The sequence below is a fragment of the Kitasatospora sp. NPDC089509 genome, from assembly GCF_044749365.1.
Taxonomy (GTDB): Bacteria; Actinomycetota; Actinomycetes; order Streptomycetales; family Streptomycetaceae; genus Kitasatospora.
The window spans coordinates 1-113,984 of sequence record NZ_JBIVHS010000025.1 but is presented as its reverse complement, the minus strand read 5'-3'; the positions used below and the strand labels follow the sequence as shown (position 1 = coordinate 113,984).

Below are 113,984 nucleotides of genomic sequence, written 5' to 3'. Positions count from 1 at the left end.
AGGTGCAGGACCAGATGCGGGCCAGCGGCGGGACCAACCTCGGGATGGCCTTCGTCAGCGGCGCGTTGAACTTCGATCCGCTCTGCTTCGACGTGGACTCCGAACTCGCCGGGCAGGTGCTCTGGTTCGACGCGCTGATCGGCAACGTCGACCGCTCCTGGCGCAACCCCAACCTGCTGGTGGCGACCGGCGGGCTGCGGCTGATCGACCACGGCGCGAGCCTGATCTTCCATCACAACTGGGCCGGTGCGGCCGGCTGGGTGCGCCGCCCGTACGACGCCTCCGACCACGCGCTGCTGCGCGCCCGGCCGGACCTGGCGGCGGCGGACAAGGCGCTCGCGCCGCTCGCGGAGGCGGCGATCGAGGCGGCCGTGGCGCAGATCCCCGAGGTGTGGCTGGTGGACGAGTTCGGCTTCGACTCGCCCGAGGACGTGCGCGCCGCGTACCGGGCCCAGCTGACCGAGCGACTGGCCGGTCCGCGCGACTGGCTGCCGGAGGTGTCCGGATGACCGGGCCGCTGTCGGCCGCGCTGCCGGCCGTCGTCGAGCTGCACGACTACGAGTACGCCGTGATCCGGGCGGTGCCGCGGGTCGAGCGGGGCGAGTGCGTCAACGTCGGGGTGCTGCTGTACTGCCGGCAGGCCGCCCACCTGGCGGCGCGGACCCACCTGGACCAGGCCCGGTTGCTGGCGCTGGACCCGGTGGCGGACGTGCAGGGGGTGCGCCGGGCGCTGCAGGGCATCGAGGCGGTCTGCCTGGGCGGCCCGCCGGCCGGTCCGGCGGCTTCGGACAGTCCCGGGCAGCGGTTCCGCTGGCTGACCGCGCCGCGCAGCGCGATCGTCCAGCCGGGGCCGGTGCACACCGGACTGACCGCGGACCCGGAGGCGGAGCTGCGGCGGCTGTTCGACCAGCTCGTGCTCTGACCATCGGCGCCCTGCTCGTCCCCCGATCGGGGGAGTGTGAGGCGGCTCGCGGACGGTTGCCGTGCTCAAAGCTTGAGTTGCTGAAGCACTCGGCCGTACGCTGACCCCATGGGTTCGACCTCGACGACGACCGTACCGACCAACGCCGATCTGATGGAGGCGTTGGCCGCCGTCGGCGCCGCGTACTTCCAGGACTTCGCGGCGGCCGCGGCCCGGCACGGGCTGTCCTCCTCCCAGGCCAAGGCGCTGGGCTCGGTCCAGGAGCCGGTGCCGATGCGGGCGCTGGCCGGACGGCTGGGCTGTGACGCGTCGAACGTGACCGGGATCGTGGACCGGCTGGAGACGCTGGGCCTGGCCAACCGGGAGGCGGCCGCCGGCGACCGCCGGGTGAAGATCGTGGTGATCACGGACGAGGGCCGGGAGATCCTCAACCGGATCCGCGGCGAGATGGCCCGCACCCACCAGGCCTTCGAGGCGATGACCGACGAGCAGCGGATCGCGCTGCACTCGATCTGCGGGCAGGTCCTGCCGGTGCTGGCCGGACGGGCGGGCGGCGCGCAGTAGCGGGGCCGTGTCCGGGTTCGGGCGGGGGCCGCGCGCCGGCCGAAGCGGCGGCCGTGCCCCGGCCCGGGCGGGGGCCGCGCGCCGGCCGAAGCGGCGGCCGTGCCCCGGCCCGGGCGGGGGCCGCGCGCCGGCCGAAGCGGCGGCCGTGCCCCGGCCCGAGCGGGGGCCGCGCGCAGGCCCACCCCATCCGCTGACGGTCGGCGTGACCTCGACTGTTACTCTTGCGAAGCGTGAGCGCGAAGCCCCAGATCCCCAATGTCCTGGCCTCCCGGTACGCCTCGGCGACCCTGGCCCAGCTGTGGTCCCCCGAGCACAAGGTGGTCCTTGAGCGCCATCTGTGGCTCGCCGTCCTGAAGGCCCAGCAGGACCTCGGTGTCGAGGTTCCGGCGACCGCCGTGGCCGACTACGAGCGGGTGATCGACCAGGTCGACCTCGGCTCGATCGCCGCCCGTGAGCGGATCACCCGCCACGACGTGAAGGCCCGGATCGAGGAGTTCAGCGACCTCGCCGGCCACGAGCAGATCCACAAGGGCATGACCTCCCGGGACCTGACCGAGAACGTCGAGCAACTGCAGATCCGCCAGTCGCTGGAGCACGTCCGGGACCGTACGGTCGCCGTCCTGGTGCGTCTGGCCGGCCTGTCCGCCCAGCACGCCGAGCTGGTCATGGCCGGCCGCTCGCACAACGTGGCCGCGCAGGCCACCACCCTGGGCAAGCGCTTCGCGTCGATCACCGACGAGCTGCTGGTCGCCTTCCGCCGGCTGGAGGAGCTGATCGCCCGCTACCCGCTGCGCGGGATCAAGGGCCCGGTCGGCACCGCCCAGGACATGCTGGACCTGCTCGGCGGCGACACCGAGAAGCTGGCCGAGCTGGAGCGCCGGGTCGCCGGCCACCTCGGCTTCGAGTCCGTGCTGACCAGCGTCGGCCAGGTCTACCCGCGCTCGCTGGACTTCGAGGTGCTCACCGCCCTCGTCCAGCTGGCCGCCGCGCCGTCCAGCCTGGCCAAGACCATCCGCCTGATGGCCGGCCACGAGCTGGTGACGGAGGGCTTCAAGGAGGGCCAGGTCGGCTCCTCCGCGATGCCGCACAAGATGAACACCCGCTCCTGCGAGCGCGTCAACGGCCTGGCCGTCATCCTGCGCGGTTACGCCTCGATGACCGGCGAGCTGGCCGGTGACCAGTGGAACGAGGGCGACGTCTCCTGCTCGGTGGTGCGCCGGGTCGCGCTGCCGGACGCCTTCTTCGCCTTCGACGGCCTGCTGGAGACCTTCCTGACCGTCCTGGACGAGTTCGGCGCCTTCCCGGCCGTGATCGAGGCCGAGCTGGACCGCTACCTGCCGTTCCTGGCCACCACCAAGGTGCTGATGGGCGCGGTGCGCGCGGGCGTCGGCCGGGAGACCGGGCACGAGGTCATCAAGGAGCACGCCGTCGCCTCCGCGCTGGCGATGCGCGCCGGCGCCCGGGAGAACGAGCTGCTGGACCGCCTCGCCGCCGACGAGCGGATCCCGCTGGACCGGGCCGCGCTGGACGCGCTGCTGGCCGACCGGCTGTCCTTCACCGGGGCGGCCGGGGCGCAGGTCGCCGAGGTGGTCCGCCAGGTGGAGGCCGTTGCCGCGGCCTACCCGGAGGCCGCCAAGTACGCGCCCGCCGACATCCTCTGACGTAGCGTCAGCGTCGGTCAGTCGTCCGACGAGGGCCCCGTCGCCGTTCCGGTGGCGGGGCCCTCGGGCGTCCGGGGGCGGCCCGGGTCGAGCGGCGGGGTGGTGGTGGCGCACGGCCAGTCGCAGTTCGGCTCGGCCACCGGGTGCTCCTCCTCGGGGGCGAGCACGTTGCCGCGGATGGTGGTGAAGGCGATCAGCCCGCCGCAGACCAGCAGTCCGGCGCAGATCAGCATCGCGGTGTGGAAGGCGGAGTCCACCGAGGCCGGCACCCGGTAGGCGTCGCCGCTCAGCCCGGCCAGTGCCGGGAGGGCGGCCACCGCGAGCAGGCCGGCCGCGCGGGCGGCGGCGTTGTTCACCCCGCTGGCGATGCCCGCGTGCCGCACCTCGACGGCGGCCAGCACGGTGGCGGTCAGCGGGGCGACCAGCAGCGTCATCCCGGAACCCATCACCGCGACGGCCGGCAGCACGTCCGCCCAGTAGGAGGAGCCGGGGCCGGTGCGCAGCATCAGCAGCACCCCGGCGGCGCACAGCAGCGGGCCGACGGTGAGCGGGATGCGCGGGCCGATCCGCTTGCCGAGGCGCCCGGCGCGCGCGGACAGGGTCAGCATCAGCACCGTGATCGGCACCAGCGCGAAGCCGGAGACCAGCGGGGAGAAGCCGGCGACGATCTGCAGCTGCACCACCAGCAGGAAGAACACCCCGCTGAACGCCGCGTAGACGCACAGGGTGACCAGGTTCACGGTGGTGAACAGCCGGGAGGAGAACAGCCCGAGCGGCAGCATCGGGTCGGGCGCCCGCCGCTCCACGGCCACGAAGGCCGCGCCCAGCAGCAGACCGGCCACGCCGGTGACCCAGACGGCGGGGGACAGCCCCTCCCCGGCGGCGGTGAGCGCGTAGGTGATCGCGCCGAGGGCGAGGGCGGCGAGCAGGGCGCCGGGCACGTCGAAGCGGCCGGCGGCGGACTCGTCCCGGCTCTCCGGGACGTAACGGGAGGTCACCGCGATCACGGCGGCGGCCAGCGGCAGGTTCAGCAGGAAGATCCAGCGCCAGCCGGGGCCGTCCACCAGCCAGCCGCCGAGGAAGGGGCCGACGGCCGCCGACACCCCGCCGAGGCCGGACCACAGGCCGACCGCGGCCGAGCGGTCGTCCGGGTGGAAGACGGCCTGGAGCATCGCGAGCGAGCCCGGGGTGAGCAGCGCCCCGCCGATGCCCTGGACGGCGCGGGCGGCGATCAGCACGTGGATGGTCGGGGCGGCGGCGCAGGCCGCCGAAGCGGCGGCGAACCAGACCACGCCGATCAGGAAGACCCGGCGCCGCCCGTAGCGGTCGCCGAGCGCGCCGCCGAGCAGGATCAGGCCCGCCAGGGTGAGCAGATAGGCGTTCAGGGTCCATTGCAGGGAGGCGAGGGTGGCGCCGAGGTCGGCGCCGATCCGGGGCAGGGCGACGTTCACCACGGTGCCGTCGAGCATCGCCATGCTGGAGCCGAGCACCGTTGCGAGGAGGACCCAGCGACCCTGTGCGCTGCCCAGGCGCAGGGTGCCGGCGTGAGAGGTGGCCACGGGTCGAATCCTGTGCCCACGGGGGTGTACGTGACAAGGGTCACCGGGTGGTGTGTCGGTCGGTGACGGTGGGTGCTCCTCTGGTCGCCCGGTGTTGCACTGGTCGGCGCAGGGTCGTGGATCAGTGGCGCCGGGTGAACGGATCGTGCACGGACCGTACGGCGGATCATGCGGAGGGTGACCGCGGGGGCGGGATCGGCCGCTGTTTCGAGAGATCGACATTGCTTCACCCGAACGGATGAGTTTTAGTTCAGCGACCGCCCGGCCAGCCCGGACGGATCCGCCGGGTGGAACGCCGAGTCCTGCCGCTGCCCGGTGGCTCGCAACGAACTCTGTACGGCAGGAGCGGGGGACCCACAGGTAAGTCGCCGGACCGGAGTTCGCGCTTTCACAGCGCGGACCACCAGGACCGGCTCGGGGTGAAGCCGCGCATGCGGCCGGGCAACTCCAGCCCGAACCCGACAGCTCACCTCGCAGGCGTCGGAGAGGAAAATTCCATGCCTGCACAGGCTCGTCGTATCGCCCTGCCCCGTGCCGCCCGCATCGGCATCGCCGCCGCCGTCACCGGCGTCTCGTTCGTCCTGCCGCTCGTGACCGCGATGAACGCCCAGGCGACCAGCACCCCGGCCGCCGTCGTCGTGGCCGCCCCGGCCGCTGTCGCCCCGGCCGCTGCTCCGGCCGCGGTCGTCCCGGCCGCCGTCACCTCCGGCTACGTCGCCCCGCTCGCCGCCCCGGTGCTGGGCGAGGCCTACGGGGTGGCGGGCGCCATGTGGGCCTCCGGCCACCACACCGGCCAGGACTTCGTCTGCTCCACCGGCACCCCGCTGCGCGCCGTCGCCAACGGGGTCGTGGTGAAGGCCGCCTACGACGGCGCCTACGGCAACGAGGTCGAGCTCAAGCTCGCCGACGGCAAGTACGCGCAGTACGCGCACCTCTCCTCGATCGGTGTGAAGGTCGGTCAGTCCGTCGCCGCCGGTCAGCAGCTCGGCTACTCCGGTGCGACCGGCAACGTGACCGGCCCGCACCTGCACTTCGAGGTCCGGACCGGTCCGGACTACGGCTCGGACATCAACCCGGTCAGCTACCTGCGCGCGCACGGCGTCGCGCTCTGAACCACCGGCTCCCGCCGGGATTCCTGAACCACCGCTGGTGCGGGGCGAATCGACCACCCGGGATGGTCATGTCGGGTGACCGCTCGACCGGGTGATCGCCGCACCGGTGGATCTGGGCGCGGGTCACGCCCACGGCCGGCCCCGGCCGTACGAGAACTCTCGTGCGGCCGGGGCCGGCCACCGTCGTGTCCGGAGTCCTCGTCGGCTCCGGCGTCCCCGGCGCTTCCGGACCGCGTTCGACGGCTCGAACGCGGCGTCAACTCCGCCGGTTCTTCGGATGATCTGCGGTTCCGTGGGCCGTGCCCCGCCGCGCGATCCTGTCCGCAGTCAGCGCCCGGCCGGTCCGACGGGCGGGCGCGCCCGGGTGGACGAGGAGGCCGGATGACCGTCCGGAGCGGGGACGCGGTCGGGCCGCGGGTCGGGTCGGACGGGGTCGACCGGCTGAAGGCGGACTCGGTCGGTCTGCCGGGCGTGGTGTTCATGGCGGTCGCCACCGCCGCCCCGATCACCGCGATGACCGGGAACCTGCCGATCATCATCGGGCAGGGCAACGGGGCCGGGGCGCCCGCCGCGTACGTCCTGGCGACCGTGGTGCTCACGGTCTTCTCGGTCGGGTACGTGGCGATGGCCCGGCACATCACGGCCGCCGGGGCGTTCTACGGGTACGTCTCGCACGGGCTGGGCCGGGTGGCCGGGATGGCGTCGGGGCTGCTCGCGCTGCTGGCGTACATCGTCTTCGAGGCCTCGGTCATCGGCTTCTTCGCCTACTCGCTGCGCGGGCTGGTCCGTTCGCAGGCGGGCGTGGACCTCGACTGGGGCTGGTACGCGCTGGTCGGGCTGACGGTGATCGGGGTGACGGCCTGGTTCGACCTGCATCTGACGGCGAAGGTGCTCGGGGTGGCGCTGCTGCTGGAGATCGCGGTGCTGGGCGCGGTCTCGCTGGCCGTGCTGGCCGCCGGCGGCGGGCCGGACGGAATCGTGCTCGGGGCCGTGAGTCCGCTGAACGGGCTGAAGGGAGTGGGCAGTTCGGGCACGGCGGCGGCCGGGGTGGGCCTGGTCTTCGCGTTCTGCTCCTGGGTGGGCTTCGAGTCGACCGCGATGTACGGGGAGGAGTCGCGCGACCCGAAGCGGGTGGTGCCGCGGGCGACCATGGTGTCGGTGGTCGGGATCGGCCTGTTCTACGTGTTCGTCTCCTGGATGATCCTGTCCGGCAACGGAGTCGGGCACGCCGTCGCGGTGGCGGGCGGTGCGGTGCCGGGCAAGGACGGGAACAGCCTGTTCTTCGATCCGCTGGGCGAGCACCTCGGGGCCTGGGCGGTCACGGTGTTCCAATGGCTGGTCGTCACCGGCTCGTTCGCCTGCGCGATGGCCTTCCACCAGTGCGCCGCACGGTACTTGTACGCGATCGGGCGGGAGGGGCTGCTGCACCCGGCGCTCGGCCGGACCCATCCGCGGCACGGCTCGCCGTACGTCGCCTCGGTCGTGCAGTCGGCGGTCGCGGCCGGGCTGGTGCTGGCGTTCCTGCTGGCCGGGATGGATCCGTACGTCCATCTGTACACGCTGCTGGCGCTGTTGGGGACGATGGCGATCCTGGTGGTGCAGACGCTGTGCTCCTTCGCGGTGGTCGGGTACTTCCACGTGCAGCGGCGGCACCCGGAGACCGCGCACTGGTTCCGCACCCTGCTCGCTCCGCTGGTCGGCGGGGTGGCGATGGGCGCGGTGGTGGCGCTGCTGGTGGCCGACCGGGGGGCGGTGGCCGGGGCGGCGGCGGGCACCCTGGTGTTCCGGCTGATCCCGTACCTGGTGATCGGGGTGTTCCTGGTCGGGATCGGAACGGCCTTGGTGCTGCGACGGGTTCGGCCGGAGCTGTACGCGCGGATGGGGCGGATCGTGCTGGAGGACGCGGTGGAGCGCTGAGCGGGGCGGTGCCGGGTGGGCGGCGGGCTCAGTGCCGGTGGGCGGGCAGGCCGTGCTCGGCGGCGCTCAGCAGGGCGTGCATCCGGTGGCCGAAGTCCTCGGTGTCGCAGGCGGGTTCGGGGAAGACCAGGCGGACGTCGCGGTGGCCGTGCGGGTGGTCCAGGCGCAGGACCAGGCCGTGCCGGTCCAGGGCCAGCGGGCGCACCTCCGGGTTGCCGGCGAGCAGGGCCGGGTCGAGCAGCCGGGTGAGCAGGTCGAGGGCGTCGGCGTGGTCGTCGGCCAGGTGGGTGAGCAGGGCGGCCTCGTGCCGGGCCAGCGGGTCGGGGACGGCGTGGGCGAGGTCCTCGGCGGTGAGCGCGCTGGTGCCGTACGGGGTGGACAGGACGGCGTGGGCGACGTCCACCCGCAGGTGCACGCCGAGGCCGTCGTCGGCGAGGTGGGCCAGGTGCAGCCGGCCGGCCAGGGTGAGCCGGGCGCGGACGCGGTGGCGCACGGCGACGGGGGAGACGTCGGTGACGTCGAGGACGACGGCCAGGCCGTCGGTGGCACCGGCGGCGGCCGTGGTGAGCGGGGCGTCCAGCGGGAGGCACAGGCGCAGCCGGGAGCCGTGGACGGAGACGGGGGCGTCCAGGTCGTGGCGCTCGCCGAGGGCGCGGACGGTGAGCGAGGAGGTCGCGCTGAGCAGGCTGTGGACCCGGTCGGCGGTGGTGGGCTCGGGCACCTCGGTGTCGCCGGTGGGGTGGCTCATGGGCGGACCTCCTGTTGGTTAGGTGAGGCTAACCTAATGTCCGCGCGAGGGTGTGGCAAGTACGGGGAGCGGGGTGCGGCGTGTACGGGGTGCGGCGGGTGCGGCGAGGGCCCGGACGCGCGGTGGCGTCCGGGCCCTCGTGGCACCCGGCGGTGGGTCAGGCGACCACGGCCTGGGCGTCGATCTCCACCAGCATCGGCTCCTGCGGCAGCTCGACGAAGATCGTGGTGCGGCACGGCTTCACCCCGCCGGGCTTGATGTTCTCGTCGATGAACTCGGCGTAGACCTCGTTCATCAGCGGGAAGTCCGCGCGCTTGGTGAGGTAGACCCGGAACATCACCACGTCCTCGATGGTGGCGCCGCTGGCCTCAACGATGGCCTTGACGTTCTCCAGGGTGCGGCGGGTCTGGGCCTTCACGTCGCCGTGGTGGAGGTACTCGCCGGTCGCCGGGTCCTGCGGGCCCTGGCCGGAGACCTGGAGGATCGGGCCCTTGCGGACGCCCTGGGAGAACATCCAGGCCGGGGCCGGGGCGCCGTCGGTGCGGATCTCGATCTTGTCGGACTTGTCGGAGGACATCGGGTTCCTTCGGTGCGTGGTTGACGGTGGGTCAGTTGTGCTCGGGGCGGCCGCAGTCGGCCGAGACGGCGCGGGTGGTGGCGAGCAGCTGCGGGAGGAGGTCCAGCACCTGCTCGTACGGGAGGAGGACGTCGGGCACGGAGATCGAGGCGGCGGCGATCACCCGGCCGCTGGCGTCCCGGATCGGGGCGGCGACGCAGTTGATGAAGGCCTCGTGCTCGGCGTGGTCCTGCGCCCAGCCCTGGGCGGCGACCTTCTCCAGCTCGGCGAGCAGCGCCTCGGGGGTGGTGAGGGTGCGTTCGGTGTGCGGGGTGAAGTCGATCCCGGCCACCACCCGGCGCCGCTCGGGCAGCGGGAGGTCGGCCAGCAGCACCTTGGAGACCGCGGCGCTGTGCAGGGCGGCCCGCAGACCGATCCGGGAGTACATCCTGACCGGGTGGCGGGAGTCGTACTTGTCGATGTAGACCACCTCACCGCCCTCGTAGGCCGCCAGGTGCACGGTCTGGCCGGTGGCGGAGTTCAGCTCGGCGAGGTGCGGGGCGGCGATCCGGCGGATGCCGCGCTGCTCCAGGGCCAGGCCGGAGAGGGCGAACAGGCCCGCGCCGAGGTGGTAGCGGTAGGCCGCGTCGCGGTAGACGAACCGTTCCTCCTCCAGGCTCTGGAGCAGCCGGAGCACGGTGGTCTTGTGCACGCCGAGGACCTCGGCCAGCTGGTCGAGGGAGCGCTCGCCCTCGCCGAGCTGGGCGAGGATGCGCAGGGCGCGGGTGACGGTCTGGCTCATCGGCCTCTGGCTCCGGTCGGGTGGCTGGGGTGGCGGCTCATTCTGCCCGGGCCGGGGTGGTCGGAGCGGGCAGGGCCGGGGAGGTGATGCCCCGGGCGGTGACCCGGGTGGCCGCCCAGTCGGCGGGGGAGGCGTCCAGCAGGGCGGTGACCACCGGGGCGGGCGGCAGCTCGGCCTGGTCGCCGGGGGCGGTCAGCGCGCAGGCCGCGCCCAGGTGCCCGAGCCGCAGCCGGCGGCGCTGGTCCAGGCCGTGCAGGGTGCCGGCCAGGTACCCGGCGGCGAAGGCGTCGCCCGCGCCGGTGGCCTCGACCACGTCGACGGTCAGCGCCGGTTCGGCGACCGCCGTGCCGTCCCGCCCCAGGGCGGTGACCACCCGGGCGGCGTCCTTGACCACCACCGTCGCGGGGGAGGGGAAGCGGCGGCGCAGTTCGGCCGGGTCACCGGTGCCGAAAGCGGCCTCGGCCTCGTCGGCGCCGAGCAGCAGCAGGTCGGCGGCGTCCAGCAGGGGCGGCAGCACGGCCGGGTCGCGGTCCCGCCAGAGCGCGGGGCGCCAGTTGAGGTCGAAGCTGACCAGCCGCCCCGGGCGGCGGTCGGCGAGCAGGGCGCGGAGCAGTTCCAGGCAGCCGTCGGAGAGCGCCGCGGTGATGCCGGACAGGTGCAGCAGCCGGGCGCCCGCCAGCAGTCGGGCGGCGGCCGGGTCGGCGAGCAGGGCGGGGGAGAGCGCGGCGGCCGCGGAGCCGCGCCGGTGGTAGTGCAGCCGGCTGCGCCCGGGGCCGAGGTCGTGCCGGTGGCCGGTGGCGCCGCCGACCTCCTTGAGGTAGAGGCCGGTCGGGCGGTGCGGGTCGACGGTGACGCCGGAGACGTCCACGCCGCGGGCGGCGACCTCGGCGAGCAGGCGGCGGCCGAAGCCGTCGTCGCCGACCCGGCTGAGCCAGGCGGTCGGCACGCCGAGCGCCGCCAGTGCCCCGGCCACGTTGGACTCGGCGCCGCCGACGGACAGCCGGAAGTTCTCCACGGCCTCCAGCGGCCCCGGGCGGTCGGGCAGCAGGACGGCCATCGACTCGCCCACGCACACGGCCGTCGGGGGAGGACCGGGGCGGGTCGGCCCCGGGTTGTCCGGTCGCGGCATCTGCTGGGCTCCTCGTCTGCGGTGGCCGGCTGTCGACCCTTGACGGTGGTTCGACTCCGTTGGCGGTTCGACCCCGTTGCCGGTTCGACTCCGTTGACCGTGATCCGGCGCCGATGCTAGAACCGTGGTGCCAGCATGTGCAACCCTCGTTGCATATGTTGCAACACGGCGGATGGAGGAAGACGGTGGAGCAGACCTTCGCAAGCGGCGACGGTTCGGCGGGCGACGGCTCGGCGCGTGGTGGTTCTACGGGGAGCGATTCGACGGGCGGTGCCGCCTTCGCGAGCGCCGCGGCCGGACCGGGGATCGCCGAGGGCGCGGTGGCGGCGCTGGCCGACGAGACCCTCGACTGGCGCTTCAAGGCCGCCCCGCCGGAGAGTTGGGGGCGCACCGTCCGCGAATGGCTGGCCACCGGGCCGACCCTCTCCGGGCTCGGCACCCCGTTGCTCACCCTCGACGGCGCCGCGCTCGACCACAACGTCCGCACCATGGCCGACTGGTGCGCCAAGGCGGGCGTCGCACTCGCCCCGCACGGCAAGACCACCATGGCGCCCGAGCTCTGGCGGGCCCAACTCGCGGCCGGCAGCCACGGCATCACCCTCGCCAACCTGCCGCAGGTGCGGGTCGCCCGCGCCTTCGGCGTCCAGCGGATCCTGCTCGCCAACACCCTGCTCGACCCGGCCGGACTGGCCTGGCTGGCCGCCGAACTGGCCGCCGACCCGGGTTTCGCCTTCCTCTGCTGGACCGACTCCACCGAGGGCGTACGGCTGATGGACGAGGCGCTGCGCGCCGCCGGGGCCGAACGGCCGGTCGAGGTGCTGGTCGAACTCGGCGGCCCCGGCGGCCGGACCGGTGCGCGCGGCGTGGACGCGGCCGTCGAGATCGCCGCCGCCGTGCTGCGCGCGCCCACCCTGCGGCTGGCCGGCGTCGGCGGCTACGAGGGCGCCCTCGCCCATGACGCCACCGCCCAGGGGCTGGCCACCGTCCGGAGCTACCTCCGGGCGCTCGGCGAACTGCACGGGCGGCTGGCCGGCTCCTACCCCGACGGCGTGCCGCCCGTGGTGTCGGCCGGTGGCAGCGCCTACTTCGACCTGGTGGTCGAGGAGTTGGCCGCGCTGCCGGAGGCACTGGTGGTGCTGCGTTCGGGGGCGTACATCGCCCACGACGACGGGTTCTACCGGGGCATCTCGCCGCTCGTCCGCGGCGCCGGCGGGGCGCCCTTTCGCGGCGCGCTGCACGGTTGGGCCCGGGTGGTCTCCCGGCCGGAGCCGCACCTGGCGCTGCTGGACGCGGGCAAGCGCGACCTGCCCTTCGACGAGGGCCTGCCCGAGCCCCAACTGGTACGCGGCGGAGCCGAGTTGATCGGGACGCCGGCCCGGGTCACCGCGCTCAACGACCAGCACGCCTTCCTGCGCGAGGCGGGCGACCTGGCGCCGCTCGGCGCGGTGCTGCGGCTCGGCGTCTCCCACCCGTGCACCGCCTTCGACAAGTGGACGGCGATCCCGGTGCTGGACTCCGCGGACGCGGCCGAGCCGAAGGTCACCGGCCTGGTCAGGACGTTCTTCTGATGACCGGGAGACCGGCGCCGTCGACCACCGTCTTCAAGGGGGCGACGGTGGTCGACGGCACCGGCGCCGAGCGCTACCGGGCGGACGTGCGGATCGCCGACGGGCTGATCGCCGAGATCACCGAGCCCGGTGGCGGAGCGGGCGGCGCGACGGAGGTGGACGCCGACGGGCTGGTGCTCGCCCCCGGCTTCATCGACATGCACGCCCACTCCGACCTCGCCCTGCTGCTCGAACCCGAGCACCCGGCCAAGGTCACCCAGGGCGTCACCTGCGAGGTCCTCGGCCAGGACGGCCTGTCCTACGCCCCGGTCGACGACACCACCCTGCCCGCGCTGCGCCGCCAACTGGCCGGCTGGAACGGCGATCCGGCGGACTTCGACTGGGACTGGCGGGACGTGGCCGGCTACCTGGACCGGATCGACCGCACCCGGGTCGCCGTCAACGCCTGCTACCTGGTCCCGCACGGCTCGCTGCGGATGCTCGCCATGGGCTGGCGGAACCGCCCGCCCACCCCGGCCGAACTCGACCGGATGCGCCAGGTGTTGGCGCAGAGCCTGCTGCACGGGGCGGTCGGCATGTCCAGCGGCCTCAGCTACACCCCCGGGATGTACGCGGACACCGCCGAGCTGGTCGAGCTGTGCACCGTGGTCGCGGCCTACGGCGGCTTCCACGCCCCACACCAACGCTCGTACGGCAAGGGTGCGTTGGAGGGCTACGCGGAGATGGTGGAGATAGCCCGACGGTCCGGCTGCGCGCTGCACCTGACCCACGCCACGATGAACTTCGGCGTCAACCGGGGTCGGGCCGGCGAGCTGCTGGCGCTGGTCGACCGGGCGCTCGCGGACGGAGTCGACCTCACCCTGGACAGCTACCCCTACCTGCCCGGCTCCACCACCCTGGCCGCCCTGCTGCCGAGTTGGGCCACCGAGGGCGGACCGGACGCGACGCTCGCCCGGCTCGCCGACCCGGCGGACCGCGAACGGATCCGCACCGCCATGGAGGAGCAGGGCAGCGACGGCTGCCACGGCGTGGTCGCCGACTGGGCCACCGTCCAGATCTCCGGCGTCCGTTCGGCGGAGCTCGCGGGGGCGGTCGGCCGGACCGTCGCCGAACTCGCCGCCGAGCGGGGGAGCGGCGGGACGGAGGTCTTCCTCGACCTGCTGCGCCGGGACGAGTTGGCCACCACCATCCTCCAGCACGTCGGGCACGAGGAGAACGTCCGGGCGGTGATGCGCCACCGCGCCCACACCGTCGGCAGCGACGGACTGCTGGTCGGGGCCCGGCCGCACCCGCGGGCCTGGGGCACCTTCCCGCGCTACCTGGGCCACTACAGCCGGGAGTTGGGGGTGCTCACACTGGAGGAGACGATCGCCCGGATGACCGGTCGGCCCGCCGCCCGGCTGGGGCTGGACCGGCGCGGCCGGATCGCCCCCGGCCACCACGCCGACCTGGTGCTCCTCGACCCCGAACGGGTCCGGGACGCCGCCACCTTCGAGCAACCCCGGCTGCCCGCCGAGGGGATCGAGTACGTGTACGTCAACGGCACCGCCGTCGTCCGGCAGGGTCGCACCACCGGCGCCCGGCCGGGGCGCGCCCTGCGCCGCACCGACCGAGGGACTCTGGCCCGATGACCGAGACAGTTGAGACAGCCGAGACGGCCGAGACGGCCGGTACGGCCGACCTCTCCGACCTGTGGGACGACCCGGTGATCGCGGTGGTCCGCGCGCCCCGGATCCCGGATGCCGCCGCACTGTGCGCCGCACTCGCCGAGGGCGGCATCAGGTTCACCGAATTCACCTACACCACACCGAATGTGACGGACCATCTGGAGATCGCGGCCGCGGCCGGGTGGCGGGTCGGGGTCGGCACGGTGCTCACCGCCGAGCAGGCCGAGCGCGGGATCGACGCCGGGGCGTCCTTCCTGGTCACCCCCGGCTGTCGGCCCGAGGTCGCGGAGGTCGGACGGGCCCGCGGGGTGCCGGTGGTGCTGGGGGCGCTCACCCCGACCGAGGTGGCCCGGGCGGTCGACCTGGGCGCCGCGGCCGTCAAGATCTTCCCGGCCCGGTCCTTCGGCCCCGGCTACTTCAAGGACCTGCGTGGCCCGTACCCGGACGTGCCGCTGGTGGCCTCGGGCGGGGTGAACGCGGGCAACGCGGCCGAGTTCCTGGCCCAGGGGGCGCTCGCGGTGTGCGCGGGGACGGACGTGGTGCCGCCGGCGGCGGTGGAGGCGGGGGACTGGGCGGAGATCACCCGGCGGGCGCGGGTGTTCACCCGGGCCTGTGCGGCGGGGGCGGCGTAACGGGCGGGGCAGGGTCGGGCGGGGCGGGGTGCGCGGGTCGGGCGGCGGTTCCGTGAAGGTGTGAGGCGGGCTGTCGGGACGGCCGGGATTGGACGAGAATCGGTGGCACCCGGCTCGGCCCGGCCCCTCGGCACTCGGCCCGGCCCGGCCGCTCGGCCCGTACGGCTCCCGGAACCGGCAGGAGGACCCGCCCCCATGACCTCGACCCGCCCCGGCCCCGACTGGCTGGCCGACGCCGTCCTGTACCAGATCTACCCGCAGAGCTTCGCGGACTCCGACGGCGACGGCATCGGCGACTTCGCCGGCATCACCGAGCACCTCGACCACCTCTCCTGGCTGGGCGTGGACACCGTCTGGCTGAACCCCTGTTTCGCCTCTCCCTTCCGCGACGCCGGGTACGACGTCACCGACTACCTCACCCCGGCGCCGCGCTACGGCCGCACCGAGGACCTGGTCGCCCTGGTCGAGGCCGCCCGCCGCAAGGGCATCCGGATCCTGCTGGACCTGGTCGCCGGGCACACCTCCGACCGACACCCCTGGTTCCTGGCCGCCGCCGAGGATCCGTCCGACCACCGCTACATCTGGTCCGACCGGCCGGTGGAGGGCTTCGTCGCCTCGCCCGGGAGCCGTCCGGGCTGGCACCGGCCGAACTTCTTCGACTGCCAGCCCGCCCTCAATTTCGGCTACGCGCGCAGCAGTTCGGCGGAGCCCTGGCGCCAGCCGGTGGACGCCGAGGGTCCGCGCGCCAACCGGGCGGCGCTGCGCGGGATCATGGCGCACTGGCTGGGCCTCGGCGTGGCCGGGTTCCGGGTGGACATGGCGTACTCGCTGGTCAAGGACGACCCGGGCCGGGTCGAGACCGCCAAGCTCTGGACCGGACTGCGCGACTGGCTGGACCGGACCCACCCGCAGGCCGCGCTGTTGGCCGAGTGGGGCGAGCCGGCCGCCGCGGTCGCCGCCGGCTTCCACGCGGACTTCTTCCTGCACTTCGGCGGGGAGGACCACGGGCTCCCTCTGCGATCCCTGTGGAACAACGGCGGCGGGACGGTGGAGGAGTTCTGGCACCAGGGGCCGTGCTACTTCGAGGCGGAGGGGCGCGGCACCCCGCAGACCTTCCTGGACGCCTGGCGCTCCGCCGCCGAACTCACCGAGGGCGCCGGGCACATCGTGCTGCCCACCGCCAACCACGACTTCTCCCGGCTCGCCACCGGCCCGCGCACGGGTGCGCAACTCGCCCCGGCCTTCGCCTTCCTGCTCACCTGGCCGACCCTGCCCGCGGTGTACTACGGCGACGAGATCGGGATGCGCTACCTGCCCGGGCTGCCGGACGTCGAGGGCAGCGTGCTCGGACCGCGCTTCAACCGGGCGGGCTCGCGGACCCCGATGCAGTGGGCGCCGGGCCCCTCGGCCGGGTTCTCCACCGCGCCGCCCGAGCGCTGCTACCTGCCGCCGGACCCGGACCCGCACCGGCCCGACGTGCTCTCCCAGCGCGCCGATCCGACCTCGCTGCTGCACACCGTCCGGCGGTTGATCGTGCTGCGCCGCGCCCATCCGGGGCTGGGCGCGTCCGGCGGGGTGGAGGTGCGGCAGGCCGGGTACCCGCTGGTGTACACGCGCTCCGGCCGGTACCTGGTGGCGGTGAACCCGCGCCGGGAGCCGGGGGCGGTCCGGCTGGCGGAGGGGCTCGGCGGGGGCGCGGTGCGGCCGCTGGAGGTGCAGGGCGTGCGGGTGGTGGACGGCGAGCTGCGGGCGGACGGCTTCTCGTACGGGGTGTTCGAGCTGGGCTGAACCCACGGGTCGTACCCCGGGGCGTGACGGGGGTGGGGCTCGGGGCCCGGCTTCCGATCACTGTCGGACAGTTGTAAGCTACATCCATAGACGGTTGCATTTGCCACCTGTATTGGTTGTATTTGCCACCTTCAAGAAGAGCTTTCGGAGGACGGTACGAACGCCATGAGCACACCCCAGACCCCCGCCGCAGCGCCCACCCCGGGGCACTCGCTCAAGCACCTCGCCGTCCACCTGATCACCCCGCTGCTGATGTGCCTCGGCATGGCGCTCGCCTACCAGGGCGCCTTCCACCAGCCGGAGCCCCACCACCTCAAGGTCGCCGTCGTCGGCACCGGCGCCCAGGCGCAGGGCCTGGCGCAGGCCGTCCAGGAGAAGGCCGGCGCCGCGCTGGACGTCCGGAGCGTCCCCGACCGGGCCACCGCCGAGCGGCAACTGCGCGACCGCGACCTGGTCGGCGCCTTCGTCCCGGACGCCAAGAGCCCCGAACTGATCGTCGCCAAGGGCAACTCGGACACCTCGGTGGTGGCCGCGACGGCGGTGTTCACCAACGTCACCGACCGGCAGGGCGTGCCGCTGCACGTCACCGACCTCACCACCCCCGCCAAGGGCGACCCGACCGGCCAGGGCCTGTTCTTCCTGCTGGTCGCGCTGAGCATCGGCTCCTACGCCAGCGTCGCGGCGATCGGCGCCGCCGGGGCCGGCCTGTCCATGCGGATCCGGGCGCTGACCGGGGTGGCGGTCTCGCTGGTGGTCAGCGTGATCGGGATCGTCACCGCCGGGCCGGTCTTCCACGTCGTCGACCACTCCTACGCCGCGATCTGGGCGCTCGGCTGGCTCTACTCCGCGGGCATCGTGCTGATCGGCATCGGTCTGCACAGCTTCCTGAAGAAGTGGACCACGCTGGCGCTGATGGTGCTGTTCGTGATGCTGAACTTCACCTCCTCCGGCGGCATCTACCGGCCGGAGCTGCAGAACGGCTTCTTCGGCGGCCTGCACGGCTTCTGGACCGGCGCCGGCTACCTGGAGGGCGCGCGCAGCATCCTCTACTTCGACGGCGGTGCCGGCCTCGGCGGCCACCTGCTCACCCTGCTGGTCTGGCTGCTGCTGGGCGGGGCGGCCCTGGTCGCCGCGGCGATGTACGAGGGTCGCGGACGCCGCCGGGTCGAGATGCCGATCGAGACGCCGGTCGAGTCGTCGGTCGAGGCCGAGGAGGAGATGGAGGAGGCGGTCGCGGTCTGAGGACCGTGCGCCGCAAGGGACTTCACCCGGTACGAGGGCATCGGCACCGGGTGGGGATCGGCGGCCCGCGCCCGGCCTCGGACAAGCCGGGCGCGGGCCCGTTCACGCGTCGGCCGCCCCCGCCCCGCACCCCGCGCCCCGTTCCGGCCGGGGTGCGGGGTTCAACGGCCCTCCCCTGTGGGGTCGTTGACCCCCGCACCGGCCAGCGAGATCGAGTCTGGCCCGCGCGGGCCGGCCGGACCTCCCGCTGCGGAGGGGAGTTGCCTCCATCCCGTGGAGGAGCCCGGCTCCCCCGGGAGAGCTGCCCGTAGGCTCGATGGCGTGCGTACCGATCCCCTGCCCCGCCCCGGTCGGCCCCGGCGGTGGCCCGCCGTCGGCGCCGCCCTGCTGCTGCTCGCACCCGTCGCGCTCGCGCACCCCGGGGAGCACGCTGCGGCCCTGGTGCCCGCCCTGACGGCCGTGCTCGCCACGGCGGTGGCGCTGCTGCCCCGGCCGCCCGGTCGGGTCACGCTCGCCGCCGCGGCGGGCGCGTCGGCCGGGGCCTCGCTGCTCGTCGACCTCTGCTACTCGGGGCCCTACCGACTGCCCGCGTTCTGGCTGCCGTTCGAGTGGCTGGCGTTGCTCGGCGTGCTGTTCCGGGCCGTCCGGGGGCTGCCCGACCGCTGGGCCGGGCCGATCGGCGGACTGGTCGGGTCGGCGGCCCTGGTGCTGCCGCTGCGGTTCGCCCTCCGGATGCCGCACGGCGGGCCGGCCGGACCGGTGGTCGCCGTGCTGGTCTCCCTGCTGCCGGTGCTCGGGGTCGCCGGGGCGGGCCTCTACCTGCGGGTGCTGGACGCCCGGCGGGAACGGGCGGTGGCCCGGGCCAGGCGCGAACAGCGGCTGGACGTGGCGCGCGGGCTGCACGACTCGGTCGCCCATGAGATCACCGGCATCGTGCTGGAGGCCCAGGCCGGCCAACTCCCGGGCCAGGAACCGGCGGAGACCGCGGCCCTGCTGCGCCGGCTGGAGGAGGCCGGGCTGCGCGCGCTGGACTCGATGGACGAGATGGTCGGCGCCCTGCGCGCGGACCGGGCGTCGGCCGCCGCCACCCGGCGTCTCGGCCTGGCCGACCTGCCGGAGTTGGTGGCCCGGTTCGGAACGGCGGGCGGCCCTTGCGCCACCGTCGAACTCGCGCCGGAGGCCGTCGGGTTGCTCGCCGCCGAGGCCGAGGCCACCGCGTACGCCGTCGTCCTGGAGGCCCTCACCAACGTCCGTCGGCACGCCCCGCGGGCCACCGAGGTGACGGTCGGGGTGGTCGCGGGCCCGGCGGGGTGCACGGTGAGCGTCGTCGACGACGGCGGTCCGGCCGCCCGCGGGCCCCGGTTCCGCCGCCGCCCCGGCGCGGGCGGTACGGGCCTGGCGGGCCTGTCGGCCAGGGTCGCCGCCCACGGGGGCGCCCTGACCTCGGGCCCGCTCGACCCGTCCGGCTGGCGGGTGTGCTGCACCCTGCCGGGGCGGTAGCGACAGGTCCGGTGGAACGCGTTCCGGACGCCTCGCCTCAGTGACCCCGGCCGCCGCCGCGCAGGCCGCGTGGGCGGGTGAGGGTGAAGCGGTCGACCGGCACCAGGTCGCCGTACGGGCCGCTGACGGAGTAGTACGTGACGTCGATGGTGGTGTCGCCGCCGCGCTCGCCCGGGTCGACGTCGAAGGAGGCGAAGCCGTACGGGTTGTCGGCGTCGCGGAAGGCGGACCAGGGGGCGTCCTCGATCACGTAGACCGGCGGCCGCTTGCCGGTGGAGCTGTCGACCGGGCCGACGCCGGTGATCACCCGGGCCTTGGGCGGGGTGAAGAAGAGGTGGTTGGAGGGGGCGGAGGTGCCGCCGCCGCCGATGACCATGTGGACGGTGCCCTTGGTGGTGTCGACGGTCTCGGTGTCGGTGGCGACCGGGATGGGCGTGCGGGTGTCGGTGGGCTGCTGGCCGCGGATCGGGTGGGAGCGCTCGTAGTGGTGCTCGTGGCCGCAGACCACCAGGTCGACGCCGTACTTGTCGAACAGCGGCACCCAGGCCTCGCGGACGCCGAGGTCGGCGCCGTTGAACTTGTCGGCCGTGGAGATGACGACCTGATGCATGCAGATGACGATCCAGTCGATCCCCGGGTCCGCGTTGGCGGCGATCAACTCCCGCTCCAGCCAGCGCTGCTGGGCGCCGCCGGAGTAGCCGTGCACATAGCTGTTGCCGGCGTCCTGGTAGGCGACGTCGTCGTTGTTGAGGCTGATGACGCGCACCGATCCGGCCGTGAACGCGTACCAGAGGCCGCGCAGTTCGCCGTCCGCGCCGGTGTCCGAGCCGGAGTCCGGGAGGTCGAAGTAGGCCTGGTAGGCGCCGTAGCCGATCGGGCCGTTGCCCTTCTCGTTCTCGTGGTTGCCGGCTGCGGGCATCCAGGGGCGGTGGCGGGCCGAGCGGGTGTTGTTCTCGAACCAGTCGGACCAGGTGCGGACCCGGTCGGTGGCGAGGTTGGCGTAGCAGAGGTCGCCGTTGACCAGGTGGAACAGCGGGGCGACCCGCTCGACCCCGGCGGTGGTGTCGCCCGCGGCGGGGCTGCCGAGGTTGTCGTTGACGTAGCCGTTGGCGGTCTGCTTGCCGAGGGTGGGGGTGCCCTGGTCGCCGAAGCTGGTGAAGGTGAAGGCGGCCCGGCCGCGCGGGGCGGTGCGGACGGTGCCGAGCTCGGGGGTGGCGCCGTCGTGCACGGCGGCGTAGACGTAGTCGGTGTCGGGCCGCAGGTTGCCGATCCGGGCGTGGTGCACCTGGACCTCGGTGCCGGAGTTGGCGTCCCGGTAGGTGCGGGTCTCCGCCTGCGCCGTCCGGCCGAAGCCGCCGTGCGAAGTCCCGTACATCACCCGGGGGTTGGAGACGGACGCGGTGGTGTGCCAGGAGACCGTGACCTCGCGCGAGGCGTCCGAGCCGAACTGCAGGTGCAGTCCGCCGACCCGTGGGGCGCCGGAGCGGTCCGGCCGTTCCCAGAGCAGCGGGGAGGCGGCGGCGGGGGTGGCCGCGACGCCGGAGAGGGAGACCGCGCCGCCGAGGCTCAGGCCGGTGGCGCCGGCGAGCAGCCCGCGCCGGCTGACGGAAGGGCTGACGGCGGGGCTGACGGGGGTGCGTCCACTGGAAGCGTTCATGGGCGCCAGCCTCACCGGGCGGAGGTGAACCGCGCCGGATCGGCGGCGTGAACTTTCCCGGGCCGGGTCGGGCAGCCCGGCAGCCGGGAAGTCGGGAAGTCGGGCAGTCGAGCCGGTGGTCGGGCGGAGCTTCCCGGCGGGCGGACGGTGCGGGAGACTGCCCGGTGTGACGAGTGCGAACGGTGGGTGTCCGCGGGTGATCCGGGTGTTGATCGCGGACGACCAGGAGGCGGTGCGGCGCGGCGTGCGGCGGATCCTCGCGGCGCAGCCGGACATCGAGGTGGTGGGGGAGGCCGCCGACGGTCTCGCCGCGCTGGAGCTGGCGGCCGAACTGCGGCCGGACGTGGCCCTGGTGGACATCCGGATGCCCCGGCTGGACGGGTTGGAGGTGACCAGGCGGCTGTCCGGTGCGGTGCGGGTGGTGGTGCTGACCACTTTCGACCTGGACGAGTACGTCTACCCGGCGCTCCGGCACGGCGCCTCCGGCTTCCTGCTGAAGCGTTCCGGCCCGTCCCTGCTGGCCGAGGCGGTGCGGGCGGCGGCGGACGGCGAGAGTCTGATCAGCCCGTCGGTCACGGTGCGGCTGCTGAAGCACGTGACGGCGCCGCGCCGGTCCGCGCGGCCGACCGCCGGCGTGCCGGTGGTGGCGCTGACCGAGCGGGAGGTGGAGATCGCCGGTCAGGTCGCGGCGGGCCGGACCAATGCCGACATCGCGGCCGAACTGTTCATCTCCCCGGGCACGGTGAAGACGCACGTGGCCAGCATCCAGCGGAAGTTGGGGGTGGCGAACCGGGTCGGGATCGCGGTGCACGCGTGGGAGATGGGGTACCCGGTGCCGTAGCGGCGCCCGGTGGGACGGGACGGGGGCCGGGCGGCGGTGGGACGAGTGCGTCCACGGAGCCGAGGGGACGCTCCGTGGACGCGGGGAACCTACGAGGCGGGGGCGGCCTCCGGACGTGGCGTCCTCCGGCCGGTAGTTCGATCGTCGACCGAGGTAGTACCAGCGGCAGACCCTGATCCGTCTCGATCTGTCACCACTGCCTCCTGCGGTCGAACTTCCTTCAGCTGCCTCGCAGGTCCATCTCCCATCATGCGCCTCCTACGGCGGGTGCACCAGGGGTCAACGGCCCGAAATCGGGCGAATTTCGCAACTCGGGCGCTGTGCCGCCTCGGGTTACGGCGCCGGCCACCCGTCCACGAAGGCCAACGTCCGGTGGTACGGCCCGTCCGGCCCGGTGCTGCGGTAGTCCTCGGTGCTGCTGCCGGTCCGCACCGTGCGGTCGCCGTCGTGGCGCCGTGCGGTGGGTCGCAGGGTGTGGTCCACGGTGGAGCGCTCGGTGACGTGGCCGCCGGTCGCCGTGGTGGCCGCGCGGTGGTAGCCGAGGTTCATCGCGGTGTTCTGGTCGGTGTTCCCGGCCGCGTCCCGGCTCACCTTGTACGTGACGTCCAGCGGTTCGCCCTCGTGCACGGTGGTGGTGCGGTGCGGTCCGCCGCCCCAGGTGCTGGTGGCGCGGGTGAGGTCGGCGTCGTTGTGCAGGGTCACGTCGTTGCCGCTGTCGCGCAGTTGCTGGGCGGAGCTGAACGCGAGGTCGTCGCGGACCTCGGTGGTGATCCGGCCGTGCGAGGTCTGCACCCAGCCGCGGGCGAGGTCGTGCCGGGCGGCGGTGACGGTCCAGTCGCCGCTGCCGCTGCCGCCGCCGTGGTCGGCGAGTCGGGTGGTGACGGCGGCCTCGGGGGCGACCCGGTAGTCGGTGAGCTGCCCGGAGGTGCGGGCGGTGCCGTGGTCGACCTCGGCGAACAGGTTGAGCTGGCCGGTCCAGACGTCGTTGCTCTGCGCCTCGGTCGCGTTGACGGTGACGCCGAGCCGGTGCGGGCGCCCGTCGAGCAGCAGGCCGACGTACGGGGTGAGGTCGAGCCGGTAGGCGGGCAGGTCGAAGGCGAAGACGCCCGGCACCGGCCGCCACAGCAGCGGGTCCCAGCCGCCGGTGTAGATCACCGGGTAGGGCCAGACCGCTCCGGCCACCCGGCCGTCCACGGTGAGCCGCAGCTCGCGGAACGGGCCCTTGCCGCAGGCGCCGATCGACGGGTTGGCGGCCACGAAGGCGTCCGGCGCGGCGGCGTAGGCGAACTCCTCGCAGGCGCCGCCGCCCCGGGCGTACAGCTCGGCGGTCAGTCGCTCCAGGTTCCGGGGGAAGGTGACGTCCCCGGTGCTGGCCGGGGCGGCCTGGGTGAGCGAGAACGCGCCGGTGGTGAGGACCTGGTCGGCGCCGTGGGCGGCGGGCCAGCGGTCGTCGGCGGTGTAGAAGGTCAGGCTCGCCGAGAGCTTGTAGACGCCGGTGTAGGTGGCGTCGGTGACGTTGGCGAGATCGAGCGAGAAGGGCTGCGGTCCGGCGGCGAACAGCGGGGCGTAGCGGGTGAGATCGCGCTCGACGTTCCACTGGATGCCGTCCTGGGACGGTTCCGGGGTGGAGGACAGCAGCACCTGGACGCCGCCGATGCGGGCGCTGAAGATGCGGTCGAACTGCCGTCCGGCGACCTGTCCGTGGAGGTCCAGGACCACCGCGGACCAGGGGCCGGCGCAGTCGGCGGGCGGGGTGACGCTCGTGGTGTACGGGGTGTCGGGCGGGTTGCCGTAGCCGTTGCGGAACTCGCGGTCGTGCATCACCTCGACCGTGCAGGAGCGGGTGTCGGGGCGGGTGAGCGGCTTGGTGGCGGTGATCGGGTCGTGGTAGCCGCTGCCGAAGTCGGCGTGGGCGGGTGCGGCGGCGGTGAGGGTGCCGGCCAGGGTGAGGACGGCGGTGCCGAGCAGTCCGGCGGCGCGGCGCAGCAGTGGGCGGCGCGGGCGCGGGGAGGGCAGGGAGCGCAGGGCCAAGGTGGGTCCCCGGGGTCGGGCGGCCCGTCGGCGCGCGACGGGCCGGGTGGGTGATCCGGGCATCCTTCCGGCGCTGGCATGTGAGCGTCAAGAGTCGGCGCGGGGGTCGCGGTCGGTCCTCGCCACTTCCGGTCGGCCCCCGTCGTTTCCCGCTGTTTCCCGCCGTGGGGCACCGTTTCCCGCCGTCCTGCAGTGGTTCCCGCCGCGCCTCACCACTCCTCCAACTCCGCGGCCTCCTGCCGGATCAGGTTGCGCAGCGTGGCGAGCGGGGGCCGTCGGTCGTCCGTGCGCCACTGCATCTCCAGCGGCAGGGTGGCCCGCCCCTCCAGCCGTACGGTGGCCACGTCCTCGGTGAGGTGGCCGGTCATCGAGCCGGGTACCAGGGAGAAGGCGCGGTTGCGGGCGAGCAGGTAGAGCCGGGAGCCGACGATCCGGGGTGGGCTGACCAGCACCGGCGGGTCGATGCCGTGCTCGGCGCACAGGCCGAGCACGTGGTCGTAGTACCGGGGGTGCTGCTCGCGCGGCCACAACAGCAGCGGCAGGTCGCGGAGTTCGGCGAGCCGCAGGCCGGTCCGTCCGGCCAGCGGGTGGTCCCGGCCGAGGGCGACCCGGACCGGCTCGTCGGCGATCCGCTCCAGCCGGTAGCCGGGGACGTCCGCCAGGAAGCGGCCGAGGCCGATGTCGGCGAGTTCACCGGCCAGCGTGGTGGACACCTGGCCGGTGTCGACGGCGAGTTCGGCGGTGTGGAGCGTGGGCAGCTCCTGTTCGGCCCGGCTGACCACGGCCGGCAGCAACCGGTTCACCACGCTCGGCGAGGCGACGATCCGGGCCGTCCCCAGCCGGGACTCCTCGTGCAGCCGGACCCGGGACAGCAGCGTCCCGGCCTGTTCGAGCAGCCGGGCGCTCTCGGCGACCATCACCTCGCCGGCCTCGGTCAGCGCGACCGAGCGGCGGCTGCGGTCGAACAGCTCGACGCCGACGGTCCGCTCCAGCCGGGCGACCTCCTGGCTGACCGTCGGCTGCGAGATGTGCAACCGCTCGGCGGCCCGGCCGAAGTGCAGCGTCTCGGCGACGGTGAGGAAGACCTCCAGCTGCCGCAAGGTGAAGCCCATACGGATCATCCTAGTGCGAACCAATAGGCCCTCGCCTATCGGAAACCCCAGGACTCATTCTGGTTTCCGATCCGAACCGTCCATACGCTGAACGGCACGTTGCCCCATCGCAGTGGCATCTCACAGGGAGCCCCACACCATGACCGGACTGCCCGCCAGCACCCCCGCCAGCACCCCCGCCATCCAGGTCGCCGAGGAGGTCGCGCGGGCCGTCGCCGACGGCCGTCCCGTGGTCGCCCTGGAGTCGACGATCTTCACCCACGGACTGCCGCGGCCGCGCAACCTCGCCGTCGCGCTGGAGGCCGAGCAGCAACTGCGCGCGGCCGGCGTCGTCCCCGCCACCATCGGCGTGCACGCGGGCGTCCCCACGGTCGGGCTGAGCACCGAGCAGATCACCGAACTCGCCGCCACCGACGGCCTGGACAAAGTCAGCCTGCGCGACCTGCCGGTGGTCGCCGCGCTCGGCCGGCACGGCGGCACCACCGTCGCCGCCACCGCCTTCCTGGCCCACCGCGCGGGCGTGCGGGTGTTCTCCACCGGCGGCCTCGGCGGCGTCCACTTCGGCGCATCCGAGAGCTTCGACGAGTCCGCCGACCTGACCACCCTGGCCGCCACCCCGGTCACCGTGATCAGCGCCGGGGTGAAGTCGATCCTCGACATCCGGGCCACCCTGGAGCGCTTCGAGACCCTCAACATCCCGGTCATCGGCTACCGCACCACCAAGTACCCCGGCTTCTACGTCACCGACTCCGGCCACGAGGTCAACTTCGCCGTCCAGTCCCCGGAGGAGGCCGCGCGGATCATCGACGCCCGCGACCGGCTCGACCTGCCGCAGGCCGTCCTGATCGCCAACCCGGTCGACCCGGCCCGGCAGTTGCCGCCGGAGGAGCTGGACGGCATCCTGGCCCGCGCCTGGGCCGAGGCCGAGCGCCGGGGCATCACCGGCAACGCCTCCACCCCGTTCCTGCTCGACCACATCCAGCGCGACACCGGGGGACGCAGTCTGGAGGTCAACGTCGAGGTCTACCGCGGCAACGTCCGGCTCGGCGGGGAGATCGCCGGCGCGCTGGCCCGGATCCCCGCGGCGGGCCGGGCCGGTGGGGCGAGCGGCCCGGACGGGACCGGCGGGGCCGGTGGGTCCGTCGCCGCGCCCACCGGGGCCTGAGCCGTGCTCGGGGTGCTCGGCGACCTCGTCGAGGACATCGTGGTCTGGACCGACGGCCCGCTGCGCCACGGCACCGACTCCGGCGCCCGGGTCTTCCGGCGGCGCGGCGGCAGCGCCGCCAACGTCGCCTGCTTCGCCGCCGGGCAGTACCCGGCCCGGTTCCTGGGCTGCGTCGGCGCGGACCCGGTCGGGGACGGCATGGTGGCCGAACTCGGCGGCCACGGCGTGGACGTGCGGGTGCAGCGGCACGGCCGGACCGGCAGCGTCGTGGTGCTGATCGACCCGGACGGCGAGCGGACCATGCTGCCCGACCGCGGCGCCGCCACACTGCTGGAACGCGTCCCGGAGGACTGGCTGACCGGCCTGACCCACCTGCACGTGCCCGGGTACTCCTTCGACGGCGAGCCGGTCGGCCGGACGGCGGTCGACGCGCTCGACCGGGTCCGGTGGGCGGGCGGCACCACCTCGGTGGACGCCTCCTCCACCGGCATGCTGGAGGAGTACGGGCGGGAGCGCTTCCTCGCCCTGCTGGCCGGGTTGGCGCCGACCTTCGTGTTCGCCAACCGTTCCGAGTCGGCCTTCCTCGGACTGCTGGTGGACGGCCTGCCCGGGCCGGAGCGCGCCCGGCTGGCGGCCACCACGGTGGTCACCAAGGCGGGGGCCGAGGCGACCACCGTCGACGTCCCGGGTGACGGGCTGTTCACCGTGCCGGTGCCGCCGGTCGCGGAGGTGCGCGATCTCACCGGAGCCGGGGACGCCTTCGCGGCGGGGTTCCTGGCCGGGTTCCTGGACACCGGGGACCTGCACCTGGCGGCCGGCCTCGGGCACCGCAGTGCGGCCCGGGTGCTGGGCTCGCCGGGGGCCAGTTGCGCGTAGGTCGTGGCTGTGGCTGTGGCTCTGGCTGTGACTGTCGCCGCGGCCGTTCCGGGTCGACTACGGGTGTAGTCGACCCGGAACTACTTCTGTAGTGCGTCCTTGCGGAGGAAGTGCTTCAGCTTCTGCCACGTCCAGGCGTTGACGACGTCCTCGACGGTGAGCCAGCCGCGCTGTGCCGTGCCGATCCCGAAGCGCGGGTAGGCCAGCTGGCCGGTGGCGTGGGCGTCGCTGTCGATCGCGAACCGCACGCCGTGCCGCTTGGCCCGCAGGACGTCCTCGTCGCGCAGATCGAGCCGCTGCGGCGAGCTGTTGATCTCGATCGCGGTGCCGGTGCGGGCGGCCGCCGCGAACACCGCGTCCAGGTCGACGTCGATCGGCCCGCGCCGGCCGATCCGGCGGGTGGTGAGGTGGCCGATGACGTGGACGTACGGGTTCTCGCAGGCGCGGATCAGCCGGCGGGTCTGGGCGGCGCGGTCGAGGGTGAAGTGCGAGTGCACCGAGGCCACGCAGACGTCGAACCCGGCCAGGAACCCGGCCGGCCAGTCCACGCCGCCGTCCGGGCCGATGTTCAGCTCGGTGCCGTGCAGCAGGCGCAACTTCCGGTGGCGGTCGGCGAGTCGGCGCAGCTCCGCGCGCTGGGCGAGCATCTTCTCGTCGGTCATCCGCTGCATCACCAGGTCCGGCGCGTGGTCGGTGACGGCGTAGTAGGAGTAGCCGCGGGCGGCCGCGGTGTCGATCATCTCGGTGAGGGTGGCCAGGCCGTCGGTGAGGTCGGTGTGGGTGTGCAGGTCGCCGCGCAGGTCCGATTCCTGGATCAGGTCCGGGAGTTCACCGTTCAGCGCGGCCTCGATCTCGCCCCGGTCCTCGCGCAGCGTCGGCGGGATCCAGGGCAGCCCGAGGGCCGCGTACACCTCCTCCTCGGTCGCGGAGACCACCTTGGCGCCCTCCCGGCCGCCCTTGGTGTTCCGGTCGGCGTCCTCCTCGCCGCCGACTTCGAACAACCCGTACTCGGAGAGCTTCAGACCGGCCCGCACCGCCCGCGTGCGCAGCGCGATGTTGTGCGCCTTGGACCCGGTGAAGTAGACCAGCGCGGCGCCCCAGTCCTCCTCGGGGACGACCCGCAGGTCCACCTGGATCCCCTGGGTGGTGCGCACCGAGGTCTTGGTCGGCCCGCTGCCGATCACCTCGGCCACGTACGGGAGTTCGGTGAGCGCGGCCATCAGCGGTGCGGAGTCGGCGGCGGTCGCCAGCACGTCGATGTCGCCCACCGTCTCGCGCATCCGGCGCAGCGAACCCGCGTACGCGCAGCGGGTGCAGCCGGGGACGGCGGAGAGCGTCTCGACCAGCTGCTCGGCCAGCTCGGTCGCGGCGTCCAGGAGGGTCCGGCCGCCGGACTGCCGCATCAGCTCGATGCCGTGCAGGATCTTCTCGCCGCTGCGCTCGCCGAAACCGGCCAGGCCGGAGAGCCGGTCGGCGCGGACCGCGGCGGCGAGTTCGTCGACCGAGGTGATGCCGAGGTCACGGTGGAGGGTGCGGGCGCGCTTGGGGCCGACGCTGGGGACGGCCATCATCTCCCGTACGCCGGAGGGGATCTCGGCCCGCAGGGCCTCCAGCGCGGGGATCGTCCCGGAGGCGAGGTACTCGGCGATCTTCTCGGCGGTGGACCTGCCGACGCCCGGGATCTGCTGCAGGCCCTTCACGTCCAGACCGGCCAGGTCCTCGGGGTGGCCGCCGACGGCCCGGGCGGCCTTCTCGTAGGCGCGGGCCCGGAAGGCGTCCCCGCCGGTGATGTTGATCAGGTCGGCGTACTCCTGGAGCAGCTCCCTGACCTGGTCGTTGAGCCGGGGCATGGGGCAAGTCTAGGTTCGCCGGGCGCTGTTCGCCGGGCGGCGGGTTCCGGGACCTCAGTCGTAGGCGACCGCGAGCAGCAGCACCACGGTCAGGCCGCCGCCGGGGGTGGGTTCGACCGCGAGACCGCCGCCGGCCGCCAACACCAGGTTGCGCAGGGCCGGGCCCACCGCGCCGGTGGGCCGCGGGTCCGCCGGCGGCCGCTCCCCGGCCCCGGGCGGCCGGTAGGCGCCGCGGTCGGAGATCCGGATCTCCACCCGCTCCCGGCCGCGTCCGCCCGCCGGCCGTCCACCGGCCGTCCGGGCACCGGCCACTCGTCCGCTCGCGGACCGGGGTGCCGCCGGGCCGATGCGCCGGACGTCCGCCCGGACCAGCACCCGGCCGTCCGACGGGCTGCGCCGGATCGCGTGGTCGAGCAACCCGGCGATCGCGGCCTCCATCCGGCGGGCGTCCCCGGCCACCACCGGCAGCCCCGGGGCCAGCCGGACCGTGACGGCCGCCGCCCGGCCGCCGCCGCGCACCACCCGGCGCACCACCTCGGCGACCTGCACGTGCCGCGCCTGCGGCTCGCACCCGGCCGGTCGGCCGGTCCGGTGCAGCTGGTCGAGCTCCGTCCGGGACAGCGTCCTGGGCCCCGCCATCGCGATCGGCGGGAACGGGCCGAGGCCCTCCGGCGCGCCCTGCCCGCCCTGGCCGCCCTTGCGGTCGGCGCCGCCCGCGCCGCCGAGCGCACCCAGCGCCCGGGCGCCCGACGCGACGTAGCCCCAGAGCTTCCCGCGTGCCATCGCCCTGCCCCTCGTGCCTGACCGGTGGCCGTCATCGAGTCCGCGGCCGACCGGGGCGGGCCGCTTCCCGGGCCCTGCTGCCAGCCTGCGCCTCCTCCGCCCGGGTGACAACCGGCTCCGGGGCGCGAACCGGCCCACGCCCCCCGCCGAGCGGCGGGTACCCCGCACCGCCGACCGGCGGGGCGGGACGTCCGCCCGTCTCCCGGGCGCCCGGGGCGAGGGCCGGGTCAGCGGGCGAGGGCGGCTCGTGGGGGCGGCTGTCCCGTCCAGTGCAGGAGCAGCAGGCTGGCCAGGGCGGCGAGGGCGCACCAGGTGGAGACGAACGCGAGCTGCCAGAGCAGGGCGCAGACCACGGCGCCCGCTCCGGTGAGCAGGCCGAGCCGGTGGAGCAGGCGGTCGCCGCTGATCAGGAGGGAGCCCACGGTGGCGAGGAGGTAGCCGGTGAGCAGCAGGGCCGGGTACGGGATGCCGATGGCGTAGCCGAGGGTGTGGCCGTGCCGGGAGGCCGTCACCGGGCGGGTCGCGACGGCGACCGCGAGCGGGACCGCCACCGCCGCGCCCAGCAGGGTCAGTACGGTGAGCGCGCGACGCCGGCCGGGGCCCGCCGGGTGCCCGGGCTCGCCGGCCGCGCACCGGACCCCGGCGGGGACCAGGACGGGCAGCAGCGGCAGGGCGATCACCGCCCAGGCGGTGCGGGCCGCCCGGGCGGGGGCCGACGGCAGCTCGCCGTCGGTGCCGAGCCAGACCAGCGCCTCGATCAGCTGGTGCACGCCCAGCACCAGCGGGAGCGCGGCCAGCAGCAGGCGCCGTGGCCGTCCGGACCGTGCGACCCGTGCCAGACAGGCCAGCCCGACGGCCGCGACCGTCCCGCCGGCCACGGCGTCCGCCTGGGCGCTCCAGCACATCGGTCCCGCTACTCGCCCTTCTGCTCGCCGTTCCCGGTCGGGTCGCGGGCGGCGTCGCCGTCGGCGGCGGCTCGCTCCTCCGGTGGGGCCCCGATGCCCTCCAAGGTGTCCCGGACGGTGCCGGGCAGCGCCGGATGCCGGCCGATCACGATCACCCCGACCACGATCGCCACCAGCCCGGCCGCCTGCCAGGCCAGCGCGCCCGGGGTGACCCGCAGCCGGTCGCCCAGGAAGCCGACGGCGCAGGCGATCCCGGACAGCGGCTGGGCCGCGGTCAGCGCCGGTAGGGACATCCGCAGCGGGGCGGCCTCGAAGGCGCTCTGCACCAGCAGCAGCCCGACCACGCCCGCCACCACCACCGCGTACGGCTGCCAGCTGCGCAGCACGGCGGCGAGCCCGCTGTGGTCCAGGCGCTGGGTGGTGGTGCGGGTGAGCGCGTCCTGGAGGCCGTACAGCAGCCCGGCGGCCAGCGCGAGCAGGGTGGCCTCCTCGAACAGCGGCAGCCGGCGGGCGAGCGCCACCAGCAGCAGGGTCAGTCCGACCACCGTGCCGACCACCAGCCAGTGCCGCAGTTCCCCGGCCGGCGGGCCGCCGCCGGTGGGCTGCCCGGCCACGATGAACGCCGTCACCCCGAGCCCGAGCAGCAGCACCCCGGCCCAGCCGGAGCGGCCCAGGGTCTGACGGGTCAGCACCCGGGAGAGCGCCATGGCGAAGATCAGGTTGGTCGCCAGCAACGGTTCGACCAGGGACACCTCGCCCTGGTTCAGCGCGAGCGCGGACAGCAGCAGCCCGGCCACCATGAACCCGGTGCCGAGCAGCCACTCGGGCATCCGCATCAGGTCCAGCAGCAGGCGCCAGCGCAGCAGGTCGGCACGGGGGGCCCGTTGCGCCGCGTGCTGCTGGAGGACGAAGCCGAGTCCCAGACAGCAGGCCGCGCCCAGAGCGAGGAGGAAGACCGCCACGGAGGGACCACCAGGTTGTCGCTGCCCCGCGCCGCGCCGGCGGTTCCGGGGGAGGGTCGACGGTCGCGGCACGCTTCCGTCAGCGTACCGCCGGGGCGGTGGCCGGGCCGATCGGACGCGGGCCTCCCGCACCGGCCGCCGCCCGGGCCGCCGCGTGGGCCGCCCGTCGGCCGTCGGCCGCCGTCCGCGACGGCCGCGCTTGCCGCCGCGGGTGGGGCGGGCGCACGCTGGTGGGAGCGGCCGCCACGGGCCCTCCGTCCGGCGCGGCCCGGACCGGCGTGACGGGGGCCGGCGCCAGGAGGTGTGGCATGCACAATCAGTGGGATGTGGAGCTGAGCTTCGACGAGGACGGCGTGCATACGGTGTGCGACGCCAGGTTGACGGGCGCGAGGGCGCCGGGCCTGAGCGCCCACGGTGAGTCCGAGAAGAGCGCCGAGGACCGTCCGCTCGCCAGGATCGGCGAGGAGGTCGCGGCCTCCCGGGCCCTGGAGGAGCTGTCCCGCAAGCTGCGGGCCCAGGCCACCGGGGAGATCGAGGACGAGGGGCACCGCCCGGGTTATCTGATCTACTGACGAGCCGCCGACGGCGCCGGAACCGCTCGCGCGGCAGGGGCAGCCGTCCTCGAACGGCCGCCCCGGGAACGGTTCGGGCCGGTCAGCTCCAGGGGTCGGCCGGCTGGTCGTCGATGGCGGTCCAGAACCGGGTGCCCTGCGGGAGCGAGCCGGTGGCCCAGAGCGACCAGCCCTCGCCGTCGTGGAACTCGGCCATCCGCCAGTCGCCGCCGAAGGTGTCCGCGCACAGCCCGTCGCCGACGTCCCGGCTGGTGAGGTCGGAGCCCGCGGTCGGGTCGGTCGCCGCCACCTCGCCGCCGGCCCAGCTGTGGAAGCCGCTGGTCGGGATCCCGTCCGGGGCCGGGCGGTCGTCCACCCGGATGCAGAGCACCGGCAGTTCGGTCCCGGGGGCGGTGTCGCCGAGGTAGGGGTTGCTGAGGCGGTCCGTCCCGACGTGCACCGAGGTGCCGCGCTGCTCCAGGACCGACCAGGTCAGCCCCAGGTGCCCGGCCGGGGAGGCGTCGACGGTCAGGGTCGGCCCGGCGGTGACGGCGGAGGCACCGCTCGGGGCGACGGTCAGGGCGGCGAGCGCGAGCACCGCCGCGGGGGCGAGGCGTCGGAGGAACACGGCCATGGCTGCTCCAGGGGAGAGGCGTGGGAGTGGTGCGGCTGCGGGGCGACAGTGTGCCAGCGCCAAGTGTCCGCTGGAGCAATGGACTTGACGGGTGCGTCGGTTTCCGGCCGCCGGGCGCCGTGATGGTCCGTGGGCTACCGGATCGCGGTCTCGGGGTTCCCTGCCGGTAGCCCATCGGGGGCGGGCCGTGGTGCGGTGGGTGGGGGTCAGGGGGTGGGCCGGGTGAGGAAGGTGAGGACGTGACGGTTGACCTCGGGGGCGGCGGCCACCGGGAAGTCGTGGTGGGTGGCGCCCGGGACGGTGGTCACGGTGGCGTGGGGGACGGCCCGGCGGGTGGTCTCGGCGGCGCGGTGGGGGTCGAGGGCGCGGGAGCGGTCGGCGTAGAGGGCGAGGAGGGGGGTGGTGAGGGCGCCGAGGCGGGCGGGGGTGGGGCGGGGGCCGGTGATGACGCGGGAGGCGGGGAAGTCGGCGTAGCCGAGGGCGTAGACCTCGCGCCAGTCGGGGTCGGTGCGGGGGCTGCCGGCGGTCTCCCAGTCGAGGAAGGCGTGGGCGCGGGCCGGGGTGCGGCCGGGGAGGAAGAGGGGGAAGGCGTGCAGCAGGTAGCCGGGGCGGAAGCCGGCGAAGCACTGGGTGGGGTCGAGCAGGGCGAGGCGGCCGACCCGGGCGGGGGCGTGCAGGGTGTAGGTGAGGGCGATCCAGCCGCCGTACGAGTGGCCGCAGAAGTCGGCTTCGGTGACGCCGAGTCGGTCGAGCACGGCGTCCAGCCAGCCGTGCAGGCCGGGGACGTCGCCGAGCGGGGTGCCGTCGTGGACGCTGCGGCCGGGGTCGCCGATGAGGTCGACGGCGAGGACGCGGTGCCCGGCCTCGGCCCAGGCGCCGGCGTTGGCGAACCACATGGTGGAGGTGGCGCCGCCGCCGTGGAGCAGCACGAGGGGGCGTCCGTCGGCGGGGCCGCAGGCGTTGACCCGGGTGGTGCCGTGGGCGGTGCGGACGGTGAGAGGTTCGACCGGGACGGGCCACCGGGCGAGCAGCCGGTCGTAGGCGGTGAGGAAGGGGGTGAGGTGCGGCGCCGGGGAGCGGTCGGTGCGGGCGGACATGCTGGGCCTCCGCGAGGTGTGGTGTGATCGCGTGCGGATATGGCACAAACTCACTCGTTGAGCGAGTCTCTCGCTGAACGAGAGAATAATGGCACGCGCGTGCCCGAGGAAGGAGGGCAGGGTGCCCGAGGTTGAGGAGCCGATGCGGCTGGTCCATCTGCTGCGCGGTCTGACGGTCGAACTCGACCTGTTCGGGGCGGAGTTCGCCGCCCGCAGCGGCCTGCACCCGACCGATCTGCGGGCGCTGATCCACCTGCTGGACGCCGCCCGGGCCGGGGCGGTGGTCACCCCGGGGCGGCTCGGCGAGGCGCTGCGGCTGAACTCGGCCGGGACCACCGGCCTGGTGGACCGGCTGGAACGGCTCGGGCTGATCCGCCGGGAGCGCGATCCGGGGGACCGGCGGAAGGTGCGGCTGGTGGTGGAGCAGCGGGCGATGGAGCTGGGGGAGGGCTTCTTCGGCGGGCTGATCGGGGACCTGGTCGCGGCGATGGGCCGGTTCGACCCGGCGGAGCTGGCGACGGCCCGGCGCTTCCTGGAGTCGATGACCTCGGTGGTGGCCGCCGCCCGCGCGGAGTAGGGCGCGGGGTCGGGTGCGGGAGCGGGAGCAAGGGCCCGGCGGCGGACGGGGGTTACGCGGGTCCGAGGCTCCAGGCGATCAGGGAGAGCGTCGCCATCGAGACCAGCGTCGACCAGAGCACGGTGTCCCGGGCGAGCTCGGTGCCCTGTCCGTACTCGCGGGCGTAGGTGTAGATGTTCTGGGCCGTCGGCAGGGCGGAGAACAGCACCACGGTGAGCAGTTGGTGCATGGGCAGGTGGAGCACCGGGCCGGCCACGAGCAGCGCGACCAGCGGTTGGACCAGGGTCTTGATGGCGACCGTCAGCCCGAGCTCCGCGCGGCGCGAACGGCCGTCCGCGGGCGGCCGGTTGTGCAGCGACATGCCGAGGGCGACCAGGGCGGTCGGCACTCCGGCGCCGCCCAGCAGATCGGCGGAGTGGTGGAGTTCGGCGGGCAGGCGGAACCCGGTCGCCGAGGCGACCGCGCCGAGGGCGGTGGCGATCAGGATCGGGTTGCGCAGCGGCAGGGTGAGCAGGGCCCGGCGGCCGGCCGCACCGCTGTCCAGGACGGCCAGCACGGCCGGGGTGACCAGCAGGATCTGGAAGAGGATCACCGGTCCGACGAAGGAGGCGTCGCCGACCACCTGCATGGTCACCGGGATACCGAGGTTGGCGGAGTTGACGTAGCCGGAGGCCATCGCGCCGATCGCCAGTTCACCGCGCTCGCGCCGGAACAGCAGCCGCCCGACGAGCAGTCCGAGGCCGGTCGCCACCGTGGTGCCGCACACGAAGGCGAGCATCGACGCGTTGGCGAAGTGCCCCAGCGGGGTGCGGGCGATCATCAGGAAGAGCGCGGCCGGCATCGCGACGTGGAAGACGAACCGGGTCAGCACCAACTCCGCCTGCGCTCCGAGCAGTCCGGCGCGGGCGACGACGTAGCCGACCGCGGTGAGCACCCAGATCGGGGCGAAGGCGGACAGCAGCGGGTGGAGGGCGTGCATGGTTCCTCGGATCGCTCGACGGGCCTGCCGGGTGCGGCGGGTGTCACCCGCCCGAGGGGCCAGGACCACCGAAACCGCCGAGAACCCCCCTGAGGCAGTAAACCAGTGGCCGCCGGGGAGTTGATCGTCGGGCCGGGCGGAAGCGGGCCCGGGCGGAAGGCGGACGGGCTGCCCGATAGGCCCCGTTGAGGGGTCCGGCCTACGATGAGCCGATGGAGGACCAGTACCTGAGCCTGTCCGAGGTGGAGGCGGTCGCGCGCCGTGCCCACCGTGGGCAGACGGACAAGAACGGCCACCCGTACGACGAGCACGTCGCGGCGGTCGCCCGGGGGACGGCGGCGCGCGGCGGCAGCGAGGCGCAGATCGCGGCGGGCTGGCTGCACGACACGGTCGAGGACGACCGGCTGAGCCGGGAGTGGCTGGCACGGGCCGCACTGCCGGAGGAGACCAAGGCGATCGTGGACGCGCTCACCCGGCGTCCCGGCGAGCCGCTGGAGCCGTACGCCGCGCGCATCCTGGCCACGCCCGGGGCGCTGCTGGTCAAGCGCGCCGATCTGGCGCACAACTCGGACCCGGCCCGGATCGCTCTGCTGGATCCGGTGACCGCCGAGCGGTTGGCCGCCAAGTACGCGCGGATGCGGGAGCTGTTGGGGCTGGGCGCGGAGCTCTGAGGGCTCCGAGGGCTCCGGGGGGCGCTCCGGGGGGGGCGGGGGCGGGGTTCGGCGCGGGGGAGCACGAGAGGGCCCGGGCCACGCGGTTCGCGCGGGCCCGGGCCCTCTCGGGTCACCCAGGTGGTCCCTGTCCGGCCCCCGGGGTGAGGGGGATGAGGTCAGGAGACAGGCGGTACGCCGGTACGCCGATGGTCGATCGGCTTAGTACCAGTGGTTGGCCTGCCAGAAGGTCCACGCGGCGTTCGGGCTGCCGTAGCGGGAGTTCATGTAGTCCAGGGCCCACTTGATCTGGGTGGCGGGGTTGGTCTTCCAGTCCGCGCCGGCGGAGGCCATCTTGGAGGCCGGCAGGGCCTGGCCCAGGCCGTAGGAGCCGGAGCTCGGGTTGGTCGCGGTCACGTTCCAGCCGGACTCGTGGGAGATGATCTGGCTGAACGAGGCCAGCTGGTTCGCCGGGACGATCTGCGCGGCGATGGCCTGCGGGGAGGCGGTCGCGGCGTTCGCCGTGGCGGGGAGCACACCCGCGCCCAGGGCGGTGAGGGCGGCGGTGCCGGCCAGAACGGCGGCAGAGGTGCGCATACGGAGCTTGAAAGTGGGCATGTAGGACAAGACCTCAATCAGGTTGGGCCGAGTCGCGCCCCACCCAGGACCACGGGCCGGACAGGGGCCGTTGTGGTTGTGGGGTGCGACTCGGCGAAAAGCCGTCCACCGGCGGGACAGGTGCCGGTGCGGCTGACGACGAGAGCCATTGTTGCCAGACCGGATCGGCCCCCGCCAAGACCCCCTCGTTACGACGTGCGGTCGTAGGCGTCGCGGGGGCCGTGGATTCGAAGGGGCGCTCCGCCGGGCCGCTCGGACGGGCTCTGAACTGGGCGGATGCCGGTCGGCGGGCGACCGGTCCGGGGGTGCGCGGGCCGGCCTGCGGTCACCACTACCGTCCGTCGTAGGCGTGATTCGCCTGTGAGCGCACTCACCGTTTAGCGGCGGCGGTCGTCACCGGACGGTCCGGTCACAGCACTTTGGGTACAGACGATCTGTGCCCGGCGCCACAGGAATCGGTCGCGTTCCGGAGCGAGGTCGACACCAGGGGTCACCGAACGGTCTTCGGTGGACGCAGAACGGTCGTGGAACGGTCGCGGGGTGGTCGTCGGACGGTCGTCGGGTGATCGTCGCGCGGTCGTACAAGGCGACCGAACGGTCATCGAAGGTCGCCGAGGCGCCGGTGCCGGAGCGCCCGGGCGGTGAGCCGGTCCAGCTCGGTGGTGGCCGACAGCTCGCCGAGGGCCGTGACGACGGCCGCACCGAGGCGGGCGCAGAAGGCCTCCGGCTCCTCGGCGGCGTCCGGCAGCTCGGGGACCACCTCGTCGACCAGACCGACCGCCGCCAGCCGGTGGGCGCCGATGCCCTGGGACCGGGCCAGCTCGGCGGCGTGCGCTCCGTCCCGGTGCACGATCGCCGAGGCGCCCTCCGGCGGCAGCGGCGCCAGCCAGGCGTGCCCGGCCGCGAGCACCCGGTCGGCCGGGAGCAGGGCGAGCGCGCCGCCGCCGGAGCCCTGGCCGAGCAGGACGGCCAGGACGGGGGTGCGCAGCGCGAGCAGGGTGGTCAGGCAGTGCGCGATCTCGACCGCGATCCCGTCCAGCTCGGCCCGGGCGGACAGCTCGGCCCCGGCGGTGTCCACCACGGTGACCAGCGGCAGGCCCAGCTGCTCGGCCAGCCGCGCGGTGCGCTGGACGGCGCGCAGGTCGGCGGCGGTGAAGGGGCGCTCGTGTCCGGCGCTCTGCCGCTGCTGGCCGACGACCAGGACGGGGTGGCCGCCGAGCACGGCGAGCGCGCGGACCAGGGCGCCGTCGCGGCCGCCGGGCGCGTCGAGCAGCACCAGCTCCTCGGCGGTGCGGCGCAGCAGCTCGCGGGTGCCGGGGCGGTCGGGGCGACGGGTGCGGCGGACGGAGTCCCAGGCGTCGGGGTGCCCGGGATCGGGGTGCTCTGGACTGGGGTGCCCGGTGTCGGATGCGGCCGGAAGAGAGGGCTCCCTATAAGAGGTGTAGACCGGTCGCGGAGGAGGGGTCGTGCCGAGGACGGTGAGCGTGCGGCGGAGCAGCTCGCGCAGCTCCTGCGGCGGCACCACGGCGTCGACCAGCCCGTGCCCGGCCAGCGTCTCGGCCCGCTGGACGTCCGGCGGCAGCTCCACGCCGCGCAGTTCCTCGTACACCCGTGGGCCGAGGAAGCCGAGTCGGGCGCCCGGCTCGGCGAGGACCAGTTGACCGAGGGTGCCCCAGGAGGCGAAGACCCCGCCCATGGTCGGGTTGCGCAGGTAGCTGAGATAGGGGAGGCCGGCCGCGCGGTGGGCCTGGACGGCGGCGGTGATGCGGAGCATGCAGAGGAAGGCCGCGGAGCCCTCCTGCATCCTGGTGCCGCCGGAGACCGGCAGGGCGAGCAGCGGGAGCCGTTCCGCGGTGGCGCGCTCGACGGCCCGGGTGATCCGCTCGGCGGTGGCGACGCCGATCGAGCCGCCGAGGAAGCCGAACTCGGAGGCGATCAGGGCCACCGGCCGCCCGTCGATCAGGCCGCGGCCGGTGAGCACGGCCTCGTCCAGGCCGGTGCGCTCGCGGGCCCGGTCGAGCGAGGCGCGGTAGTCGGGGTCGGGGTCCGGGCCGGCGGTCTGCTCGGTCGGCGGCTCGTCCCAGCCGCGGAAGCCGCCGGGGTCGACCAGCAGTCCGATCAGCTGGTGCGCCGTCAGCGCGGTGCCCGCTCCCGTGCCCATGTCCACCCCGTCAGAGATCGTCGTCCGCCGGTGGAGGTCGTTCCGGCCGCCCGACACGCTCCGTCACTCTATGCGGCGCGGGCGAGCCGTTGTGGGAGTGCTGTGAAGGTGTGAGGAGCCCGACAGCGGGGCCGTCGGTTGTTCGATGGCGGTCGACCCAAGGGTGGTACGGGCGGTTCGTGGACGGCCTCGGCGGTCGGCCTCCGGGGGTGGTTGTACGGGTCAAGTCGCAGGCGGGAAAGGTGAGTTACCCACCGGTAAAAAGTTGTCGGCGACCCTTTCGGACTTGTCGGTGGCTCGCCACACTGGTGGACATGACTCGCACTCTACGCGCGTGGAAGACTCGCGCTGCCGCCATCACCGCCGTCGCCCTGATGACTCTCGCCCCGGTCGCCGTCGCCACCGACGCGCACGCCGACGTGAGCGGCACGGTGTGCCTCTCCGCGCTGCCGTCGCAGGCCACCGACACCCTGAACCTGATCGCCTCGGACGGGCCGTTCCCGTACTCGCAGGACGGCGTGGTCTTCCAGAACAGAGAGGGCGTCCTGCCCAGCCAGTCGTACGGGTACTACCACGAGTACACCGTCATCACCCCGGGTGCGCCGACCCGTGGTACCCGCCGGATCATCACCGGCGAGGCCGCCCAGGAGGACTACTACACCGGCGACCACTACGCCACGTTCTCGCTGATCGACCAGACCTGCTGACGTCCTCGGACGTGACCGTGGCCCCGGCGGACGCCCGCCGGGGCCACGGTCGTGCCGACAACCGGCCGGGTGGACCTCAGAGCTCGGACGGCCCCCAGTCGCTCACCGTCAGCTCGTCCCCGACCCGGAGGGTGCCCGGCCGCAGGACGGAGAACTTGCTGCCGAACGCGACCCCGCCGGCCGTCGCCCGGCGGTAGCGCGCCAGGGTGCGCAGCGGCTCCGGACCGGCCTTGCCGCCGGTGGTCTGGTCCACCAGCGTCACCGCGCAGCGGATCGCCAGCTTGGTGTAGCCGAGTTCGGCGCCCGTCCCGGAGCCCGTCCGCGCATCCGGGCCGGTCCGGCCGACGGTGAACCGGCGGAGCAGGTCCTCGGTGTGCGGCTCCGGCCAGCCGTCCACCACCACGTTCGGGCGGAACCGGTCCACCGGCACCGGGGCCGCGCCCTCGTCGATGCGCGCGTTGAAGTCGTCCAGGGTCGCGCGGGACAGCAGGTGCACCGCGCTGCTGTCGGCGAAGCCGGAGGTCCCCGGGGTCAGCCCGTCGGTCACCCGGTCGTGCTCCGGCGGCACCCGGACCAGTCGGCTGGGCGAGCCCAGCACCTGGGAGAGCCACTCGGCGGCCTCCGCGCCCTGGTCGACGGCCAGGTACGGCGCCCCGAACAGCTGCACCTCGCGGCGCGGGCCCACGGTGTCCACGGCGAACGCCACCGGCTCCACCCCGGGGGCGACGAGGCGCAGCCGCCCGCCGTCCTCCTCCACCGCCGGGCGGACGGTGGCCAGCAGCGGGTCCCGCCGCTGGGAGCGGAACACGCCCCGCTCGTCCACCACCATGAACGCCCGGTCGTGGGCCAGCCCGGCCCTGGTCAACTCCGCCTGCTCCGCCCGCACTCCGGCACACCCCTTCACCGGGTAGTACCGCAACTCCGTCACCGTGGCCATGTCGCCCCGCCCCCGTACTGTGCGGCCGCTGCGGGCCGCTGCTGATTCGTGCCCCCGTAGGGTAGTTGCCGGCTCCGACCGGCTCCGACCGGCTCGGCGCCGGCGGTGCACCCGGCGGCTGCTCCGGTCGTCGAGTCGGTGAACTCCGGGCGGCCGTACGGTTGCTAGGGTCTGCGCATGGCACCGAGCAGTGCGAACCCTCCGGTACGGCTCCGGCGCGACGCCCAGCGCAACCGCGACCTGCTGCTCGCCGCCGCCCGCGACAGCTTCGCCCGGTACGGCCTCGACGTCCCGCTGGACCGGATCGCCAAGGAGGCCGGCGTCGGCAACGCCACCCTCTACCGGCACTTCCCCACCCGCGACGCGCTGATCGCCGAGGTCTTCGCGGACGCCGGGGTCGGACTGGCCGCCGCCGGGCAGGAGGCGCTCGCCGCCGAGGACGCCTGGACCGGCCTGGAACGCTACTTCGAGCGGATCCTCGAACTCGTCGCCGCTGACCGGGGCATCAACGACCTGGTCACCCGGGCCGTCCCGGGTGTCCCCGGTGTCTCTGGTGTCCCCGGCGCGATCGGGATCGGCCGGGGCCACGCCGCCACCGTCGGCGCGCTGATCGCCCGCGCGCAGGAGCAGGGCGCCATGCGGCGCGACGTGGACGCCAGGGACCTGCTGTCCCTGTTCGGCCCGCTCTGCCAGGCCCTGCCCGCCATCACCGCACTGCACCCGGACCTCTGGCGCCGCTACCTCGCCCTGCTGCTGGAGGGCTTCCGCGCCCGGGCCGCCCGTCCGCTGCCGGTCCCGCCGATCGGCGAGCAGTGCCCGGACGGGACGGCGCCGGACGCCTGATGCGTCGCAGGCCCGCTCCGCTGCCCCGTCCGCTGCCCGGGCATCGAGGGTGGCGCGGGCGTCGCGGGCCGCGCGGGCATCAGGGACGCGTACGGAATGCCGGGCAGCGCGTCAGAGCCGCGTCAACGGGCCGGGCCGGACGGGGGTGGACCGCTTTGCTGGGGTGACGCGCCGCAGGGCGGTCGCGGCGGACGCATCGTGCACGACGGACGCGCCCGGGGCGCAGAGGCGGAAGGGCGGGGCGGACCATGACGGACGCGGACACGGGTGCGGACGAGGGCCGGATCGTGGTCGGCGTCAGCGGCTCACTCGGCAGCCTCGCCGCCCTGCACCACGCGGTGGCCGAGGCCCGGCGGACCGACGTCGAGGTGCTCGCCGTGCTGTGCTGGACCCCGCCGGGGGAGGAGCTCGGGTACCGCCGCTCGGTCTGCCCGCCGGTGGTCGACGCCGGCCGCGACGCCGCCGTCGCCCGGCTGCGGCAGGCCCTGGACGAGGCCTTCGCCGGGCGCTACACCGGCGTGCGGCTGCGCTGCCAGGCCGTCCGCGGGGAGACCGCCCACACCCTGGTGCGCTGCGCCGACCGGTCGGACGACGTGCTGGTGCTCGGCGCGGGCCGGGAGCGCGGCTGCCTCTCCCGGCTGATCCGGCCGTCGATCAGCGCCTACTGCGTCCGGCACGCGACCTGCCCGGTGCTCACCGTGCCGCGCCCGCCGCTGCAGCGGGACCTGGAGGCGCTGGAGCGCGGGTACGGGCTGCGCGACCTGGTCACCGGGAACTGACCCAACGACTGTTTCCCTCAAGGGAGTTGAGCCGCGATACGGGCGGCGGCCGCGGGCCACGGCGGGAGTAGCTCGCCGCCCTGCTCCGCCATCACCTCCTCCTCCCACCATGCGCGCCCGTCCAGCCAGTCGGCCAACCAGCGGGCGAGCGAGGGGGAATCGGCCCGCAGCGGCTCGTGCTCCTCGTCGGGGGCGATCAGCAGGACGGGTGCGTCCGGGGTCAGGCAGTCCACGGCGCCGGTCATCCCGCAGCCCCAGTCCAGGAACTCCAGCACGCCGTACGGGTGTCCCGGCCCGCCCGCGACGACCTGGCTCAGTGGCCACAGCGGGTAGCCGTCCGGGCCGTACCCGCCGTCGCCCACCTCGCGGTAGAGGCGGGCGAACAGCGGTGGCAGCGGAAAGCCCAACTTGGCCTCGGCGGCCGCGAGTTGCTCGGCGGTGACGGGCGGCGGCAGGGCCGGGCCGACGTGCTGCCGGAGCCGGTCGATCAATGCGTCCTCGGCCGTGGTGGTCATGACGGCCATGGTGCCGGTCGGCTATGACAGTCGTACTACCGGATCCCGGCCGCCCGGGCGAGGACGGCGGCGGTGCGCCGGCCGGCCGCCAGGGTGGCGGGGTCGGTGGCGGGCAGGCAGCGCTGGGCCGCGGGGCTGTAGGCGGTCATCACCACGCCGGCGTGGTCGGTGGGGAGTTCGAGCAGTTCGGCGGTCGGCACGACGGTGCGCAGCTGGTGGGTGAGCTCCGCCGGCACCACCTCGTCCGTGGTGCCCAGCACCAGCAGGATCGGCACCGGGGAGGGGTCGGTCGCGAGGTGGTCGAGCGGGACGTCGCCGGTGGTCGCGGCCGGGCGGCCGTAGGCGGAGGCGATCCCGACCGCGGCGGTGGGGCGCAGCTCGGCCGGGGTGTCCGGGTGGGTGGCGACCGCGACGGCCTCCCGGCCGCCGAGCGACCAGCCGGCCAGCACGAAGCGCTCCGGATCCCCGCCGTACGCGGCGGCGTTGCGGCGGGCGAAGGCGAGCGAGGCGAGCAGGTCGGCGCGGCCGCCGTCCTCCCGGTCGGAGCGCCAGTCCGGGACCAGGACCAACAGGCCCAGCCCGGCGGCCTCCTGGGCGAGCGTGTGCAGCACGTCCCGCTCGTCGGGGCCCGAGCCGTGCCAGAGCAGTACCACGGGGGCGGGCCCGGTGGCGGTGGCCGCGGTCGGGCGGTGGACGTCCAGCAGCCGTCCGTCCGCGTACGGAACGGCCTCCGGTCGGGCGTTCGTCATGCGGGGTTCCCCTCCGATTTGGTGCGTGATCACGGAGCTTGTACTGTACTTCCTGTCGCGAGGGAGATGATTCCTCGTCAGGCGTCAGCGGTGCTACCAGAGCACGTCCTACTTTCAGTAGGAAGAGTCCGTGCGATCCGGGCCTGGCGCTCCATGATCGGATGGGGTCCGGTGCCTTTCCAGGCGCCGGGCCCCGTCCGCATTACTGGCCCGATGAGCGTTGCCCGAACGCCGACCAGTGTCAGGACGGCTGGCGGTCGGAGCCCAGTTCGCGGGAGATCCGCAGGCCGACCTGGGCGACCACCGGGCCGAGCGCGCGGACCCGGGCGGCGGTCATCCGGGAGGTGAGGCCGGAGACGGAGAGCGCCGCGGTGACCTCGCCGGTGTGGTCGAAGATCGGCGCGGCCACGCAGCGCACCTCGGGCTCGTTCTCCCGGTCGTCGATGGAGTAGCCGCGGGCCCGGATCCGGGCCAGGTCGGCGCGCAGCCGGGTCTCGTCCGAGATGGTCCAGGCGGTGACCGGGCGCAGGCCGGCCGCCACCACCTCGGTGACCGTCTCCTCGGGCAGCCAGGCGAGGATCGCCTTGCCCGTGGCGGTGCAGTAGGCGGGCGCCCGGCTGCCGACCCGGGAGGCCATCCGGACGTTGGTCTCGTCCTCGACCTTGTCCAGGTAGACGATCCCCGGGGTCTGCCAGACGGTCAGATGGACGGTCTCGCCGGCCTCGCGCTGGAGCCGACGCAGGTGTTCGGCGGCGACGCTGCGCAGGTCGAGGGTGGTCAGGTAGGCCTGGCCGAGCCGGAGCGCGCCGTGGCCGAGGCGGAACCAGCCGGTCTCGCGGTCCCGTTCGAGCAGGTGCTCGTCGAGCAGCGGACCGGCCAGCCGGAGCACGGTGCTCTTGTTGAGGCCCAGCCCGTCCGCGAGTTGGGCGAGCGGGACGCCGCGCCCGTCGCCGTGGTCCCGGACGTGGCCGAGCACGGCGAGCGCCCGGCGCAGCGAGGAGGACTGGTTGCGCTCGGTGGTGGGCTTCGAGGAGGGCGCGGGCGTCGACGGCGCGGGCGCCGAGGTGGTGGGTGGGGGTTGCTGGGGCGACGTCTCCGTCATGGGTCCGTTCCCTGGTCCGGTTCCGCTGGTGTTCCCCCGCACGACGGCGGCGGTTGTCAGAACGTACCCCTTCGGGCCCGGGACGGCGCATCTGCGATACAACGTTGTGCAGTGCAAAACTTCGTGAACCGCCTCTTGTTGGGGCCGATCGCCCACGCCTAACGTCCCTGCCATCGAGCAGGCGGCGTCGCCCACCCGAGGCGCTGCGCCCTGCCGTTCACCCCCACCACTCACCCACCATCGGCCCCGGTCAGGGCCTGCTTCGACGTGCCCGTCCGCAGCGGCGCGCGTCTCGGCGGCAGCTGTCGGGAGGGGAGGTCTCCACCCATGCGACTCACCAGTCGGGCCGCCGCGGCCGCCGTGCTCGCCGTCGGCTGCCTCGCCGCCACCGCCTGCGCCCCGGGCACCGCCGCACCGGCCGGCGACAAGGCCGCCGACGACCGGACCGGCACGCTGCAGGTGTGGCTGTACAACGAGGCGGGCAACGCGGCCAAGGAGGCCGTGGTCACCAAGGCCGTCAACGAGTTCCAGGCCTCCCACCAGGGCGTCACCGTCAAGGTCAGCTACATCGACACCGACGCCTCGGCCCGCGCCGCCAAGATGAAGGGCGCCTTCAACGACCCCAACAGCGCCCCCGACCTGGTCGAGTTCGGCAACACCGACCTGCCCGGCTACGTCGCCGCCGGCGGCCTCGCCGAGATCGGCGCCGAGCTGGACAAGTGGCAGGACAAGGGCGACCTCGACCCGGCGATCGCCAGGACCGCGGTGGTCGACGGCAAGACCTACGGGCTGCCGTGGTGGGTCGGTGTCCGCGCCCTGTACTACCGCACCGACCTGTTCACCGAGGCCGGGCTCACCCCGCCCAGCTCGTACGCCGAACTGGTCGCCGCCGGGCAGAAGATCCACGCCGCGCACCCCGACACCTTCGGCATCGCGGTCGGCGGCAAGTACACCTTCGCCGCGCTGCCCTTCGTCTGGGACGCGGGCGGCGACATCGCCGCCAAGAACGGCTCCGCGTTCAAGGCCGCCATCGACTCGTCCGCCTCGCAGGCCGGGATCAAGCGCTACACCGACCTGTTCGGGCCGGACGGCTGCCCCGCCCAGCAGTGCGCCGACCTGACCGGCGGCAAGACCGTCGACCTGTTCGCGGCCGGCAAGTCGGCGACGGCGATCCTGCTCAACTCCAACCGCGGCAAGGTGGACGCGGGCGCGGTCAAGGGCAAGTACGGCGTGGTGCCGCTGCCCGGGGAGAAGCCCGGCTCGATCGCCCCCGCTTTCGCGGGCGGCAACAACCTCGGGGTGATGAAGGCGGCCAAGCACCGCACCCTGGCCGTCGAGTTCGCCGAGCTGCTGGCGAGCCCCGGGTACCAGGAGCAGATGTACGACGCGATGGGCAACCTGCCGACGCTCAAGTCCGTCAGCGCCAAGGTCGGGGCGAAGGACGCCTTCCTGAAGCCGTTCACCGACACCATCGCGGCCGGCACCCGCTTCGTGCCGCTCGACCAGGGCTGGGCGCAGATCGACGCCCAGGCGGTGATCCCGACCATGCTGCAGCAGGTGGTCACCGGCAAGGCGGACGTGGCCAAGGCCTCGGCCGACGCGGCGGCGCAGATCAACTCGGCCTTCGCCGCGCACTGACAGCCGCGCACCGGCAGTCGCGCACTGACGCTCCCTCTTCCGGTTCGTCACAGAGAGCAGGTCACGCACGTGTCCGCATCCACCACGACCGCCCCCACGGCGCCGCCTTCCCCGCGGCGCCGTGGGGGCAGGGCGCCGGCCGCACCCCCGGGCGGCCGGCGCCGCAGACCCCCGCTGCTGCTGCTCCTGCCGGCCGCGGTCATCCTGATTCCGCTGGTCGCCTACCCGATCTACCAGCTCGGCCTGCTGTCCGTGCTGGACTTCGGGCAGGCCCAGGCCTCCGGCGGCGTCCCGACCTCCTTCGTCGGCTTCGGCAACTACACGAGGATCCTCGACGACGGCCAGTTCTGGACGGTGCTGGTGCAGACCGTCGGCTTCGCCGGGTTCTGCGTGGTCGCCACCCTGGCGGTCGGCGCCACCCTCGCGGTGCTGCTGACCAAGGTCGGCCGCTGGCCGCGGCTGCTGCTGACCACGGCGGCGATGGCCGCCTGGGCGGCGCCCGCGATGACCGGTTCGACCGTGTGGAGCTTCCTGTTCGACACCAACCTCGGCCTGGTCAACCACACCCTGGTGCGGCTCGGGCTGAGCGGCTTCCACGAGTTCAACTGGTTCTACGACAAGTGGACGGCGTTCCTGATCGTCGGCGCCGTGGTGGTGTGGCACTCCTTCCCCTTCGTGATGGTCACCCTCTACGCGGGCATCCGCGCCATCCCGGAGGAGATTATGGAGGCCGCCGCCCTGGACGGTGCCGGCACCTGGACCACCTTCCGCCGGATCACCGCGCCGATGCTGCGGCCGATCCTGACCATCGTGGTGATCCAGTCGGTGATCTGGGACTTCAAGGTCTTCACCCAGATCTACGTGATGACCGAGGGCGGCGGCATCGCCGGCCAGAACCTGGTGCTCAACGTGTACGCGTACCAGAAGGCGTTCGCCTCCTCGCAGTACGGGCTGGGCGCGGCGATCGGCGTGATCATGCTGCTGATCCTGGTGATCCCGACGGTGCTGTACATCCGCACCCTGCGACGGACGGGGAACGAACTGTGAGTACGGCGACGACCGTTCGGCGCGGTCCCGGACCCCGCAACGTCCGCAGGCGGTGGAGGGCGGCCGCCAACGCCGGCGCGATCGTGGTGGCGGTGGTCACCGCCTTCCCGATCTTCTGGATGGTGCTCTCGGCGTTCAAGCCCAAGGGCGAGGTGCAGGCGCTGGATCCGAAGCCCTGGACGGCCCACCCGACGCTGGAGAGCTTCCGTCAGGTGCTCAGCGTGGACGGCTTCGGGCGGTACTTCGTGAACAGCCTGGTGGTCGCGCTGTCGGTGGTGGTGCTCTCGGCGGTGGTGGTGTTCCTGGCCGCCGTGGCGGTGACCAGGTTCAGGTTCCGCTTCCGCACCACGATCATGGTGATGTTCCTGATCGCCCAGATGATCCCGGTCGAGGCGCTGACCATCCCGCTGTTCTTCATGTTCCGCGACGCCGGACGGTTCGCCCCCGGCATCGGGCTGAACACCCTGGCCTCGCTGGTGCTGGTGCAGTTGGCGTTCTCGCTGCCGTTCGGGATCTGGATGATGCGCGGCTTCGTCGCGGCGGTGCCGGTCTCGATCGAGGAGGCCGCGCAGATCGACGGGGCGAGCCGGACCCGCATCCTGTGGCGGATCCTGCTGCCGCTGGTGGCCCCGGGCCTGGCCGCGACCAGTGTGTTCTCCTTCATCGCGGCGTGGAACGACTTCGTCTTCGCCAAGACCTTCATCATCAGCGCCACCCAGAACCAGACGCTGCCCTCGGCGCTGCTGGTGTTCTTCAAGCCGGACGAGAACGACTGGGGCGGGATCATGGCGGCCTCCACGCTGATGACCGTGCCGGTGCTGGTGTTCTTCATCGCGGTGCAGCGGAAGCTGGTGTCCGGGCTGGCGGGCGCGGTCAAGGACTGACCGCCGGCCGCTGGGCGACGGGGGCGGGCAGCCGGGCGGGCGGGCTGCTCAGGCCACCCCGTGCGGACGGAACTGGATGCTGATCCGCGGGCCGACCGGGCGGGCGGTCTTGGGGATCGCGTGTTCCCAGGTGCGCTGGCAGGATCCGCCCATCACCACCAGGTCCCCGTGGCCGAGCTGCCGGCGCACCACCGTCCCGCCGCCGAACCGGGGCCGCAGCGCGAGGACGCGCGGCTCGCCGACGGACAGGATCGCCACCATGGTGTCCTCGCGGGCGCCGCGCCCGATCCGGTCGCCGTGCCAGGCCACACTGTCGCGGCCGTCCCGGTAGTAGCAGAGCCCGAGGGTGCGGAAGGGCTCGCCCAGCTCCGGCGCGTAGTGCCGGCCGAGCGCCGTCCGGGCCGCGCCGAGCACGGGGTGCGGCGGCTCGTCGTCGGCGGCGTAGGAGGCGAGCAGTCGGGGGACGTCGACCGTCCGTTCGTACATCTCGCGCCGCTCGGCCCGCCAGGGCACCGTCGTGGCCAGCTGTTCGAACAGCCGGTCGGCCCCGCGCAGCCAGCCGGGCAGCACGTCCAGCCACGCGCCGTCGCCGAGCGGCAGGCGCTGGAGGCCGTCGAGCGGGCCGAGCCGGGGGTCGGCGGCTGCTTCGAACAGCGAGGGCTGGAGGTGGACGGTGCCGTGCATGGGTTCAGCGTACGCCGAAAATCGAACAACTGCTCGAATTGTGGGGTGTGGGGTAGGGCGTGTCTGGCAATTCGCGCGCCCGGCGGGAATTGCCAGACACGTCCTAGCCTGCCGGTATGGCGATCAACGGGTTCGGGGTCACCGAGTTCCAGCTCTACCTGCTGCGGCGGATGGCCGACTACCACCCCGGGCTGGTGGAGGACGCGGTGCGGCGGCTCGGGGCGACCCGCGCCTCGATGCGGGAGGCGAACAAGCGCTGGCAGGCGATGGTCCGGGCGCCCGGGTTCCCGCGCGGCGCGGGCCGGTACGCCGCCGTGCTCGGGCCGGCGGAGGCGAGCCTGCCGCGCCGGATCGGCGACCTCGCGTGCACCGCACGGCAGTGGGCGCTGCCGCTCTGGCCCGGGCTGCGCTTCGAGGTGCTGCTGGGGCCGGCGGAGATCGGTGCGCCGGTGCTGAACGAGTGGCTGGTGCGGGCGGCGGACGTCCCGGTGCCGGTGCTGCGGACGGCGGCGGATCTGGTGCCGTGGGGCTGTGTGGTGGGCGACGTGGGGGCGGCCTTCCCGGGGGCGGTGCCACGGGAGGGGAGTGCGCCGACCCGCTTCCGGCTGGACTTCGCGGCGCCGGACGCGGACGGGCGGGTGCGGCCGTGGGAGGCCGAGTTCACCTGGGGGCTGCTCCAGGAGGTCCGGCCGGGGGCGGGTGGGCGATGACGGCGGGTGAGCGATGGCGGGAGGGCGATGCAAGGCACCATTCAGTGAATGCCTTTGATTTGCAGGCCATAGAGCCACTATGGGAGCATAATTATAGACACTGAATCGGGATTGACCTCAGAAAGCGAAGGATCATGTCGGGCGGCGCGCGCGTCATCGTCGGAGTGAGCGGCTCACTGCACAGTCTCACCGCCCTGCACCGGGCGGCCGAGGAGGCCCGGGCCCGCGGGGCGGTCCTGGTCCCGGTGCTGGCCTGGACCCCGGTCGGCGGCGAGCGCAGCTACCGGGCCCGGCCCTGCCCGCCGCTGCTGCGCGCCTGGCGGGACGCCGCCGAGGCCCGACTGGAGAGCGCGCTCGGCCAGGCCTTCGGCGGTCTGCCGGTCGGCCTGCCCGTCCAGCCGCTGGTGATGCGCGGCGAGGCGGGGCCGGTGCTGACCGCGCTGGCCGACCGGCCGAACGACCTGCTGGTGATCAGTGCCGGTCGGCACGGCTCGCTGCGGGGTCGGCTGCGCCGGCTGCTGCGCGGTTCGGTCGCCCGCCACTGCCTCGACCACGCGCGCGGTGGCGTGCTCGTCGTCCCGCCGTCCGGCCTGCACGAGGACCTGCGCGCCCTGCACCGCGATGGCGTCGACCTGCGGGAGCTCATCGCGGCCTGATGGTTAGTCAGCCGCCGTGCACCGTACGGCCGTTGACGATCGTACGGGTCGGCAGCAGCTCGCGCAGCGCCGCCGTCGGGCAGTCCAGCGGGTCGGCCGGCCACAGTGTGAGGTCGGCCAGCGCCCCCGGCCGCAGGCTGCCGCGCTCGCCGCTCTCCCCGGTCAGCCGGGCGGCGTTCACGGTGTGCAGCGCGATCGCCTCGGCCCGCCCGATCGCGTGCTCGGGGCCGACCACCCCGGCCGTGGTGCCGCGGGTCGTCATGCCCCACACCGACACCATCGCGCCGTACGGGCCGACCGGGAAGTCCGAGCCGGCCGAGAGCTGCGCCCCCTCGTCCAGCCACTCGCGCAGCGGGAACAGCGCGGCGGTGCGCTCCTCGCCCCAGGCGCGCTGCTGGGTGAGCGCGCCGTCGTGCAGCAGCGGGTGCTGCACCGTCACCGGGATCCCGAGGGTGATCGCCCGGGCCCGCTGCTCGGGCCGGGCCAGTCCGCCGTGCTCGACCACCAGGGTCCCCGGGGCCAGGCCCGGGCGGCGTCGGAGCACCTGCTCGAAGACGTCCAGCAGGACGCGCAGCCCGCGGTCGCCCCAGGCGTGCACGCCCACCCGCCAGTCGCGGTCGACCACCCGCTCCACCGCCGCGAGCAGCTCCTCCGGCTCCCAGAGCAGCCGCCCGTGGTAGCACGGCTGCCCCTGGTACGGCTGCTCCAGGGCGCCCGCCTCGAAGCCGCCGTCGATGCCGAACTTGACGCCCCACAGCCGCAGTTGCGCGTCGTCCCGGCCGCCGGAGCGCCAGTCGTCCATCCGGTCCAGCAGGGCGTCCACCTGCTCGGGGGTGCGCGCCGCGAAACCGGAGACCAGCGCCCGGACCCGGACGGCGAGGGCGCCCTCGGCCCGGGCCGCGTCCAGCACGTCGAGGTCCTCGACCGGGACCAGGCAGTCGCGCACGGTGCCGATCCCGGTGGCGGCGTAGTCGGCGGAGGCCGCACGCAGCCCCTCGATCCGCTCGGCCGGGGTCGGGCGCGGCAGCACCCGCTCGACCGGCTCGGTCGCCCGGTTGATCAGTCGACCGGTCAGCCGGCCCCGCTCGTCGCGCTCGATCACGCCGCCGTCCGGCGACTCGGTGGCCTCGTCGATCCCGGCCAGCCGCAGTGCGGGCGAGTTGAGCACCATGTTGTAGGCGCCCCGGCGCACCAGCACCGGGTGGTCGGTGGTGACGCCGTCCAGCTCCTCGGTGGTCGGCATCCGCTGCTCGGCGAGCAGCACCTCCTGCCAGTTGACCGTGGTGGTGATCCACTCCCCGGCCGGGGTGCGGGCGGCGCGCTCGCGGATCAGGGCCAGGAAGCCGGCCAGGTCGCGGGCCCGGTACACGGGGACGCCGTGGACGCTGTGGCCGGCCAGGATCAGATGGGTGTGGGTGTCGTCGAAGGCGGGCAGCACCGTCCCGGTCGGGGCGTCCACCACCTCGGTGCCCGGGCCGACCAGGGCGTCCAGCCCGTCCGGGGCGGCGGAGAGCGCGGTGATCCGGCCGCCGGTGACGGCGATCGCCCGTCGGGGCGGCTCGCCCGGCACCAGGGTGTGCACGGCGGCGGCGCGGATCAGCAGGTCGGCGGGGGCGGTCATGACGGCTCCTGGTGCTGGGACGGTCCGGCGGACGGGGACGGGGACGGTCCGGTGGACGGGGTCGGTCCGGTGGACGGGGTCGGTCCGGTGGACTGGGTCAGTCCGGTCACCTTCTCGACGTACCGCAGGCTGGGGTCGGCGAGCCGCCCGTGCACCTCGGTGAACACGGCGCGGGCCGGGCGGGCGTTCCAGTCGGCGGGCAGCAGCGGCTCGGGCAGTCCCGGGTCGAGGTAGGGCAGCCGCCGCCACTGGGTGAGCATCGGCACGTAGTCCCGGAAGGCCTCGACCGGGTCGACCTGGTCCCGCCCGCGCAGCTCGTCGGCGAGCGGGCCCCAGGCGTCGGTGAAGGCCGCGTACTGCGCCTCGATCGCCGGGAGGTCCCACCAACCGGCCACCGCCGTACGGAGTTCGGCGAAGCCGGCGTACTCGGCGGAGAGGAACAGGTGGACGTAGGCGCTCAGGTCCAGGCGCTCCAGCAGGCGGCGGGCGTCCGGCAGCAGCCGGGCCGGGGCCAGCCAGACGCCGGGGGCGGCGTTGCCGAAGCCGAGCCAGCTCAGCCGGGAGCGCAGCTGGTGGCGGTGGGCGCGTTCGGACTCGGGCACCGAGAAGACCGCCACCACCCAGCCGTCGGCGAGCGCGGCGGGCTCCAGGCTGTGGAAGATCCGCCGGTCGCCCTCGTCGAACACCGGGTCCATCGCCGGGGCCAGCCGGTAGCCGGTGCCCTCGCGGCGCTCCTGGAGCAGGGTGCCGGCCTTCTTCAGCCGGGAGATCGCCGAGCGGACGGCCGGGCCGTCGACGTCCAGCTCGGCCATCAGCGCGATCAGGTCGGCGATCGATATCCAGCCGCCGAGGCGGCGGACGTACTCGCCGTAGACGGTGTTGATCAGGGAGCCGGGCCGGGTCGTGCTCGGCGTGCTCTCCGGCATGGCTGGGCCCTCCTCCCCGACGGCTGGTGGTGATCATAGGGCGTCAGCGGTAGGCCCCGGAGAGCAGGTGCCCGGCGCCGGGGGCGACGGCGGGCAGGCCGAGTGCCCGCAGCAGCTGGTGGGTGGTGCAGATCGCGGCCGAGACCACCGGTTTGCCGAGCTGTTGCTCGGCCTCCTCGACGGCGGACAGCGAGGGCAGCTGCACGCAGGCGGAGAGCACCACGGCGTCGGCGCCGGAGTGGGCGAGGCGCTCGGCGATCGCGGGCAGCCGGGCCGGGTCGTGGGCGGCCACCTCCAGGTTGTCGGCGATCTCCAGGGCGGCGTGGTCGAGCACCTCGACGCCCTCCCGGGCGAGGTAGTCGACCACCGTCCGGGCCAGCGGGCGGGGGTACGGGGTGACCATCGCGATCTTCTTCGCCCCGAGCGTGTGCAGCCCGGCGACCAGGGCGCCGGCGCTGGTGACCACCGGCGCGGGCGCGCCGTTCTCGACGGTGCGGCGGTGCAGCCGCTGCTCGGCCTCGCGGTGGTAGCCGGGGCCGGTGGCCATCACCGCGACCAGGCAGGCGTAGCCGATCACGTCGACCCGGGCGTCCGAGAGCTCGGCGGCGCAGCGGTCGGACTCGGCGTCCATGGCCCGCAGTTGCTCGGGGGTGACCCTGGTCATCCGCATCCGGCTGGAGTGGAAGGTGAACCGTTCGGGGGCGATCGCCTCGCGGGCCCGCAGCAGGGCGGGGACCTCCGTCTCCATGGTGACGTTGGAGCTGGGGACGATCTGGCCGATCCGGTAGCTGGTCATCTGCGTCGGGCTCCTATCGGCGGGCGTCGATCACGGGGTTGGCGAGGGTGCCGATCCGCTCGATGGTGGCCTCGACCAGGTCGCCGGGCTGGAGGAACTGCGGCGGGACCATTCCGGCGCCGACCCCGGAGGGGGAGCCGGTGGCGATGACGTCCCCGGTTTCCAGGGTCATCCCGGCGGAGATGTCGGCGATCAGCCGGGCGACGCCGAACAGCATGTGGCGGGTGTTGGAGTCCTGCCTCAGTTCGCCGTTGACCCGCAGCGAGAGGTCGAGCGCCTGGGGGTCGGGGATCTCGTCGGCGGTGACCACGACCGGGCCGAACGGCGCGTAGCTGTCCTGGCCCTTGGAGAAGAACCACTGCCCGGACCGGCGTTGGTCGCGGGCGCTGACGTCGTTGACGATGCTGTAGCCGAACACGTGCCGCAGGGCGTCCGCCTCGTCCACCCGGAAGGCGGTTTCGCCGATCACCACGGCGAGTTCGCACTCCCAGTCGAGCTGCTTGGTGAGGTCGGCGTTGTGCAGGATCGGCTGGCCCGGGCCGGTGACGGCGGTGGCGGGCTTGCCGAACAGCACCGGGCGGTCCGGGAGTTCGCGTTCGGTGTCCAGGCTGAGGTGCGACTCGGCCACGTGCTCCACGTAGTTGAGTCCGACGCCGACGATCTTGCCGGGGCGCAGCGGGGCGCACAGGGTGACCTCGGTGAGCGGTCGGGTCGGGCCCGCCTGGTCGAGCAGGGCCCGGGCGGTGGCCAGGGCGGGCGCTCCGGCCCGGATCAACTCCAGCAGGGTGCCCGGTAGTTCGACCCCGGCGGCGGTGGCGAGGGCGGTCAGGTCGGCGACCCGGTCGGGGCCGGTCCGGGCGCCGAGGCGGGGGGTGGACTCGCCGTCGGCGCGGTAGGTCAGCAACTGCATGGCGGTGAACTCCTGTTACGGGGTGGTGGGCTGGTGGCCGTCGTGGTCCGGGTAGGACTCCTCGCGGTGGAGCCCGAGCGCGTGGGTCACCGGGAAGTCGTTGAAGGAGAACAGGCAGGCGTCCTCGCCCTGGTCGAGGTTCGCGTGCTCGTGCCAGGCCCAGGACGGGACGACGAAGACGTCGCCCTGCTGCCACTCGAAGCGCTGCCCGGCGATCACCGAGACCCCGCGCCCCTTGGCCGCGGTGTAGACCACCGAGCCGGTGTGCCGGTGGGCGCGGGTGGCCTGGCCGGGCCGGAGCAGCTGCAGGTGGGCGCCCATGGTGGGCATCACCGACCCGCCGGTGACCGGGTTGGTGTACTCCATGATCACGCCGTCGTACGGGGATCCCTCGGTGGCGCGGGCGAGTTGGCACAGCGCGTGGTAGCTGGGCTCCCAGGGCCAGCCGAGCAGCGGGGAGTACGGGCGGCTCCACTTCTCCACGCCGTACGGGAGCAGGTTGCCGCCGTAGCTGAGCAGCGAGGAGTTCGGCACCGGGCCGGGCCGCTGGTGGAGGTCCGGGTGGACCTCGTAGAAGTTGGCGTCGAGGGTGTTGACCAGCGGGATGTCCAGCCCGTCCTGCCAGATCACCGGGTCGGACGCGGATTCGTTGCCGTGCTCGTGCCAGCTGCCGTTGGGGGTGATCGCGAAGTCGCGCGGGCCGACCCTGAGCTTCTGCCCGTCCACGATCGTCCAGGCGCCTTCGCCCTCGTGCACGAAGCGCAGGGCGGCGGCCTGGTGGCGGTGCGCGGTCATCGCCTCGCCGGGGCCCATGATCTGCAGGCCGGTGTACAACAGGCCGACGGCGGCGCTGAGTTCGCGGCGCCCGGGGTTGACCAGCATCACCACCCGGCGGCCCGCGTCGTCGGCCTTCACCAGCGGCAGGGCCTTGCGGACCAGGGGGCGCAGGTCGGTGTAGCGCCAGAGCACCGGGACGGACTTCGGTTGCGGGTACCAGGGCTCGATCTCGTTCGCCACCGTCCACAGGGCGCCGGCCTCGTGTTTGGCCAACTCCTCGTAGTAGGCGAGCAGTTCCGGGCTGTCGGTGACCCGCGCCCGGCCGATCCGGTCGTCGTCGTAGCGGTCTTGGCCGGTCATGGCGGCTCCTCGCTCAGGTCAGATCAGGTCAGATCAGGTCGGGTCAGGTCGCGTCGTCGGGTCAGGTCGCGTCGTCGGGGAGGGTCAGCGGTCGCAGCGGGCGGTTGTCCACATGCAGCCGGAAGACGTCGAAGCGGTTGTAGTGGCCGACGATGTCGTGCATCTGCTTGGGCTGGATGCACCGGCCGAGGTCGATCTCGGCGTAGACGATGCCCTCCTCGTCGACCAGCGGCTCGGTGACCGCCCGCCCGTCCGGGCCGAAGATCCCGGACAGCGCGGCGCGCGGGCGGGCGAGTTGCTTGCGGACCTGCTGGTCCTCGCCGGCGATCAGGTCCACCATCGCGGGCGAGATGGTGGAGCAGGAGACCACGGTGAACAGCTTGCCCTCGAAGCAGTGGGCGGCGGCGCGCAGGGCGATCGCCTCCGCCATGTCGTAGTCCTCGGGGGCCACCGGCAGGGCGATGTAGCTGGCGGCGTGGACGAGTTCGCCCTGGGCCAGCAGAGTGAACCGGGCCAGGGTGTTGGTGTTCTCCCCGCAGGCCAGCGCGCCGAGCGGGCCGACGGCCGTCCGGTGCACCCGCAGCGAGCTGCCGTCGCCCTGGGTCCAGGTCAGCTTCTCCGCCCAGGTCGGCACCAACTTGCGGTGCACGTCGAGCAGTTCGCCGTTGGAGTCGATGACCAGCAGGGTGTTGTAGAGCACCCCGAGGCTGTGCCGGCCGCGCTCGTTGACGCCGATCACCAGCACCACCCCGGCCTGTCGGGCGGCGGCCCGCAGGGTGTCCACGTACGGCCCGGGGACGTCCACGGCGGCCCGGTACAGCCGCTCGTACCAGGGCGATCCCTGGACCGGGGTCATCGTCCAGTTCCAGTACGGGTAGCCGGGCACGAAGACCTCGGGGAAGACCACCAGTTCGGCTCCGTGCCCGGCGGCCTCCTGGATCAGCGCGACGGCCTTGTCCACGGTGGCGCCCGGGTCCAGGTAGACCGGGGCGGCCTGGACGGCGGCGGCGGTGAAGCGGGGCAGGTCCATGCTTCTCTCACTCCTCGGTCGGGGTCGGCCGCCACCGGCGGTGGACCGGCGGGGCGGGCGCGCGCAGCAGGTGCAGCCGCGGGGCGACCCGGTCGGCGCCCGGTCCGGGCGGCCTGCGGCGCCCGGCCAGCCAGGGCTCGGGCCAGGGCGCGCCCGGGCCGGTGTACTCCTGCTCGGCGGCGGCGTGCAGGGTCCAGAACGGGTCGTGCAGCTGGGCCCGGCCGATCGCGACCAGGTCGGCGCGGCCGGCCAGCAGGACGGAGTTGGCGTCGTCGTGGCCGGAGATCGCGCCGACCGCGACGGTCGGCAGTCCGGTGGCGGTGCGCACCAGTTCGGCGAAGGGCGTCTGGTAGCCGCGCCCGTACGGCGGCCGCTGGTGCGCCACCACCTCGCCGGTGGACACGTCCACCGCGTCCGCCCCGGCCTCGCCGAGCGCCCGGCAGATCGCCACCGCCTCCGCCTCGGTGGTGCCGCCGGGGGCCCAGTCGGCGGCCGAGATCCGGACCAGCAGCGGCCGTCCGGCGGGCCAGGCGGCGCGTACCGCGGTGAGCACCTCGACCGGCAGCCGCAGCCGGTTCGCGAGCGGGCCGCCGTAGCGGTCGGTGCGGTGGTTGGTGAGCGGGGAGAGGAACGAGGAGAGCAGGTGGCCGTGGCCGAACTGGAGCTCCAGCACGTCGAATCCGGCCCGCGCGGCCCGCTCCGCCGCGGCCGCGAAGTCGGCGGTGACGGCGGCCAGTCGGACCTGGTCGGCCTCGTGCGGGGTCGCGGCGGCGGAGTCCCAGGGCAGCGGCGAGGGGGCGAGCAGCGGCCAGCCCCCGGCGAGCGGGCGGCCGATGCCGTCCGGTCCGGGCGCCTCCGTGGCGCCCCGGCGGCCGGCGTGGGTGAGCTGGAGGCCGATCGGGGTGTCGCTCACCGCTCGCACCGCTGAGCGGAGTTCGGCCCAGGCGGCCTCCTGGCGGTCGGTCCACAGCCCGGGGCAGCGGTCGGTGGCCCGGCCCGCCGGGTCGACCGCCGTCATCCCGGCGATCACCAGCCCGGCGCCGCCGAGCGCGTGGGCGGTCAACTGGGCCCGGTCGAAGGCGCTGGGCAGCGCGTCCGGGGAGGTGAAGGTGGCCAGAGGGGGGACGACGATCCGGTTGCGCAGCTCCAGCGCGCCCAGCTTCAGCGGCCGGAACATCGGCGGCACCCCGGGCGAGCCGCCGACGGCGGTGTCCACGGCGGCGGTGAACTCCGGGTCGCGGGCGCGCAGATTGTCGTAGGTGACCCGGCGGCTGCGGGTGAGCAGGTCGAAGGCGAACTGGTCGACGCCCTGCCCGGTGCGGCGGCCGACCGTCTCGAACCACTCCAGGCTGGCCTGGGCGGCGCGCTGGGTGGACTCCACCACCGGCCGCCGTTCGGCCTCGTAGGCGGCCAACGCCCTGTCCAGGGTGGGCTGTTCGGCGAGCGAGGCGGCCAGTGCGAGGGCGTCCTCCAGGGCCAGTTTGGTGCCGGAGCCGATCGAGAAGTGGGCGGAGTGCGCGGCGTCGCCGAGCAGGACGAGGTTGCGGTGGCGCCAACTGGCGTTGCGCACCGTGGTGAAGCGGATCCAGCGGGAGGCGTTGGGGATCAGCCGGTGGCCGTCCAGGTGGCCGGCGAGCAGCTCCGCGCAGCGCCGTACGCTCGCCAGGTCGCTCTCGCCGCGGGCGAACTCCCGGGCGGCCAGGGCCTCGAAGCCCGCGCGGCGCCAGGCGTCGGCGGCGATCTCGACGATGAAGGTCGAGCGGGTGGCGCTGTACGGGTAGGCGTGCACCTGGACGGTGCCGAAGTCGAACTCCTCGACGATGAAGGTGAAGGCCTCGAAGACCCGGTCGGTGGCGAGCCAGATGTAGCGGCAGTGCCGCTCGTCCAGCTCGGTGCGGAAGGCCTCGGGGCAGCCGGACCGGGTGGCCGAGTGGATGCCGTCGGCGGCCACCACCAGGTCGTAGTCGGCGGTGAGTCGGGCGACCGGCGGGGCGGGCGTGCGGTAGCGCACGTCCACCGCCAGCTCGGCGCAGCGCTGTTGCAGGACGGCGCGCAGCCGGTTGCGGTCCAGCGCGGCGAAGCCGTGCCCGCCGCTGGTGCGGACCTGGCCGGCGTAGCGGATGTCGATGTCGCTCCAGCGGGCGAACTCGGCGCTGATCGCGGCGAAGACCCGGGGGTCGGCCTGGGCGATGCCGTCCAGGGTCTCGTCGGAGAAGACCACGCCGAAGCCGAACTCGTCCTCCCGGTCGTCGCGTTCGAACACGGTGATCTCGCGGTCGGGGTCCAACTGCCGCGCCAGCGCGGCGAAGTAGAGACCGCCGGGGCCGCCGCCGATGACCGCGATCCGCCGGGCGGTGCCGGCCGTGGGCCGCGCTCCGGTCGTCATGCCAGCACCTCGGCCTGTTGCGGCCCGGCCTCGGTCAGCGCCCGGCGGACCGGGTCGGGCCAGGGCTCGGCGCCCCCGGCCCGCGGTGCGGCGTGCACCACCGACATCCGGCCGCTGGCCGCCAGCCCCTGCGGGCCGTGCACCTCGAAGGCGTAGTGCAGCGAGGAACCGCCGACCCGGACCACCCGCAGCTCGGTGCGGACCACGTCCCCGAACCAGAGCCGTTCCCGGTAGTCCGCCTCGAAGTGCACCCGGGGGATCCGCCCGAACAGCTCGGCCAGCCCGAGCCGGCGCAGCAGCGCCGCCTCCGCGGCCTCGGCCCAGCGCTGGACGGCGGAGAAGTGGTAGTGCCCGGCGGCGTCGGTGTCCGACCACTCGACCCGGCGCTCGACGGTGATGCTGGCGGGGTTCGGTCGCGGTTCCAGGGCGGCCCTCCGGCGGAGTTCGACGCGCAGCAGTTTGCCGGTCGCGGTGCGCGGCAGCTCGCGGACGAACTCGACCGCGCGCGGGTACTTGTACGGCGCGATGGCGCGCTTGACGTGCTCCTGGAGCTCCTTGACGGTCTCGGCGCCCGCCGACACGCCCTCGCGCAGCACCACGTACGCCTTGACCACCGTGCCGCGCCGCTCGTCCGGTGCGGCCACCACGGCGCAGTCGGCGACCGCCGGATGGGCGGCGAGCGCCTGCTCCACCTCGGGGCCGGCGATGTTGTAGCCGGCGGAGACGATCATGTCGTCGTTGCGGGCCTGGTACCAGAAGTACCCGTCCCGGTCGCGCAGGTAGGTGTCGCCGGTGAGGTTCCAGCCGTTGCGGACGTAGTCGCGCTGACGCTCGTCGTCCAGGTAGCGGCAGCCGGTCGGGCCCTTGACCGCGAGCAGTCCGGGTCGGCCGTCCGGGACCGGGTCGCCGTGCTCGTCGAGGATCGCGGCCCGGTAGCCGGGGACGGGACGGCCGGTCGCGCCGGGCCGGATGTCGTCGTCGGCGGCGGAGATGAACACGTGCAGCAGCTCGGTGGCGCCGATGCCGTCGATCAGCCGTCGGCCGGTGGCGGCGTGGAAGGCCGCCCAGACGTCGGCGGGCAGCGGCTCGCCCGCCGACACGCAGCGCCGTACGCCCGCCAGCCGGTCGGCCAGCCCGGCGGCCAGGATCGCCCGGTAGGCGGTCGGCGCGGTGAACAGCACGCTCACGCCGTGGCGGGCGACCTGCTCGGTGAGCTGCTCGGGGGTGGCCTGTTCGAGCAGCAGGCTGGCGGCGCCGACGCGCAGCGGGAAGACCAGCAGGCCGCCGAGGCCGAAGGTGAAGCCGAGCGGTGGGGTGCCGGTGAACAGGTCGTCGGAGGTTGGGCGGAGCAGATGCCGGGAGAAGGTGTCGGCGTTGGCCAGCACGTCGCGGTGGAAGTGCAGGGTGGCCTTGGGGCGGCCGGTGGTGCCGGAGGTGAAGGCGATCAGCGCGACGTCGTCGGCGGCGGTCGGCACGGCGGTGAAGCCGGGGCGGTGGGCGGCGCAGCGGGCGGTGAGGTCCTCGCGGCCGGGGCCGCCGAAGGGCAGGATCCGCAGGCCGGGGGTGTCCGCCCGGTCGAGCTCGGCGAGGAAGCGGTGGTCGCACAGGGCGAGGGCGGGTCGGGCGATCCTGGTCAGTTCGGTCAGTTCGGCCGCGCGCAGCAGCGGCATGGTGGTGACCACCACGCCGCCGGCCTTCAGCACGCCGAGCCAACAGGCGGCCAGCCAGGGCGTGTTGGGGCCGCGTAGCAGGACCCGGTTGCCGGTGGCCAGGCCCAGTTCCTCGGTGAGCAGCCGGGCGATCCGGTCGGCGTGGTCGCGCAGTTCGCCGTAGCTCCACCGGTCGGTGGGGGTGAGCAGGCAGCGGCGGTCGGGCCCGAGTCGGGCGATGGTGTCGTCAAGCAGGGCCGCCGCGCAGTTCAGGCGGTCGGGGTAGGCCAACTCCGGGAGTTCGAAAAGGAGTTCGGGCCACTGCTCGAAGGGCGGGAGATGGTCTCGACAGAACGTGTCCACGTGCGCTGAGGGGGAGAGCTCCATGGGCTGGCACCTCGTCGTGCGGGCGGGAGTGAAGCCAGTATGGCGCCCTTGTGACGCCAGTCAAGAGAGCGATACATGCATTTGGACTACGGGGGATGGAGGTGTGGAAGGGATGCCGGGCGTCGGGTGCCGGGGCAACGCGAACGCCCCGCGGGCCGGTGCGGCCTGCGGGGCGTTCGGGGCGTACGGGGGGGTGCGTCGGGGTGCGGGGCGGGCGGGGCCTGCGGGCCGTGCGGGAGGGCTCAGTCGCCGGAGCGGAAGACCGCGTCCGGGCTGCGGCCGTCCAGGGCCTGCTGGGCGCGTTCGGCGAGCAGCCGGGCGAGCGGGGGCAGGACGGGCGCCGCGGCCGCCGCGCCCGGTCCGTCGTCCCGTACGGACAGCAGCGTCGGGCCGACCCGGACCAGCACCTCCGCCATGCTCGCCCCCTTGGTGCGGGCGGCGCTCCGGTCGCCGATCGATGGGACGGTCACCGTGGTCGCGTCGCCCGCGCCGTCGACCTGGGCCAGGCTCCCGTCCAAGGCCCGGTCGGCGGCGTCGGCGGAGGCGAAGGTGACCACGGTGAACCGCGCGGCCTGGACCGGTACGGCACGGAACGTCGCGGTGGCGTAGGCGAGTTGCTGGTCGCAGGCGTCCGGCAGCAGGCAGGGCACCTCGGCCCCGCTGCCGGTCCCGGACCGCGGCGCGGCCGCCACCTGCCAGCCACCCGGCAGCGACGCCCCGTCCGGCAGCACGCCCTGCAACTGCGCGGGGTCGCGGACGGCGCGCGCGGCGTGGGCGAAGTCGGGCCCGGTGGGGTGCAGCAGCGGACGGGAACCGAGGTTGATGCCGAGCGCGACCAGCGCGGCGATCACCACCAGGGCCAGGGCGACGATGAGGGCGGCGTTGCCGCGCCCGGCGGCCAGGGCCCGGGCCCCGGCGGCGGCCGGGCCGACCCGCAGCTGCACGGTGCTCGGGCCGGACGGGGACTCCGGGCCCGTGCGGAGCTGCACGGTGGCCGGATCGGCCTCCGGGCCCGTCCGGAGCTGCACGGTGGCCGGGTCGCCGTCCGGGCCCGTGGCGGGGTCGCCCGCCGGGCCGGTCCGCAACTGGACCGTGACAGGCCTGCCCGCCGGTCCGGTCCGCAGCTGGACGGTACTCGGATCGCCCGACCCGGCGAGCGCGGTGGTGCCCAGGTACTGGGCGAATCCCGGGTCGGTGGCGAGCAGTTGGACGACGGCCGCGGTCAGCGCGCCCCGCACCCGGGGATCGCCCGGCGCGGCCTCGGCCACCGCCACGGCCCGCGCCCCCTCCGGCATCAGCCGCAGCCGGGCCCGCACCACCTCGGCCACCGCCTGTCGCGCCCCGCCCGTCTCACCCCGGGCCAGCCGCAGCAGCGCCTCCACCACACCCGGCACCAGCTCCCGGCCGTCCCCCATGACAACTCCCCCCACCGCATGAGCCGTTGCCATCAGCCTCCCGGACTGGCGGCCCCGACACACCCCTGCCGGACTGAACGGAGACTGAACTGCAACCGCATCCGGACGCGGCGGTCACCCGCACCGCCCCGGCGCCGGCCGTCACGGGCCGGACAGGTGCCCAGCCATCAGTTCCGCCATCACCGCCACCGGCAGGGCCGGGTTGGCGGCGGCCGCCTCGGCGGTGCGCCGGTCCTGGGCGGCCAGGCAGTCGGCGAGGAGGGCGGGGGAGGCGTTCGGGTGGGCGGCGACGGCGTGCCGGGCCCGGCCGGCCAGTGGGAGGGCGGCGAGACGGTCCAGCAGGTCGGTCGGGGCGCCGGGGTTGCGGGCCACGGCGGTGGCCACTCCGGGGCCGAAGCGGTCGACCAGCAGGGCGAGTCGGCGCCCGGCGAGACCGGGGTGCGGAGCCACCGCCTTGACCACCCTGGCGTCCGGGTCGGCGGCCAGCCGGTCGCGGAGGGCGGCCGGCAGGTCGCGGCGCGCGGCGACGAGCGCGCGGACCCGGGGCTCCGACGACCCCGCGAGCTCGGTGAGTTCGACGGGGTCGGCGGTGGCGATCCGGGGGAGCAGGGCCGGGCCGGTTCTGGTGGCGGCGGCGATCCGGGCGAGCACGTCGAGCGGGACGCGTGGGTGGTGGGCGAGCGAACGCCGGACGTCGTGGCCGTCGTCCTCGGCCAGCCGGCGGATCAGCCGGTCGTCGATCCCCGGGTTCCCGGCGAGGTTGGCGCGGACCAGGGGGATCTCGTCCCCGCCGAGGCGGTGGTACGCCTCGGCGGGCAGCCCGGGGTGGGTGGCGAGGGTCTGCCGGACCATCACGTGATCGGCCGCGAGCCGGGCGGCGGCCGCCCCCGGGGTCGCCGGGTTGCCCGCCGCCTGCTCGCGGACCGGTACCTCCGGATCGTCCAGCAGGGCGGTCAGCAGCTCGGCGGGCATCGCCTCGTTCGCCGCCGCCCAGCATCGGACCCTCGCCACCGGGTGCGCCGCCAGGCGGGTCAGCAGGTCCGCGTGGGTGGTGTTGACGGCGAGTTCGGCCACCACGTCGACGGACCCGTCGAGGGCGAGCAGCCCGGCGGCGTCCGGCGGCAGGTCCGGGCAGGCGGCGAGCCGCTCCCGGACGGCCGGGTCCGGACAGCGGGCCAGCAGCAGCGCCCAGTCGGGCTTCCCGCGCCCCTCGTCCAGCAGCCGGACCGCTGCGGTCGGCCGGGTGAGCGGATCCACGTCCTCGGCGCCCAGCAGCCCGGCTTCGGCGAGCAGCAGGGCGGCGCCCTCGTGCCGTTCGGCGAGCTGCCGGACCTGCTCCGGGCCGAGGTCCGGCCGGTCCGCGAGTGCCCACGCCAGCTCCCCGTCGGTCTCGGCCCGGTCGAGCAGCCGCCGGAGCAGTTCGGGCGGCAGGGCGGGGTTGCGGGCGACGGCGTACAGCAGCGATGGCATCCGCGCATTCTGCCCGCGGTCCGGCCGGGCCCGCCGTCGAATATCGCGGCGGGCCCGGCCGTGGGGACAGTGGGCCCGTGGAGGGCTCCCTGCCGTCCGGACTGCTCCGACCGGGTGATCCTCCGTCCGGGACGCCGCCTCCGGTCAGTGCACGGGTGTCGACATGTAGACGGCGCGCCGCCCGTAGCAGTCCGGCACCGCCACCTCGCGGTGCGCCCGGTAGCCGAGCAGCCGCAGCAGGATGTCCGCCCCGCGCACCGCGACCATCGAGATCCGCTCGTAGCCCAACTCCTCGGCGTGCGCCCGGAAGTGCCGCATGAACCCCAGGGCGACCTCCCGGCCGCGCAGTTCCTCGGCGATCACCAGGTCGTGCACGTGCAGGTTGTCCGAGGTGTACGCGGTGTCCTCCGCCCGGGAGAGGTCCGGGCAGCGCAGCGGCGGGTACGGCAGGCTCAGCAGGTAGCCGCGCACGACGCCGTGCTGCTCCAGCACGAAGCAGGTGCCCGGCGAGTTGCGGGCCCGGGACTGCAGCGCCTCCCGACCCTCCGACAGGCCGTCGGCCGCGTAGGCGTCGTGTTCCAGTGCCACCACGGCGTCCCAGTCGCCGTCGGCCAGCAGACGGATCCGGAGGTCCTCGCTCACCGGCTCGGCACCTCCGTCGCGCCGTCCGCAGCCGCACTTCCCGCTGCCGCCGTGCTCGCCGCCGGGTCGCCGTGCAGTCCCTCCGCCCGCGCGGCGGCCACCAGCGCCGCCCAGGCCTCGGTCAGCACCACCCAGAGCCCGGCGTCCCGCTGCGCCTCGTCCAGCAGTCGCCGGCGCTGCCCGGCCACCACGTCCGCGAGTTCGGTGTACTTGCCGCCCAGCTTGCGGTACGAGCGGTCCAGCACGTCGAGGCAGTGCTCGTTCCCGGCCCGGTCCCAGTCGACGGCGCCCCGCGCCAGGCCGATGATCGGCTCGACCCGCAACTCGTGCCGCTCGTCCAGCAGTTCGGGACCGATGTCGATCATCCCGCCGTAGACCGGGTACAGGTACAGCATCGAGAGCAGGAACTTGACGAACCGCAGCTGGTAGGCGATGAAGCCGGTGCCGGTGCGGCGCTCGGGCGTGTAGTAGTTGACGATGTGGCGGTTGTGGACGACGCCGGGCAGCCGGGAGTGGACCAGGGCGTGCAGCAGGGCGTAGTCGCTGCCGATGGTCTCGGTCGCGGGCGGCAGCGGCAGCGCCTCGTAGGAGCGGTGGTCCAGGGCGATGTTGCACATGTAGACGTCCCAGATGTCGGGCACGCCGAGGACGGAGTCGTCGGTGCTGAACGGCCCGGAGTCGGAGCCCTTGAAGGAGACGTCCACCATGGCGTCCCGGTCCTCCTCCGGCCACACCGGCGGGGTCCACAGGCGCACGATGTCGCGGTAGACGGCCGGGTCCAGCTCGTGGATCTCACTGATGTCCACGTTGAGTTCGCCGATGAAGGACCCGCTGACCAGCATCACCGGCTTGTCCGCGTCGGCCGGGTCGAGCCGGGAGCGGGACACCCCGGCCACCGCCTCGCCGGCCGGTCGGCCGATCGAGAGCAGCTCGTGGTGGATCGGGAAGACCTTCCGGCCGTCGACGACCTGGAAGTCGGCGTCGTCGTTGCGCAGGTGCGTGGAGCTGCAGCCCAGGGCGGCGGCGCCGAGGAACAGCCGGTTGACGCAGGAACCGTAGGCGACGGCCTCCGGGAGCATCAGGTCGAGCAGCAGTGCGGGGTCGGCGGCCCCGGAGCGCTCGGTCACCCGGCGCAGGAACTCCCGCTGCCGCGCCTCGCCCAGGTGGTGGACGACCACGCCCGGGGTCGGGGTCAGCGCCGCCACCGCAGCCGCGTTCTGCGCGAACGCGGCCGCTCCGGTGGTGTCGAGGATCAGGAGGTGCACCTCGACCCCGAAGGTCGCGACGGCGTAGGCCGCCTCCTCGGCGAGTTCCGCGATGGTCTCGGGGCAGGGGCGCATGGTGGGCAGGGCGAGGCAGACTCTTTGCATGGCGGTGGATCTCCGTCTGATCGTCAGAATCGGTGCGGCGACGGCGACATGAGTGCGTCGGGCGCACCACGCTGGACTAGACCACTTGCGAAGTCAACGATTGACAGGGCGGCTGCGGCGGGGTGGAATGCGCCCCCGCCAGGCGGCTTCCGGGGCCTCCCGGGCTTTCCCCGGCCCCTTTTCCGGGCAGGACTGAGTACGGATCCGGCGGCACGCGTCGCGAGCCCCGGTCCGTACCTGCGGACGAATTCCTCTTGTTGATCCGAACGGCCGTACGGGCCCGGGAGGTTCAACGCCCCTCACTGCGCCACCGATCGCGCCGCCGGGGTCAATCCCCGACGCGTACCTGCCGATACCGGCAATGACGTCATTACGCCGTTCGGAGGAGCCAGCATGCCCGAACCGTGGCTGCCCGGTGCCGAGATCCACGACCTCGGCGACCACGCGCCGACCGACCACCAGTACCCGCCGAAGGCCATCGCCCACATCACCTGGGACCGCAACGCCACCGCCGCCGCACCGCAGGACTGGTGCTCCTACGAGGACCTGGTCGGGTACTTCACCGGCCCCGGCGCCGGCGACGCCCCGCACCTGGTCTGGGACCCGTTCACCGGACGCACGACGCAGCTGTTCCCCGCCGACTCCCGCTCCAAGAGCCTGCTCAGCCCCGACCAGAGCCCGACCCGCACCAACCGGGCCGGGCGGGTGGTGATCCAGATCGAGGCGGTGTTCTTCCCGTACTGCCGCCACCAGGGCACGGTCTACCCGCGGCTGGTCGACACCCCGTGCGCGGGCTGGGAGCTGATCCACGCCTGGATCTCCTCCTGGGGGGTGCCCGACGCGTGGCCGATGGGGCGGCCGACCGACTTCTCCGAGCACCGCGACGAGCAGGTGTGGGAGAGCCGGGCCGGCTGGTACGCCCACGCCCACGTGCCGTACAACGACCACGTCGACCCGGGCTCCTGGCCCGCCTTCCCCGGCGGACCGGGCTCCCCCTCCGACCCGCCCCCGCACCAGCACCCGGCGCCGCCGGCCGGCACCCCGGCCCGCTACCAGACCACCGTCAACGGCCTGGCGTACGGCTACGGCGCCCACGGCTACCAGGTCACCACGGTCGGCCGGGCGCTGGTCGCGGGCGGCTTCGGCAGCCACTACCGGTCCGGCCCCGGACCGGACTGGACGGACGCGGACACCGAGAACTACGCCGACTACCAGGCGAGCCTGGGCTACACCGGCCAGGCCGCGGACGGGGTCCCCGGCGAGGGCTCGCTGCGCCGGCTGCTCGGCTACCTGCCCGGACCGCGCACGGTCTCGGTCGCCCACGTGGTCGCCGCCGCGCACACCGATCCGGGGGCCGAGCAGGGGCACCGGACCTACGGGGCCGAGGTGGCGATCGTCGAACAGGCGCTGGCGGACGAGGGGTTGCTCGAACAGCGCTGGGTGGACGGCTCCTACGGCTCGCTCACGGTCACGGCGTACGCGGGCTGGCAGCGCCGGTGCGGGTACACCGGGGCGGCCGCGGACGGGACCCCCGGGCGGGACTCGCTCCAGCGGCTGGGCGCGGCGCAGGGGTTCGCGGTGACGGACTGAGCCGGCCGGCGGCGGGGGAGCGGCGGTCGGCTCCCCCGCCGCCGGCTTCCCTGCGTCCTCGCCGGTCGTACTCCTGGGGGAGTTCCTCGGCGGGGAGGGTGTCCGGCGCGTACTCGCCTGGGAGTAGTCGAGGTTACTTCCCTCGTCAGATGCCCGAGGAGGGGTGGACGGGGGAGTCTGGGCGCGTCGTCGTGACCCCGACTCGAAGGAGGTACCCGTGCGCTCGTCCACCGGAGCCGTCGCGTCGTCCGGGCCCGCCCCCGACCCTGCCCCCGCCCGCGGCGCGGCGCGGCGGTCCGGAGGCCGCCGGCTGTCGCCGGGGGCGCGCAAGCGCCTGGTGGTCCTGCACGTCGTCGTCTCGGTGAGCTGGCTGGCGCTGATGCTCTGCCTGCTCACCCTGGCGGTGACGGCGCTGACCACCGACGACGCCGACCGGCTGAGAACCGCCTACCGGGCGATGGGCATGCTCGGTGACGCGCTGATCCTGCCGTTGAGCCTGCTCACCTTCCTGAGCGGGGTGGCGCTGGGGCTCGGCACGTCCTGGGGCCTGTTCCGCTACTACTGGGTGAGTACCAAGTTCTGGCTGACGCTCGGGGCGATGGCCGCCTCGGTCTTCGCCCTCACCGCGCGGCTGCACGACGCGGTCCGCCTGGCGGACGCGCACCCGACCGGCCCGATCCCGGTGGCGGAGCTGGGGTTCGTCCGCTACAGCACGGTGATCGTCCCGGCGGTCGCGCTCGCGCTCTACCTGTTCAACGTCATCCTGTCGGTGTACAAGCCCTGGGGCCGCCGCCGCACGGCCGTGGGCGGGCGCCCGGGCCGAATACCCGCGGCGGGCGCCCGGGCCGCGGCGGTGGCCGGGCGTGACTCCTCGGCCGGTTCCCCTTCCGGGTCCGGGTCCAGTTCCGGCATCGGGCCCGAGCCCGGCGGGCGATGAGCGGGCGGCGGGCCGCACCGGCCCCGGGGAATGCCCACCCGGCGGCCGGGTGTTGTGCACCGACGTGACCAGCGCTACGCCCGCGACCAGGCTCTCCGTCCTCGACCGCTCCCGGACGAGAGAGGGTGAGGAGCCGGCGCAGGCGCTGCGGAACACGGTGGCCTTCGCCCGTGAGGCCGAGCGGCTGGGCTACCACCGGTTCTGGGTCTCCGAGCACCACGGCGTGCCCGGGGTGGCCGGGTCGGCGCCGACGGTGCTCGCCGCGGCGGTCGCGGCGGCCACCACCCGGATCCGGGTCGGCACCGGCGGGGTGATGCTCCCCAACCACCAACCGATGGTGGTGGCCGAGCAGTTCGGTGTGCTGGCGGCGCTGTTCCCGGGGCGGATCGACATGGGGCTCGGCCGCTCGGTGGGCTTCACCGACGGCGTCCGGCGGGCGCTCGGGCGGGAGAAGGACGCCGCGGACGACTTCGGTGGCCAGCTGACCGAGCTGCTCGGCTACTTCGACGGCTCGCAGCAGGTGCACCGTGACGTCCACGCCCGCCCGGCCGAGGGTCTGCACGTACCGGCTTTCGTCCTGGCCACCGGCGCGGGCGCCGACCTGGCCGCCGACGCCGGGCTGCCGCTGGTCATCGCCGCCGCCCGTGGCGAGGAGCGGATGCTCGCCGCGATCGAGGCCTACCGCAGCCGCTTCCGCCCCTCCGCCCAGGCCGCCGAGCCGTACGTGGTGGTCTCGGGCACGGTCGCGGTGGCGGAGACCGAGGAGCGGGCGCGGGACCTGCTCGTCCCGGAGGCCTGGGCGGGCGCCTACTCCCGTACCCACGGGGAGTTCCCGCCGCTGGCGCCGGTCGACGAGATCCTCGCGCGTGCGATGAGCGCGCGGGAGCGGGCCGCGTTCGAGCAGTCGCTCAAGGGCCACATCGCGGGCACCCCGGAGCAGGTCGCCGCCGAGTTGGCCGCCCTGGTGGCGCGCAGTGGTGCGGACGAGTTCCTGGTGGCCACCAGCACCTACGACCGCACCGCGCTGCTGGACTCCTACCGACTGCTCGCCGAGGCCGTCGGCCAGGTGTGAGCCGCGCCCTTGGTGGGGCCCTGGGCGGAGTCCGGGGTTCGATTTCTGACCAGGCGCGATGAGCTGCTACTGTTCATCTCGTCGAGGGGAAATGATCTTCCGAAACGAAGACCCCTGAACATGCGTCAGTGGTACTACCAGAGTACGCCCTACTTTCAGTAGGGAGAGTCCGTGCGATCCGGGCCTGGCGCTCCATCCGAAGGGGCCCGTTCCATTCCGTGGAACGGGCCCCTTCGTCATCTCCGGTATCTCCGGTATCTCCGGTGCACGGCGCGGGGATCGGCGACCTCGCCGACAGGCGTGTCCTCTTATCGCATTTTCGTCCTCGAAACCCTCGGCTGCAGCCCCGTATCGGCCAAGGTGCCACACCAGGTGGCCGTCGGACGGCGGTCCGGGGTGGCCGCGCGGCCAGCGGGTTTGCCCGTGAGGCAGTCCTGATGCTTCGTCACACCTTGGCCGGAACTAGCGGTAGCTGATGTGAATATGCCATTGGAATGTTCGTCCTACGGAAACCGGCAGTAGCCTTCCGTGTCGAAGCTGCCACTGCTGGTGGCGACCCGGCCGGAGTCGCACTGTGTCCGGCCACCCAGACCCCCCTCGAAGGAGCCGGTGTGCCGGGTATCGACGACTGTCTCTCCGGAGCGATGGCGATCGCCGGAGCCCGCTCGGCGAGCCTGGTCGACTGGGGCAGCGGCCTCGCCCTCGGCAGTCTCGGCGAAGGCCCGTCCGGTGAGCACGAGACCGCGGCCGCCGAGGCAACCGATCTGGTGCGAGCGGCAGTTGAGAGCCAGACCTTCACGGCGACGGAGGACCCCCGCGCACCGCTGGAGGACATCATCGTCACCGCGGGCCGCAACTACCACCTGATCCGCTTCATCGACACCGTCTTCGACAGCCGACTCGTCCTGCACCTCTGGCTGGACCGCTCGACGGGCAACCTCGCGGCCGCCCGCTTCCGGCTCCAGGCCCTCGCCGAGGAACTGGTGCTGGGGTGAACGCCGGGTTCGCACCGACCGTCGCATTCCGGCCAGCCGGTCACCCGGACACCTCGCGCCCGGCCGCGCTCCACTTCCCACTCCACTTCCCACTCCATTCCCCGCTCCACTTCCCGTTCCGATCCCCGCCCTCCTCCCCGCTCCACTCCCCGTGCCCGTTCGGCCGGGCCCGCCGGCGGTGGCCCGCATGACCGCCGCGCCGTCCCTGACCGAACCCGTCGGCCAGGCCGGGGCGGTCCCGCCGCGGACCCCGGGCGAGGCCGTCTCCCTGCTCGCCGCCCGCCGTGCCACCGGCGCCCTGTACGGCCCGCTCGGCAGCCTGCACCTGGTCGACGGCCAGGTGGCTGCCGCCGAGTCCCCGCGCGCCCCCGGCCTGGCCGACCTGCTGACCGGCTGCGGCCGGATCACCCGTGCGGGCTGGGCCGAGCTGCTGCACGACCACGGCCCGCGCGGCCGGGTCGGCGAAGTCCTGGTGGAGCGACAGCTGCTCAGCCGCGGCGAGCTCGAACTCGGCCACCTGGGAACGCTGTTCGACGCCGCCTACTTCGTCCTCGCCGACCGGGCCGGCGGCACCTGGCGGTTCGAGCCCGAGGCCCGGCACTGGCTCGGCACGGTGGCGCTGGTCGACCCGGTCCGGCTGGGCCGCGAGGTCGAGCGCCGGCACCAACTCCTCGACCGGATCTGGCCCTGGCCGCAGCTCGACACCGCCCCGGTCCGTCCGGTCGAGCGCGGCCGGTGCCCCGCGCACCGCCCGCCCGGCCGCCGTCGACGCGAACTGCTCGACCACGCCGACGGCCGAAGAACCCCGGCCGACCTGGCCCGACTGCTCGGCCGCTCCGGTTTCGGCGTGACGGCGGACGTCCGCCGCCTGGCCGCCGCGGGCCTGCTCGACGCCCCGCGGCACGACATCCCCCGGCACGAGGTCCCGCGGCACGACGCTCCGCGACACGACATCCCCCGGCACGAGGTCCCGCGACACGACGCCCCGCGGCACGCTGCGCCGACCGACCCCGTTCCGCCGGCCGCACCGCCCCCGGCCACCGCACCCCCGCGGCCGGTCGGCGGCCTGCACCGCAGGATCCCCGGCGCCACGCTCCGCACCACCCCGCCCCCCAGCCCCGCCGCCCCCACGCGCCCCGACCGACCGCCCACCACGGCAGCGGCCCACCCGCTGGCCGTCCCCGACCCGGACATCGCGCTGCTGACCCGGGTCCGAGACCTTCTGGAGGCCCGACTTTGAGCCACTCTCCGCCCGCGACCCCGTCGTACCGGCCATGAGGCGGGCGCTCAAGCAGCGTGTCGGAAGGAGACAACTGATCGCCTTGGAGACCGAGTTGCTCGCCGAACTCCGCGCCGTCAAACGCCGTGTCCCGCACCTCGCGGGCGGCCTGGTGGCCAGCGTGGACGGCCTGTTGGTCGCGCACGACACCCACGGAACCGAACCCTCCGGCCTGGCCGCGATGACGGCGGCCTCGCTCTCGCTCGCCCAACGGCTCGCCGACAGCACCGGCCAGGGCGAGTTCCGCGAGTCGGTGGTGCGCGGCGAGCACGGCTACGTCGCCACCTACGCGGCCGGCGGAAGTTGCGTGCTCACCCTGCTGGCACTCCCGGACGTCAACGTCGGTCGGCTCCACCTGGAGGCCCGCCGCTGCGCCCGGCGCATCGCCGAGCTGCTGAACGACGCCCTGGTGCCCAAGGACCCGCGCGACGCGCTCTGACCGGATCCCTCTGCACCATCACCTCGCCATCCCACCACCTCACCAACCAAAGGGAGTTGACCAGACATGACCGACGCACCCGGCGCGCTCAAGCAGGCCATGACCACCATCGAGGGCGCCATCGGCGCGGCCCTGGTGGACTACAACAGCGGCATGGCGCTCGCCACCCTCGACGGCCCCGGCGGCCTGGACCTCAACGTCGCCGCGGCCGGGAACACCGACGTGGTCCGCGCCAAGATGCGCACCATGGACATGCTCGGCCTACAGGACGGCATCGAGGACATCCTGATCACGCTGAGCAGCCAGTACCACCTGATCCGCCCGCTGGCCGGCCGCACCGGCAAGGGCCTGTTCCTCTACCTCGCGCTGGACAAGGGCCGGGCCAACCTGGCGATGGCCCGCCACCAGCTCACCAGGATCGAGGCCGACCTGGAGGTCTGATCAGGCCCCGGTCCCTCAGGGCCTGTCCGGCGGATCCCCGCTTGACGAGGCCCCGGTCGACGAGGCCCCGGCGGCGGCTCACGCCCCGCCGGGCTCCGTCCACCGGACCTCGCCGCCCGCCAGCCCCGCGCACACCGCGCCCTCCGCGGTCAGCACGCTCCACGGCGCGAGCACCGCGTGCGGCGGGACGGACAGCGCACCGCCCTCCGCGAAGCCCAGCTCCAGGCCGCCGGCCAGGGTGATCCGGGCGGTGCCGACGGTCCGGCCGACCAGCGTCAGCAGGGTGGGGGTCGGCCGGAAGGTCAGCGCCGGGAAGAAGTGCTCGACCTCCTCCGGTTCGGCGAAGGAGGGCGCCGCGAAGCGGAACTCGTGCGCCACCCGTACGGTCACCGGCCCGTCGAGCCGCAGGTCGAGCCGGACTCCGCCGCTGACCGCCTCGACCCGCCGGCCGGCCAGTACCTCAGTGATCGCGTTCTGCATGCTCCCAGTGTTCACCGACCGGGCGCGCCTGAACCTCCTGAACCTCCCGACCACCGGACCACCCCGATCACCGGGACCGCCCGGATCACTGGGACGACCCGGACCACCCCGCCCGCCCACGCACCAGCTCGACCGGCCCGGCCGCCCGCTCCCGGGCCGCCAGCGCGGCGGCCACCCGCTCCCAGGACGGCCCGGACAGCAGCGTCCGCGCCTCGGCCGGGTCGCAGAGCCGCCACTCCACCAGCTCCTGCTCCTGCAGCTTGATCGAGCCGAGCAGCTCCTCCGTCACCGTGCCGCCGTCGTACACGTACACCAGGACGGCGGTGTCCTGCCCGGTCGCCGGATCGGCCCCGGGATCGGCCGCCGTCCCCGGCTGCCAGTCCAGTGCCAGCAGCGACCCGGGCTCGACCTCCCAGCCCAGCTCCTCGCGGACCTCCCGCCGCGCCGCCGTACGGGGCGTCTCCCGCTCCGCCTCGACCCCGCCGCCGGGCAGCGTCCAGTGCGGCCGCTCTCCGCGCGGCCCGTCCCACGGCCGCAGCCGCACCAGCAGCACCCGCCCGTCACCGTCCGTGAACAGCGTCCGCGCCTTCGCCCGGATCCGCGGCCGGGTGGCGTAGAAGGTGTCCCGGTCCATCGGCGCTTCGGGCGACGTCTGCTCCACCGCCGGCCCGGGCGCGCTCCCCAGTCCAGGCGTGCCCCCCGACCCGGACACGGCGGCCAGCCCGGTGTACTCGGGCACCGGACCGTCGGCCGGCAGCTCCCGCAGGGTGTGCCCGGCCGGCCGGCTGTCCTCCAGCTCCAGCGGGCCGGCGGTACGCGGCGCCCGCAGACAGGCCGTCACCCGCCGTGACAGCCGGGGCGGCAGTGCGTGCCCCGCCTCCTCCGCCGTCAGCCAGGCCCAGCCGCCGACCTCCGCCGCGTCCGGTCGGATCGCCGCCACCTGTTCCGCCGTCAGCGGCTCCGCCCAGTAGAGGTACGCCACGATCGGCGGACGGCTCGGCATCATCGCCCAGTCGACGCACGCCAGCGGCCCCAACCGGGGCGTGAACCCCAGCTCCTCGGCGATCTCCCGCTCCGCCGTCTCCCGGGGCGACAGGTCGCCGGGCTCCCAACCGCCACCCGGGACCGCCACCGGATGCTTCCGGTCGTACGGCAGCCGCACCACCAGTACGCGCCCCCGCTCGTCCGGGAACAGCACCCCGGCCGCCGCCAGAATCCCCCGACCCGCCCTGTCCGACGTCTCCACCCCGGCTCCTTCCGCCACATCACTCCCCATCACTCCCCGGGGACGACACCCCGGCCGACCCGATGGTTCCCACCCGCCACCCGGGCCGACCCCACCCCGACGGGTGATCCAGCTCCCCACCGGACCCACCCGGCCGACCGGCTCACCCGGCTGACCGGCTCACCCGGCCGACCGGCTCACCCCAGCGAGGCCAGCGCCTGCGCCGCCGCCCGGGCCATCTGCTCGTCGTGCCGCCCGCTCGCCCCGCGCAGACGGGCGGCGCCCTCCACCGCCGCCAGGGCGAGCAGGCCCGGCAGCAGGTCGGTGCTGCGGGCGGAGACCCAGCGGGTGCCCCGGGTGGCCATCCACCACAGGTCGGCGGCCAGGCCCGGCGGCGGCTCGGCGGGCGCGGCGGTCGGCGGCGGGCCGAGCGGGTGCCCCGCCGTACTGAGCAGTTCGTGGTACCGGCGGGCGATCAGATGGTGCCCCTCGGCGCTGGGGTGGAGGCGGTCCACGCTCAGCAGGTGCCGCTGCTCGGTCCAGGGCAGTTCGGCGATGTGCAGGTGCACCGCCCGGTGCCGCAGGGTGAGGGCGTGCACCACGGTGTTGACCGCCCGCATCCGCCGGGCCAGCGGCCGGGCGAGCGGCTTGGGCAGCCGGAGCAGCAGGCCGGGGTCGGGCAGGCAGGCGGTCAGCAACACGGCACCGTGGCTGGACAGTTCACCCAGGGTGGCGTCCAACTCCAGGGTGGTGTGCCGGATGTCGAAGCCGGCCCGCAGGGTGTCGTTGCCGCCGACCAGCACCGCCGCCAGCTGCGGCCGCCGGGCCAGCGCGGCCGGGAGTTGACGGATCGTCAGATCGGCGGTCAGGGCGCCGGCGTAGGCCAGGTTGGTGAACTCGACCGACTGCCCCTCGGGTGCCAGTGACCGCGCGAGCAGGGCGGCCCAGCCGCGCCACTGCTCACCGACTTGGTCCCCGATCCCCTCCGTCAGGGAGTCGCCGAGCGCCACGAAGCGCAGCAGCTCGCCCGCCGTGGGCCGATCCTCCGCCGCCCGGTCAGGCCCGGCGTCCAGCACGCTCATCCCGCACCCCTTCCCCCGCGTCGGAGCCGACCACCCCGACCACCCCGTCCGCCGCCTCCGCCGCCTCCGCTGCCGCCACCTCCGCACCGGGCCGCCGGACCCCGTCCTCCGTCGTTCCCGCACCAGGCGCCCGCACCCCGTGCGCCGCCAGGAACCCGGCCACCGCCGCGGGCCAGCCGTACCGTTCCGCCTGCGCCCGCGCGGTCGCCCGCCGTACCTCCTCCGGCCGCCGCAGCAACTGGCCGACCGCGGCGGCGAAGCCGGCCCCGGTGTCGACGGCCGCCACCCCGGCGAGCCCGATCAGCCCGGGCAGCGCGGACGAGCGGCTGGCCACCACCGGCGTCCCGCAGGCCAGCGCCTCCATCGCGGCCAGCCCGAAGGTCTCCACCGGTCCGGGGGCCAGCACCACGTCCGCGCTGCCCAGCAGTCCGGCCAGCTCGGTGCGCCCGTTCAGGTGACCGAGGAACCGCACCGGCAGCCGCAGCCGCGCGGCCCGGGCCGCCAGCCGGTCCCGCAGCGGGCCGGCTCCGGCGACCACCAGGACGGCGGGCAGGCCGCGTGCCCGCAGCCGGGCCAGCGCCTCGACCGCCCGCTCGGGCCGCTTCTCCGCGGAGAGCCGGGAGCAGAGCACCAGCAGCAGCTGGTCGGCCGCCGCGTACCGGGCCCGCTCCACCGCCCGGCGCTCCGCCGGCAGCGGCCGCAGCGCCGTCAGGTCGACCCCGAGCGGCGCCCGGACCAGGTTGGGCACGCCGATCCGGCGGAACTCCGCCGCCGCCCAGTCGGTGGTGCACAGCACCGCGTCGTACGCGCGGGCCGTCGCCGCGTTGAGCCGGTCGGCGGCCGCGCCCGCGAGCGGCCCGGGCACGCCCCAGGTGCGCAGCAGCCCGGTGGCGCTCTCGTGCGAGACCATCACCGAGCGGACGCCGTGCCGGCGGGCCCAACTCCCGGTCCAGCGCAGGGTCGTACGGTCGGAGACCTCCAGCCGGTCGGGGCCGAGCCGGGTCAGTTCGGCGGCCACCGCCCGCTGGTCGGTGAGCAGCCGGTAGCCGCCGCTGGCGGGCAGCACCGGGCCGGGCAGGGTGACCACCAGGCCCTGTTCGGTGTCCTCCTCGGAGCGCCGTTCACCGGGCACGATCAGGACCGACCGGTGCCCGGCCGCCCGGTACCCGGCCCCCAGATGGCGCAACGCGGTGCGCAGGCCGCCGGAGACCGGGGTGACGAAGTTGGCGAGCCGCACGATCGTCAGCGGCCCGCCGTGCGGCGGGGGTGTCATGCGGGCAGCTCCTCCGGCAGGGGCGGCGGCACCACCGGGCGGGCGGAGGCGGTCCACGCGGGGGCGACGAACGGCAGCACGGCCGACACCGGCACCCCCCGGTGCTCGGCCAGCACCTCGGCGTAGTGCCGCAGCAGCAGGTCCCCGACCGCCTCCCAGGTGCGGGCGGTCACCTCGGCCCGCCCGGCCTGCCCGTAGGCGGCCCGCCGGGCCGGGTCCGCGGCCAGTTCGGCGACCGCCCGGGCCACCGCCGCGCCGTCCCGGGGCGGCACCAGCAGCCCGGTGCGGTGGTGCGCGACTAGGTCCAGCGGGCCGCCGGCGGCCGGGCCGACCACCGGGACCCCGCTGGCCATCGCCTCCTGGATGGTCTGGCAGAAGGTCTCCAGCGGGCCGGTGTGCACGAAGACGTCCAGGGTGGCGAAACATCGGGCCAGCTCCTCGCCGGTGCGGCGGCCGAGGAACACCGCGCCGGGCATCGAGGCCCGCAGCCCGAGCGCCGACGGGCCGTCGCCGACCACCACCACCCGCACCCCGGGCAGGGCGGACGCGGCCGCCAGCAGGTCGACCCGCTTCTCCGGCGCCAGCCGTCCGACGTACCCGACCAGCACCTCCCCGCCCGGCGCCAGCGCCCGGTGCAGCGCCTCGTCCCGGTGCCGCGGGTGGAAGCGCACCGAGTCCACCCCGCGCGGCCACAGCTGCACCCGGGGCACCCCGTGCGCGGTCAGGTCCTGCGCGGCCGGGGTGGACGGCGCCAGGGTACGGGCGGCCGCCCGGTGCACGGCCCGGATCCGTCGCCAGGCCGCGGCCTCGCCGAGCCCCCGCCCGGCCCGGTAGGCGTGCGCGTACCCGGCCAAGTCGGTCTGGTAGACGGCCACGGCGGGCACCCCGAGCCGGGCCGCGACCTGCATCCCGCGCGCGCCCAGCACGAACGGGCTGGCCAGGTGGACGAGGTCCGGCCGGTGCCCGCCGAGCGCGGCCGCCAGCTGCCGGCTGGGCAGCGCGATCCGCACCTGCGGGTAGCCCGGCAGCGGCATCGACGGGATGTGCACCACGGGGATCCGCTCCGCCTCGGTGCCGGAGCCGAAGGTCTGCGGCGGGCAGTGGGCGCCCCGCGCGGGCGCGGGGGTGACGACGAGGGGCCGGTGGCCCCGGCGGAGCAGGTGCTCGGCCGTCCGCAGCACGCTGTGGGCGACTCCGTTGACCTCGGGAGGAAAGGATTCGGTGACGATGGCGACGCGCATGCCTGAGTTCTGTCCACGCCCGGCGTGCACCCGGCCAAAGGGATCTGTCGTACAAGCGAACGCGGGTCGGCGATTTGCACCGCCGACCCGCGCCCCGGACCCACCGCGTCACACCGACCCGGCCGCCTCCTTGAGCTCCGCGTACGGCGCGAGCTTGCGGATCGACTCGATGCTCCTCAGACAGTCGTCCTTGCTCTCCTGCGGATCCCCGGTCACCACGACCGTCCCGTTGCTCGCCTTGAGCCGGAACCGGTGCATCCCGCTCTCGTCCATGTACAGCTCGAACTTCCCAGCCATGCCAGTGACAGCCTTCCGCTTGAGTGACCCCCTCGCTCGAAAGGTACGGTCAAACCCATCACCCCGCAGACCACCTGCCCCACCCGAGTGGCACCCATCCGAGCCACGGAGCCGAGGACCCCTACCCGCCCCTGCACCCACGAGCACCCCGCGAGCGCGGGGCCGACGATTCCCACGCGGTTCCCCGGGCCTTGTTGGGAGATCAACCCCCGCGAGCGCGGGGCCGACTCGGGAGATGGGGGGGCTGCAGGGAGGCGCCGGAGAGGAACCCCCGCGAGCGCGGGGCCGACACGCCGCCCGCGCAGGTGCCTGCGATGTTGGCGGAGCAACCCCCGCGAGCGCGGGGCCGACCGTACGTGGGGTTCAGCGATGGCCGAGGGAGCGAGAGCAACCCCCGCGAGCGCGGGGCCGACCTCCAGATGCCCGGCCGCGATCCGGTCATGGAGTTCGTGCAGTGCCGCGTCGGCCGATACCACTGCGGTGCTGTCGGCAAAGGCCCAGGACTCGATCACGACGCGAGCCTCTCATATGCGGCTGGGCCTCGGGGGCTGTGATCCCGTTGCTGCTTCGCAGTGGGTGGGTCGCACTCTCGCTGTTGGGACCAGAATGCGGTACGGAGTAGTGCCTGGCTGACGGTCGCGTAGAACTCGCTGTCCTCTCGGCGGTTGGCGTCTTGCGGGGTCGTCGTTCGAACGGTACGGGCCGTGACGTGCCGCGCGGTGAGGCGGACAGCGATTCCACCCGGCCGGTGACTGCGGCGGTGTTTTCGGCTCGAAGTCGCGAGGGAGTCGGGATTTCACTGGGAAGTCCGGAACCGCCCGGAGTCGCGTCGCGAGGGGAAGAGGAATGGCTCGCCGACCCGAAGGCAGCGGCGGTGAAATGGGTGGAGAAACGTTCATTCCTTTGTGCAGCGGCTGATGAACAGTGCTGGAAAGCCCGGTGTAGTGACTTTCCGGGGCCGGTCGGCGTGCGACCACGTCATCGGCCACCGCCGACGGGTCGGTGGCCGGCGGAAGGCGGGTCTCAAGTCGGAGGTGGGGCCGCTCCGGAGCGGGTCCCGGCGATCGTCAAGTGCCGTGCAGTAGAGAGGCTCTGACTGAGCATCAGTCTCACGGTGTCCGCCTCCGTCGCAGGTGCGCCCGCGGTCGGACCGGCTGCCGGCGGATCGCCGGAAAGCCGTCCCGGGCAGCGGGATCGAATCGAAAATGTGATCGCCATCGGAGAATTGTCAGCGGTCGTTAAGGATTCTCAGAAACGCCGCCCCGGCGAACCTCTCGCGGGAGAGAACCCCAAGTCCGGGCGCTGTAAAGCTGAGAATCGGACGAAGAAGCCGGAAACTGCTTCACAACCCGTCAGGCCGCTGCCTAGTGTGGTGGTCATGCCGCACGGCGATGCGCTGGGATACAGCCATCCACTGCCTGAGGGGGAGTCATGGGGGTCTCCGGTGTCGCCGCTGCGGAGCGAAGGACCGCCCCTGTCAGATCGGTTCGGGAGAGCCGGTAGACGTCCAGGGGTGACGGGCGGGCGGCCGCGCCCACTCGACGCCGGGGTGTGCTGACCCCGTGCGACCCGGCAGGTCGGACCCTGCCGGTGAACCCGGCCGCCCTCCGTGTGCTCGTACCCACCTGTACGGATCCCGACCGTCGCGGCGCAACTGCCCGACGGTGCCGACGGGTTGTCCAGACCGCGCTGCCAGGCGCGGTCCCACCCGACCCCACGCTCTCTCGTGGGTCGGACCAGCCGGCGTTGATCTCCGCCTGCCAGAGGGAGTTCACATGAACACACTGTCCATCGTCATACCCGCGCTCAACGAGGCCGAAAACCTGCCGGCCGTGATGGCGTCGATCCCGTTCGCCGAGCTGGAGGAGGGCGGGTGGCGGACCGAAGTGCTGGTCGTCGACAACGGCTCGACCGACGGCACCGGCGACGTCGCCCGGCTGCTCGGCGCCCGGGTCGTCGACCAGCCCGCGCGCGGTTACGGCAACGCCTACCGCGCCGGCTTCGGCGCCGCCACCGGTGAGGTGATCGCCACCGGCGACGCCGACCGCACCTATCCCTTCGACGCGCTGCCCCGCCTGCTGCGCACCCTGGTCGACCACGACGTCGAGTTCATGACGACCAACCGGTTGGCCCGTGGCAACAGCGAGGCGATGAAGCCCTCCCACTCGTTGGGGAACCACGTGCTCAGCGCGATCAGCCGCTCCCTCTTCCGCAACGAGCTGCGCGATTCGCAGTCCGGCATGTGGGTGTTCCGGCGCTACGTCTGGCAGCGGCTGGACGTCCGCTCCACCGGGATGTCCTTCTCCCAGGAGATCAAGAACGCGGCCACCAGGGCCGGTTACCGGTACCTGGAGCTCCCGATCGAGTACCGCAAGCGCGGCGGGCAGGTGAAGCTGAACGCGCTCCGGGACGGCACCGAGAACCTGCGCCAGCTCTTCGAGCACACCTTCCGCCGCGCCCGCCCGGTCCGCCGTCCGATGCTGCTCGACCGCGCCGCCCAGGAGTTCGACACCGTATGACCGAATCCCTGGGCGGGGTCCAGGGCCTGACGCCGTCGGCCCCCCCGTCCCACCGGGCGGGCCGACGGCCGGGCGGCCCGCCCGGCCGTCGGCGGCCGCGCCCGCGGGCCCTGGCGTTGCTGGCTGCCGTGCTCGCGACGGCGGTCGCCGTCCCACTGCTGTGGGCGCAGCCGACGGTGCGCCTGGCACTGCGCCAGACGTTCACCCGGATCCCCGCCGACTACGACGAGTTGTACTTCACCCAGCTGCCGACCACGGCCGGTGGCCAGGCGGTGATCCCGCTCTCGCTGGTGCAGCACGGCACCCCCACCCCGAACCTCCAGTTGCGGGTCTCGCTCACCACCCCCGGTGGCACGGTCACCGGGAGCACCACCGTCACCCTCGTCCCGAAGCCTGACGCCCCGGTGGGCACCACCGTCCACCTGCCGCTGACCGAGCCGGACGCGGAGGTCCAGGTCGCCTTGCTGGGTCATGACCAGACCCTGCACTACCGCTTCCAGGCCGCCGCCTCCCCCGAACCCGAGGCCTCACCACGATGAACGCCACGACGAACGCCACACCGAACAGCACGAACAGCACGACGAACAGCACGACGAACAGCACAACGAGCAGCACAGCGACCGGCACGACCGGTCGGCGGCACGTCACCGTCACCACCAGCTGGGACGACGGGCACGTCCTCGACTCCCGCCTGGCGGCGCTGCTGGAGCGCCACCGGCTGCCCGGCACCTTCTACATCGCCCCGCGCAACCATGAGCTCGCCCCGGTCGAGCGGCTGCCCGCAGCGGGCATCAGGGAGCTGGCCGAACGCTTCGAGATCGGCGGGCACACCCTGACCCACCAGCGGCTGCCGCGGCTGACCGACGCCGACGCGGCCGGGGAGATCCGGGCCGGCCGGGAGGAGCTGGAGTCCGTCATCGGCCGACCGGTGACCAGTTTCTGCTATCCGCGCGGCGAGTACGCCGCCCGCCACCTCCCGCTGGTCGACCGGGCCGGCTTCACCCTGGCCCGCACGGTGCGGCGCGGCCGCCTGCGGCCCGGACGCGCGCTGGAGCTGGCCACCACGGTGAACGCCTACGCGCACCGGGTGGACGGGCCGTCGGCCGTGCGGTTGGCCCGCGGCCGGCCGCGGAAGGCGGCCAGGCTGTTCCTGGCCTGGGACGAGTTGGCCGTCCACTGGTTCGAGCGCTGTCTGAGCGAGGGCGGCGTGTACCACCTGTGGGGCCACAGCTGGGAGGTGGACGCCCGGGGCGACTGGGCCCGCCTGGAGCGGGTGCTGGCGCACATCGCGGACCGCCCGCAGGTGGCGTACCGCACCAACGGCGAACTGCTCGACCTGGCGGCCCGATGAGCACCGTCCTGCAGATCACCCCCTACTACCCGCCCCATCTGGGCGGCCTGGAAAGGGTGGTGGAGAACCTCGCGGCCGGTCTGGCCGCGCGGCACGAGGTCCAGGTGCTGACCACGACGATCGGTTCCGGCGGTGCCCCGCGGCGCAGCAGGCAGGGCGGCGTGACGGTGCGCCGCCACCGCTCGGTGGAACTCGCCCACACCCCGCTGGTCCCGGGACTGCCGCTGGCACTGCTGCGCGGTCGGCGGGACAGCGTGCTGCACCTGCACGCCGCGCACGCGTTGCTGCCCGAACTGGTCGCGTTCGCCGCCCGGTTGCGCCGCCGGCCGTTCGTGTTGCACTTCCACCTGGACGTCGACTCCTCCGGCCGGCTCGGTGTGCTGCTGCCCGCCTACAAGAAGTACGTCTTCGGCCCGGTGCTGCGGTCGGCCGCCGCGGTGATCGTACTGACGCAGCGTCAGGCCGACTTCGTCCGAACGGTCTACCGGGTCCCCGAGGGACGGATCCGGGTGGTCCCCAACGGCGTGGACGGCGGCTATTTCATGCCGGTGCGCGAACCGGTCGATCGGCCCCTGCAACTGCTCTACGTGGGGCGGTTGAGCCCGCAGAAGAACGTCGGCCGACTGCTGGAAGCGATCGCCCTGCTGCACCGGCCGGTGCGGTTGCGGATCGTCGGCGACGGTGAGCTGCGCGGCCGACTGGAGCGGCAGGCCGCCGAACTCGGCCTGGAACAGGTGGAGTTCGTCGGGGCGAAGCTCGGGCCGGAACTGGTCCGTTGCTATGCCGAGGCGGAGGCCTTCGTGCTGCCCTCGGACCGGGAGGGGATGCCGCTGGTGGTGCTGGAGGCGATGGCCGCCGGCCTGCCGGTGATCGCGACCGACGTCCCCGGCAACACCGAACTCGTCCAGGGCGTGGGCCTGTTGGCCGCACCGGACCCGGCCGCACTGGCGGCCGCCGTCGACCAGGTGGCGGGCGACGCCCGGCTGCGCCGTCGGCTGGCCGAGCAGAGCGTCGCCGCGGCGCCCGCCTTCGCGTGGGACACCGTGGTCCGGCAGGTGGAGCGGATCTATGCGGAGGTGCTCGGATGACCGGGCGGGAGCGGGAGCCCACCCCCGCGCCGCTGCCCGTCACCGGCCCGTCGACGGACGCGATGCCGACCGGGGCAGGCCGATGAGGCGCGTGGTGGCCCCACTACGGCGCAGCGGCCGGGCCGTCGTCCGCCGCACCGGAGCCCGGTGGAGGCTGCTGGCCGTCACCGCGCTCGCCGCGGCCGTCGAAACCCTGCCCGGGGTGCCGACCCCACTGCTGGTGCCGGCCGGCTGCTGGTTGCTGCTGGGCGGGCCCTGGGTGCTCTGGTACGGGTATGCCGACACCTTCGTCGCCACCAGGACCGGGCGGGCCCTGGTGGCCGTCGGGCTGGCGGTGGGCGGTGACCTCGCCACCGAGTTGCTGCTGAACACCACCGTGCCGTTGCTCGGCGACGACCGCCCGCTCCGCCAGGCCCCGTTGGCGCTGTCCGCGGCGCTGGCGGTCCTGCTGATGACCTGGACGCTGCCGCTGCCGGGCCCCAGCGCCGACCCCAGCCCCGAGCCCGAGCCCCGACCCCGACCCCGGCGCCGAGCCGGCACGGCACGCCGCCGCACTCCGGGCCTGCGCCCGGTGCTGCTGCTCGGGGCCGGCTGCCTGCTGCTCGCCGTCGGCGGGGCGATCCGGCTGAACAACGGCCTGGGCCCGACCATGGCACTGCTCGCCCTGGGGGCGATGGCAGTGCTCTTCGTCCAACTGCTGCGCGGCCGCCGCCGCTACCCGGAGGAGGTGCTCTGCCTCGGCCTGTTCCTGCTGGCCGCCGCGCTGCTGCTGCTGACCTCCCTGCGCGGCTGGTTCATCACCGGCCACGACATCCAGCGCGAGTACGAGGTCTTCCAGTTGGCGTCCGGCGCCGACCGCTGGCAGATCGCGGCTTTCCGCGACCCCTACAACGCCTGCCTGAGCATCACCCTGTTGCCCACGGCGTTCGCCCGGCTGACCGGGATCAGCGGCCTGTACGTCTTCAAGGCCGTCTTCCCGCTGCTCTTCGCGCTGAGTGTGCCGCTGGTCTACCGTTCGGTGCGCAACCTCGCGCGGCGGACGGTGGCGCTGCTGTCCGCGCTGTACTTCGCGGCCTTCCCCACCTTCTTCACCGACATGACCTTCCTGGCCCGCCAGGAGATCGCCTTCCTGCTGTCGGGTGCCGCCCTGGTGGTGCTCACCGACCGGGGGCGGCCGCTGCACCGGCGACGGGTGGTGTTCACCGCCCTGATGGGCGGCGTGGTGCTCTCGCACTACTCGACCACCTTCGTGCTGGTGGCGGTGCTCGCCGTCGCGCTGCTCACCGATCACGGCTGGCGCCTGCTCTCCCGGCTGCGGGCCCGGCGCGCCGGACGGCCGCGGCCGACCGCCACCGCTTTCGTGACCTGGTGGATCGTGCTCGCCACGGCGGTGGCCGCGGTGCTGTGGACCGGACCGCTGACCGGCACCGGCGGGCAGCTGCGCAGTACGGTCAGTGCGACGGTGCAGGACATCACCAGCCCGGCCCAGGTGCAGAGCGGCTCCTCGGACACCTCCTACAGCCTGCTCGGCGGGCAGGCGGTCAGCCCGCAGCAGCGGCTGGCCCAGTACCAGGCGAGCACGCTGCACCTGACCGCCGAGGGCCGGGCGAAGGGTGACTACCTGCCGGCCGAGGAGGTCGGCCGGTACCCGGTGGCGGCGGTGACGGAGCCGGACCTGCCGCTCACGTGGCTGGGTCGAGCGCTGCAGCACACCGGTCTGGACGTCTCCGGCGCCAACAAGGCGATCCGCCAGTGGGCCGCCGACCTGCTCCAACTCCTGCTGCTGGTCGGGCTCGCGGTCTGTCTGTGGACCAAGCGGCGGGCCTTCCGACCGGTGCGTGACCAGATCACCCTGACCATCGGCATGCTGACGGTGATCGGGCTGCTGACCGTGCTGCCGCAGTTGTCCGTGGACTACGGCGTGCTGCGCGCCTTCCAGCAGGGCCTGTTCTTCTTCGCGCCGTTCATCGCCGCCGGTTCGCTCTGGGTGTTCCGCTGGGCCGGGCGCTGGACGCCGCCGCTGGCCGGCGCCCTCGCGGTGGCCTTCTTCCTGGACCTCACCGGGGCCGTCCCGCAGTTGATCGGCGGCTACCCGCCCCAACTCAACCTCAACAACGCGGGCCAGTACTACGACATCTACTACGTCCAGCCGCAGGAGCGGACCGCGATCACCTGGCTGGAGCAGCTCACCGCCGGCGATCGGACGCAGAACGTCCAGTCCGAGGTGCAGACGGACCGCTACACCTTCAGCCGGCTCCAGACGTTGATCCGCGGTCGGGCTCTGGACGACATCTACCCGACGTTGATCGGCGCCGACTCCTACGTCTTCCTCGGCAGCACCACGGTGGCGAAGGGCGAGGCGACCGCCTTCTACCAGGGCGACCTGGTGACCTACCGCTACCCCACGGGCCTGCTCGACGCCACCAAGAACGAGATCTACAGCAGCGACGGAGCGGAGATCTACCGATGACCCACGAGACCGCGAAGACCCCGAAGACCCCGAAGACCGCGAAGGCCCCGAGGAGCGCCGACAGCGCAAAGGCCGGACGGGTGCTGCTGGTCAGCCACTACTACCCGCCGCACGTCGGCGGGATAGAGAACGTCGTACGCCAGGAGGCCGAGCAACTCGCCCGCCGCGGCGTGGCGGTGACGGTGCTCACCACCGGCGCACGCCCCGCCCGGGCCCAGCCGGACACGGACGCGGACGCGGACGCGGATGCGGATGCGGTGACAGCGCCGGAGAACGGGAAGGCAGGCGTACGGGTCCTGCGCTGTGCCGCCTGGAACGGCATCGAGCGTCGCACCGGCGTACCGTTCCCCGTCCCCTCCCCGCAACTGCTGCTCGACGCGGTGCGCGAGGCCCGCCGGGCCGAGGTGATCCACCTGCACGACTGCCTCTACCCGACCTCCTGGGCCGCCTGGGCGGCCTCGGCGCTCACCCGCACCCCGCTGGTACTGACCCAGCACGTCGGCCTGGTGGCGCACCCCTCGGCACTGGTGCGGAACGTGCAGCGGGTGGTGTACGGGGTGTTCGGGCGGGCCCTGTTGCACCGGGCCCGACGGGTGCTGGTGCTGAACGACACGGTCCGCGCCTTCACCCGGGCGCACGGCGCCCGTGCCCACGCCGTACGGCAGTTGGCCAACGGAGTGGACACCGTGCTGTTCCACCCGGCCGGTTCGGCGGCGGAGACCCGGCGGCTGCGGGAGCACTACGGGCTGCCGGTGGACCGGGCACTGGTGCTCTTCGTCGGACGACTGGTCCCGAAGAAGGGGTACGACCTGCTGCGCGCGGCCGCCGATCCGGCCTACGACCTGGTCTTCGTCGGGACCGGCGCCGGGGGAGAGGAGCACCGCGGCGGCGGCGCCGGGGTCCACCACCTCGGGTCACTTCCGCCCGACCGGGTCGCCGAGGTCTACCGGGCCTGTGATGTCTTCGCGCTGCCCTCCACCGCCGAGGGCTTCCCGCTCACCGTGCAGGAGGCGATGGCCTCGGGGCTGCCGGTGGTCACCACCGACGACCCGGGTTACGCGCCCTACGCGCTGGACCGGGCCGAGGTCAGCCTGTTGCCGCGCGACGCGCAGCGGCTGCGGGCCGAACTGGCGGCCCTGGTCGCCGATCCGCCCCGGCGGAGGCGCATGGGGCGCTACTCGCGGTCCTACGCGGAGCGCAGCTTCGGCTGGTCGGAGCACGTGAGCGCACTGCTCGGCCACTACGCGGCAGCGAGCACGCCGAGCGCCGGGTGGGCCTCGACGGGGACGAGGTCGGGCTGATGACGCCTGACCGCCCACGGTCCCCCGCCCCCGGTGCCGGCGGGCCCGACCGCGCCGACCGGGCCGACCGCGCTGTACGGCCCGACCGCGCCGACCGGGCCCGCAGGCCCCGCCGGGTCGACCGCATCGCGCACGCCGTCCGCACCGCCCGCCACGACCAGGTGGCCCGCAGCTCCGTCTACCTGATGGCCGCCACCGTCAGCACGGCCGCCCTGGGTTTCCTGTTCTGGGTGGCCGCCGCGCGCCTGTTCTCCCCGAGCCAGGTCGGCACGGCCACCTCGCTCACCAACGCGATCTCGCTGATCGCCTACTTCAGCCTCTGCGGCCTCAACAGCACCCTGGTACGGTTCCCGGCCGCCCCCGAGCGGCGGCACGCGCAGATCAACCGGGCCGTGCTGCTGGTCTTCGGAGCCGGCTGCCTGCTCGGCACCGGCTACCTGCTCGGGCTGCCGCTGTACGGCACCCGGCTGCTCGCGGTGCGGGCCGACCCGGTGCAGGCGGGGCTGATCGTACTGTTCTGCGCCCTGTCGGCGGTCAACCTGCTCACCGACGCGGTCTTCGTCGGCGAGCGGCTCGCCCAGTACAACACCCTGGTCGACGGGGTACTGCAGGGCCTGGCCAAGCTGGGGCTGCCGTTCCTGTTGACGGGTCTGGGGTCGTTCGGGCTGGTCGCGTCCATCGGCGGCGGCTACGCGGTGGCGGTGCTGGCCTCGCTGTGGTTCCTGAGGCGGAGGATCGGCCTGCGCCCGACCGTGCTGGGCGGCGGCACCCGACTGCGCGAGCACCTGGGCTTCTCGGCCGGCAGCTACCTGTCCAGCCTGCTGAACCTGGTGCCGCTGCTGGTGCTGCCGCTGCTGGTGCTGCAACGCCTGGGCACCGAGGCGGCCGCCTACTACTTCGTCGCCTTCCAGATCGCCAACCTGGCCAACGCCGTCCCGTTCGCGGTCTGCGAGTCGATGTTCGCCGAGATATCCGCCGACGAGTCGCGCCTGGTGCCCGTGCTGCGCCGCTCGGCCCGGCTGATCGTCCTGCTCCAACTCCCGGCCGCGGTGGTGCTGGCGGCCGGCAGCGGGTTGCTGCTGCGCCTGTTCGGCGGGTCCTATCCCGCACGGGCCCAGGGTCTGCTGGTGGTGCTCGCGGTGGGCACCGGCGCGGTGGCCCTGAACACGGTCGGCAGCTTCGCGCTGAAGCTGGTCCGCCGGATGGCACCGCTGGTGTGGAGCAACGTCGTCTACGCCGTGGTGACCGTGGGCCTGGCCGCCGCGTGGGCCGGGCACGGACTGATCTGGTTCGGCTACGCCTGGGGCCTGGGCAACCTGGCCTCCGGCCTGATCGCGGTCCTGGCGCTGGCCCGCACCCCGCTGCCGGCCCCGGCCGCCACCCCGCCCCCCGCTCAGGCGGGCCTGCGAACGGAACACCTCCCCATGCGAGTGCTGGTCGTCAACGCCTACGTCCGTGAGAACGCCGGAGACGCCGCCCTGCTGGCGGTGTGCCTGCGCCAGGTCCGCGCCGCCTTCCCGGAGGCCGTGATCACCGTCGCCGGGATGGAGGACCCGGAGGTCCACCCGGCCTTCGACGGCGCCGCCAACATCGGCTCCATCCGCCGCTACGTGGCGGACGCCGGGATCGGCACCGCCCGCCGGATCGCGCGCAAGGCGATGGGACTCCTGGCCCTGCCGCTCGTCCTGTCACTGCCGTCGCGCGCGCCGGGCAGGCTGTTGCGCACGCTGCTGCCGACCGAGGTGTGGCGCGAGGTGGAGGCGGTGGAGGGGGCCGACCTGGTGGTGTCGATGGGCGGCGGCTACTTCAACGCCCGTCCGGGCCTGGACGGTTACCAGAACGTCTTCTACGTGGCGCTGCCGCTGCTGCTGGCCCACCGCCGGGGCGTGCCGGTGGTGTTCGCCCCGCAGTCCTTCGGCCCGTTCCCGGCCCCGGTCCAACGCCGGCTCGCCGCCTACGTCCTGCGCCGGGCCGCGCTCGTCCTGACCAGGGAGGACGTCAGCACGGACATCCTGGCGAGGTGCGGGGTGCACGGCGGCCCGGTGCGCCGGGCGGTCGACTCGGGGTTCGCCTTCGCGCCCCCGTCGCGGGGCGACTGGCGGGCGAGGCTGGGGGTGGGCCCGGAGGTGCCACTGGTCGGCGTGACCGCCCGACAGTGGCTGGCGGCCGCCGAACAGGAACGCTACGAAAGGGCGTTGGCGCAGACCATCGACGCGGTGCGGGCCACCGGTGCCCAGGTGGTGCTGATCCCCCAGGTCACCACCGACTACCTGGGCGACGACGACCGGATCGTGGACCGCCGGATCGCGGGTCACTGCGCCACGCCGCCGCTGCGGGTGGACGAACGGGTCGACTTCCGCGAACTCAAGGGCCTGTACGGCGAGTGCGCCTACGTGCTGGGCACCCGCTTCCATTCGGTGATCTTCGCGCTGACCAGCGGGGTGCCGTGCATCGCGATCGAGTACGAGCACAAGACCCGCGGGATCATGCGGGACCTGGGGCTCGAATCCTGGGTGCTGCCGATCGCCGAGGTGTCGGCGGCCAGCCTCGGCGCACTGGTCGAGCGACTCCGGCTGGGGCGTGAGGAGTACCTGAGGGTCCTGGCCGAGCGGCTGCCCGGCTACGTGGCCCGGGCCGAGGAACTGCCGGAGCTGCTGCGCGCCGCCACCGACCGCCGGCCGGAGCGGGTGGCGGCATGACCGGGCGCACGGTACTGCTCGCGACCCCCTACTTCCCGCCCGACACCGGCGGGGTCGAGCAGTACACCTGGGAGCTGGCCCGGCAGTTGCGGACCCGGCACGGCTACCGGGTGGTGGTCGCCGCGACGGTGGGCGACGGCGGCCGCCCGGGCCGGTACCGGGAGCGGGACGGTCTGGTGGTGCACCGGCTGCCCGCCCCGCTGCGGGTCTCCCGCACCCGGCTCGGCACCGGCTGGATCACCGCACTGCGCGCGCTGATCCAGGAGGAGCGGGTCGACCTGGTGAACGCGCACGCCCCCGTGCCGCTGTTCGCCGACGCCGCCGCCAGGGCCTGCGGGGCACTGCCGTTCGTGCTGACCTACCACACCGGCCGGATGCACAAGCGCGATCCGCTGCGCACGGCCGCCTGCTCGCTCTACGAGCACACCCTGCTGGCCGGCACCGTGCGCCGGGCCGCCGAGCTGATCTGCTCCTCCGACCACGTCCGGGGCGACCTCGCCCGGCTGTTCGCCGGGCGGGCCGTCACCATCCCGCCCGGTGCCGACCTGGAGCGCTTCACCGCGAGCCCGGTGCCGGGCGGGCCCCGGATCCTCTTCGTCGGCTCACTCGAACGTGCCACGTCCTACAAGGGGTTGACCGATCTGCTGCGCGTCCTCCCCGAACTGGCCCTGCACGTACCGGGGGTGAGCCTGGAGGTGGTCGGGGACGGCTCGGCCGCGGCCACGTACCGGCGCCTGGCGGACCGCCTGGGGGTCGCCCGACGGGTGCGGTTCAGCGGCCGGCTGGCCGGAGCCGAGTTGGCCGACGCCTACCACCGGGCCCGGGTGGTCGCGCTGCCCACCCACTACGACAGCCTGCCGAGCGTGCTGGTGGAGGCGATGGCCGTCGGGCGCCCGGTGGTCAGCACCCGGGTCGGCGGCATCCCCTCGCTGGTGACCGAGGACCGCCCCGGCCCCTTCGACGGCACCGGTCCCTTCGACGGCACCGGCCCCTCCGACGGCACCGGCCTGCTCACCGACCCCGGCGACCGGCCGGCCCTGGTCGCGGCGCTGACCGCGGTCCTCGGCGACGAGGCGCTCGCCCGTCGGCTCGGCGCCGCCGGCCGGCGCCGGGTCGAGGCCGGGTTCTCCTGGGAGCGGCAGGCCGACCGGACGGCGGAGGTCTTCGCCCGGGCGCTGTCCGGCAGGCGCCGGCGCGGGGTGGCGGTGGTGGCCCCCTACTACCCGCCGAAGATCGGCGGCGTGGAGAACTACGCGGCCAGGATCGCCGGGGCGGTCGCCGGGGACCCTGGCCTCCGGGCCGCCGTGATCACCAGCAACACCACCGGCCGCCGCACCACGGTCCGGGTCGAGGACGGTCTGCCGGTGGTCCGGCTCGGTACGTGGGCCCGGTTCTCCAACACCCCGCTCAGCCCGCTCTGGCCCTTTCAACTCCCGTACTGGCTGCGCCGCCTGGACATCGACGTGGTCAGCGCGCACGCCCCGGTACCGGGCCTGGCGGACCTGGCGGTGGCGCTCGGCGGCGCCAGGGCCTCGGTGCTGACCTACCACGCGGGCTCGATGGCCAAGGGCGAACCCGGCGTGGACCGGCTGATCGGCTGCTACGAACGGTTCCTGCTGCCGCGGGTCTTCCGACGGGCGGCGGCCCTGGTCGCGGTCTCCCCGGTGTCGCTGGCGGCCGGCCACAGCGGTGCGCTGCACATCCCGCCCGGCGTGGACACCGACCTCTTCACCCCCGGCCCGCCGGCCGTCCGGCGGGCGCCCACGGTGCTCTACGTCGGGCGGATGGACCGCACCTCGGCCTGGAAGGGCGTACCGGTGCTGCTGCGCGCCTTCGCACGGCTGGCCGACCTGCCCTCGGCCCGGCTGCGACTGGTCGGCGACGGCGACGCCCGGCCGGAGCTGCGGGCCGAGGCGGACCGGCTGGGCATCGCGGACCGGGTGGAGTTCACCGGGGCGCTGACCGGCCGGGCCCTGGTGGCCGAACTCCAGCAGGCCGCCCTGCTGGTCCTGCCCTCGCTGAGCCAGGCCGAGTCCTTCGGCATGACCCTGATCGAGGCGATGGCCTGCGGCACCCCGGTGGTCGGTTCGCGGGTCGGCGGCATCCCGTACGTGGTGGACGACGGCGTGACCGGACTGCTGGTGGCGCCCGGTGACGAGCGCGAGCTGGCCGCGGCGTGCCGACGGCTGCTCACCGACACCCGCACCGCCGACCGCTTCGGCACCGCGGGCCGCCGCCACGTCGCCGAGCACTACGCCTGGCCCGGGCTGACCCGGCGCTACCTGGAGCTGTTCCGGGAGCCGCCGCGGTCCTGAACGCAGCGGTGGGTTCCGGCCGCCGGGGCGGGTGCGGCCTCGCATGTCCTCCCGCGTCGCCGTCCGATCGGGTGTCACTATCGGACGGATCCGCACGGAACAGAGCATTTCGCCCTTGAGGAGGAGTTCGCATGCCCAGTCGTCCCCTCGGTCCGGCCGCCCTGCTGGTGGGTGCCGTCCTCGTGTTCGCCCCGCTCACCGGCTGCAGCGGCGGCGGGGTGGACGCGCCCGGGCCGGTCGTCGCCGCGCCTCCGCCGCCGGAGAAGGCCTTCGGCCAGGCCTGCACCGCCCTGTCCGGGAACGGTGGCGGCGGGAGCCTGGACGCGCTCGGCGGCCAGCCCGTGCTGACCGCGATCGACCAGACCAAGGACCTCGGGCAGCTGTCGGCCCTGATCAAGACGGCCAAGGCCAAGGACATCTTCGACTCGATGGAGAACGTCACCGTCTTCGCCCCGAACGACGCGGCCTTCGGGAAGCTGACCGAGGACCAGAAGAAGTCCCTGGCCACCCAGCAGGGCGCGGGGGACCTCGTCCGCAAGCTGATCGTCGTCCGCGACCTGCGCAAGGACGACCTCCAGGACAAGCAGTACAACTCGCTCCAGGGCGCCGTCATCAAGGCCACCGGGAGTGGCGAGGACTACCGCATCGGCGGCGCGCAGGTGCTCTGCGGCAGCATCAAGACGGCCAACGCGCGGCTCGCGGTGCTGGACACGGTGCCGGCCTTCGGCTGACGAGCGGCGTCCCCGAGGTGGGCCGGTCCGGTGGACCGGCCCACCTCGTCGTGTACCGGGGGCCGGGCGCGGGCAGACTGCGCCGAACGGTCCGGGGTGTTGCGCCGAACGTGCGGATTCCGTGACGAACATCCGATGACACGATGTCAGGTCATCCTGACGCGGGGCCTTCCCTAGGCACGCTCTGATCTCGCACGCGCATTCGCGTGACTGTCGTGTGGTCCGCCGATCTGCGCCCAGCGGTGCGCGGTCGCGAGAGGAGACGCCGGATGGCTCCGGTCAGGTCGTTGCCCGGCGGTCGGTTCCCGACGGCGCTGCGCGGGCTGCTCGCGCTGCTCTGCCTCGTGCCCCAGAGCGGGCTCGCGCTCGCCGCGGCCGCGCCCGCGTACGCGCCGCAGGGGCTCCCGGAGAAGCAGCGGGCCGCGGTGGCCTGCACGCCGAGGTTCACCGGTGCGACCAACTGCGTCCGCTACACCTACAGCGGCGGTGACCAGACCTTCACCGTGCCGCCCGGCGTGACCAGCGTCTACGCCCGGGTCTTCGGCGGTGGCGGCGCGGGTTCCCCGAGCGCCTACTACACCGGCCAGTACGGCGGCGGTGGCGGTGGCTACACCACCGGCAGCATCGCGGTGACGCCCGGGCAGCAGCTGACCGTCACCGCCGGTCAGGGCGGCCTGTTGAACAGCACCGCCACGACCTACGGCGGCGGTGGCGCGGGCGGCCAGGGCGGCTACCAGAACCTCGGGACCGGCGGCAGCGGCGGCGGCCTGAGCGCCGTCTGGAACGGCAACTACGGCAGCACCCCGCTGCTCGTCGCCGGTGGTGGCGGCGGCTCCTCGCCCGGCGGCGACACCTTCACCCCGGCAGGCGGCAGCGGCGGCGGCAGCAACGGCGGCCAGGACAACCAGCCCACCATCTCCGGCCGCGGCGGCAGCCAGACCGCGGGCGGCGCCGCGGCCACCCAGACGGCCTGCGCGGCGGCCCAGGCCGGCAGCCAGTACCTGGGCGGCCGCGGGGCCAGTTCCAGCAACTACGAGGGCGGTGGCGGCGGTGGCGGCGGCTACTACGGCGGTGGTGGCGGCGCCTGCCAGCGTTCCGGCGGTCCCGAGGCCAACGGCATGGGCGGCGGCGGCTCCGGCTACAACCGGGGTGCCGGCGTCACCAACACCCAGACCTCCAACGGCACCAACGCCAGCGGCAACGGCGTCGGCGGCACCTCGGGCGGCCGCACCGACCCGCAGTACTCCACCGGCATCGGCAACGGCGGCGGCTACACCGGCGGCGGCAACGGCGAGGTCGTCATCGAGTGGCAGACCCTGGTCGGCCTCTCCATCGCCAAGACCGCCTCCCCGACCACCTACGTCCCGGGCCGCACCCTCACCTACACGGTCGTGGTGAGCAACTCCGGTCCGGCGCCCGCCGTCGGCGCGGCGGTGCGCGACGCGCTGCCGTCGGCGCTGTCCGGCTTCACCTGGACCTGCGCGCCCGGTTCCGGCAGCAGTAGCTGCGGCAGCGCGAGCGGCACCGGCAGCATCGACACCACGGCCACCATCGCGGCCAACGACCGGGTCACGTACACCATCACCGGTACCGTCCCGTCCGGCACCACGGGCACGCTCTCCAACACCGCGACGGTCACCCGCCCCGCCGCCTCGACCGACCCCAACTGCGGCCCGACCTGCTCCAGCACCGTCGACACACCGGGCCAGGTCACCACCGGGCTGTCGGTGACCAAGACCCCGGACAAGAACCCGTACGTGCCCGGCCAGCCGCTGACCTACACGATCACGGTGAAGAACACCGGCCCCTCGGACGCGACCGGCGTGAGCGTCCGGGACACCCTGCCCGCCGCGATCCAGAACTTCACCTGGACCTGCACGGCCGCCGCGGGCAGCAGTTGCGGCAGCACCCCCTCCGGCACCGGCAACATCAACACCACGGTCAACCTCCCGGCCGGCGGCCAGGTGACGTACACCCTGACCGGCACCGTGCCGCCGGACGCCACCGGCTCCCTGGACAACCGGGCCACCGTCACCCCGCCGGCCGGCGCCACCGACCCGAACTGCTCGCCGAACTGCACCAGCACCGCGAACCCGATCCCGCCGGGCGGCCAGGCCAACCTGGTGGTCTCCAAGACCCTGCTGACCAGCCCGGTGGTGCCCGGCCAGCCGATCAAGTGGCAGGTCAAGGTCACCAACAACGGCCCCTCGACGGCCCGCAACGTCGTCGTCACCGACCAAGTCCCGACCGGGGTCACCGGCCCGAGCATGGTCAACGACCAGGACTCCTCGACCTGTCCGATCAGCAACGGCACCGCCACCTGCCCGGCCGTCACCATCCCGGTCAACGGCACCGCCAGCTGGACGCTCTCCGGCACGCTGTCGGCCGACGCGACCACGACCCCCACCAACTCGGCGGTGGTCACCGGCGGCCCCGACCCGTCCGCCTCCTCGCGCACGGCCGTCGCCTCGCCGACCTCGACGCCCTCCCCGCAGGCCAACCTGACCATCTCCAAGACCCTGCTGACCAATCCGGTGGTCCCCGGTCAGCAGGTCCAGTGGCGGGTGACCGTCACCAACAACGGTCCGTCGCGGGCGCGGAACGTCGTGGTGACCGACCAGGTCCCGACGGGCGTGACCAACGCCTCGATGACGGCCTCGGACGGCACGGCCTGTCCGATCAGCAACGGCACCGCGACGTGCCCGGCCGTCGAGATCCCGGCCGGCTCCTCCGCGAACTGGACGCTCTCCGGCACGCTGTCTCCCGACGCCACCACCACGCCGACCAACACCGCCGTGGTCACCGGCGGTCCCGACCCCTCGGCCACGGCCCGCACGGCGGTGGCCTCGCCGTCCAATTCGCCGTCGCCGCAGGCGAATCTGACGGTCTCGAAGTCGCTGCTGACCAATCCGGTGGTGCCCGGTCAGCCGATCCAGTGGCGGGTGACCGTCACCAACAACGGTCCGTCGCGGGCGCGGAACGTCGTCGTCACGGACACCGTCCCGGCCGGGGTCACCGGTGCCTCGATGAAGGCGGACGCGGACGGGACGTCCTGTCCGATCAGTAACGGGACGGCCACCTGCCCGGCCGTCGAGATCCCGGCCGGGACGTCGACCAGCTGGACGCTGAACGGCACCCTGTCACCGGACGCCACCGTGACCCCGACCAACACGGTGACCGTCACCGGCGGGCCCGACCCCTCCGCCTCCACCCGCACGGCGGTGGCCTCGCCGACCGCCTCGCCCTCCCCGCAGGCCAACCTCACCGTCTCCAAGGCACTGCTCACCAACCCGGTGGTGCCCGGTCAGCAGATCCAGTGGCAGGTCACGGTCTTCAACTCCGGTCCGTCCCGGGCCCGGAACGTCGTGGTGACGGACCAGGTCCCGGCCGGGGTGACCAACGCCACGATGACCGCCCGGGACGGCACCGCCTGCCCGATCAGCAACGGCACCGCGACCTGCCCGGCGGTGGAGATCGCGGCGGGCCAGACCATGACGTGGACGCTCTCCGGCACGCTCGCCTCCGATGCGACCGTCACGCCGACGAACACGGCGACCGTCACCGGCGGTCCTGATCCGACGGCGTCCACCCACACGGCGGTGGCTTCGCCGTCCAACTCGCCGTCGCCGCAGGCGAATCTGACGGTGTCGAAGTCGCTGCTGACCAATCCGGTGGTGCCTGGGCAGCAGATCCAGTGGCAGGTGAGCGTCACCAACAACGGGCCGTCGCGGGCGCGCAACGTCGTCGTCACCGACACCGTGCCGACCGGTGTGACCAACGCGTCGATGAAGGCCGGGGACGGGACGGACTGTCCGATCGCCAACGGCACCGCGACCTGTCCGGCCGTGGAGATCGCGGCGGGCCAGACCATGACGTGGACGCTCTCCGGCACGCTCGCCTCCGACGCGACCGTCACGCCGACGAACACGGTGACGGTGACGGGTGGTCCTGATCCGACGGCGTCCACGCATACGGCGGTGGCGTCGCCGTCCAATTCGCCGTCGCCTCAGGCGAATCTGACGGTGTCGAAGTCGCTGTTGACCAATCCGGTGGTGCCCGGCCAGCAGATCCAGTGGCGGGTGAGTGTCACCAACAACGGTCCCTCGCTGGCCCGGAACGTCGTCGTCACCGATCAGGTCCCGGCGAACGTGAACGACGCCTCGATGCGGGCCGACGCCGATGGGACCGCCTGCCCGATCGGCAACGGGACGGCGACCTGTCCGGCCGTGGAGATCCCGGTGGGCCAGACCTCGACCTGGACGCTGACCGGCACGCTCGCCTCCGATGCGACCGTCACGCCGACGAACACGGCGACCGTCACCGGCGGTCCTGACCCGACGGCGTTCACCCACACGGCGGTGGCTTCGCCGTCCAATTCGCCGTCGCCTCAGGCGAATCTGACGGTGTCGAAGTCGCTGCTGACCAACCCGGTGGTGCCCGGCCAGCAGATCCAGTGGCAGGTGACCGTCACCAACAACGGCCCGTCCCGCGCGCGCAACGTCGTCGTCACCGACACCGTCCCGACCGGCGTGACCAACGCCTCGATGAAGGCCGCGGACGGAACCGACTGCCCGATCGCCAACGGCACCGCGACCTGCCCGGCAGTGGAGATCCCCGCCGGCCAGACCGTGACGTGGACGCTGACCGGGACCCTGGACCCGAACGCGACCACCACCCCCACCAACAGCGTCACCGTGACCGGCGGCCCGGACCCGACCGCCTCCAGCCACACCGCGGTCGCCTCACCGACCGGCACGCCGACGCCGCAGGCGGGCCTGACCATCGCCAAGGTCCTGCTCACCGACCCGGTGGTGCCCGGTCAGCAGATCCAGTGGCGGGTGAGCGTGACGAACAACGGTCCGTCCCGGGCGCGCAACGTCGTCGTCACCGACCAGATCCCGGCGGGGGTGAACAACGCGACGATGGCGGCCGACACCGACGGCACGCCGTGCCCGGTCGCCAACGGCACCGCCACCTGCCCGGCCGTCGAGATCCCGGCCGGCTCCACGCTCACCTGGACGTTGACCGGCACACTCGCGTCCGACGCGACCACCACGCCGACCAACACGGCGGTGGTCACCGGCGGCCCCGACCCGTCGGCCACCGCGCACACCGCCGTCGCTTCGCCGACCGCCTCGCCGACGCCGCAGGCCGGCCTCACCGTCTCCAAGGTGCTGCTCACCGACCCGGTGGTGCCGGGTCAGCAGATCCAGTGGAGGGTCAGCGTGACGAACAACGGCCCCTCGCTGGCGCGGAACGTCGTGGTCACGGACACCGTGCCCACCGGCGTGAACGACGCCTCGATGGCGGCCTCGGACGGGACCGCCTGCCCGATCAGCAACGGTGTCGCCACCTGCCCGGCCGTGGAGATCCCGGTGGGCCAGACGTCGACCTGGACGCTGACCGGCACCCTGGCTCCCGACGCGACGACGACGCCGACCAACACCGCCACCGTCACCGGCGGGCCCGACCCGGCCACCCCGACACACACCGCCGTCGCCTCACCGACCGCCTCGCCCTCCCCGCAGGCCAACCTCACCGTCTCCAAGTCGCTGCTCACCGACCCGGTGGTGCCTGGGCAGCAGATCCAGTGGCGGGTCAGCGTGACGAACAACGGGCCTTCGCGGGCGCGGAACGTCGTGGTCACGGACCAGGTCCCGGCGGGCGTCGGCAATGCGACGATGACGGGGTCGGACGGCTCCACCTGTCCGATCAGCAACGGCACCGCGACCTGCCCGGCGGTGGAGATCCCGGCGGGCCAGACCATGACGTGGACGCTCTCCGGCACGCTCGCTTCCGACTCGACCGTCACGCCGACGAACACGGCGACCGTCACTGGCGGTCCTGACCCGACGGCGTCCACGCACACGGCGGTGGCATCGCCGTCCAACTCGCCCTCCCCGCAGGCCAATCTGACCGTCTCCAAGGTGCTGCTGACCAACCCGGTGGTGCCTGGGCAGCAGATCCAGTGGCAGGTCAGCGTCACCAACAACGGTCCGTCGCAAGCCCGGAACGTCGTGGTTACGGACCAGGTCCCGGCGGGCGTCGGCAATGCGACGATGACGGGGTCGGACGGTTCCACCTGTCCGATCAGCAACGGCGTGGCCACGTGCCCGGCCGTGGAGATCCCGGTGGGGCAGACCATGACGTGGACGCTGTTCGGCACGCTCGCTTCCGATGCGACGGCGACGCCGACGAATACGGTGACGGTGACGGGTGGTCCTGATCCGACGGCCTCCACGCATACGGCGGTGGCGTCGCCGTCCAATTCGCCGTCTCCGCAGGCCAATCTGACCGTCTCCAAGGTGCTGCTGACAAACCCGGTGGTGCCCGGCCAGCAGATCCAGTGGCGGGTGAGTGTCACCAACAACGGTCCCTCGCTGGCCCGGAACGTCGTCGTCACCGATCAGGTCCCGGCGAACGTGAACGATGCCTCGATGCGGGCCGACGCCGACGGGACCGCTTGTCCGATCGGCAACGGGACGGCGACCTGTCCGGCCGTGGAGATCCCGGTGGGCCAGACCTCGACCTGGACGCTGACCGGCACGCTCGCCTCCGACGCGACCGTCACGCCGACGAACACGGCGACCGTCACCGGCGGTCCTGACCCGACGGCGTCCACCCACACGGCGGTGGCTTCGCCGTCCAACTCGCCCTCGCCGCAGGCGAATTTGACGGTGTCGAAGTCGCTGCTGACCAACCCTGTCGTGCCCGGCCAGCAGATCCAGTGGCAGGTGACCGTCACCAACAACGGCCCGTCCCGCGCGCGCAACGTCGTCGTCACGGATCAGGTGCCGACTGGGGTCGGCAATGCGACCATGACCGGATCGGACGGCTCCTCCTGCCCGATCGCCAGCGGTACGGCGACCTGCCCGGCGGTGGAGATTCCGGCGGGCCAGACCATGACGTGGACGCTCTCCGGCACGCTCGCTTCCGATGCGACGGCGACGCCGACGAACACGGTGACGGTGACGGGCGGTCCGGATCCGGCGACTCCGACGCATACGGCGGTGGCGTCGCCGTCGAACTCGCCCTCGCCGCAGGCCAACCTGACCGTTGCGAAGTCCCTGACGACGAACCCCGTCGTGCCGGGTCAGCAGATCCAGTGGCAGGTGACTGTCACCAACAACGGTCCGTCGCAGGCACGGAACGTCGTGGTGGCGGACCAGGTGCCGGCGGGTGTGACCAACGCGTCGATGACGGCTTCGGACGGTACGGTATGCCCGATCGCCAGCGGTACGGCGACGTGTCCGGCGGTGGAGATCGCAGTGGGGCAGACACTGACCTGGACGCTGTCCGGCACGCTCGCCTCCGATGCGACGGTCACGCCGACGAACACGGTGACGGTGACGGGTGGTCCTGATCCGACGGCTTCCACGCACACTGCCGTCGCATCGCCGTCGAACTCGCCGTCGCCGCAGGCGAATCTGTCGGTGTCGAAGGTGTTGCTGACCGATCCGGTGGTGCCGGGTCAGCAGATCCAGTGGCGGGTCAGCGTGACGAACAACGGTCCCTCGCAAGCACGAAACGTGGTTGTCGCGGACCAGGTCCCGGCGGGCGTGAGCGGTGCTTCGATGCGGGCCGACGCCGACGGTTCGGTCTGTCCGATCGCCAGTGGGACGGCGACGTGTCCGGCGGTGGAGATTCCGGTGGGGCAGACGCTGACCTGGACGCTGTCCGGCACGCTCGCTTCCGATGCGACGGCGACGCCGACGAACACGGCGACGGTCACTGGCGGTCCTGACCCGACGGCCTCCACGCACACTGCCGTCGCTTCGCCGTCGAACTCGCCGTCACCGCAGGCGAATCTGTCGGTGTCGAAGGTGTTGCTGACTGACCCGGTGGTGCCGGGTCAGCAGATCCAGTGGCAGGTGAGTGTCACCAACAACGGTCCGTCGCAGGCGCGGAACGTCGTGGTGGCGGACCAGGTGCCGGCGGGTGTGACCGGCGCGTCGATGACCGCGCAGGACGGTACGGCCTGTCCGATCAGCAATGGAACGGCGACGTGTCCGGCGGTGGAGATCCCAGTGGGTCAGACGCTGACCTGGACGCTCTCCGGCACGCTCGCCTCCGACGCCACGGCCACGCCGACGAACACGGCGACGGTCACCGGTGGTCCGGACCCGACGGCCTCCACGCATACCGCCGTCGCTTCGCCGTCGAACTCGCCGTCACCGCAGGCGAATCTGTCGGTGTCGAAGTCGCTGGTGACCAACCCGGTGGTCCCCGGGCAGCAGATCCAGTGGCAGGTGAGTGTCACCAACAACGGTCCTTCCCAGGCGCGGAACGTCGTGGTGACGGACCAGGTGCCGACGGGTGTCTCGGGTACGAGCATGAAGTCCGACGCCGACAACGCCCCCTGTCCGATCGCCAACGGCACCGCGACCTGCCCGGCCGTCGAGATTCCGGTGGGGCAGACGTTGACCTGGACGCTGTCCGGCACGCTGGCCTCGGATGCGACGCTCACGCCGACGAACACGGTGACTGTCACCGGTGGTCCGGATCCGACGGCTTCCACGCACACGGCGGTTGCGTCCCCGTCCAACTCGCCTTCTCCGCAGGCCAATCTGACCGTCTCCAAGGTGCTGTTGACCAATCCGGTGGTGCCGGGTCAGCAGATCCAGTGGCAGGTCAGCGTGACGAACAACGGTCCTTCGCGGGCGCGGAACGTCGTGGTGGCGGACCAGGTGCCGGCGGGCGTGACCGGCCCGTCGATGACCGCGCAGGACGGCACGGCCTGTCCGATCAGCAACGGGACGGCGACGTGTCCGGCGGTGGAGATTCCGGTGGGGCAGACGTTGACCTGGACGCTGTCCGGCACGCTCGCTTCCGATGCGACGGCGACGCCGACGAACACGGCGACGGTCACCGGCGGTCCTGACCCGACGACCTCCACACACAGCGCCGTCGCTTCGCCGTCGAACTCGCCGTCGCCGCAGGCGAATCTGTCGGTGTCGAAGGTGCTGCTGACCAACCCGGTCGTCCCCGGACAGCAGATCCAGTGGCAGGTCAGCGTGACGAACAACGGGCCGTCCCGGGCCCGCGACGTGGTGGTCGCCGACACCGTCCCGGCGGGCGTGACCGGTCCGTCGATGACCGCGCAGGACGGTACGGCCTGTCCGATCAGCAACGGGACGGCGACGTGTCCGGCGGTGGAGATCCCGGTGGGGCAGACGCTGACCTGGACGCTGTCCGGCACGCTCGCCTCCGACGCCACGGCCACGCCGACGAACACGGCGACGGTCACCGGCGGGCCGGACCCGGCCACTCCGACGCACACCGCCGTCGCCTCGCCGTCCAACTCGGCCTCGCCGCAGGCCAGTCTCACCGTCTCCAAGGTGCTGCTCACCGATCCGGTGGTCCCCGGGCAGCAGATCCAGTGGCGGGTGACGGTCACCAACAACGGGCCGTCCCGGGCCCGTGACGTGGTGGTCACCGACCGTGTCCCGGACGGCGTCGGAGGTGCGAGCATGACCGCGGCCGACGGCGCGGTCTGCCCGGTCACGAACGGGACGGCCGTCTGCCCGGCGATCGAACTCGCGGTCGGCCAGAGCCAGTCCTACACGCTGACCGGCATGCTCGTGCAGGACGCGACCTCCACTCCGACGAACACGGCGCTGGTGACGGGCGGGCCGGACCCGGCCACCCCGACTCACACGGCGGTCGCGAGTCCGTCCAACTCGCCCTCACCGCAGGCGAACCTGACCATCGCCAAGGCTCTGCTGACGGACCCGGTCGTCCCGGGGGAGCGGATCCAGTGGCGGGTGACGGTGACCAACAACGGTCCCTCCCGGGCCCGCAACGTCGTCCTCACGGACCGCATCCCGGCCGGGGTCGACAACGCCGTCCTCCAGGCGGACGCCGACGCGTCCCGCTGCCCGGTCACCAACGGCACCGCCGTCTGCCCGGCGATCGAGCTGGAGGTCGGGCAGACGACGTCGTACACGCTGACGGGGACGCTGGCCCCGGACGCGACCAGTACGCCGACGAACACGGCGGTGGTGACGGGTGGTCCCGATCCGAGTGCGACGGCGCACACGGCGGTGGCATCACCCAGCAACTCGCCCTCACCGCAGGCGAATCTGAGCATCGCCAAGGTGCTGCTGACCGACCCGGTGGTACCGGGGGAGCGGATCCAGTGGCGGGTGACGGTGACCAACAACGGGCCGTCCCGGGCCCGGAATGTGGTGGTCACCGACAACGTCCCGGCCATGGTCGACGGCCCGAGCATGACCTCGGACGCCGACGGGACGGCCTGTCCGATCGCGAACGGCACGGCGACCTGCCCGGCCGTGGAGCTCCCGGCCGGCGCGACCGTCTCCTACACCGTGACGGGGACGCTCGACCAGGCGGCGACCAGCACGCCGGTGAACGTGGCCGTCGTCACCGGCGGTCCCGACCCGACCGCGACCGCCCACACGGCGACCGCGCAGGCCAGTGAGACGGTCGTGCCGCAGGCGCGGCTGACCGTGTCGAAGGCGCTGGTGACCGACCCGGTGGTCCCGGGCCAGCCGATCGCCTGGCGGATCAGCGTCACCAACAACGGGCCGAGCCGGGCCCGAAACGTCGTGGTCAGCGACCGCATCCCGGACGGGGTCGTGGGCGCTTCGCTCTCCCCGGACGACACTCATGCGGCCTGTCCGATCAGCGGTGGGACGGCGACCTGCCCGGCGGTCGAGATCCCGGTCGGCGGGACCGTCACCTACACGCTCTCGGGCACCCTAGCCCAGGACGCGACCGTCACCCCGGCCAACTCGGCGGTGGTGACGGGCGGGCCGGATCCGGCGACGCCGACGCACACGGCGGTCGCATCGCCGTCCAACTCGCCCTCACCGCAAGCGAATCTGACGGTCGCCAAGGTGTTGGTGACCGACCCGGTGGTACCGGGGGAGCAGATCGAGTGGCGGGTGACGGTGATGAACAACGGGCCGTCCCGGGCCCGGAACGTCATGGTCACGGACCGGATCCCGGCCGGGGTGTCCGGCGCGACGATGACCTCGGACGAGAGCGGCGCCACCTGCCCGATCGGCAACGGCGTCGCGACCTGCCCGGCGATCGAGCTGGAGGTCGGGCAGCTGGCCTCCTACACGCTGAGCGGGACGCTGGACGCCAATGCGACCGTCACACCGACGAACACGGTGACGGTGACGGGTGGTCCGGATCCGGCGACGCCGACGCACACGGCGGTCGCATCGCCGTCCAACTCGCCCTCACCGCAGGCGAACCTGTCGGTGTCGAAGGTGTTGGTGACCAACCCGGTCGTCCCCGGGCAGCAGATCCAGTGGCGGGTGAGCGTGACGAACAATGGTCCGTCGAGGGCTCGTAACGTGGTCGTGGCGGACCAGGTTCCGGCGGGTGTGACCAATGCGTCGATGGTGGCGCAGGACGGCACGCCGTGTCCGATCGCGAACGGTATGGCGACCTGCCCGGCCGTGGAGATTGCGCCCGGTGAGACGTTCACCTGGACGTTGACCGGCACGCTGGACGCCAATGCCACCACGACGCCCACCAACACGGTGACGGTGACGGGTGGTCCGGACCCTGCGACACCGACGCACACGGCGGTCGCGAGCCCGTCCAACTCGCCGTCCCCGCAGGCGAGTCTCACGGTCGCCAAGGTGTTGGTGACCAACCCGGTGGTGCCGGGGGAGCAGGTCCAGTGGCGGGTGAGTGTGACGAACAATGGTCCGTCGAGGGCCCGGAACGTGGTCGTGGCGGACCAGGTTCCGGCGGGTGTGACCAATGCGTCGATGGCGGCGCAGGACGGCACCCCCTGCGCGATCGCGAACGGTATGGCGACCTGCCCGGCCGTGGAGATCGCGCCGGGTGACACGCTCACCTGGACGCTGACCGGCACGCTCGACCCCAATGCCACCACGACGCCGACGAACACGGTGACGGTGACAGGTGGTCCGGATCCGGCGACGCCGACGCACACGGCGGTCGCGAGCCCGTCCAACTCACCCTCACCGCAGGCGAACCTGTCGGTGTCGAAGGTGTTGGTGACCAACCCGGTGGTCCCTGGGCAGCAGATCCAGTGGCGGGTGAGTGTGACCAACAACGGTCCGTCGAGGGCCCGGAACGTGGTCGTGGCGGACCAGGTCCCGGCGGGCGTGAACAGCGCGTCGATGGCGGCGCAGGACGGCACGCCGTGCCCGATCGCGAACGGTACGGCGACCTGCCCGGCCGTGGAGATCGCGCCCGGTGAGACGTTCACCTGGACGTTGACCGGCACGCTGGACCCCAGTGCCACCACGACGCCCACCAACACGGTGACGGTGACGGGTGGTCCGGACCCTGCGACGCCGACCCACACGGCCGTCGCGAGCCCGTCCGGCTCGCCCTCCCCGCAGGCACGGCTGAGCGTCTCCAAGGTGCTGCTGACCGACCCGGTGGTGCCGGGGCGGCAGATCCAGTGGCAGGTCGCCGTCACCAACCAGGGGCCGGCCACGGCGCGCGACGTCGTGGTGAGCGACCAGGTCCCGGCCGGGGTCGCGAACGCCTCGATGGCGGCCGACGACGGCACCTCGTGCCCGATCGCCGGCGGCACGGCGACCTGCCCGGCCGTCGACATCCCGGTCGGCTCGACCCGGACCTGGACGCTCACCGGCACGCTGGACGCCGCCGCCACCGCGACGCCCACCAACTCGGCGGTGGTGACGGGCGGGCCGGATCCGGCGACGCCGACGCATACGGCGGTCGCGAGCCCGTCGACATCACCCTCCCCGCAGGCGAGTCTGACGGTCGCCAAGGCGCTGGTCACCGACCCGGTGGTGGCCGGCGGGCCGATCGAGTGGCGGGTGACCGTGACGAACAACGGTCCCTCCACGGCGCGTGGCGTCGTGGTGACGGACCGGGTGCCGGCGGGCGTGACCAACGCGTCGATGACGGCGCAGGACGGCACGTCGTGTCCGATCGCCAACGGTACGGCGACCTGCCCGGCGGTGGAGATCCCGGTCGGCTCGACCCGGACCTGGACGCTGACGGGCACGCTGGACCCCAGTGCGACCGTCACGCCGACGAACACGGCGACGGTGACGGGCGGGCCGGATCCGGTCACTCCGACGCACACCGCTGTCGCCTCCCCGTCCAACTCGCCCTCGGCGCAGGCACGGCTGACCGTCGCCAAGGTGCTGCTGACCTCGCCGGTGGTCGCCGGGCAGCGGATCCAGTGGCAGGTCACCGTGACCAACGACGGGCCCTCGCTGGCGCGGAACGTGGTGGTCACCGACCAGGTGCCCAGCGGGGTGAACAACGCCTCGATGGCGGCCGACGCCGACGGCACGCCGTGCCCGATCGCGGACGGCGTCGCGACCTGCCCGGCCGTCGACATCCCGGTCGGTGCCACGGCGGCCTGGACGCTCTCCGGGACGCTGGACCCGAACGCCACGGTGACGCCGACCAACACGGTCACCGTCACCGGCGGGCCGGACCCGGTCACGCCGACGCACACGGCGGTCGCGACGCCCACCGAGCCGATCACCGTGCAGCACGACCTCCTCCTCACCAAGCAGGCCGCCCCGGCGAACCCCAAGGCCGGTGACACCGTCACCTACACCGTCACCGCCACCAACCGGGCCAGCGGCACCTACCTCGGGGCCGTCGTCACCGACGACCTCACCGGAGTCCTGGACGGCGCGGTCTACGGCGGCAACGCCCACGCCGGCACCGGGCGGACGGCCTACTCCGCGCCGAGGCTCACCTGGACGCTGGACATCCGGCCGGGTGCCACGGAGACCCTCAGCTACACCGTCACCGTCAGGTCGGACGCGGGCGGCCGGACGCTGGTCAACCGGCTCACCGCCGACGGCTCCAACTGCGCCGGCGGCAGCGGTGCCCGGCGGGCGGTGAGCGGCGGCAACTGCTCGACCACCACGGAGGTGCAGTCGACGCCGAGCCCGAGCCCGAGTCCGTCGCCGAAGCCCCCGCTGCCGCCCACGGGCAGCGGCGGGTCGCAGCCGGCGCTGCTGATCACCGTGCTGCTCCTGGTCCTCGGCGGCACCCTGATCGCGGTCCGGCGCCCCCGGCGCTGATCGGAGCATGTGGAACGCCCCCGGGTGGTCGGTGGAACCGACCGCCCGGGGGCGTTCTCACGAGCTATGGGGAAGGCAGGAGCCGAGCGGTCACGCCGATTCGGCGGTCTTGCGCCGGCCGGCCAGCCAGACGTAGACCAGGATGCCGGCGAACAGGAACAGCACGCCCTGGTAGACGGCCGCGTACCCGGCGCCGGCCAGCAGCCAGATCGAGAAGGCGAAGGCGCCGAGGCCGAGGACGGCGTCGCGCACCAGGTGGGCGCCGTTGACCTTGTCGGTGGAGCCGCGGACCAGCCAGTACAGCTGGGCGGCGGTGGAGAGCAGGTAGGGCACGACCGCGGTGAAGGTGGTGACCAGCACCAGCATGTCGAACGCGCCCTTGGCGCCGCTGGCGAAGTTGGCGATGGTCAGCAGCGAGGCGAGGGCGACGCTGACGATCACGCCGAAGGTCGGCACGCCGCGCTTCTCCTTGCCGAAGGCGGCCGGGAACAGGCCGTCCTTGGCGGCCGCGTACGGGGCCTGGGCGGCGAGCAGCGTCCAGCCGTTGAGTGCGCCGGTCATCGAGATCAGCGCGGCGACGGCGATCACCGTGCCGCCCCAGGTGCCGCCGAACATGCCGTTCATGGCGTCGGAGAAGGGTGCGCTGGAGCTGATCAGCTGCGGGTGCGCGACGGTGCCGAACACGGCGAGCGTGCCCAGCAGGTAGACCACGGCCGCGCCGCTGGTGCCGAGCACGCTGGCCCGGCCGACGTTGCGCTCCGGGTCGCGGACCTGCCCGGCGCTCATCGCGGCCGACTCCACGCCCAGGTAGCTGAACAGCAGGATCGCGGCGGCGGCCGTCATGCCGCCCATCCAGCCCTGGCCGCTGGCGTCGAAGGGTCCGAGGTTCTTCGGGTCGAAGAAGAACAGCCCGCCCACCGAGACCAGCAGCAGCGGGATGAACTTCAGGACGGTGGAGACGAGTTGGACCGCCCCGACGAAGCGGGTGCCGGCCAGGTTGGCCAGCGCGGGCAGCCACTGGAAGGCCAGCGCAGCGGTGATCTCCAGCGGGATGCTGTGGTGCAGCGGCACCAGCACGCCCAGGTAGCCGACGGCGGCCACCGCGAGCGCGGCGTTGCTGACCCAGGTGGTGATCCAGTACGACCAGGCGGACAGGAAGCCGGCGAAGTCGCCGAAGGCCTCGCGGGCGTAGACGTACGGGCCGCCGGTGCGCGGGTTGCGGCGTGCGAGCTGGCCGAAGACCAGGGCCAGGGCGATCGCGCCCACCGTGAGCACCACGAAGGCGAGCAGGCTGACCGTCCCGAACGGCGCCACGGCGGCCGGGATCATGAAGATGCCGCCGCCGATGATGTTGCCCATCACCAGGGCGGTGGCGGTCGGCAGCCCGAAGCGGCGGCCGTTCTTCGGGGGCTCGGGGGTGGCCGGGGCCTGGTCGACCGGATCGGTCGGGGCGCTCGGTCGGGTCGCCTGCCGGGTTGCGGCCGGGCTGCTCTGCATGAGGGTGGTGCGCCTTTCGTGGTCCTGCTCGCGCTCGGTGGAGCTACCGTTCATGCTCGGACCGGGCGGCACCTTGTACCAAATCGACGGGATTTGTTCATCCGGCCCGGCCGATCACCGCAAGATTTCCGGTCCGGGCCCGGTTGGACGGGCACTCGTCCGACCCGCCCCGAGCGACTGTTCGACCGCTTATGCGCGCGTACGACCGGCTTCGTCCGGTCGGGGGAGATGTGTCACCCGGATGCCGCAGCGCGGTTGCGGCGCGCACGGCGGCCGCGAATTCGTGTGCAAACGTTGCCCCCGCGCCTCCCGGAGGGGCGTCGCCCGGCCTGCCCGGCGGCCGTACCGGCCGTTCCGGAGGCGGGTTGAGGACCAGAATCGGACCAATCGGACCAGAGGACATCTGATGTCGCTTCGTGGAAACATCCGCAAGTTCGCCGTGATCGCCGCCGTGGCGGGTGCCGCCGCCCTCGCCGCGCCGGCGCCGGCGATGGCCTTCAACGCGTCGCACTCGTCGACCTCGCAGAGCCTGGAGTCGGGTTCGGCCGGTGTCGGCCTGTTCGGCCCGCACGCCAGCTGGACCAACATCCACGCGAACACCGAGGACGACTGCTTCAGCGGCTGAATCGCGTGATCGCGTGATCGCGTGATCGCCTGATCGACCGGTGAGCCCGGGGACCGCCACGGCGGTTCCCGGGCTCACCGCTGCCGCCGTGACCGGCCGGGCCGCTCGGCCGGGCGGGACCTACGCCACCGGCACGGCCGCCCGCTCGCGCAGCTCCCGCAGCACCGCGATGTCCATCGCGTGCCCGGTGCCGTCCCCGCCGTGCTTGCGGTCCGGGGTCTCCACCAGCAGCGGCACCCCGGCCGTCTCCGGGTGCTCGAACAGCTCCCGGAACGGCTCCGCGCCGATCATCCCGGCGCCGATGTTGGCGTGCCGGTCCTTGCGGGCGCCGACCACGTCCTCCGAGTCGTTGGCGTGGATCAGCCGCAGCCGGCCGGGGCCGGCGGCCGAGGCCAGGGCGTCCAGTGCGGCCGTCACCCCGCCGGGGACGGCCAGGTCGTGCCCGGCGGCGAAGGCGTGGCAGGTGTCCAGGCAGACGCCCACCTTGGGGTGGCCGTCCAACGCCTCCATGTACTCGGCCAGCTGCTCAAGCCGGGAGCAGAGCGAGCTGCCCTGCCCGGCGGTCGGCTCCAGCAGCAGCCAGGGGGCGTCGTCGCCGAGCGCGTCCAGCTCGTCCAGCAGCGGCCGGACGTCGGCGCGCACCTGCGCCATCGCCTCGGCCCGGCGCGAGCCGCCGCCGGGCGCCGTACCGACCGCCGAACCGGTGTGCAGCACGACGCCGAGCGCGCCGATCGCGTGGCCGCGGTGCAGCGAGTGCCGCAACGAGTCGGCCGAGCGCTCCCGGGTGGCCGGGTTGTCCGAGCCGAAGTTGATCAGGTACGGGGCGTGCACCCAGGCCGGGACGCCCTGCTCGGCGCAGGAGGCGCGGAACTCCTCGTCCTGCGCCGGATTGCCCGCGGGGGTGGCCCAGCCGCGCGGGTTGGCCACGAACACCTGCACCGTCTCGGCGCCCACCTTGTGCGCGTACGCCAGTCCCGTGCCCGCCAGGCCGCGACCGGCCACCGGGACGTGGGCGCCGATCGGGTTGCGGCGGGCGGCGGCGGACGGAACGGGTGCGGTGCTCATGCCCCCGAGCATGTCACGGGCGCGGGCGGCCGCGGTGCGCGGGCCCGGCCGCCCGGCGGGTGCGCGCGCCACGCCGGGGCGTCCCACCGGTGGCCGACGCCCCGTCAGTCCGGCAGCCCAGCCCTGGTGGCGGGCCCCCCGGGGCGCCCGTACCGTCGACTCGGCCGTACTCACCGACCGTCACCACTCGAACACGCCGGGGCGGACCGTCCCGTCGCCCCATCGCCGCACCGCGCGCGCCGACAGACGCGCCGAAAGACAGGTCACCACTCATGCCCACGCGTCGGGTCCACCACCTCGCCGCGGCCACCGCCGCCGCCACCGCACTGACCACCGTCCTCGCCACCCTGGCCGCCGCCCCCGCGGCGCACGCCGCCGGTGGCACCGTGCACCTCGTCGAGCCGGGAGGATCGATCCAGCAGGCCGTCGACGCCGCCGCCCCCGGCGACACCGTCCAGCTCCTCCCCGGCACCTACCGCGGCAGTGTCCGCATCACCACCCCCGGCCTCACCCTGCGCGGCGCCGGCCCGGCCAGCGTGATCACCCCCGGGGACGACACCGGGAACGCCTGCGCCACCGCCGGGCACGGCGTCTGCGTGGCCGGCAGCGAGGCGGCCCCGGTGCCCGACGTCACGATCGAGACCCTGGCCGTCACCGGCTTCCGCAAGAACGGCATCGACGCCAGCGGCACCACCGGCCTGACCGTCCGGGCCACCTACGTCCACGACAACGCCCAGCAGGGCATCAGCCAGGAGATGTCGACCAAGGCCGCCATCCTCGGCAACCGCTCGGTCGACAACGGCCAGTCCGGCGTCTTCCTCGCCAACTACGCCTACCGCGAGGGCGGCGCGCCCGACACCGGGGGCACCGTCGTCGAGGGCAACGAGCTGACCGGTAACCGGGTCGGCGTCACCGTGCGCCGACTGCGGGTGCTGACCGTCCAGGACAACCGGATCAGCGGCAACTGCAGCGGCGTCTTCGTGGTCGGCGACGAGGGCGTGCCCCGCGCCGGGGACCTCGACGTCAAGCACAACCGGGTGGTCGCCAACAACAAGTTCTGCCCGGCCAACCCGCGGCTGGGCGCCATCCAGGGCGCCGGCATCGTGCTCACCGGCACCGAGGACACCCGGGTGACCGACAACGAGGTCCACGACAACGTCGGCGCCTCGGACTTCTCCGGCGGCATCGTCCTGTTCAAGAGCGTCGTCGGCATCCCCAACACCCGGGCGACCATCGCCGACAACCACCTCAGCGGCAACGGCCCGGCCGACCTCGCCGACCGCGACACCGGCACCGGCAACACCTTCACCCGCAACACCTGCGCGCTCTCCGAGCCCTCCGGCCGTTGCTGACCGCCCCCGATCGACAAGGACCGCCCATGACCACCGCACCCGCCAACGCCAATGCCACCGCCCAGCCGGCGATGCGCCTGCGCGAACTCGTCTTCGGCGCCGCCTGCGCCGCCGCCGTCCGGGCCGCCGCCCGGCTCGGCGTCGCCGACGTGCTCGACGACACCCCGGCCGACGTCACCGAACTGGCCGCCCGGCTGAACACCGAACCCCGCCAGCTGCGCCGCCTGCTGCGCGCGCTCACCTGCTACGGGCTCTTCGCCGAGACCGGCGACGACCGCTTCGAGCACACCGAGATGTCCCTGCTGCTGCGCGAGGACGCCCCCAACTCGCTGCGCCACATCGCCCTCTGGTGCACCGAGCCGTGGACCTGGGAGGCCTGGCCGAAGCTGGACGAGGCGGTGCGCTCCGGGCGCAACGTCTTCCCCGAGCTGTTCGGCAAGGAGTTCTTCGACTACCTGCACAGCGACGCCGGCGATTCGGCGAAGGTCTTCGACAAGGCGATGACCACCTCCAGCCGGCAGTCCGCCGAGGACTTCGCCGACTACCTGGACCTCACCGGCATCGACTCGGTGGCCGACATCGGCGGCGGCCAGGGCCACGTGCTGGCCAGCCTGCTGGAGAAGCACCCGGCCCTGCACGGCACCCTGCTCGACCTGCCGAAGGTCGTGGCCGGCGCCGACTCCCGGCTGCAGGACGGCGGCGCCTTCTCCGCCCGCGCCCGCCTGGTGCCGGGCGACTGCCGGGTGGACATCCCGGTGCGCGCCGACCTCTACATCATCAAGAACATCCTGGAGTGGGACGACGACAGCACCCGCCGCACCCTGGCCAACGTGGTCGCCGTGGCGCGTCCGGGCGCCCGGGTCGTGGTGGTGGAGAACCTGGTCGACAACAGCCCGTCGATGCGCTTCACCACCGCGATGGACCTGATGCTGATGCTCAACGTGGGCGGCGCCAAGCACTCCGAGGAGAGCATGATCCGGCTGATGCAGGAGGCCGGCCTGGACGTCGCCGAGGTGCGCCCGGTCAACCCGTACCTGCACGCCTTCGAGGCCGCCGTCCGCGTCTGAGCCCGGAGGCCCGGTCACAGCCGACGGCCGCTGCACCCCCGAGGAGGGGGAGCAGCGGCCGTCGGCTGTGACCGGGCCTCCGCGGGTGGTCAGGCCCGGTGCGAGGACTCCAGGTGGGCGAAGACCACCACGTTGTCGAGGTAGTCGCGCTTCTTCTTGTCGTACGCGCCGCCGCAGGTGATCACGCGCAGCTGGGCGTCCGGGGTCTTGCCGTAGACCTTCTGGTCCGGGAAGGCGTCCTTGGCGAAGGTCTCCACCGAGTCGACCGAGAAGACCGCGACGGTGCCGTCCGCGCGGCTGACCTCGATCTTGTTGCCGGGCAGCAGCATGCTGAGCAGCAGGAACACCGCGGGGCCCTTGGTGGTGTCCACGTGCCCGGCGACGACGGCGCTGCCGCGCTCCCCCGGGGTGACGCCGTCCCGGTACCAGCCGACCAGGTTCTTGTCGTCCGGCGGCGGCGCGTTGAGCTGTCCGGCCGGGTTGAGGGTGAGTTCGGTGAACGGCGCGTCCACCGCGATCTGCGGGATCCGCAGCCGGGTCGGCTTGGCGCGCTTGAGCGCCGGGGCGCCGGGGGCGGCGGCGGCCGGGCTCGCGGGGGCGGTCGCCGCCCCCGGGACGGCGGGGGCGAGGGCCGCCGGGGGAGCGGCCTGACCGACCGTCTGCCCCTGGCGGGCTCCGGTGTCCACCGAGTTGTAGATCAGCAGCAGACCGACCGCCGCCGCGCCCATTCCGCCGCGCAGCAGCCGGGGCATTCCGGTGCCGGGACCGCCTGTCATCCTGTCCTCCGCTGGAAGTGCTCTACGTCAGGTGCCTGTTCCGCAACGGCCCGCCGCCCCCGTGCGCCCCACCCGGTGGCCGGGGAGACGCCCAGAGGCGGCATTCAGCGGCTGGGGTCAGGCGACGGCGCCGGTCGTGCGGCGGCCGCGGCGCAGCGCGTACGCGCCCGCGCCCAGGCCGCCGAGCAGCAGCACCGCGCCGGAGGCGAGGCCGCCGCCGGACAGGGCCAGGCCGCCGCCACCGGTGTGCACGCCGCCGTGCGGGGAGCCGTGCTCGTCCTCGCGGCCGTCGGAGCCCTTGCCGTGGTCGTCGTTCCCCTTGCCGTGGTCGTCGTTGCCCTTGTGCTCGCCCGAGCCCTTGTGGTCGTCGTTGCCCTTGTGCTCGTCGGAGCCGCCGGACTTCTTGTCGTCGTAGCCCTTCGAGTTGTCCGAGCCGTGGTCGGACTGCTTCTCCTGCCAGGTGAGGTTCTTGCCCTGGTCGGAGGAGGTGCCGTCGGCGAAGGCCAGCGGAGTGCCGACGGTGAGGGCGGCGGCGACGGCCGCTCCGGCGAGCAGCGTGCGTGCAGAACGCATGAGGGTGATCCTTCCGGCGCGCGGACCGCGACCGCCGGCACGGTGCCGGTCAAGGGGACTCGCGGGAAGTGGCGCCTGATCCACCGTCAACCAGGCTGCGGCCGCCTGCCACCGGAGCGTGGCGGCGTCGGTACGGACTGTGCGCCCTTCGGGTGGTGTCCCGGGCGTGTTCACCCGACTGCCCCGGCGATCCGGGTGAAACCCGCACCCGCTTCCGGTGGTGCGACCGGGCTGCGCCGCCGCCGGATGGTAGAGGGGCGTGTCGGCCCTGGACGCGCACATGGGCCCGCCCCCGGCGCACGGCCGGGGGCGGGCCCAGACGGGACTGCGGAGCGCGGCGGGCGGTCAGCGGTCCCAGCGGTAGA

General features: G+C 74.0%; 89 protein-coding genes, 2 pseudogenes, 1 CRISPR repeat array and 1 riboswitch (1 of these 93 running past the window's edge). Of the genes and pseudogenes, 46 read left to right on the top strand and 45 right to left on the bottom strand.

The annotated features are described in order from the left end of the window. The 4 genes from ACIP4P_RS36095 to purB form a co-directional block, all read left to right on the top strand. Positions 1–509 carry the 3' portion of a HipA family kinase gene (locus ACIP4P_RS36095; RefSeq protein WP_400925878.1) on the top strand. It extends 247 nt beyond the left edge of the window, so only the last 509 of its 756 coding nucleotides appear in the window; its start codon lies beyond the left edge, outside the window; its stop codon occupies positions 507–509. Beyond that, positions 506–922: a DUF3037 domain-containing protein gene (locus ACIP4P_RS36090; protein ID WP_400925875.1), complete on the top strand. Its 417-nt coding sequence runs from the start codon at positions 506–508 to the stop codon at positions 920–922. The genes ACIP4P_RS36095 and ACIP4P_RS36090 overlap by 4 nt, the downstream gene beginning before the upstream one ends. A gap of 108 nt (positions 923–1,030) precedes the next feature. Then, positions 1,031–1,486 carry a MarR family transcriptional regulator gene (locus tag ACIP4P_RS36085; protein WP_350512623.1) on the top strand — a complete coding sequence of 152 codons (456 nt, stop codon included), beginning with the start codon at positions 1,031–1,033 and terminating at the stop codon, positions 1,484–1,486. Between the two features lie 230 nt (positions 1,487–1,716). Continuing rightward, positions 1,717–3,147 carry an adenylosuccinate lyase gene (gene purB, locus ACIP4P_RS36080; protein WP_400925872.1) on the top strand — a complete coding sequence of 477 codons (1,431 nt, stop codon included), beginning with the start codon at positions 1,717–1,719 and terminating at the stop codon, positions 3,145–3,147. A 17-nt stretch (positions 3,148–3,164) separates the two neighbouring features. Here purB and ACIP4P_RS36075 read toward each other — a convergent pair whose 3' ends face one another. Continuing rightward, the gene (locus ACIP4P_RS36075) at positions 3,165–4,928 is read right to left on the bottom strand and encodes an MFS transporter (protein WP_400925869.1); all 1,764 of its coding nucleotides are present in this window, start codon (positions 4,926–4,928) and stop codon (positions 3,165–3,167) included. Positions 4,929–5,019: 91 nt separating this feature from the next. Beyond that, positions 5,020–5,201: riboswitch (cyclic di-AMP (ydaO/yuaA leader) on the top strand. A 2-nt stretch (positions 5,202–5,203) separates the two neighbouring features. On the opposite strand from ACIP4P_RS36075, the gene ACIP4P_RS36070 reads away from it, so the two are divergent. After that, positions 5,204–5,818, top strand: a complete 615-nt coding sequence (locus ACIP4P_RS36070) for a M23 family metallopeptidase (RefSeq protein WP_400925866.1) — start codon at positions 5,204–5,206, stop codon at positions 5,816–5,818. Between the two features lie 381 nt (positions 5,819–6,199). Next, positions 6,200–7,735 carry an APC family permease gene (locus tag ACIP4P_RS36065; RefSeq protein ID WP_400925863.1) on the top strand — a complete coding sequence of 512 codons (1,536 nt, stop codon included), beginning with the start codon at positions 6,200–6,202 and terminating at the stop codon, positions 7,733–7,735. 28 nt (positions 7,736–7,763) lie between these two features. On the opposite strand, the gene ACIP4P_RS36060 is transcribed toward ACIP4P_RS36065, so the two are convergent. From ACIP4P_RS36060 to ACIP4P_RS36045, 4 genes are all read right to left on the bottom strand, one after another. After that, on the bottom strand, positions 7,764–8,483 hold the full coding sequence (locus tag ACIP4P_RS36060) for a DUF2470 domain-containing protein (protein WP_400925860.1): 720 nt from the start codon (positions 8,481–8,483) through the stop codon (positions 7,764–7,766). Positions 8,484–8,640: 157 nt separating this feature from the next. Then, complete coding sequence (locus tag ACIP4P_RS36055) at positions 8,641–9,060, bottom strand: RidA family protein (RefSeq protein WP_400925857.1); 420 nt, start codon at positions 9,058–9,060, stop codon at positions 8,641–8,643. Between the two features lie 31 nt (positions 9,061–9,091). Continuing rightward, entirely contained in the window at positions 9,092–9,841 is a 750-nt protein-coding gene (locus tag ACIP4P_RS36050) for an IclR family transcriptional regulator (RefSeq protein WP_350512616.1), read from the bottom strand. A 37-nt stretch (positions 9,842–9,878) separates the two neighbouring features. Then, positions 9,879–10,970, bottom strand: coding sequence for a sugar kinase (locus tag ACIP4P_RS36045; RefSeq protein ID WP_400925854.1), 1,092 nt, complete (start codon positions 10,968–10,970; stop codon positions 9,879–9,881). Positions 10,971–11,155: 185 nt separating this feature from the next. Here ACIP4P_RS36045 and ACIP4P_RS36040 point away from each other — a divergent pair, with 185 nt between their 5' ends. The 6 genes from ACIP4P_RS36040 to ACIP4P_RS36015 all read left to right on the top strand — a co-directional run bounded on the left by ACIP4P_RS36040 (position 11,156) and on the right by ACIP4P_RS36015 (position 19,367). Then, positions 11,156–12,538 (top strand): amino acid deaminase, encoded by a 1,383-nt coding sequence (locus ACIP4P_RS36040; protein WP_400925851.1) that lies wholly within the window; start codon positions 11,156–11,158, stop codon positions 12,536–12,538. Next, on the top strand, positions 12,538–14,169 hold the full coding sequence (locus tag ACIP4P_RS36035) for an amidohydrolase family protein (RefSeq protein WP_400925848.1): 1,632 nt from the start codon (positions 12,538–12,540) through the stop codon (positions 14,167–14,169). Before ACIP4P_RS36040 ends, ACIP4P_RS36035 begins: the two co-directional genes overlap by 1 nt. Next, the gene (locus tag ACIP4P_RS36030) at positions 14,166–14,837 is read left to right on the top strand and encodes a bifunctional 4-hydroxy-2-oxoglutarate aldolase/2-dehydro-3-deoxy-phosphogluconate aldolase (protein ID WP_400925846.1); all 672 of its coding nucleotides are present in this window, start codon (positions 14,166–14,168) and stop codon (positions 14,835–14,837) included. Before ACIP4P_RS36035 ends, ACIP4P_RS36030 begins: the two co-directional genes overlap by 4 nt. Positions 14,838–15,032: 195 nt before the next feature. Further along, the gene (locus tag ACIP4P_RS36025; RefSeq protein WP_400925843.1) at positions 15,033–16,625 is read left to right on the top strand and encodes an alpha-amylase family glycosyl hydrolase; all 1,593 of its coding nucleotides are present in this window, start codon (positions 15,033–15,035) and stop codon (positions 16,623–16,625) included. A 165-nt stretch (positions 16,626–16,790) separates the two neighbouring features. Beyond that, entirely contained in the window at positions 16,791–17,867 is a 1,077-nt protein-coding gene (locus ACIP4P_RS36020; protein WP_400925840.1) for a hypothetical protein, read from the top strand. Between the two features lie 321 nt (positions 17,868–18,188). Beyond that, positions 18,189–19,367 (top strand): sensor histidine kinase, encoded by a 1,179-nt coding sequence (locus ACIP4P_RS36015; protein ID WP_400925837.1) that lies wholly within the window; start codon positions 18,189–18,191, stop codon positions 19,365–19,367. Between the two features lie 37 nt (positions 19,368–19,404). On the opposite strand, the gene ACIP4P_RS36010 is transcribed toward ACIP4P_RS36015, so the two are convergent. Beyond that, positions 19,405–21,024, bottom strand: coding sequence for a purple acid phosphatase family protein (locus tag ACIP4P_RS36010; protein WP_400925834.1), 1,620 nt, complete (start codon positions 21,022–21,024; stop codon positions 19,405–19,407). Positions 21,025–21,190: 166 nt separating this feature from the next. Here ACIP4P_RS36010 and ACIP4P_RS36005 point away from each other — a divergent pair, with 166 nt between their 5' ends. Beyond that, a complete protein-coding gene (locus tag ACIP4P_RS36005; protein WP_400925831.1) occupies positions 21,191–21,865 on the top strand; it encodes a response regulator in 675 nt (224 codons plus the stop codon). A gap of 333 nt (positions 21,866–22,198) precedes the next feature. Here ACIP4P_RS36005 and ACIP4P_RS36000 read toward each other — a convergent pair whose 3' ends face one another. Both ACIP4P_RS36000 and ACIP4P_RS35995 read right to left on the bottom strand, forming a co-directional pair. Then, positions 22,199–23,896, bottom strand: a complete 1,698-nt coding sequence (locus ACIP4P_RS36000; RefSeq protein WP_400925828.1) for a peptide-N4-asparagine amidase — start codon at positions 23,894–23,896, stop codon at positions 22,199–22,201. 209 nt (positions 23,897–24,105) lie between these two features. Beyond that, positions 24,106–25,008: a LysR family transcriptional regulator gene (locus tag ACIP4P_RS35995; RefSeq protein WP_400925825.1), complete on the bottom strand. Its 903-nt coding sequence runs from the start codon at positions 25,006–25,008 to the stop codon at positions 24,106–24,108. A gap of 139 nt (positions 25,009–25,147) precedes the next feature. Here ACIP4P_RS35995 and ACIP4P_RS35990 point away from each other — a divergent pair, with 139 nt between their 5' ends. Both ACIP4P_RS35990 and ACIP4P_RS35985 read left to right on the top strand, forming a co-directional pair. Continuing rightward, positions 25,148–26,173: a pseudouridine-5'-phosphate glycosidase gene (locus ACIP4P_RS35990; protein WP_400925822.1), complete on the top strand. Its 1,026-nt coding sequence runs from the start codon at positions 25,148–25,150 to the stop codon at positions 26,171–26,173. A gap of 3 nt (positions 26,174–26,176) precedes the next feature. Next, the gene (locus ACIP4P_RS35985) at positions 26,177–27,049 is read left to right on the top strand and encodes a carbohydrate kinase family protein (RefSeq protein ID WP_400925820.1); all 873 of its coding nucleotides are present in this window, start codon (positions 26,177–26,179) and stop codon (positions 27,047–27,049) included. 80 nt (positions 27,050–27,129) lie between these two features. Here the strand turns inward: ACIP4P_RS35985 and polX are convergent, their stop codons facing one another. The 4 genes from polX to ACIP4P_RS35965 form a co-directional block, all read right to left on the bottom strand. Next, positions 27,130–28,899, bottom strand: a complete 1,770-nt coding sequence (polX, locus tag ACIP4P_RS35980) for a DNA polymerase/3'-5' exonuclease PolX (protein WP_400925817.1) — start codon at positions 28,897–28,899, stop codon at positions 27,130–27,132. A gap of 54 nt (positions 28,900–28,953) precedes the next feature. Next, positions 28,954–29,682, bottom strand: a complete 729-nt coding sequence (locus ACIP4P_RS35975; RefSeq protein WP_400925814.1) for a hypothetical protein — start codon at positions 29,680–29,682, stop codon at positions 28,954–28,956. A 227-nt stretch (positions 29,683–29,909) separates the two neighbouring features. Then, entirely contained in the window at positions 29,910–30,587 is a 678-nt protein-coding gene (locus tag ACIP4P_RS35970; protein ID WP_400925811.1) for a DUF6629 family protein, read from the bottom strand. An 8-nt stretch (positions 30,588–30,595) separates the two neighbouring features. Beyond that, a complete protein-coding gene (locus tag ACIP4P_RS35965) occupies positions 30,596–31,549 on the bottom strand; it encodes a DMT family transporter (RefSeq protein WP_400925808.1) in 954 nt (317 codons plus the stop codon). A 308-nt stretch (positions 31,550–31,857) separates the two neighbouring features. On the opposite strand from ACIP4P_RS35965, the gene ACIP4P_RS35960 reads away from it, so the two are divergent. Beyond that, a complete protein-coding gene (locus ACIP4P_RS35960) occupies positions 31,858–32,121 on the top strand; it encodes a dsRBD fold-containing protein (protein WP_400925805.1) in 264 nt (87 codons plus the stop codon). Between the two features lie 82 nt (positions 32,122–32,203). Here the strand turns inward: ACIP4P_RS35960 and ACIP4P_RS35955 are convergent, their stop codons facing one another. Together ACIP4P_RS35955 and ACIP4P_RS35950 are read right to left on the bottom strand one after the other, a co-directional pair. Further along, on the bottom strand, positions 32,204–32,734 hold the full coding sequence (locus tag ACIP4P_RS35955; protein ID WP_400925802.1) for a hypothetical protein: 531 nt from the start codon (positions 32,732–32,734) through the stop codon (positions 32,204–32,206). Between the two features lie 206 nt (positions 32,735–32,940). Further along, positions 32,941–33,831, bottom strand: a complete 891-nt coding sequence (locus tag ACIP4P_RS35950) for an alpha/beta fold hydrolase (RefSeq protein WP_400925799.1) — start codon at positions 33,829–33,831, stop codon at positions 32,941–32,943. A 142-nt stretch (positions 33,832–33,973) separates the two neighbouring features. On the opposite strand from ACIP4P_RS35950, the gene ACIP4P_RS35945 reads away from it, so the two are divergent. After that, a complete protein-coding gene (locus ACIP4P_RS35945; protein ID WP_400925946.1) occupies positions 33,974–34,408 on the top strand; it encodes a MarR family winged helix-turn-helix transcriptional regulator in 435 nt (144 codons plus the stop codon). A 52-nt stretch (positions 34,409–34,460) separates the two neighbouring features. Here the strand turns inward: ACIP4P_RS35945 and ACIP4P_RS35940 are convergent, their stop codons facing one another. Continuing rightward, positions 34,461–35,387 (bottom strand): AEC family transporter, encoded by a 927-nt coding sequence (locus ACIP4P_RS35940; RefSeq protein ID WP_400925796.1) that lies wholly within the window; start codon positions 35,385–35,387, stop codon positions 34,461–34,463. A gap of 212 nt (positions 35,388–35,599) precedes the next feature. Here ACIP4P_RS35940 and ACIP4P_RS35935 point away from each other — a divergent pair, with 212 nt between their 5' ends. Beyond that, positions 35,600–36,058 (top strand): HD domain-containing protein, encoded by a 459-nt coding sequence (locus ACIP4P_RS35935; RefSeq protein ID WP_400925793.1) that lies wholly within the window; start codon positions 35,600–35,602, stop codon positions 36,056–36,058. Between the two features lie 201 nt (positions 36,059–36,259). Here ACIP4P_RS35935 and ACIP4P_RS35930 read toward each other — a convergent pair whose 3' ends face one another. Further along, positions 36,260–36,634: a transglycosylase SLT domain-containing protein gene (locus ACIP4P_RS35930; protein ID WP_350512593.1), complete on the bottom strand. Its 375-nt coding sequence runs from the start codon at positions 36,632–36,634 to the stop codon at positions 36,260–36,262. Positions 36,635–37,253: 619 nt separating this feature from the next. Then, positions 37,254–38,816 carry a carboxyl transferase domain-containing protein gene (locus tag ACIP4P_RS35925; protein WP_400925789.1) on the bottom strand — a complete coding sequence of 521 codons (1,563 nt, stop codon included), beginning with the start codon at positions 38,814–38,816 and terminating at the stop codon, positions 37,254–37,256. Between the two features lie 374 nt (positions 38,817–39,190). Between ACIP4P_RS35925 and ACIP4P_RS35920 the strand changes: the two genes are divergently transcribed. Beyond that, complete coding sequence (locus ACIP4P_RS35920; RefSeq protein ID WP_350512657.1) at positions 39,191–39,523, top strand: ribonuclease; 333 nt, start codon at positions 39,191–39,193, stop codon at positions 39,521–39,523. Between the two features lie 76 nt (positions 39,524–39,599). On the opposite strand, the gene ACIP4P_RS35915 is transcribed toward ACIP4P_RS35920, so the two are convergent. Beyond that, positions 39,600–40,460 (bottom strand): MOSC domain-containing protein, encoded by an 861-nt coding sequence (locus tag ACIP4P_RS35915; protein WP_400925786.1) that lies wholly within the window; start codon positions 40,458–40,460, stop codon positions 39,600–39,602. Between the two features lie 177 nt (positions 40,461–40,637). Here ACIP4P_RS35915 and ACIP4P_RS35910 point away from each other — a divergent pair, with 177 nt between their 5' ends. Beyond that, positions 40,638–41,303, top strand: coding sequence for a TetR/AcrR family transcriptional regulator (locus ACIP4P_RS35910; RefSeq protein ID WP_400925784.1), 666 nt, complete (start codon positions 40,638–40,640; stop codon positions 41,301–41,303). A gap of 248 nt (positions 41,304–41,551) precedes the next feature. Next, the gene (locus ACIP4P_RS35905) at positions 41,552–42,082 is read left to right on the top strand and encodes a universal stress protein (protein WP_400925781.1); all 531 of its coding nucleotides are present in this window, start codon (positions 41,552–41,554) and stop codon (positions 42,080–42,082) included. A gap of 17 nt (positions 42,083–42,099) precedes the next feature. Here the strand turns inward: ACIP4P_RS35905 and ACIP4P_RS35900 are convergent, their stop codons facing one another. From ACIP4P_RS35900 to ACIP4P_RS35890, 3 genes are all read right to left on the bottom strand, one after another. Continuing rightward, a complete protein-coding gene (locus tag ACIP4P_RS35900) occupies positions 42,100–42,597 on the bottom strand; it encodes an SMI1/KNR4 family protein (protein WP_400925778.1) in 498 nt (165 codons plus the stop codon). A 35-nt stretch (positions 42,598–42,632) separates the two neighbouring features. Next, positions 42,633–43,346 carry an alpha/beta hydrolase family protein gene (locus ACIP4P_RS35895; protein WP_400925775.1) on the bottom strand — a complete coding sequence of 238 codons (714 nt, stop codon included), beginning with the start codon at positions 43,344–43,346 and terminating at the stop codon, positions 42,633–42,635. A 241-nt stretch (positions 43,347–43,587) separates the two neighbouring features. Then, entirely contained in the window at positions 43,588–44,448 is an 861-nt protein-coding gene (locus tag ACIP4P_RS35890; RefSeq protein ID WP_400925772.1) for an IclR family transcriptional regulator, read from the bottom strand. 327 nt (positions 44,449–44,775) lie between these two features. On the opposite strand from ACIP4P_RS35890, the gene ACIP4P_RS35885 reads away from it, so the two are divergent. From ACIP4P_RS35885 to ACIP4P_RS35875, 3 genes are all read left to right on the top strand, one after another. Next, a complete protein-coding gene (locus ACIP4P_RS35885) occupies positions 44,776–46,086 on the top strand; it encodes an extracellular solute-binding protein (protein ID WP_400925770.1) in 1,311 nt (436 codons plus the stop codon). A 69-nt stretch (positions 46,087–46,155) separates the two neighbouring features. After that, a complete protein-coding gene (locus tag ACIP4P_RS35880) occupies positions 46,156–47,133 on the top strand; it encodes a carbohydrate ABC transporter permease (RefSeq protein ID WP_400925768.1) in 978 nt (325 codons plus the stop codon). After that, complete coding sequence (locus ACIP4P_RS35875) at positions 47,130–48,017, top strand: carbohydrate ABC transporter permease (protein WP_350512583.1); 888 nt, start codon at positions 47,130–47,132, stop codon at positions 48,015–48,017. Before ACIP4P_RS35880 ends, ACIP4P_RS35875 begins: the two co-directional genes overlap by 4 nt. Positions 48,018–48,065: 48 nt before the next feature. Here ACIP4P_RS35875 and ACIP4P_RS35870 read toward each other — a convergent pair whose 3' ends face one another. Beyond that, a complete protein-coding gene (locus tag ACIP4P_RS35870) occupies positions 48,066–48,701 on the bottom strand; it encodes an alpha-ketoglutarate-dependent dioxygenase AlkB (RefSeq protein WP_350512582.1) in 636 nt (211 codons plus the stop codon). A 116-nt stretch (positions 48,702–48,817) separates the two neighbouring features. Between ACIP4P_RS35870 and ACIP4P_RS35865 the strand changes: the two genes are divergently transcribed. After that, on the top strand, positions 48,818–49,411 hold the full coding sequence (locus ACIP4P_RS35865) for a hypothetical protein (protein WP_400925765.1): 594 nt from the start codon (positions 48,818–48,820) through the stop codon (positions 49,409–49,411). A gap of 134 nt (positions 49,412–49,545) precedes the next feature. Continuing rightward, positions 49,546–50,067, top strand: coding sequence for a universal stress protein (locus ACIP4P_RS35860; RefSeq protein WP_400925763.1), 522 nt, complete (start codon positions 49,546–49,548; stop codon positions 50,065–50,067). Positions 50,068–50,074: 7 nt separating this feature from the next. Here ACIP4P_RS35860 and ACIP4P_RS35855 read toward each other — a convergent pair whose 3' ends face one another. The 13 genes and pseudogenes from ACIP4P_RS35855 to ACIP4P_RS35795 form a co-directional block, all read right to left on the bottom strand. Beyond that, complete coding sequence (locus ACIP4P_RS35855; protein ID WP_400925761.1) at positions 50,075–51,688, bottom strand: amidohydrolase; 1,614 nt, start codon at positions 51,686–51,688, stop codon at positions 50,075–50,077. Beyond that, entirely contained in the window at positions 51,685–52,614 is a 930-nt protein-coding gene (locus ACIP4P_RS35850; protein ID WP_400925759.1) for a PaaX family transcriptional regulator C-terminal domain-containing protein, read from the bottom strand. Before ACIP4P_RS35850 ends, ACIP4P_RS35855 begins: the two co-directional genes overlap by 4 nt. Positions 52,615–52,657: 43 nt before the next feature. Next, the gene (locus ACIP4P_RS35845) at positions 52,658–53,410 is read right to left on the bottom strand and encodes an Asp/Glu racemase (RefSeq protein WP_400925757.1); all 753 of its coding nucleotides are present in this window, start codon (positions 53,408–53,410) and stop codon (positions 52,658–52,660) included. A 13-nt stretch (positions 53,411–53,423) separates the two neighbouring features. Further along, the gene (locus ACIP4P_RS35840) at positions 53,424–54,320 is read right to left on the bottom strand and encodes a fumarylacetoacetate hydrolase family protein (RefSeq protein ID WP_400925755.1); all 897 of its coding nucleotides are present in this window, start codon (positions 54,318–54,320) and stop codon (positions 53,424–53,426) included. Positions 54,321–54,335: 15 nt separating this feature from the next. Beyond that, positions 54,336–55,457, bottom strand: coding sequence for a cupin domain-containing protein (locus tag ACIP4P_RS35835; RefSeq protein ID WP_350512575.1), 1,122 nt, complete (start codon positions 55,455–55,457; stop codon positions 54,336–54,338). A 61-nt stretch (positions 55,458–55,518) separates the two neighbouring features. Next, positions 55,519–56,487 (bottom strand): carbon-nitrogen hydrolase family protein, encoded by a 969-nt coding sequence (locus ACIP4P_RS35830; RefSeq protein WP_400925753.1) that lies wholly within the window; start codon positions 56,485–56,487, stop codon positions 55,519–55,521. 7 nt (positions 56,488–56,494) lie between these two features. Next, positions 56,495–58,873 carry an FAD-dependent monooxygenase gene (locus tag ACIP4P_RS35825; RefSeq protein WP_400925751.1) on the bottom strand — a complete coding sequence of 793 codons (2,379 nt, stop codon included), beginning with the start codon at positions 58,871–58,873 and terminating at the stop codon, positions 56,495–56,497. Beyond that, positions 58,870–59,193: pseudogene (locus ACIP4P_RS35820) on the bottom strand (acyl-CoA thioesterase); the annotation flags it as partial. The pseudogene ACIP4P_RS35820 and the gene ACIP4P_RS35825, both read right to left, overlap by 4 nt. A gap of 105 nt (positions 59,194–59,298) precedes the next feature. Beyond that, positions 59,299–60,909, bottom strand: a pseudogene (locus ACIP4P_RS35815) (AMP-binding protein); the annotation flags it as partial. 242 nt (positions 60,910–61,151) lie between these two features. Beyond that, complete coding sequence (locus tag ACIP4P_RS35810; RefSeq protein ID WP_400925749.1) at positions 61,152–62,324, bottom strand: hypothetical protein; 1,173 nt, start codon at positions 62,322–62,324, stop codon at positions 61,152–61,154. A 141-nt stretch (positions 62,325–62,465) separates the two neighbouring features. Next, positions 62,466–63,794, bottom strand: a complete 1,329-nt coding sequence (locus ACIP4P_RS35805) for a hypothetical protein (protein WP_400925748.1) — start codon at positions 63,792–63,794, stop codon at positions 62,466–62,468. A gap of 144 nt (positions 63,795–63,938) precedes the next feature. Beyond that, complete coding sequence (locus ACIP4P_RS35800; protein WP_350512570.1) at positions 63,939–64,436, bottom strand: GNAT family N-acetyltransferase; 498 nt, start codon at positions 64,434–64,436, stop codon at positions 63,939–63,941. Then, complete coding sequence (locus ACIP4P_RS35795) at positions 64,433–65,806, bottom strand: DUF6271 family protein (RefSeq protein ID WP_400925745.1); 1,374 nt, start codon at positions 65,804–65,806, stop codon at positions 64,433–64,435. Before ACIP4P_RS35795 ends, ACIP4P_RS35800 begins: the two co-directional genes overlap by 4 nt. A 393-nt stretch (positions 65,807–66,199) precedes the next feature. Between ACIP4P_RS35795 and ACIP4P_RS35790 the strand changes: the two genes are divergently transcribed. The 7 genes from ACIP4P_RS35790 (at position 66,200) to ACIP4P_RS35760 (ending at position 72,559) form a co-directional block, all read left to right on the top strand. Next, on the top strand, positions 66,200–67,396 hold the full coding sequence (locus tag ACIP4P_RS35790; RefSeq protein WP_400925743.1) for a peptidoglycan-binding protein: 1,197 nt from the start codon (positions 66,200–66,202) through the stop codon (positions 67,394–67,396). 217 nt (positions 67,397–67,613) lie between these two features. Beyond that, positions 67,614–68,333: a DUF2269 domain-containing protein gene (locus tag ACIP4P_RS35785; RefSeq protein ID WP_400925741.1), complete on the top strand. Its 720-nt coding sequence runs from the start codon at positions 67,614–67,616 to the stop codon at positions 68,331–68,333. A 64-nt stretch (positions 68,334–68,397) separates the two neighbouring features. Beyond that, positions 68,398–69,405, top strand: a complete 1,008-nt coding sequence (locus ACIP4P_RS35780) for an MsnO8 family LLM class oxidoreductase (RefSeq protein ID WP_400925739.1) — start codon at positions 68,398–68,400, stop codon at positions 69,403–69,405. Positions 69,406–70,016: 611 nt separating this feature from the next. Continuing rightward, positions 70,017–70,400 carry a hypothetical protein gene (locus ACIP4P_RS35775; protein WP_400925737.1) on the top strand — a complete coding sequence of 128 codons (384 nt, stop codon included), beginning with the start codon at positions 70,017–70,019 and terminating at the stop codon, positions 70,398–70,400. Positions 70,401–70,587: 187 nt separating this feature from the next. Next, positions 70,588–71,640 (top strand): hypothetical protein, encoded by a 1,053-nt coding sequence (locus ACIP4P_RS35770; protein ID WP_400925736.1) that lies wholly within the window; start codon positions 70,588–70,590, stop codon positions 71,638–71,640. Between the two features lie 82 nt (positions 71,641–71,722). Further along, complete coding sequence (locus tag ACIP4P_RS35765; RefSeq protein ID WP_400925734.1) at positions 71,723–72,118, top strand: roadblock/LC7 domain-containing protein; 396 nt, start codon at positions 71,723–71,725, stop codon at positions 72,116–72,118. A gap of 66 nt (positions 72,119–72,184) precedes the next feature. Further along, positions 72,185–72,559, top strand: coding sequence for a hypothetical protein (locus ACIP4P_RS35760; protein WP_350512562.1), 375 nt, complete (start codon positions 72,185–72,187; stop codon positions 72,557–72,559). Positions 72,560–72,637: 78 nt separating this feature from the next. On the opposite strand, the gene ACIP4P_RS35755 is transcribed toward ACIP4P_RS35760, so the two are convergent. The 6 genes from ACIP4P_RS35755 to ACIP4P_RS35730 all read right to left on the bottom strand — a co-directional run bounded on the left by ACIP4P_RS35755 (position 72,638) and on the right by ACIP4P_RS35730 (position 78,157). Then, positions 72,638–73,039: a DUF6188 family protein gene (locus ACIP4P_RS35755; RefSeq protein ID WP_400925731.1), complete on the bottom strand. Its 402-nt coding sequence runs from the start codon at positions 73,037–73,039 to the stop codon at positions 72,638–72,640. A gap of 85 nt (positions 73,040–73,124) precedes the next feature. Beyond that, positions 73,125–74,285 (bottom strand): NUDIX hydrolase, encoded by a 1,161-nt coding sequence (locus ACIP4P_RS35750; RefSeq protein WP_400925730.1) that lies wholly within the window; start codon positions 74,283–74,285, stop codon positions 73,125–73,127. Between the two features lie 176 nt (positions 74,286–74,461). Further along, entirely contained in the window at positions 74,462–75,346 is an 885-nt protein-coding gene (locus ACIP4P_RS35745; RefSeq protein WP_400925728.1) for an SGNH/GDSL hydrolase family protein, read from the bottom strand. Further along, positions 75,321–76,619, bottom strand: a complete 1,299-nt coding sequence (locus tag ACIP4P_RS35740) for a glycosyltransferase (RefSeq protein WP_400925726.1) — start codon at positions 76,617–76,619, stop codon at positions 75,321–75,323. Before ACIP4P_RS35740 ends, ACIP4P_RS35745 begins: the two co-directional genes overlap by 26 nt. Beyond that, the gene (locus ACIP4P_RS35735; protein ID WP_400925724.1) at positions 76,616–77,860 is read right to left on the bottom strand and encodes a glycosyltransferase family 4 protein; all 1,245 of its coding nucleotides are present in this window, start codon (positions 77,858–77,860) and stop codon (positions 76,616–76,618) included. Before ACIP4P_RS35735 ends, ACIP4P_RS35740 begins: the two co-directional genes overlap by 4 nt. Before the next feature lie 108 nt (positions 77,861–77,968). Then, entirely contained in the window at positions 77,969–78,157 is a 189-nt protein-coding gene (locus tag ACIP4P_RS35730; RefSeq protein ID WP_350512556.1) for a DUF1508 domain-containing protein, read from the bottom strand. Between the two features lie 143 nt (positions 78,158–78,300). After that, positions 78,301–78,570: a CRISPR direct-repeat array (repeat unit 24 nt; unit sequence AACCCCCGCGAGCGCGGGGCCGAC). A gap of 1,362 nt (positions 78,571–79,932) precedes the next feature. Between ACIP4P_RS35730 and ACIP4P_RS35725 the strand changes: the two genes are divergently transcribed. From ACIP4P_RS35725 to ACIP4P_RS35680, 10 genes are all read left to right on the top strand, one after another. Continuing rightward, positions 79,933–80,676: a glycosyltransferase family 2 protein gene (locus ACIP4P_RS35725; protein ID WP_400925721.1), complete on the top strand. Its 744-nt coding sequence runs from the start codon at positions 79,933–79,935 to the stop codon at positions 80,674–80,676. Then, positions 80,673–81,215: a hypothetical protein gene (locus ACIP4P_RS35720; protein ID WP_400925719.1), complete on the top strand. Its 543-nt coding sequence runs from the start codon at positions 80,673–80,675 to the stop codon at positions 81,213–81,215. Before ACIP4P_RS35725 ends, ACIP4P_RS35720 begins: the two co-directional genes overlap by 4 nt. Further along, positions 81,212–82,027: a polysaccharide deacetylase family protein gene (locus ACIP4P_RS35715; protein WP_400925717.1), complete on the top strand. Its 816-nt coding sequence runs from the start codon at positions 81,212–81,214 to the stop codon at positions 82,025–82,027. The genes ACIP4P_RS35720 and ACIP4P_RS35715 overlap by 4 nt, the downstream gene beginning before the upstream one ends. Next, a complete protein-coding gene (locus ACIP4P_RS35710; RefSeq protein ID WP_400925715.1) occupies positions 82,024–83,115 on the top strand; it encodes a glycosyltransferase family 4 protein in 1,092 nt (363 codons plus the stop codon). Before ACIP4P_RS35715 ends, ACIP4P_RS35710 begins: the two co-directional genes overlap by 4 nt. 94 nt (positions 83,116–83,209) lie before the next feature. Further along, positions 83,210–85,585 carry a DUF2206 domain-containing protein gene (locus tag ACIP4P_RS35705; RefSeq protein ID WP_400925713.1) on the top strand — a complete coding sequence of 792 codons (2,376 nt, stop codon included), beginning with the start codon at positions 83,210–83,212 and terminating at the stop codon, positions 85,583–85,585. Beyond that, a complete protein-coding gene (locus tag ACIP4P_RS35700; protein WP_400925711.1) occupies positions 85,582–86,886 on the top strand; it encodes a glycosyltransferase family 4 protein in 1,305 nt (434 codons plus the stop codon). The genes ACIP4P_RS35705 and ACIP4P_RS35700 overlap by 4 nt, the downstream gene beginning before the upstream one ends. Continuing rightward, positions 86,886–89,585, top strand: coding sequence for a polysaccharide pyruvyl transferase family protein (locus ACIP4P_RS35695; RefSeq protein ID WP_400925709.1), 2,700 nt, complete (start codon positions 86,886–86,888; stop codon positions 89,583–89,585). Before ACIP4P_RS35700 ends, ACIP4P_RS35695 begins: the two co-directional genes overlap by 1 nt. Continuing rightward, positions 89,582–91,900, top strand: a complete 2,319-nt coding sequence (locus tag ACIP4P_RS35690) for a glycosyltransferase family 4 protein (protein ID WP_400925707.1) — start codon at positions 89,582–89,584, stop codon at positions 91,898–91,900. The genes ACIP4P_RS35695 and ACIP4P_RS35690 overlap by 4 nt, the downstream gene beginning before the upstream one ends. A gap of 131 nt (positions 91,901–92,031) precedes the next feature. After that, entirely contained in the window at positions 92,032–92,631 is a 600-nt protein-coding gene (locus ACIP4P_RS35685) for a fasciclin domain-containing protein (RefSeq protein WP_400925705.1), read from the top strand. Positions 92,632–92,900: 269 nt separating this feature from the next. Then, positions 92,901–106,664 (top strand): hypothetical protein, encoded by a 13,764-nt coding sequence (locus tag ACIP4P_RS35680; RefSeq protein WP_400925703.1) that lies wholly within the window; start codon positions 92,901–92,903, stop codon positions 106,662–106,664. A 90-nt stretch (positions 106,665–106,754) separates the two neighbouring features. Here ACIP4P_RS35680 and ACIP4P_RS35675 read toward each other — a convergent pair whose 3' ends face one another. Further along, positions 106,755–108,161, bottom strand: a complete 1,407-nt coding sequence (locus tag ACIP4P_RS35675) for an amino acid permease (protein ID WP_400925942.1) — start codon at positions 108,159–108,161, stop codon at positions 106,755–106,757. A 406-nt stretch (positions 108,162–108,567) separates the two neighbouring features. On the opposite strand from ACIP4P_RS35675, the gene ACIP4P_RS35670 reads away from it, so the two are divergent. Beyond that, positions 108,568–108,786 carry a hypothetical protein gene (locus ACIP4P_RS35670; RefSeq protein ID WP_400925701.1) on the top strand — a complete coding sequence of 73 codons (219 nt, stop codon included), beginning with the start codon at positions 108,568–108,570 and terminating at the stop codon, positions 108,784–108,786. Positions 108,787–108,906: 120 nt separating this feature from the next. Here the strand turns inward: ACIP4P_RS35670 and ACIP4P_RS35665 are convergent, their stop codons facing one another. Then, positions 108,907–109,851 carry a deoxyribonuclease IV gene (locus tag ACIP4P_RS35665; protein ID WP_350512543.1) on the bottom strand — a complete coding sequence of 315 codons (945 nt, stop codon included), beginning with the start codon at positions 109,849–109,851 and terminating at the stop codon, positions 108,907–108,909. Between the two features lie 272 nt (positions 109,852–110,123). Between ACIP4P_RS35665 and ACIP4P_RS35660 the strand changes: the two genes are divergently transcribed. Together ACIP4P_RS35660 and ACIP4P_RS35655 are read left to right on the top strand one after the other, a co-directional pair. Further along, entirely contained in the window at positions 110,124–111,203 is a 1,080-nt protein-coding gene (locus ACIP4P_RS35660) for a nitrous oxide reductase family maturation protein NosD (RefSeq protein ID WP_400925698.1), read from the top strand. Between the two features lie 26 nt (positions 111,204–111,229). After that, on the top strand, positions 111,230–112,270 hold the full coding sequence (locus tag ACIP4P_RS35655; protein WP_400925697.1) for a methyltransferase: 1,041 nt from the start codon (positions 111,230–111,232) through the stop codon (positions 112,268–112,270). 89 nt (positions 112,271–112,359) lie between these two features. On the opposite strand, the gene ACIP4P_RS35650 is transcribed toward ACIP4P_RS35655, so the two are convergent. Both ACIP4P_RS35650 and ACIP4P_RS35645 read right to left on the bottom strand, forming a co-directional pair. Further along, positions 112,360–113,046 carry a class F sortase gene (locus tag ACIP4P_RS35650; protein WP_400925695.1) on the bottom strand — a complete coding sequence of 229 codons (687 nt, stop codon included), beginning with the start codon at positions 113,044–113,046 and terminating at the stop codon, positions 112,360–112,362. Positions 113,047–113,163: 117 nt separating this feature from the next. Then, on the bottom strand, positions 113,164–113,619 hold the full coding sequence (locus ACIP4P_RS35645; protein ID WP_400925693.1) for a hypothetical protein: 456 nt from the start codon (positions 113,617–113,619) through the stop codon (positions 113,164–113,166). Positions 113,620–113,984: the final 365 nt, after the last annotated feature.

What these genes read in the sequence shown, in the direction of transcription:
- ACIP4P_RS35835 (WP_350512575.1), bottom strand. Translation starts at nt 55,457, where the DNA reads ATGACCGGCCAAGACCGCTACGACGACGACCGGATCGGCCGGGCGCGG.
- ACIP4P_RS35670 (WP_400925701.1), top strand. Translation starts at nt 108,568, where the DNA reads ATGTCGCTTCGTGGAAACATCCGCAAGTTCGCCGTGATCGCCGCCGTG.
- ACIP4P_RS35795 (WP_400925745.1), bottom strand. Translation starts at nt 65,806, where the DNA reads ATGCAAAGAGTCTGCCTCGCCCTGCCCACCATGCGCCCCTGCCCCGAG.
- ACIP4P_RS35975 (WP_400925814.1), bottom strand. Translation starts at nt 29,682, where the DNA reads ATGGCACGCGGGAAGCTCTGGGGCTACGTCGCGTCGGGCGCCCGGGCG.
- ACIP4P_RS35885 (WP_400925770.1), top strand. Translation starts at nt 44,776, where the DNA reads ATGCGACTCACCAGTCGGGCCGCCGCGGCCGCCGTGCTCGCCGTCGGC.
- ACIP4P_RS35645 (WP_400925693.1), bottom strand. Translation starts at nt 113,619, where the DNA reads ATGCGTTCTGCACGCACGCTGCTCGCCGGAGCGGCCGTCGCCGCCGCC.
- ACIP4P_RS35860 (WP_400925763.1), top strand. Translation starts at nt 49,546, where the DNA reads ATGTCGGGCGGCGCGCGCGTCATCGTCGGAGTGAGCGGCTCACTGCAC.
- ACIP4P_RS35970 (WP_400925811.1), bottom strand. Translation starts at nt 30,587, where the DNA reads ATGTGCTGGAGCGCCCAGGCGGACGCCGTGGCCGGCGGGACGGTCGCG.
- ACIP4P_RS35960 (WP_400925805.1), top strand. Translation starts at nt 31,858, where the DNA reads ATGCACAATCAGTGGGATGTGGAGCTGAGCTTCGACGAGGACGGCGTG.
- ACIP4P_RS35925 (WP_400925789.1), bottom strand. Translation starts at nt 38,816, where the DNA reads ATGGGCACGGGAGCGGGCACCGCGCTGACGGCGCACCAGCTGATCGGA.
- ACIP4P_RS35680 (WP_400925703.1), top strand. Translation starts at nt 92,901, where the DNA reads ATGGCTCCGGTCAGGTCGTTGCCCGGCGGTCGGTTCCCGACGGCGCTG.
- ACIP4P_RS35995 (WP_400925825.1), bottom strand. Translation starts at nt 25,008, where the DNA reads ATGGGCTTCACCTTGCGGCAGCTGGAGGTCTTCCTCACCGTCGCCGAG.
- ACIP4P_RS35695 (WP_400925709.1), top strand. Translation starts at nt 86,886, where the DNA reads ATGACGCCTGACCGCCCACGGTCCCCCGCCCCCGGTGCCGGCGGGCCC.
- ACIP4P_RS35825 (WP_400925751.1), bottom strand. Translation starts at nt 58,873, where the DNA reads ATGACGACCGGAGCGCGGCCCACGGCCGGCACCGCCCGGCGGATCGCG.
- ACIP4P_RS35650 (WP_400925695.1), bottom strand. Translation starts at nt 113,046, where the DNA reads ATGACAGGCGGTCCCGGCACCGGAATGCCCCGGCTGCTGCGCGGCGGA.
- ACIP4P_RS35725 (WP_400925721.1), top strand. Translation starts at nt 79,933, where the DNA reads ATGAACACACTGTCCATCGTCATACCCGCGCTCAACGAGGCCGAAAAC.
- ACIP4P_RS36060 (WP_400925860.1), bottom strand. Translation starts at nt 8,483, where the DNA reads ATGAGCCACCCCACCGGCGACACCGAGGTGCCCGAGCCCACCACCGCC.
- ACIP4P_RS35900 (WP_400925778.1), bottom strand. Translation starts at nt 42,597, where the DNA reads ATGACCACCACGGCCGAGGACGCATTGATCGACCGGCTCCGGCAGCAC.
- ACIP4P_RS35905 (WP_400925781.1), top strand. Translation starts at nt 41,552, where the DNA reads ATGACGGACGCGGACACGGGTGCGGACGAGGGCCGGATCGTGGTCGGC.
- ACIP4P_RS35810 (WP_400925749.1), bottom strand. Translation starts at nt 62,324, where the DNA reads ATGGGGGACGGCCGGGAGCTGGTGCCGGGTGTGGTGGAGGCGCTGCTG.
- ACIP4P_RS35755 (WP_400925731.1), bottom strand. Translation starts at nt 73,039, where the DNA reads ATGCAGAACGCGATCACTGAGGTACTGGCCGGCCGGCGGGTCGAGGCG.
- ACIP4P_RS35845 (WP_400925757.1), bottom strand. Translation starts at nt 53,410, where the DNA reads ATGACCAGCTACCGGATCGGCCAGATCGTCCCCAGCTCCAACGTCACC.
- ACIP4P_RS35930 (WP_350512593.1), bottom strand. Translation starts at nt 36,634, where the DNA reads ATGCGCACCTCTGCCGCCGTTCTGGCCGGCACCGCCGCCCTCACCGCC.
- ACIP4P_RS35850 (WP_400925759.1), bottom strand. Translation starts at nt 52,614, where the DNA reads ATGCCGGAGAGCACGCCGAGCACGACCCGGCCCGGCTCCCTGATCAAC.
- ACIP4P_RS36035 (WP_400925848.1), top strand. Translation starts at nt 12,538, where the DNA reads ATGACCGGGAGACCGGCGCCGTCGACCACCGTCTTCAAGGGGGCGACG.
- ACIP4P_RS35730 (WP_350512556.1), bottom strand. Translation starts at nt 78,157, where the DNA reads ATGGCTGGGAAGTTCGAGCTGTACATGGACGAGAGCGGGATGCACCGG.
- ACIP4P_RS35840 (WP_400925755.1), bottom strand. Translation starts at nt 54,320, where the DNA reads ATGCAGTTGCTGACCTACCGCGCCGACGGCGAGTCCACCCCCCGCCTC.
- ACIP4P_RS35700 (WP_400925711.1), top strand. Translation starts at nt 85,582, where the DNA reads ATGACCCACGAGACCGCGAAGACCCCGAAGACCCCGAAGACCGCGAAG.
- ACIP4P_RS35990 (WP_400925822.1), top strand. Translation starts at nt 25,148, where the DNA reads ATGACCGGACTGCCCGCCAGCACCCCCGCCAGCACCCCCGCCATCCAG.
- ACIP4P_RS35715 (WP_400925717.1), top strand. Translation starts at nt 81,212, where the DNA reads ATGAACGCCACGACGAACGCCACACCGAACAGCACGAACAGCACGACG.
- ACIP4P_RS35660 (WP_400925698.1), top strand. Translation starts at nt 110,124, where the DNA reads ATGCCCACGCGTCGGGTCCACCACCTCGCCGCGGCCACCGCCGCCGCC.
- ACIP4P_RS35710 (WP_400925715.1), top strand. Translation starts at nt 82,024, where the DNA reads ATGAGCACCGTCCTGCAGATCACCCCCTACTACCCGCCCCATCTGGGC.
- ACIP4P_RS35920 (WP_350512657.1), top strand. Translation starts at nt 39,191, where the DNA reads ATGACTCTCGCCCCGGTCGCCGTCGCCACCGACGCGCACGCCGACGTG.
- ACIP4P_RS36020 (WP_400925840.1), top strand. Translation starts at nt 16,791, where the DNA reads ATGAGCACACCCCAGACCCCCGCCGCAGCGCCCACCCCGGGGCACTCG.
- ACIP4P_RS35790 (WP_400925743.1), top strand. Translation starts at nt 66,200, where the DNA reads ATGCCCGAACCGTGGCTGCCCGGTGCCGAGATCCACGACCTCGGCGAC.
- ACIP4P_RS36010 (WP_400925834.1), bottom strand. Translation starts at nt 21,024, where the DNA reads ATGAACGCTTCCAGTGGACGCACCCCCGTCAGCCCCGCCGTCAGCCCT.
- ACIP4P_RS35945 (WP_400925946.1), top strand. Translation starts at nt 33,974, where the DNA reads ATGCGGCTGGTCCATCTGCTGCGCGGTCTGACGGTCGAACTCGACCTG.
- ACIP4P_RS35805 (WP_400925748.1), bottom strand. Translation starts at nt 63,794, where the DNA reads ATGCCATCGCTGCTGTACGCCGTCGCCCGCAACCCCGCCCTGCCGCCC.
- ACIP4P_RS35890 (WP_400925772.1), bottom strand. Translation starts at nt 44,448, where the DNA reads ATGACGGAGACGTCGCCCCAGCAACCCCCACCCACCACCTCGGCGCCC.
- ACIP4P_RS35675 (WP_400925942.1), bottom strand. Translation starts at nt 108,161, where the DNA reads ATGCAGAGCAGCCCGGCCGCAACCCGGCAGGCGACCCGACCGAGCGCC.
- ACIP4P_RS35895 (WP_400925775.1), bottom strand. Translation starts at nt 43,346, where the DNA reads ATGACGAACGCCCGACCGGAGGCCGTTCCGTACGCGGACGGACGGCTG.
- ACIP4P_RS35740 (WP_400925726.1), bottom strand. Translation starts at nt 76,619, where the DNA reads ATGACACCCCCGCCGCACGGCGGGCCGCTGACGATCGTGCGGCTCGCC.
- ACIP4P_RS36025 (WP_400925843.1), top strand. Translation starts at nt 15,033, where the DNA reads ATGACCTCGACCCGCCCCGGCCCCGACTGGCTGGCCGACGCCGTCCTG.
- ACIP4P_RS35940 (WP_400925796.1), bottom strand. Translation starts at nt 35,387, where the DNA reads ATGCACGCCCTCCACCCGCTGCTGTCCGCCTTCGCCCCGATCTGGGTG.
- ACIP4P_RS35655 (WP_400925697.1), top strand. Translation starts at nt 111,230, where the DNA reads ATGACCACCGCACCCGCCAACGCCAATGCCACCGCCCAGCCGGCGATG.
- ACIP4P_RS35950 (WP_400925799.1), bottom strand. Translation starts at nt 33,831, where the DNA reads ATGTCCGCCCGCACCGACCGCTCCCCGGCGCCGCACCTCACCCCCTTC.
- ACIP4P_RS35955 (WP_400925802.1), bottom strand. Translation starts at nt 32,734, where the DNA reads ATGGCCGTGTTCCTCCGACGCCTCGCCCCCGCGGCGGTGCTCGCGCTC.
- ACIP4P_RS35830 (WP_400925753.1), bottom strand. Translation starts at nt 56,487, where the DNA reads ATGGACCTGCCCCGCTTCACCGCCGCCGCCGTCCAGGCCGCCCCGGTC.
- ACIP4P_RS35910 (WP_400925784.1), top strand. Translation starts at nt 40,638, where the DNA reads ATGGCACCGAGCAGTGCGAACCCTCCGGTACGGCTCCGGCGCGACGCC.
- ACIP4P_RS35870 (WP_350512582.1), bottom strand. Translation starts at nt 48,701, where the DNA reads ATGCACGGCACCGTCCACCTCCAGCCCTCGCTGTTCGAAGCAGCCGCC.
- ACIP4P_RS35735 (WP_400925724.1), bottom strand. Translation starts at nt 77,860, where the DNA reads ATGCGCGTCGCCATCGTCACCGAATCCTTTCCTCCCGAGGTCAACGGA.
- ACIP4P_RS36065 (WP_400925863.1), top strand. Translation starts at nt 6,200, where the DNA reads ATGACCGTCCGGAGCGGGGACGCGGTCGGGCCGCGGGTCGGGTCGGAC.
- ACIP4P_RS36050 (WP_350512616.1), bottom strand. Translation starts at nt 9,841, where the DNA reads ATGAGCCAGACCGTCACCCGCGCCCTGCGCATCCTCGCCCAGCTCGGC.
- ACIP4P_RS36070 (WP_400925866.1), top strand. Translation starts at nt 5,204, where the DNA reads ATGCCTGCACAGGCTCGTCGTATCGCCCTGCCCCGTGCCGCCCGCATC.
- ACIP4P_RS36085 (WP_350512623.1), top strand. Translation starts at nt 1,031, where the DNA reads ATGGGTTCGACCTCGACGACGACCGTACCGACCAACGCCGATCTGATG.
- ACIP4P_RS35720 (WP_400925719.1), top strand. Translation starts at nt 80,673, where the DNA reads ATGACCGAATCCCTGGGCGGGGTCCAGGGCCTGACGCCGTCGGCCCCC.
- ACIP4P_RS35855 (WP_400925761.1), bottom strand. Translation starts at nt 51,688, where the DNA reads ATGACCGCCCCCGCCGACCTGCTGATCCGCGCCGCCGCCGTGCACACC.
- ACIP4P_RS35770 (WP_400925736.1), top strand. Translation starts at nt 70,588, where the DNA reads ATGACCGCCGCGCCGTCCCTGACCGAACCCGTCGGCCAGGCCGGGGCG.
- ACIP4P_RS36045 (WP_400925854.1), bottom strand. Translation starts at nt 10,970, where the DNA reads ATGCCGCGACCGGACAACCCGGGGCCGACCCGCCCCGGTCCTCCCCCG.
- ACIP4P_RS35690 (WP_400925707.1), top strand. Translation starts at nt 89,582, where the DNA reads ATGACCGGGCGCACGGTACTGCTCGCGACCCCCTACTTCCCGCCCGAC.
- ACIP4P_RS35760 (WP_350512562.1), top strand. Translation starts at nt 72,185, where the DNA reads ATGACCGACGCACCCGGCGCGCTCAAGCAGGCCATGACCACCATCGAG.
- ACIP4P_RS36075 (WP_400925869.1), bottom strand. Translation starts at nt 4,928, where the DNA reads ATGTCGATCTCTCGAAACAGCGGCCGATCCCGCCCCCGCGGTCACCCT.
- ACIP4P_RS35935 (WP_400925793.1), top strand. Translation starts at nt 35,600, where the DNA reads ATGGAGGACCAGTACCTGAGCCTGTCCGAGGTGGAGGCGGTCGCGCGC.
- ACIP4P_RS36030 (WP_400925846.1), top strand. Translation starts at nt 14,166, where the DNA reads ATGACCGAGACAGTTGAGACAGCCGAGACGGCCGAGACGGCCGGTACG.
- ACIP4P_RS35685 (WP_400925705.1), top strand. Translation starts at nt 92,032, where the DNA reads ATGCCCAGTCGTCCCCTCGGTCCGGCCGCCCTGCTGGTGGGTGCCGTC.
- ACIP4P_RS35915 (WP_400925786.1), bottom strand. Translation starts at nt 40,460, where the DNA reads ATGGCCACGGTGACGGAGTTGCGGTACTACCCGGTGAAGGGGTGTGCC.
- ACIP4P_RS35665 (WP_350512543.1), bottom strand. Translation starts at nt 109,851, where the DNA reads ATGAGCACCGCACCCGTTCCGTCCGCCGCCGCCCGCCGCAACCCGATC.
- ACIP4P_RS36055 (WP_400925857.1), bottom strand. Translation starts at nt 9,060, where the DNA reads ATGTCCTCCGACAAGTCCGACAAGATCGAGATCCGCACCGACGGCGCC.
- polX (WP_400925817.1), bottom strand. Translation starts at nt 28,899, where the DNA reads ATGCCCCGGCTCAACGACCAGGTCAGGGAGCTGCTCCAGGAGTACGCC.
- ACIP4P_RS35865 (WP_400925765.1), top strand. Translation starts at nt 48,818, where the DNA reads ATGGCGATCAACGGGTTCGGGGTCACCGAGTTCCAGCTCTACCTGCTG.
- ACIP4P_RS35745 (WP_400925728.1), bottom strand. Translation starts at nt 75,346, where the DNA reads ATGAGCGTGCTGGACGCCGGGCCTGACCGGGCGGCGGAGGATCGGCCC.
- ACIP4P_RS36090 (WP_400925875.1), top strand. Translation starts at nt 506, where the DNA reads ATGACCGGGCCGCTGTCGGCCGCGCTGCCGGCCGTCGTCGAGCTGCAC.